Annotated in this window: 88 protein-coding genes and 1 riboswitch; of the genes, 54 read left to right on the forward strand and 34 right to left on the reverse strand. The window is 66.0% G+C overall.

The annotated features are described in order from the left end of the window. Window positions 1-455: 455 nt before the first annotated feature. Entirely contained in the window at window positions 456-2114 is a 1659-nt protein-coding gene (locus tag ACFYOW_RS32030) for an ABC-F family ATP-binding cassette domain-containing protein (protein WP_387293824.1), read from the reverse strand. A gap of 176 nt (window positions 2115-2290) precedes the next feature. On the opposite strand from ACFYOW_RS32030, the gene ACFYOW_RS32035 reads away from it, so the two are divergent. The 5 genes from ACFYOW_RS32035 (at window position 2291) to ACFYOW_RS32055 (ending at window position 5705) form a co-directional block, all read left to right on the forward strand. Continuing rightward, window positions 2291-2488 (forward strand): PspC domain-containing protein, encoded by a 198-nt coding sequence (locus ACFYOW_RS32035; protein WP_040686696.1) that lies wholly within the window; start codon window positions 2291-2293, stop codon window positions 2486-2488. Between the two features lie 115 nt (window positions 2489-2603). Then, on the forward strand, window positions 2604-2912 hold the full coding sequence (locus ACFYOW_RS32040) for a DUF6802 family protein (RefSeq protein WP_387293825.1): 309 nt from the start codon (window positions 2604-2606) through the stop codon (window positions 2910-2912). A gap of 452 nt (window positions 2913-3364) precedes the next feature. After that, window positions 3365-3676 carry a hypothetical protein gene (locus tag ACFYOW_RS32045; protein ID WP_387293826.1) on the forward strand — a complete coding sequence of 104 codons (312 nt, stop codon included), beginning with the start codon at window positions 3365-3367 and terminating at the stop codon, window positions 3674-3676. A 44-nt stretch (window positions 3677-3720) separates the two neighbouring features. Continuing rightward, window positions 3721-5289, forward strand: coding sequence for a hypothetical protein (locus tag ACFYOW_RS32050; RefSeq protein WP_387293827.1), 1569 nt, complete (start codon window positions 3721-3723; stop codon window positions 5287-5289). A 29-nt stretch (window positions 5290-5318) separates the two neighbouring features. Then, window positions 5319-5705, forward strand: coding sequence for a hypothetical protein (locus ACFYOW_RS32055; RefSeq protein ID WP_387293828.1), 387 nt, complete (start codon window positions 5319-5321; stop codon window positions 5703-5705). 13 nt (window positions 5706-5718) lie between these two features. Here the strand turns inward: ACFYOW_RS32055 and ACFYOW_RS32060 are convergent, their stop codons facing one another. After that, the gene (locus ACFYOW_RS32060; protein ID WP_387293829.1) at window positions 5719-6489 is read right to left on the reverse strand and encodes an ESX secretion-associated protein EspG; all 771 of its coding nucleotides are present in this window, start codon (window positions 6487-6489) and stop codon (window positions 5719-5721) included. 154 nt (window positions 6490-6643) lie between these two features. Further along, window positions 6644-7798 (reverse strand): hypothetical protein, encoded by a 1155-nt coding sequence (locus ACFYOW_RS32065; protein ID WP_387293830.1) that lies wholly within the window; start codon window positions 7796-7798, stop codon window positions 6644-6646. 336 nt (window positions 7799-8134) lie between these two features. Between ACFYOW_RS32065 and ACFYOW_RS32070 the strand changes: the two genes are divergently transcribed. Together ACFYOW_RS32070 and ACFYOW_RS32075 are read left to right on the forward strand one after the other, a co-directional pair. Then, the gene (locus ACFYOW_RS32070) at window positions 8135-8584 is read left to right on the forward strand and encodes a DUF6640 family protein (RefSeq protein WP_387293831.1); all 450 of its coding nucleotides are present in this window, start codon (window positions 8135-8137) and stop codon (window positions 8582-8584) included. 27 nt (window positions 8585-8611) lie between these two features. Next, entirely contained in the window at window positions 8612-9172 is a 561-nt protein-coding gene (locus tag ACFYOW_RS32075; RefSeq protein ID WP_387293832.1) for a TetR/AcrR family transcriptional regulator, read from the forward strand. Here ACFYOW_RS32075 and ACFYOW_RS32080 read toward each other — a convergent pair whose 3' ends face one another. Then, window positions 9173-10030, reverse strand: coding sequence for a dienelactone hydrolase family protein (locus ACFYOW_RS32080; RefSeq protein ID WP_387293833.1), 858 nt, complete (start codon window positions 10028-10030; stop codon window positions 9173-9175). It abuts the gene before it with no gap. Window positions 10031-10066: 36 nt separating this feature from the next. Between ACFYOW_RS32080 and glmS the strand changes: the two genes are divergently transcribed. Continuing rightward, on the forward strand, window positions 10067-11947 hold the full coding sequence (glmS, locus tag ACFYOW_RS32085; protein ID WP_387293834.1) for a glutamine--fructose-6-phosphate transaminase (isomerizing): 1881 nt from the start codon (window positions 10067-10069) through the stop codon (window positions 11945-11947). 336 nt (window positions 11948-12283) lie between these two features. Here glmS and ACFYOW_RS32090 read toward each other — a convergent pair whose 3' ends face one another. Next, window positions 12284-13483, reverse strand: coding sequence for an MFS transporter (locus ACFYOW_RS32090; protein WP_387293835.1), 1200 nt, complete (start codon window positions 13481-13483; stop codon window positions 12284-12286). 138 nt (window positions 13484-13621) lie between these two features. Between ACFYOW_RS32090 and ACFYOW_RS32095 the strand changes: the two genes are divergently transcribed. Next, entirely contained in the window at window positions 13622-14104 is a 483-nt protein-coding gene (locus tag ACFYOW_RS32095; protein WP_387293836.1) for a MarR family winged helix-turn-helix transcriptional regulator, read from the forward strand. 341 nt (window positions 14105-14445) lie between these two features. Here ACFYOW_RS32095 and ACFYOW_RS32100 read toward each other — a convergent pair whose 3' ends face one another. Further along, window positions 14446-14868 (reverse strand): plastocyanin/azurin family copper-binding protein, encoded by a 423-nt coding sequence (locus ACFYOW_RS32100; RefSeq protein ID WP_387293837.1) that lies wholly within the window; start codon window positions 14866-14868, stop codon window positions 14446-14448. A gap of 120 nt (window positions 14869-14988) precedes the next feature. Here ACFYOW_RS32100 and ACFYOW_RS32105 point away from each other — a divergent pair, with 120 nt between their 5' ends. The 7 genes from ACFYOW_RS32105 (at window position 14989) to tsaD (ending at window position 21792) form a co-directional block, all read left to right on the forward strand. After that, window positions 14989-16548, forward strand: a complete 1560-nt coding sequence (locus tag ACFYOW_RS32105; protein WP_387293838.1) for an NAD(P)H-hydrate dehydratase — start codon at window positions 14989-14991, stop codon at window positions 16546-16548. Window positions 16549-16728: 180 nt separating this feature from the next. Next, window positions 16729-17868, forward strand: a complete 1140-nt coding sequence (alr, locus tag ACFYOW_RS32110) for an alanine racemase (protein WP_387293839.1) — start codon at window positions 16729-16731, stop codon at window positions 17866-17868. Further along, the gene (locus tag ACFYOW_RS32115) at window positions 17865-18938 is read left to right on the forward strand and encodes an alpha/beta fold hydrolase (RefSeq protein WP_387293840.1); all 1074 of its coding nucleotides are present in this window, start codon (window positions 17865-17867) and stop codon (window positions 18936-18938) included. The genes alr and ACFYOW_RS32115 overlap by 4 nt, the downstream gene beginning before the upstream one ends. Further along, window positions 18931-19383, forward strand: coding sequence for a tRNA (adenosine(37)-N6)-threonylcarbamoyltransferase complex ATPase subunit type 1 TsaE (gene tsaE, locus ACFYOW_RS32120; RefSeq protein ID WP_387293841.1), 453 nt, complete (start codon window positions 18931-18933; stop codon window positions 19381-19383). The genes ACFYOW_RS32115 and tsaE overlap by 8 nt, the downstream gene beginning before the upstream one ends. 89 nt (window positions 19384-19472) lie before the next feature. Further along, a complete protein-coding gene (tsaB, locus tag ACFYOW_RS32125; RefSeq protein WP_387293842.1) occupies window positions 19473-20186 on the forward strand; it encodes a tRNA (adenosine(37)-N6)-threonylcarbamoyltransferase complex dimerization subunit type 1 TsaB in 714 nt (237 codons plus the stop codon). Between the two features lie 62 nt (window positions 20187-20248). Beyond that, complete coding sequence (rimI, locus tag ACFYOW_RS32130; RefSeq protein WP_387294050.1) at window positions 20249-20752, forward strand: ribosomal protein S18-alanine N-acetyltransferase; 504 nt, start codon at window positions 20249-20251, stop codon at window positions 20750-20752. Then, window positions 20749-21792 (forward strand): tRNA (adenosine(37)-N6)-threonylcarbamoyltransferase complex transferase subunit TsaD, encoded by a 1044-nt coding sequence (tsaD, locus tag ACFYOW_RS32135; protein WP_387293843.1) that lies wholly within the window; start codon window positions 20749-20751, stop codon window positions 21790-21792. Before rimI ends, tsaD begins: the two co-directional genes overlap by 4 nt. A gap of 224 nt (window positions 21793-22016) precedes the next feature. On the opposite strand, the gene ACFYOW_RS32140 is transcribed toward tsaD, so the two are convergent. Beyond that, entirely contained in the window at window positions 22017-23561 is a 1545-nt protein-coding gene (locus ACFYOW_RS32140) for an Hsp70 family protein (protein WP_387293844.1), read from the reverse strand. A gap of 709 nt (window positions 23562-24270) precedes the next feature. On the opposite strand from ACFYOW_RS32140, the gene groES reads away from it, so the two are divergent. Together groES and groL are read left to right on the forward strand one after the other, a co-directional pair. After that, window positions 24271-24570 carry a co-chaperone GroES gene (groES, locus tag ACFYOW_RS32145; protein ID WP_040686722.1) on the forward strand — a complete coding sequence of 100 codons (300 nt, stop codon included), beginning with the start codon at window positions 24271-24273 and terminating at the stop codon, window positions 24568-24570. Between the two features lie 88 nt (window positions 24571-24658). Further along, complete coding sequence (groL, locus tag ACFYOW_RS32150) at window positions 24659-26269, forward strand: chaperonin GroEL (protein ID WP_387293845.1); 1611 nt, start codon at window positions 24659-24661, stop codon at window positions 26267-26269. A 140-nt stretch (window positions 26270-26409) separates the two neighbouring features. On the opposite strand, the gene ACFYOW_RS32155 is transcribed toward groL, so the two are convergent. The 3 genes from ACFYOW_RS32155 to ACFYOW_RS32165 form a co-directional block, all read right to left on the reverse strand. Beyond that, entirely contained in the window at window positions 26410-26661 is a 252-nt protein-coding gene (locus ACFYOW_RS32155) for a hypothetical protein (protein ID WP_387293846.1), read from the reverse strand. A gap of 1 nt (window position 26662) precedes the next feature. Beyond that, window positions 26663-27238, reverse strand: a complete 576-nt coding sequence (locus ACFYOW_RS32160; RefSeq protein ID WP_387294051.1) for a sigma-70 family RNA polymerase sigma factor — start codon at window positions 27236-27238, stop codon at window positions 26663-26665. A 338-nt stretch (window positions 27239-27576) separates the two neighbouring features. Then, a complete protein-coding gene (locus tag ACFYOW_RS32165; protein WP_014981828.1) occupies window positions 27577-27870 on the reverse strand; it encodes a WhiB family transcriptional regulator in 294 nt (97 codons plus the stop codon). A 630-nt stretch (window positions 27871-28500) separates the two neighbouring features. Here ACFYOW_RS32165 and ACFYOW_RS32170 point away from each other — a divergent pair. The 3 genes from ACFYOW_RS32170 to ACFYOW_RS32180 all read left to right on the forward strand — a co-directional run bounded on the left by ACFYOW_RS32170 (window position 28501) and on the right by ACFYOW_RS32180 (window position 31142). Beyond that, window positions 28501-29358 (forward strand): hypothetical protein, encoded by an 858-nt coding sequence (locus tag ACFYOW_RS32170; protein WP_387293847.1) that lies wholly within the window; start codon window positions 28501-28503, stop codon window positions 29356-29358. A 127-nt stretch (window positions 29359-29485) separates the two neighbouring features. Continuing rightward, window positions 29486-30064 carry a sigma-70 family RNA polymerase sigma factor gene (locus ACFYOW_RS32175; RefSeq protein ID WP_040686727.1) on the forward strand — a complete coding sequence of 193 codons (579 nt, stop codon included), beginning with the start codon at window positions 29486-29488 and terminating at the stop codon, window positions 30062-30064. Next, entirely contained in the window at window positions 30057-31142 is a 1086-nt protein-coding gene (locus ACFYOW_RS32180) for an anti-sigma-D factor RsdA (RefSeq protein ID WP_387293848.1), read from the forward strand. Before ACFYOW_RS32175 ends, ACFYOW_RS32180 begins: the two co-directional genes overlap by 8 nt. A gap of 220 nt (window positions 31143-31362) precedes the next feature. Here ACFYOW_RS32180 and ACFYOW_RS32185 read toward each other — a convergent pair whose 3' ends face one another. After that, the gene (locus ACFYOW_RS32185; RefSeq protein ID WP_040686729.1) at window positions 31363-31776 is read right to left on the reverse strand and encodes a DUF5319 domain-containing protein; all 414 of its coding nucleotides are present in this window, start codon (window positions 31774-31776) and stop codon (window positions 31363-31365) included. Between the two features lie 384 nt (window positions 31777-32160). On the opposite strand from ACFYOW_RS32185, the gene guaB reads away from it, so the two are divergent. Together guaB and ACFYOW_RS32195 are read left to right on the forward strand one after the other, a co-directional pair. Continuing rightward, entirely contained in the window at window positions 32161-33705 is a 1545-nt protein-coding gene (gene guaB / locus ACFYOW_RS32190; protein WP_157124170.1) for an IMP dehydrogenase, read from the forward strand. Window positions 33706-34009: 304 nt separating this feature from the next. Next, window positions 34010-35182, forward strand: a complete 1173-nt coding sequence (locus ACFYOW_RS32195) for a GuaB3 family IMP dehydrogenase-related protein (protein WP_040686730.1) — start codon at window positions 34010-34012, stop codon at window positions 35180-35182. Between the two features lie 91 nt (window positions 35183-35273). Here the strand turns inward: ACFYOW_RS32195 and ACFYOW_RS32200 are convergent, their stop codons facing one another. After that, window positions 35274-36074 carry an alpha/beta fold hydrolase gene (locus tag ACFYOW_RS32200; protein WP_387293849.1) on the reverse strand — a complete coding sequence of 267 codons (801 nt, stop codon included), beginning with the start codon at window positions 36072-36074 and terminating at the stop codon, window positions 35274-35276. Between the two features lie 224 nt (window positions 36075-36298). On the opposite strand from ACFYOW_RS32200, the gene guaA reads away from it, so the two are divergent. Together guaA and ACFYOW_RS32210 are read left to right on the forward strand one after the other, a co-directional pair. After that, window positions 36299-37867 (forward strand): glutamine-hydrolyzing GMP synthase, encoded by a 1569-nt coding sequence (gene guaA / locus ACFYOW_RS32205; RefSeq protein ID WP_387293850.1) that lies wholly within the window; start codon window positions 36299-36301, stop codon window positions 37865-37867. 75 nt (window positions 37868-37942) lie between these two features. Next, window positions 37943-38398 carry a hypothetical protein gene (locus ACFYOW_RS32210; RefSeq protein WP_387293851.1) on the forward strand — a complete coding sequence of 152 codons (456 nt, stop codon included), beginning with the start codon at window positions 37943-37945 and terminating at the stop codon, window positions 38396-38398. 213 nt (window positions 38399-38611) lie between these two features. Here the strand turns inward: ACFYOW_RS32210 and ACFYOW_RS32215 are convergent, their stop codons facing one another. The 4 genes from ACFYOW_RS32215 to ACFYOW_RS32230 all read right to left on the reverse strand — a co-directional run bounded on the left by ACFYOW_RS32215 (window position 38612) and on the right by ACFYOW_RS32230 (window position 42660). Beyond that, a complete protein-coding gene (locus ACFYOW_RS32215) occupies window positions 38612-38824 on the reverse strand; it encodes a hypothetical protein (protein WP_063039019.1) in 213 nt (70 codons plus the stop codon). After that, window positions 38817-40514 (reverse strand): PspC domain-containing protein, encoded by a 1698-nt coding sequence (locus ACFYOW_RS32220; RefSeq protein ID WP_387293852.1) that lies wholly within the window; start codon window positions 40512-40514, stop codon window positions 38817-38819. Before ACFYOW_RS32220 ends, ACFYOW_RS32215 begins: the two co-directional genes overlap by 8 nt. A gap of 90 nt (window positions 40515-40604) precedes the next feature. Next, a complete protein-coding gene (locus ACFYOW_RS32225) occupies window positions 40605-41948 on the reverse strand; it encodes an AAA family ATPase (RefSeq protein ID WP_387293853.1) in 1344 nt (447 codons plus the stop codon). Window positions 41949-42066: 118 nt separating this feature from the next. Next, window positions 42067-42660, reverse strand: a complete 594-nt coding sequence (locus ACFYOW_RS32230; RefSeq protein WP_387293854.1) for an MspA family porin — start codon at window positions 42658-42660, stop codon at window positions 42067-42069. Window positions 42661-43052: 392 nt separating this feature from the next. Between ACFYOW_RS32230 and ACFYOW_RS32235 the strand changes: the two genes are divergently transcribed. Beyond that, window positions 43053-44456 carry a PspC domain-containing protein gene (locus tag ACFYOW_RS32235; RefSeq protein ID WP_387293855.1) on the forward strand — a complete coding sequence of 468 codons (1404 nt, stop codon included), beginning with the start codon at window positions 43053-43055 and terminating at the stop codon, window positions 44454-44456. A gap of 144 nt (window positions 44457-44600) precedes the next feature. Then, window positions 44601-45236 (forward strand): response regulator transcription factor, encoded by a 636-nt coding sequence (locus tag ACFYOW_RS32240; RefSeq protein WP_040686746.1) that lies wholly within the window; start codon window positions 44601-44603, stop codon window positions 45234-45236. A 121-nt stretch (window positions 45237-45357) separates the two neighbouring features. Here the strand turns inward: ACFYOW_RS32240 and ACFYOW_RS32245 are convergent, their stop codons facing one another. Further along, window positions 45358-46485, reverse strand: coding sequence for a serine/threonine-protein kinase (locus ACFYOW_RS32245; protein WP_387293856.1), 1128 nt, complete (start codon window positions 46483-46485; stop codon window positions 45358-45360). A 275-nt stretch (window positions 46486-46760) separates the two neighbouring features. On the opposite strand from ACFYOW_RS32245, the gene ACFYOW_RS32250 reads away from it, so the two are divergent. From ACFYOW_RS32250 to ACFYOW_RS32260, 3 genes are all read left to right on the forward strand, one after another. Further along, window positions 46761-47936: an RNA-guided endonuclease InsQ/TnpB family protein gene (locus tag ACFYOW_RS32250; protein ID WP_387293857.1), complete on the forward strand. Its 1176-nt coding sequence runs from the start codon at window positions 46761-46763 to the stop codon at window positions 47934-47936. A gap of 355 nt (window positions 47937-48291) precedes the next feature. Next, window positions 48292-49026 carry a hypothetical protein gene (locus tag ACFYOW_RS32255; protein ID WP_387293858.1) on the forward strand — a complete coding sequence of 245 codons (735 nt, stop codon included), beginning with the start codon at window positions 48292-48294 and terminating at the stop codon, window positions 49024-49026. Between the two features lie 632 nt (window positions 49027-49658). Continuing rightward, window positions 49659-51254 carry a DNA polymerase Y family protein gene (locus ACFYOW_RS32260; protein WP_387293859.1) on the forward strand — a complete coding sequence of 532 codons (1596 nt, stop codon included), beginning with the start codon at window positions 49659-49661 and terminating at the stop codon, window positions 51252-51254. On the opposite strand, the gene ACFYOW_RS32265 is transcribed toward ACFYOW_RS32260, so the two are convergent. After that, window positions 51255-51953, reverse strand: a complete 699-nt coding sequence (locus ACFYOW_RS32265; RefSeq protein ID WP_387293860.1) for a class I SAM-dependent DNA methyltransferase — start codon at window positions 51951-51953, stop codon at window positions 51255-51257. Between the two features lie 447 nt (window positions 51954-52400). On the opposite strand from ACFYOW_RS32265, the gene ACFYOW_RS32270 reads away from it, so the two are divergent. Genes ACFYOW_RS32270 through ACFYOW_RS32280 form a run of 3 tightly spaced genes read left to right on the forward strand, consistent with a single transcriptional unit; the run spans window position 52401 to window position 54682 of the window. Then, complete coding sequence (locus ACFYOW_RS32270; protein ID WP_387293861.1) at window positions 52401-53195, forward strand: alpha/beta fold hydrolase; 795 nt, start codon at window positions 52401-52403, stop codon at window positions 53193-53195. Window positions 53196-53204: 9 nt separating this feature from the next. Then, window positions 53205-53771, forward strand: coding sequence for a YdeI family protein (locus tag ACFYOW_RS32275; RefSeq protein WP_387293862.1), 567 nt, complete (start codon window positions 53205-53207; stop codon window positions 53769-53771). Continuing rightward, complete coding sequence (locus tag ACFYOW_RS32280; RefSeq protein WP_387293863.1) at window positions 53771-54682, forward strand: sucrase ferredoxin; 912 nt, start codon at window positions 53771-53773, stop codon at window positions 54680-54682. Before ACFYOW_RS32275 ends, ACFYOW_RS32280 begins: the two co-directional genes overlap by 1 nt. 116 nt (window positions 54683-54798) lie before the next feature. On the opposite strand, the gene ACFYOW_RS32285 is transcribed toward ACFYOW_RS32280, so the two are convergent. Continuing rightward, window positions 54799-55782, reverse strand: a complete 984-nt coding sequence (locus ACFYOW_RS32285) for an SDR family NAD(P)-dependent oxidoreductase (protein WP_387293864.1) — start codon at window positions 55780-55782, stop codon at window positions 54799-54801. 229 nt (window positions 55783-56011) lie between these two features. On the opposite strand from ACFYOW_RS32285, the gene ACFYOW_RS32290 reads away from it, so the two are divergent. Both ACFYOW_RS32290 and ACFYOW_RS32295 read left to right on the forward strand, forming a co-directional pair. Continuing rightward, window positions 56012-56467 carry a hypothetical protein gene (locus ACFYOW_RS32290; RefSeq protein WP_387293865.1) on the forward strand — a complete coding sequence of 152 codons (456 nt, stop codon included), beginning with the start codon at window positions 56012-56014 and terminating at the stop codon, window positions 56465-56467. Between the two features lie 68 nt (window positions 56468-56535). Continuing rightward, a complete protein-coding gene (locus ACFYOW_RS32295; protein WP_387293866.1) occupies window positions 56536-59898 on the forward strand; it encodes an error-prone DNA polymerase in 3363 nt (1120 codons plus the stop codon). A 3-nt stretch (window positions 59899-59901) separates the two neighbouring features. On the opposite strand, the gene ACFYOW_RS32300 is transcribed toward ACFYOW_RS32295, so the two are convergent. Next, a complete protein-coding gene (locus ACFYOW_RS32300) occupies window positions 59902-60300 on the reverse strand; it encodes a nuclear transport factor 2 family protein (protein WP_387293867.1) in 399 nt (132 codons plus the stop codon). 107 nt (window positions 60301-60407) lie between these two features. Between ACFYOW_RS32300 and ACFYOW_RS32305 the strand changes: the two genes are divergently transcribed. The 3 genes from ACFYOW_RS32305 to ACFYOW_RS32315 are packed head-to-tail and all read left to right on the forward strand — an operon-like array spanning window position 60408 to window position 62353. Further along, entirely contained in the window at window positions 60408-61046 is a 639-nt protein-coding gene (locus tag ACFYOW_RS32305) for a TetR/AcrR family transcriptional regulator (RefSeq protein ID WP_387293868.1), read from the forward strand. 31 nt (window positions 61047-61077) lie between these two features. Beyond that, window positions 61078-62166, forward strand: coding sequence for a DUF4349 domain-containing protein (locus ACFYOW_RS32310; RefSeq protein ID WP_387293869.1), 1089 nt, complete (start codon window positions 61078-61080; stop codon window positions 62164-62166). After that, a complete protein-coding gene (locus tag ACFYOW_RS32315) occupies window positions 62123-62353 on the forward strand; it encodes a DUF167 domain-containing protein (protein WP_040686756.1) in 231 nt (76 codons plus the stop codon). Before ACFYOW_RS32310 ends, ACFYOW_RS32315 begins: the two co-directional genes overlap by 44 nt. A 38-nt stretch (window positions 62354-62391) precedes the next feature. On the opposite strand, the gene ACFYOW_RS32320 is transcribed toward ACFYOW_RS32315, so the two are convergent. Beyond that, complete coding sequence (locus ACFYOW_RS32320; RefSeq protein WP_387294052.1) at window positions 62392-62856, reverse strand: tRNA (cytidine(34)-2'-O)-methyltransferase; 465 nt, start codon at window positions 62854-62856, stop codon at window positions 62392-62394. 26 nt (window positions 62857-62882) lie between these two features. Then, window positions 62883-63470 carry a TetR/AcrR family transcriptional regulator gene (locus tag ACFYOW_RS32325; protein WP_387293870.1) on the reverse strand — a complete coding sequence of 196 codons (588 nt, stop codon included), beginning with the start codon at window positions 63468-63470 and terminating at the stop codon, window positions 62883-62885. 111 nt (window positions 63471-63581) lie between these two features. Between ACFYOW_RS32325 and ACFYOW_RS32330 the strand changes: the two genes are divergently transcribed. Next, entirely contained in the window at window positions 63582-64490 is a 909-nt protein-coding gene (locus ACFYOW_RS32330; RefSeq protein ID WP_387293871.1) for an SDR family oxidoreductase, read from the forward strand. Here the strand turns inward: ACFYOW_RS32330 and ACFYOW_RS32335 are convergent. Then, complete coding sequence (locus tag ACFYOW_RS32335) at window positions 64477-65028, reverse strand: carboxymuconolactone decarboxylase family protein (RefSeq protein ID WP_387293872.1); 552 nt, start codon at window positions 65026-65028, stop codon at window positions 64477-64479. The two genes, ACFYOW_RS32330 and ACFYOW_RS32335, sit on opposite strands and share 14 nt — an antisense overlap. 284 nt (window positions 65029-65312) lie before the next feature. On the opposite strand from ACFYOW_RS32335, the gene ACFYOW_RS32340 reads away from it, so the two are divergent. Continuing rightward, window positions 65313-65558, forward strand: coding sequence for a DUF3017 domain-containing protein (locus ACFYOW_RS32340; protein WP_083897680.1), 246 nt, complete (start codon window positions 65313-65315; stop codon window positions 65556-65558). A 12-nt stretch (window positions 65559-65570) separates the two neighbouring features. Here ACFYOW_RS32340 and ACFYOW_RS32345 read toward each other — a convergent pair whose 3' ends face one another. Further along, window positions 65571-66110 (reverse strand): hypothetical protein, encoded by a 540-nt coding sequence (locus ACFYOW_RS32345; protein WP_387293873.1) that lies wholly within the window; start codon window positions 66108-66110, stop codon window positions 65571-65573. Window positions 66111-66449: 339 nt separating this feature from the next. Further along, window positions 66450-67397 carry an oxygenase MpaB family protein gene (locus tag ACFYOW_RS32350; RefSeq protein ID WP_387293874.1) on the reverse strand — a complete coding sequence of 316 codons (948 nt, stop codon included), beginning with the start codon at window positions 67395-67397 and terminating at the stop codon, window positions 66450-66452. 136 nt (window positions 67398-67533) lie between these two features. On the opposite strand from ACFYOW_RS32350, the gene ACFYOW_RS32355 reads away from it, so the two are divergent. After that, on the forward strand, window positions 67534-68223 hold the full coding sequence (locus ACFYOW_RS32355; RefSeq protein ID WP_387293875.1) for a TetR/AcrR family transcriptional regulator: 690 nt from the start codon (window positions 67534-67536) through the stop codon (window positions 68221-68223). A gap of 15 nt (window positions 68224-68238) precedes the next feature. On the opposite strand, the gene ACFYOW_RS32360 is transcribed toward ACFYOW_RS32355, so the two are convergent. Further along, complete coding sequence (locus tag ACFYOW_RS32360) at window positions 68239-69351, reverse strand: homoserine O-acetyltransferase (RefSeq protein WP_387294053.1); 1113 nt, start codon at window positions 69349-69351, stop codon at window positions 68239-68241. 431 nt (window positions 69352-69782) lie between these two features. Further along, a riboswitch (SAM riboswitch) is annotated at window positions 69783-69893 on the reverse strand. A gap of 43 nt (window positions 69894-69936) precedes the next feature. Further along, window positions 69937-70680: a TetR family transcriptional regulator gene (locus tag ACFYOW_RS32365; protein ID WP_387293876.1), complete on the reverse strand. Its 744-nt coding sequence runs from the start codon at window positions 70678-70680 to the stop codon at window positions 69937-69939. A 132-nt stretch (window positions 70681-70812) separates the two neighbouring features. On the opposite strand from ACFYOW_RS32365, the gene ACFYOW_RS32370 reads away from it, so the two are divergent. The 3 genes from ACFYOW_RS32370 to ACFYOW_RS32380 all read left to right on the forward strand — a co-directional run bounded on the left by ACFYOW_RS32370 (window position 70813) and on the right by ACFYOW_RS32380 (window position 75333). Continuing rightward, entirely contained in the window at window positions 70813-72300 is a 1488-nt protein-coding gene (locus ACFYOW_RS32370; protein WP_387293877.1) for an MFS transporter, read from the forward strand. Window positions 72301-72589: 289 nt separating this feature from the next. Next, the gene (locus tag ACFYOW_RS32375; RefSeq protein ID WP_387293878.1) at window positions 72590-73807 is read left to right on the forward strand and encodes an NADP-dependent isocitrate dehydrogenase; all 1218 of its coding nucleotides are present in this window, start codon (window positions 72590-72592) and stop codon (window positions 73805-73807) included. A gap of 386 nt (window positions 73808-74193) precedes the next feature. Further along, window positions 74194-75333 carry an MFS transporter gene (locus tag ACFYOW_RS32380; RefSeq protein ID WP_387294054.1) on the forward strand — a complete coding sequence of 380 codons (1140 nt, stop codon included), beginning with the start codon at window positions 74194-74196 and terminating at the stop codon, window positions 75331-75333. Here ACFYOW_RS32380 and ACFYOW_RS32385 read toward each other — a convergent pair. Genes ACFYOW_RS32385 through ACFYOW_RS32395 form a run of 3 tightly spaced genes read right to left on the reverse strand, consistent with a single transcriptional unit; the run spans window position 75330 to window position 77609 of the window. Next, window positions 75330-75743: a nitroreductase family deazaflavin-dependent oxidoreductase gene (locus tag ACFYOW_RS32385; RefSeq protein ID WP_387293879.1), complete on the reverse strand. Its 414-nt coding sequence runs from the start codon at window positions 75741-75743 to the stop codon at window positions 75330-75332. The two genes, ACFYOW_RS32380 and ACFYOW_RS32385, sit on opposite strands and share 4 nt — an antisense overlap. A gap of 59 nt (window positions 75744-75802) precedes the next feature. Then, on the reverse strand, window positions 75803-76954 hold the full coding sequence (locus ACFYOW_RS32390; RefSeq protein ID WP_387293880.1) for an epoxide hydrolase family protein: 1152 nt from the start codon (window positions 76952-76954) through the stop codon (window positions 75803-75805). Between the two features lie 58 nt (window positions 76955-77012). Beyond that, a complete protein-coding gene (locus tag ACFYOW_RS32395) occupies window positions 77013-77609 on the reverse strand; it encodes a TetR/AcrR family transcriptional regulator (RefSeq protein ID WP_387293881.1) in 597 nt (198 codons plus the stop codon). Between the two features lie 367 nt (window positions 77610-77976). On the opposite strand from ACFYOW_RS32395, the gene ACFYOW_RS32400 reads away from it, so the two are divergent. Further along, window positions 77977-78903 carry a TIGR03086 family metal-binding protein gene (locus tag ACFYOW_RS32400; RefSeq protein WP_387293882.1) on the forward strand — a complete coding sequence of 309 codons (927 nt, stop codon included), beginning with the start codon at window positions 77977-77979 and terminating at the stop codon, window positions 78901-78903. A gap of 106 nt (window positions 78904-79009) precedes the next feature. Here ACFYOW_RS32400 and ACFYOW_RS32405 read toward each other — a convergent pair whose 3' ends face one another. Further along, on the reverse strand, window positions 79010-79906 hold the full coding sequence (locus ACFYOW_RS32405; protein WP_387293883.1) for a LysR family transcriptional regulator: 897 nt from the start codon (window positions 79904-79906) through the stop codon (window positions 79010-79012). A 57-nt stretch (window positions 79907-79963) separates the two neighbouring features. Beyond that, window positions 79964-80218 carry a hypothetical protein gene (locus ACFYOW_RS32410; RefSeq protein ID WP_387293884.1) on the reverse strand — a complete coding sequence of 85 codons (255 nt, stop codon included), beginning with the start codon at window positions 80216-80218 and terminating at the stop codon, window positions 79964-79966. A gap of 147 nt (window positions 80219-80365) precedes the next feature. Between ACFYOW_RS32410 and ACFYOW_RS32415 the strand changes: the two genes are divergently transcribed. The 6 genes from ACFYOW_RS32415 (at window position 80366) to ACFYOW_RS32440 (ending at window position 86447) form a co-directional block, all read left to right on the forward strand. Then, a complete protein-coding gene (locus tag ACFYOW_RS32415) occupies window positions 80366-81019 on the forward strand; it encodes a TetR/AcrR family transcriptional regulator (protein WP_387293885.1) in 654 nt (217 codons plus the stop codon). A 646-nt stretch (window positions 81020-81665) separates the two neighbouring features. Further along, on the forward strand, window positions 81666-82871 hold the full coding sequence (locus ACFYOW_RS32420) for a lipid-transfer protein (RefSeq protein WP_387293886.1): 1206 nt from the start codon (window positions 81666-81668) through the stop codon (window positions 82869-82871). Window positions 82872-82924: 53 nt separating this feature from the next. Further along, a complete protein-coding gene (locus tag ACFYOW_RS32425; protein WP_387293887.1) occupies window positions 82925-83362 on the forward strand; it encodes an SRPBCC family protein in 438 nt (145 codons plus the stop codon). Window positions 83363-83375: 13 nt separating this feature from the next. After that, window positions 83376-84266, forward strand: a complete 891-nt coding sequence (locus ACFYOW_RS32430) for a MaoC/PaaZ C-terminal domain-containing protein (RefSeq protein WP_387293888.1) — start codon at window positions 83376-83378, stop codon at window positions 84264-84266. Between the two features lie 12 nt (window positions 84267-84278). Then, the gene (locus ACFYOW_RS32435) at window positions 84279-85157 is read left to right on the forward strand and encodes an SDR family oxidoreductase (RefSeq protein ID WP_387293889.1); all 879 of its coding nucleotides are present in this window, start codon (window positions 84279-84281) and stop codon (window positions 85155-85157) included. 27 nt (window positions 85158-85184) lie between these two features. Next, entirely contained in the window at window positions 85185-86447 is a 1263-nt protein-coding gene (locus ACFYOW_RS32440) for an acyl-CoA dehydrogenase family protein (protein ID WP_387293890.1), read from the forward strand. Between the two features lie 68 nt (window positions 86448-86515). On the opposite strand, the gene ACFYOW_RS32445 is transcribed toward ACFYOW_RS32440, so the two are convergent. Next, complete coding sequence (locus ACFYOW_RS32445) at window positions 86516-87361, reverse strand: alpha/beta fold hydrolase (RefSeq protein ID WP_387293891.1); 846 nt, start codon at window positions 87359-87361, stop codon at window positions 86516-86518. 70 nt (window positions 87362-87431) lie between these two features. Here ACFYOW_RS32445 and ACFYOW_RS32450 point away from each other — a divergent pair, with 70 nt between their 5' ends. From ACFYOW_RS32450 to ACFYOW_RS32460, 3 genes are read left to right on the forward strand one after another with little or no spacing between them, the layout of a single operon-like run. After that, window positions 87432-88247, forward strand: coding sequence for an exodeoxyribonuclease III (locus ACFYOW_RS32450; RefSeq protein ID WP_387293892.1), 816 nt, complete (start codon window positions 87432-87434; stop codon window positions 88245-88247). Between the two features lie 40 nt (window positions 88248-88287). Further along, on the forward strand, window positions 88288-88773 hold the full coding sequence (locus tag ACFYOW_RS32455; protein ID WP_387293893.1) for a ribonuclease domain-containing protein: 486 nt from the start codon (window positions 88288-88290) through the stop codon (window positions 88771-88773). Then, entirely contained in the window at window positions 88773-89258 is a 486-nt protein-coding gene (locus tag ACFYOW_RS32460; RefSeq protein WP_387293894.1) for a barstar family protein, read from the forward strand. Before ACFYOW_RS32455 ends, ACFYOW_RS32460 begins: the two co-directional genes overlap by 1 nt. 83 nt (window positions 89259-89341) lie before the next feature. Here the strand turns inward: ACFYOW_RS32460 and ACFYOW_RS32465 are convergent, their stop codons facing one another. Then, entirely contained in the window at window positions 89342-90004 is a 663-nt protein-coding gene (locus ACFYOW_RS32465; RefSeq protein WP_387294055.1) for a TetR/AcrR family transcriptional regulator, read from the reverse strand. Window positions 90005-90042 lie beyond the last annotated feature (38 nt).

A 90042-nucleotide genomic window follows, 5' to 3' on the forward strand; every position in this document is an offset into this window, starting at 1 on the left:
GATGTTCGGTCGCGCCAACCTCGACCTGCTGCGCAAACGAATCCTGCTCCGCGACTGAACTATTCAGCCGAGATCACGGAAAGCGTGCCAGATCCCTAGAACTGATCCACGGCATAGTCACCACCAACCCCACCCGAACCGCAATCGACGTAGCTCGCACAGCGCCCCGCCCCGAAGCCCTGGCCATCCTGGAATCCGCACTGCGCCTGGGCATCTCCCGCGCAGCCCTCACCACCGAACTCCAACGCCACCACAGACGCCGCGGCTACACCCAAGCCGCCGAACTGCTCCCCCTGGCGGCCTCGCACTGTCCACCCGTCAGCACTACACCGGACGATCCCGCCCCGACCTTGGTCCCACGGCGTCCCCGGTTATGCGCTCATGAGGCGCGGCTCAGCAGGCGGCGTCCACAGTTGGCGGGGCAGCAACCCGACCCGATCAGTCGCGGAAATCATCTAGCTTTCGGTGAGGTGGCCGTTGTTCATGTGCCAGCGGCGGGTTGCGGTGACCGAGTCGAGCATGCGGCGGTCGTGGGTGACCAGAAGCATTGTGCCTTCGAAGGATTCGATGGCCTGCTCGAGTTGTTCGATGGCGGGTAGGTCGAGATGGTTGGTCGGTTCGTCGAGGACCAGCAGGTTGACGCCGCGGGCTTGGAGCAGGGCGAGTGCGGCGCGGGTGCGCTCGCCGGGGGAGAGGGTTTCGCAGGACCGCTGGACATGTGGGCCGCGGAGGCCGAATTTGGCCAGCAGGGTGCGGACCTCGGCGTCCGGCCAGTCGGGCATTTCGGCGCTGAAAGTTTCTGCGAGGGCGGCACTTCCGCTGAAGAGCCCGCGCGCCTGGTCGACCTCGCCGATTTCGACGCCGGAGCCGAGTGTGGCAGTTCCGTTGCCCGGCTGAATTTTTCCGAGCAGCAGAGCCAGAAGTGTGGATTTACCCGAACCATTGGCGCCGGTCAGCACGATGCGGTCGGCCCAGTCGACCTGGGTGGTGATCGGGCCGAGTTCGAAATCCCCTCGGGTGAGGGTGGCATTCGACAAAGTGGCGACCACCGAGCCGCTGCGCGGCGCCGCCGCAATGGACATACGCAGCTCCCACTCCTTGCGCGGCTCCTCGACCACATCCAGACGCTCGATGCGCCGTTGGGTCTGGCGGGCCTTGGCGGCCTGCTTCTCGGTGGATTCGGCGCGCATCTTGCGGCCCGCCTTGTCGGAATCGACCTTCTTGGGGTCGCGTGCCTTTCGGCGAGCATTGCGAACGCCGTGTTCGAGCCAGTTGCGCTGCATTTGGGCGCGGGCCTCGAGCCCGGCCTTGGTGTCGGCGTACTCCTCGTAGGCCTCGCGCGCGTGCTGGCGGGCGATCTCACGCTCCATCAGATATGCCTCGTAGCCGCCGTCGTAGATCCCCACCCGCTGCTGCGCGAGATCGAGTTCGACAATGCGATTCACGGTGCGCGCCAAGAACTCTCGGTCGTGACTGATCACCATCAGCGGCACCCGCACGCCGGTAACGAACTGTTCCAGCCGGGCGAGACCGTCGAGATCCAGGTCGTTCGTCGGCTCATCGAGCAGCAGAATGTCGAAGCGGGACAGCAGAACCGAAGCGAGTCCGGCGCGGGCCGCCTGGCCGCCCGAGAGCCCGGACATCGCGGTGTCGAGGCCGTTCGGCAGGCTATCCGCGAGACCGAGATCCGCCGCGACCTCCTCGGCCCGCTGGTCCAGATCGGCGCCGCCGAGCGCGAGCCAGCGTTCCAGGGCCGGCGAATATTCGTCCGCACCGCCGTCGGCCAAACGCTCTGCCGCGGCATCCATGATCCGCTGTGCTTCGGCGACACCTGTTCGGCGGCCGAGGAATTCGAGCACTGTCTCCCCGGGGATCCGCTCGGGCTCCTGCGCCAAGTACCCGACGGTGGCGTCGGGCGGGGACAGTGTGATGCTGCCGGTGGGTGTCGATCGGTTCGCGAGCATGCGCAGCAGCGTCGACTTGCCCGCACCGTTCATGCCGACCAAACCGATTACATCACCCGGTGCCAGGGTGAAATCGAGGTCGTCGAACAGGGTGCGTTCGCCGTGGCCCGCGGAGAGTCCGCGCGCGTGCAGAGTGGTGCTCACCAGCATGAGTCTGCCGTGTCCGTGCCGCACCGCCACCGCGGGGTCTGGTCGGTGCTCGGGGTTGCACCCTGAGTCCGCGGCCTGCGGAAATCAGGGTCGGGATAGGTCATGCGACCGATGTGAAGCGCTGTTTTCCCGGGCAGAGTTGATGTAGTACCGAACATCACCAGAGAGGGAACATAATGACCGCCCCCGCGCCCACCCGCCGACTCACCCGCTCCACCCACGACAAGTGGATTGCCGGCGTCTGCGGTGGTATCGCCGAATACTTCGGCTGGAACGCCAACGTCGTCCGGTTGCTGTTCGTCCTGTCCTGCTTGCTCCCGGGCCCGCAGTTCGTCGTGTATCTGGTGCTGTGGCTGATCATTCCGAAAAAGTGATTGTCCCCAATAATTAGGGCGGGGAGCTGCGTTCGGGACTCGCGGATGACACTATGGACCGGTACCCACCGATCGACCGCTGTGTCACCCGCGCGAGTCCCGACCAGGAGGAGTCATGATCACCTCAGGTGAATTCCCGGGCATGGATCTACCCGGTGTCGACGCATCCTCCTCCCTGGACGGCCTCGGTGAAGTCGAACTGCACCACCCGACCCAGGACATCGACGGCGACGGCACCCTCGACACCGTCACCACCACCGGCCCCGAGGCCATGCAGGTGTGGACCGACTGGGATCACGATGGCATCGCCGACCAGGTCACCGTGGTCGAGAAGGACGGCGATTACTCCGCGTGGGAGTTCCATCGGCATCCGGACGGGACTTCCGAGTGGGTGCGGACCGATCAGGGGAAGATCGGGCACTAGCCGCTGCGCGGCCTCTGGTTGTCGGCCCGGCCCTGTTCTCGGGGTCGGGCCGTACTCATCACATCGACTGTTTGTCGACTCTGTCTCGACACGTTCGTACTCTGCGCGAAACCCAATTACACTGTCCGACAACGGCCCCCGCAACCCAGCCCCTTCGAGGGTCCACCCGGCCGCAGGCTGCAATGATCCGCGCGGCTCACGTGCGGATCATTGGAACCTGCGGAACGAATACCGTACCGGCCATCCTCCAGCCGACCGGTTCTTCTGCGACGCGTCGACGGTTGGTTGTAGCCGATAGACCCACCCAGTAGATTTCTGCGCATACGACTTCGGCCGATCGATCCGATGGAACCGAATCCCGCCCGTACGCGTCGAAGGAAGTAGGGCAAGTACTCGGCGCGAGCTGGATCGCCGCCGGACGATCGGACGACAGGACTGGAGGGGCCTTACCGATGACCGATTCGAGCCAGATGTTGGGCGTCAAGACCGGGGAACTCGGTCAATTCGGCAGCGATCTGCAACTGTCGGCGGCTGTGGTGACGAACAGCGCGAAGCGGGTATCCGACAATATGTTCGGCGACGGGGATGCTGGGCGTAACTACGGGCCCCAGGGGAAAGCAATCCATAACGGGTTGGAAAATGTCGTGAAATGGCTGAAGGCCTGGGGCTCGGCGGGCGCGGCTATCGGCGATACCGTGGGTGCGGCCAGCATAGTCTATTCCGATACCGACAAAGAGAATGCGGACAAGACCAAAAATGCTTAGTCATATTCCGAAGCTGGCGGGTTCGACGAGCAAGGAGTCATAGCATGGCGGATACCACCTCACCGGACCTGAGCGGTAAGAATGCCGATGCAATTCTCGATACCGGATCGTCGGGGCTCCAGTTCTTTGCTCAGCTGATCGAGCGATATAAGAAGGCTTTCGGGCATGACCCCAGCCTGACCTTGAATCAAATCTATGCCAGGTATGACGAACAGCGCGGCATGAACCTGGAAAAGCTGGCCAATACGGCTACCGCTCTCCGTTCATCGCTCAATGAGGCTGACACCCAGTGGGATACGCAGTATGCACTGTCGCAGAAGTTGGACACGATATGGCAGGGGCAGGCGGCTGGAGCCGCGAAGTATATGTTCGGGCAGCAACTCGCGATGGCCAAGGAGGATCGACGTAAGGCCAGGGCTGCGCTCGATGCGATTACGACCGTGGTGCCGAAGCTGCGGTCGGCGGTTCAATCGAAGGCAGATCATGTCCATGAACTGGCAAGCAGCTCTGGTGAGGTAAAGGTCGATGGTAAGTCTCCTTCGGATATCGACGAGATAATCGAAGGTGCCAATACCGGTTGGTCGGATTTTTCGTGGAAGGACTGGGGTATTGTTGCCGCCGTTGGTGTCGTAACCGTCGGTGCCGGCACTTCGACCGCGGCCGGAGTGTTGGGCCTCGATAAGGAATCGACAAAGAAGGTCAGCCGCAAGTGGCTCGATGATGTTTTCAAGAAGAAATTCGAGGACACGCTGGCCAACTTCGTGGACAAGTGCAATTCGACCGATACGGCGATCAAAGAGGCGTATCCGTTGCTGGTCAAAGCCATGGAGGATTTGGACAGCAACCCTTATCCACGTCCGCAGGGGACCACCACGGACAAGACACCTTCGAACAACAACAATCCCACCAACAACAACTCCACCACGACTTCGTCGACCCCCGGCCCCGGGACCCCGAGCACGAATACCTCGACGCCGACGACTACCACCACGACAACGACGCCCACCACGACCACCACGGCGAGCAATCTCCTGTCCGGGCTGTCATCCCTGACCTCTGCGGCATCGCAATTGACTTCACTCGGTCAGACCGTCGGTCAAGGACTAACCTCTCTGGGCGCTTCGATCAAGGACGGGATCGATAATGCGGTGCAGGAGTTCGAAAAGGTGCTCAATCCGACGAGTACTGAAGACAAGGATCGCGACGGCAAGCCGGATGACAACAGTAAAACGGGCGCCGAGTTCGATTTGGCCGGAAAGCATTTGAAGTTCGAGATGGGCCAGGACGGACAGTTGAAACTCGTCTCGACCGATGCCGACGGAATGTCGCACGAGTACAGCATGAAGCTGGACGAGAACGGTGCACCAGTTATCTCGGACACCGAGGTCGAGAAGGAAGGCGAAGACGCTGGGGACGCTTCCTCTGACAACTCGCAGCAGGAGGAGGGCGCAGGAAGTCCGGGTACAGCCTCCGGCGTGCCTACTGGAACAGGCACCAAGCGGGAAGAGGACGGCGAGCATACGCCCGACCCCGCACTTACCGGCACCGAGGAAGAGAAACCCGAGCATCCTTTCGATAGTGGAGCGCAACTCGCCGAGGCCGGCCCGCTCTAGGTAGTGGATGCGATTAGTGGAGGTGCAGGATGAGGAATTACTCGGAAGAGATCGAGCGGATATTCGAAGAGCACGACCGTCAGTCTCGGATGCTGCGCGAGGAACTCGTGGATATCGAGCAGCGAAGTGCAGAGCGGGGACGCGACTTCGTTGAGCAAATGAACGAAGAAATGCGCAAGTTCTGGGAAGAACACGCTGAGGAGTTGGCGAAGGCACAGGCGGAGGCGGACGAGCGAGAACGTCGCGAGACCGAGGCTCGCGCCGAGCAGGAGCGCCTCGCCGCCGAAGCACGGGAGCAGCGCGAGGCGATCGCGCGGTCGGTCGCGGCCCGCAAAGCTCACAATGTCGTCACACCGATCGACGAGGATGACGATCCTGAGTCGGAGTACTACCGCCGCAAGAGCTGGTTGATCTGAGGATTGTCGGGGTCTACCAGCGGTCTTCTTCGACTTGTCGGAGGCGTTGGGTTGTTTGGTCGATCCAGGTGGTGAAGTGGGTGGCCAGGGTGGTGGGGGTGGTGGGGCGGACGGTTATGTGTTGGGAGCGGTGTTCGGTGTAGCGGCCGTCGTTGGTTATGTCGTGCCATTGGACGGTGGTCAGGGGGGTGGTGAGTTTGTTGGCGGGGCCGGTGTGGAGGAGGGCAGAGCCGCCGCCGTCGGCGGGGCGGTTGAGGAGGCGTTGATAGCGCTCGCGGGGCGAGTTACGAGTGACGCTTTCGAGGTGGCTGTTGGGGCGGCCGTAGATGTCGTCGGGGTGGAAGGTGGCGGGTGGGTTGGTGCCTGGGGTGCAGGGCGGGAGAGAACTGGTGAGTTGGGCGGGGAGGTGGTCTACGGGGAACAGGCGGCAGCGGATGGGGCCATTGGTGTCGCCGAAGGTGGCTTGGGCCAGTGACATGGCGTGGTGGTCGGTGCGGGCGCCGACGATTCGGTAGACGCGGACGCCGCCGGCCGGGTTCTTGTGTTGGGTTGTGCCGCCGAAGATTTGGATACGGATGGTCGAGGCGGTGAGAGTGTGCAGGGCGAGTTGGATCTCCTCGAGTTCGTCGGAGGAGTAGCGCTCGCGCATGGTGACCCGATGGGTGTCGAAGTCGTCGCGGTAGGCGAAACGGCTGGTGAAGCGGAGTGGATTGGGGAAGCGGTCGTTCGCGGGGCTGAACCACAGTGCGGCGAAATCGTCCGGCTCCCAAGTCCATTCAGCCATCTGGAGATTCCAATCGATCGTGCGGGTGGTTCGTGACGGGTGCGGCGCGTCCGTTTGCGTTTCTGACCAACAGGTTTCGGCCGTGGTGGGCTCGTCGGCCCGCGTGGACGATCCCGGCCCGCGTCGAGCGCGGCCGGAGGGTGTTGTGCGGCGGTCAGGTGCGGGCCGGCGGGGGCGGGGACTCCGGATCTTCGCCGATCACGCCGCCGGGGAGGGTGCGCGCGATCTCGCCGAGCAGTTCTTCGGTATTGGCGGCGTTGATGAGGTAGTCCGGTATCTGGTGGGTGCTGTCCTCATCGGACTTGCCGCGGCCCGCGCCGGCGCCCATACCGCCCATTCCCATTCCGCTGCGTCCGGTCGAGGTGGACGTAGTGGCCGCTGCCGCAGCGGGATTGGTCGTAGTCGTGCCGGGCGTGCCCGATACGGTGCGGCCGGGACTCGGTGACGTCGAGGTGGAACTGCCGGGCGAACCCGTGCCGGTCGGGGTGGAACTCGGGGTTGTCGCGGTGCTCGGCGTTGTCGCGGTTGTCGTGCTCGGTGTCGTCGTAGTCGGTGTCGTCGACGTCGTGGTGCTCGGGTTCGTCGAGCTCGAGGTGGTATCTGTCGGGTTGGTGTCCGTGGACGTGGTCTCCTCGGGAGACTTGCCATCGGATTCGGTCCCATCCTTGGTCTCGCCGCCAGTCGAGGTGCCGCCCGTCGGGCCCCCGGAGGTCCCGCCGGGACCTGACGATCCCGGTTCGTTGCCGCCGGATTTGATCGGTCCGGAGATGTCCAGCGGATTGGTCGGGTCGAGTGCGGTGGGCAGCACGGGAATTCGTCCGTCGAACTCGGCGAATTTGTTCACGTAGTTGGTGAGCATGGCGTTGCGGGCGCCTGCGGTCGCCTCGTTCTTGGTGTTCTCTTCCTCGTGGGCGCGGGGCGGCCAGACATTCGCGGTCCAGGAGTGGTGGTTGGCTTCCGGAATTCCGTTGGCGACGTTGCGGACTCCGTCGGCGGCGGCTTCCATGTCGTTCGACATCTGGGTGATCAATGGAGTCAGCTCGTGGGCGCTGGTGACGTAGCGGTTGATCGCGTCTTTGGCTTTATCTGCGGCCGCGCCTTCCCATGCTTCGGCGATCGAGCCCTGGACGGATCGGGCGAAAGTCTCCAGGCCCTGGTCCCATTGGGTTGCCACGTTGGAGTAGGTCATTGCCGCGCCGTGGGCATTCTTCGGATCCAGCGGCTTGAACGCTTTCTCGATTTCGGTACGTTCCCAATGGAATACGTTCTCCCCGTGCGGGGGGATTCTCGTGGGCTCATTGCCTGACATTGAATCGCCCCTTCTTTACAGACCCGGCCAGGAGAAGATCTTCGGTGTCGCCGTGGCCCCAACCACGAGCTTCCCCCTGCTGACCATGTGGTACTCCCCGGTCGCCGGATGTCGATGACATCGAACAGGGCCGGACCGGCTCCCCGCCCCCTATTCAGCTGGATCGACCGTACCGAGCAGTCGACCACCGTGCAAGCGCCCCACAACCGAGTTCCCACTGGTCGTGCACGGCGAATCACCCGGAATGCCAACGGCCCGTTGACAGTCCGCAGCCCACAGCTCTACCGTTAAATCGGAATCGGATTCCGGTTTCACCAGCTGACCGATAGGACCCCCATGAACACCCACTGGACCCTCCCGCGAATCCTCGTCGGCGCCGTCCTCCTCAACACCCTCATCGGCCCACTCCTCGCCGACCTGGTCATCCCCGACATCGCCGACCTGCACCTGCACAACCCGGCCTGGCCTCCGCATGCCAAATTCCACGATGCCCAATACATCGGCATGGGCGCACTCATCGGCGCGATCGGGCTGGCGGTCCTATGGCGGCGAACGGGGAACCTGCGCGCCCAGTTCTTCCTGGCTGCCGCACTCGGATCGGTCACCTGGCTGGCCATGTTCGGCGCGCTGCTCTTCCCTGGTACCGCAGCCCAGGATCCGGAGCACGCCGCCGACGCCACCAGAGTCATCGGCATGGACCCGCAACTGTTCATCGCCTTGGTGATGCTGATCGCATTGGCGGTAGCGATCGTCGTCGAGCGCACCCGCGCATCGATCCGGGTCTAACCTACGACCGGCAGACAGGGGAGATAGATGACCGACCCGAACACCCGCAAACTCCGCACCGACGCCGCCCGCAATCGCGACCAGGTCCTCGCAACCGCGACGTCCCTGTTCGCCGAACGCGGCGACGATGTGCAGATGGCCGATGTGGCACGCGCGGCCGGGGTCGGGGTCGGCACCATCTACCGCCATTTCCCGACCCGCCGCGCCTTGATCGAGGCGGCTGCCGAGCAGCGTTTCGCCGGGATCCTCGAGCATGTGCGCCGCACCTGTCTGCCGAATCCAGATACGCGGCAGGCGCTGGCCGGTTTCCTCAGCCATGTCGCCGAAGTGCATGAGCAGGGGCGTGCACTGTCCGGCACCATCGAATCGATGCTCGGCGACACCGAACCGCGCGGTACGGTACGCGACGATCTGGCCGAACTCGGCGGGGAGCTGCTGGCCAGGGGGCGAGGCGACGGCAGTGTTCGCGCGGATGCGACCGTCGCCGACCTTTATATGATCGTCGGCGCGGTCGCCACGATCAGCCGCGATGGATTCGGTGACTGGCGGCGGTTCATCGAACTAGCGCTCGACGGCCTCCGGCCATGATTACTTGCGCAACAACTGCGCGAGTTGCATGACCGAGAGCTTGGGCTTCTCCTCTTCACGCGGACCTTCCGGATCGACAACCGTGGCGTGCGGGATTATCGCTTCCGGATCGGAAAACGCCGCATATGCCTTATCCCGCAACAGTTTGTGCAGCAGAAACCCGGTGAGCAGCGCCCGCGTCGTCCGCGCGGTCTTGGCTTCGTGCTTGCCTACCCCCAACGCCGCCAGCGCGCGGCGCCCTTCGACAATGCCGTTGTGCGACGCCCCGTCGACCGCCCGCAGTACCACCGGCCCGGCCCACGCGGCGGTCAGCGGGATCGCATTCGAGCTGACCGATTCGATATCGGTCGCCCCCGCCACCACCAACGCGGGCGTGTCGATATCCGGTGCGATGGTCTCGGCGGACGGCGCGGTCGGCGCCGGGTAGAGGGCGGCAACCGCGGCAACGCGACGCTGTCCGGCGGCGATCACCGCGGCGCCCGCGCCCATGCCGTGCCCGGCCAGCGCCAGCCGGTCCGGATGCACGCTGATCGCACCGTCACCGAGCCGGACGCTGGTGCAGATATCGAGCGTGGTGAGCAGATCGGTGGCCAATCCGAGGTGTGACGGAATCGGCCCGCGCTCGGTATCCGGGGCTGCGGCCACAAAACCCCAGGACGCCAGGTGTTCGAGCGTGGCGCGATAGTTGGCGGCGCCGGTCAGCCAGCCGTGGCCGAATGCGACCGCGGGTAGATTCAGTCCGGACTCCGGGGTGAACACCACGCCGGGCTGACCGGCGATGGCGAGATTGCCGCGCAGTACGCGGTGGGGCCCCCGGCTGGTCAGGGTACTCAGGAGTGATTTCACAGACGCCGACACGACGTGAACGTTATCCGATAAGTACTCTGGTGAGCCATGTGCGGAATCGTGGGGTACGTCGGATACCGGGACGCTCTCGGCGTTGTCGTTGACGCGTTGCGCCGCATGGAATATCGAGGATACGACTCCGCGGGCGTCGCGATCCTGGATGGCACGGGCGTGTTGGCGGTGGAACGCAAGGCCGGCAAACTGGCCAATCTCGAGGCCGAACTCGCCGAAGTGGGGGCCGACCACTTCGCGGGCACCACGGGCATGGGACACACCCGCTGGGCGACCCACGGCGCGCCGACCGACCGCAACGCCCATCCACACCGCGACATCACCAACAAGGTGGCCGTGGTGCACAACGGCATCATCGAGAACTTCGCCCCGCTGCGCCGGGAGCTCGAAGACGCCGGCGTCGAGCTGAGCAGTGACACCGACACCGAGGTCGCCGTGCACCTGGTGGCGCGCGCGTACGCCGAAGGCCCCACCGCGGGTGATTTCGCGGCGAGCGCGCTGGCCGTGCTGCGCCGGCTGGAGGGTGCGTTCACGCTGGTCTTCACCCATGCCGACCACCCGGACGTCATTGTCGCCGCACGTCGCTCGACACCGCTGGTCGTCGGTGTCGGCAAGGGCGAGATGTTCATCGCCTCCGACGTCACCGCATTCATCGAGCACACCCGCGAGGCCGTTGAACTCGGCCAGGACCAGGCCGTCGTGATCACCGCCGACACCTACACGGTCACCGACTTCGGGGGCAATGACGGATCGGCGCGCACTCGCCCGTTCACCATCGACTGGGATCTGGCCGCCGCCGAGAAGGGCGGGCACGACTTCTTCATGCTGAAGGAGATCGAGGAACAGCCCGCCGGTGTCGCCGACACGCTGATCGGCCACTTCACCCATGACGAGGCCGGTGGCCGGATCGTGCTGGACGAGCAGCGCCTCGCCGATCAGGAACTGCGCGACTTCGACAAGGTATTCGTCGTCGCCTGCGGCAGTTCCTATCACGCCGGACTGTTGGCCAAGTACGCGATCGAGCACTGGACCCGGCTGCCCGTCGAGGTCGAGCTGGCCAGCGAATTCCGTTATCGAGACCCGGTTTTGGACCGTTCGACACTGGTGGTGGCGATCTCGCAGTCGGGTGAGACCGCCGACACCCTCGAGGCGGTGCGGCACGCGAAGGAGCAGAAGGCGCGCGTGCTCGCCATCTGCAATACCAATGGCGCACAGATTCCGCGTGAGTCCGATGCGGTGCTCTACACCAGGACCGGACCGGAGATCGGTGTCGCGTCCACCAAGGCGTTCCTGGCGCAGGTGGCGGCGAACTACCTGGTCGGGCTGGCCCTGGCGCAGGCGCGCGGCACCAAGTATCCGGATGAGGTGGCCCGCGAGTTCGCCGAACTCGAGGCGATGCCGCACCTGGTGCAGCAGGTACTGGAGACCGCGCCGCAGGTGCGCGCGATCGCCAGGGAACTGGCGCATGTGCCGACCGTGCTCTTCCTCGGCCGACACGTCGGCTATCCGGTGGCGTTGGAGGGTGCGCTCAAGCTCAAAGAACTCGCGTACATGCACGCCGAGGGATTCGCGGCGGGTGAGCTCAAGCACGGCCCGATCGCGCTGATCGAGGAGGGGCTGCCGGTGATCGTCGTGATGCCCTCACCCAAGGGGCGCGCGGTACTGCACTCGAAGCTGCTGAGCAATATCCGTGAGATCCAGGCCCGCGGCGCCCGCACCATCGTGATCGCCGAGGAGGGCGACGACACGGTGCGCCCGTTCGCCGACGATCTCATCGAAATCCCATCGGCGCCAACGCTTTTCCAGCCGTTGCTATCGACCGTTCCGCTGCAGATCTTTGCCGCCGAGGTGGCTCAGGCGCGCGGCTACGACATCGACAAGCCCCGCAACCTGGCGAAGTCCGTCACCGTCGAATAGGACCTGGTCGATCTACCCAACGCGCTGTCCCCCGCCCGACCGGTCCGGCACCTCGCGAGATGGCGCACAGCTAGTGATGACGTCGCACAAGGGAGAGTATGTGCGAGGTCATCACCAGGTGTGCGACAGCTTGCGTACAGAGCGCCACTGGTGCCGGAGCCTATGGGGTGCTCGGTGGAGAGAATTGGGGTGGCCTGTTCGGCAGGGCGGCTTGGTAGTCGACCGTGCGGTGAAATGGTTCACGGGGGACGGCTCCGCTGTGGCATCGGAGAATCGGTGGAATGCCGATTGCGGCGTGGGTTCGGCGGGACAGTCGTAACCCGCGAGCGCCGCCGGTTACCAGGGGTGCCCGGCCGTTGTCAGGGATTCGGTTGGCTCGCTTGATGTTTCGGTGCCGCGACGTTCGAGATTGCCCGAAAGGACCGCCAGGCCGAGCGCGCTGACGACCAGGACCACACCGACCCAGTTGGGCGAGGTGTAGCCGTATCCCGCGGCGATTACGACGCCGCCGAGCCACGCGGAGATCGCGTTGCCGAGGTTGAATGCGCCGATATTGAGGGCCGAGGCCAGCGTCGGTGCGTTACCTGCCTGGTCGAGGACACGCTTCTGCAGCGGCGGAACGGTCGCGAAGCCGAGGGCGCCGATGAGGACGACCGTGATTGCGGCCGCGACCTTGTTGTGCGCGGTGAGCGTGAACAGCGCGAGCACCAGCGCGAGGCCGCTGAGGGTGGTGTAGAGCATCGGCATCAGATGCCGGTCCGCGAATTTGCCGCCGATCAGATTGCCCAGGAAGAAGCCGATGCCGAACAGGACGAGCAGCCAGGTGACCGAACTCTCCGCATAGCCGGTGACCTCGGTCGTCATCGGCGCGAGGTAGGTGATCGCCGCGAAGACACCGCCGAAGCCGAGGACCGTCATAGCCATCGCGAGCAGCACCTGCGGGTTGGCGAGGACGGCGAGTTCGTGCCGCAGGCGCGCGTCGCGGGGTGCGGGCTGTTCGGGCACCAGCGCCGCGACGCCGACGAGACCGGCCAGGCCTACCGATGCGACGAGCAGGAAGGTCAGCCGCCAACCGAACTGCTGGCCGAGCAGAGTGCCCAGCGGCACGCCGAGGATGGTCGCGACGGTCAGTCCGGTGAACATCATGGCGATCGCGCCGGCCTTGCGATCCGGGCCGACCAGATTTCCGGCGACCACCGATCCGATGCCGAAGAAGGCGCCGTGCGCGAGCGAGGCGACGATGCGTCCGGTCAGCATGAGGCCGAAAGTCGGTGCGAGCGCGGACAATACATTGCCCGCTATCAGCAGTGACAGGCTGATGAGCAGCATGCGCTTGCGCGATACCCGGGTGCCGAACCCGGTCATGATCGGCGCGCCGACCAGCACGCCGAGCGCATACCCGGTGACCAGCAGGCCCGCGGTGGGGATCGACACGGTGTAGGTGTCGGCGATGTCGGGCAGCAGCCCGACGACGACGAATTCGGTGGTGCCGATTCCGAAGGCCCCGAGTGTCAGGGCCAGTAGTGCGAGTGGCATGAGCAGGGCCTCCACGTGATGTTGCGCCTGAGCTTTACAGGCGTCAACAATAATTGCAGGCGCGGCTTAATTGCAAGCGCTGGCTATTGCGACGTTCATCTATCCTGGAGGGACGAGCCCCGACGCAGAAGGAATGCCATGACCGCGGATGCCGCCCTGACCGGCCTGGCCGATGGTTGGTATGCACTGTCGCTGCTGCACGATCGGATCGAGGCGCATATCGAACGCGCCCTGCAATCCGGTCACGGGCTGAGCGTGCGCGAATTCTCGCTCCTCGTCGTGCTCAGTCGTCAGCACGACGGACCCGGCGGGCACCTGCGCATGAATCAGGTCGCCGAAGCCGTGGTGCTCAGCCAGAGTGCGACAACCCGCCTGGTCACCCGTCTCGAAGACCGCGGCCTGCTGCAGCGTTACCTATGCCCCGACGACCGCCGCGGCATCTACACCGACGTCACCTCCGCGGGCCTCGAGCTACTGACCCGCGCCCGCCCCACCCACGACACCGCCCTGTCCAGCGCTCTGGGCCAAGCCGCCGCCGACCCCGAACTGGCCCCTTTGGTCGCCGCCGTCGAAGCGATGAACACCAACGCGGTCCGCGGCACCCGAATCCCACAGGCATAGCGGTTCATTCGGTACATCGGTGATCGGCGAAATGTCCGGCCGCCCTCGACGTGCTCGTCACATGTGCGGGCTGCCATGCAGACAGTGGTCCGAATCGTGCCTGTGCGGCTCACTTGGTGCTCTGGTTGATCGGCGCGATGATCTGGTCGCGCGTTGGCTGTATTCCCATCGCGTGTGCGGGCTGCGACGCGGACAAGTGGTCCGAATCTCGCTGGGGCGGCTCAAAAGGGTGCGCCGGTCGATCGGCGTGATGAACCTCATGCTCGGCTCGAGAGGTGTATCGAGTGCCGTCACAGGCAAGCAGCGCCGATGCGATGGCCGTGCCGTCCGCGCTGATCGAGCTATTCGACGGTGACGGTGCCGCGCATCTGGGGGTGCAGGGAGCACAGGTAGCGGTAGGTGCCGGGGGCGAAGAAGGTGTAGTTCCATTCGCCCTTGTCGAAGATCGGGCTGTTGATGCCCATGGCCTTATCGCCGATGCCCTGGACGGTGTGCGGGACGGAGTCCTTGAATTTCCAGGTCACGGTCTCGCCGACCTTGACGGTGACATCGGCGGGGGAGAACTTCATATCCGTGACGTCAACGGTGACGGCGGCGGGTTTCGAATCGCCGGACCTGGTCGTCGTCGGCCGGCCGGCCTTCGCGGTGGTCGACGCGGCAGTCGAGTTCGTATCGCTGGAGCCGCAGCCTGCCAGCAGTAGTGTCGCGGCCAGGACGAATCCGGTTGCGATCCGGGTGGACATCGCGCGGCGCACCATCGGCATGACGGCCAAGCGTAGTCTGCTGACGGTGCGGGCCCGCGCGGCGCCATGGCGTTGTCGCTTCGGCCTATCCCGTACGAGCGGAACCGCAGTGCCCGATCGACGCAGTGGAGGCGAGCGTTCATGTCCAGCCAGCGAGGCTATTTCACCGCCGATGAAGTGCGCGCGGCCGAGGCCGAGCTGTTCACCCGTGTCCCCGAGGGCATGCCCATGCATCGGGCGGCCTACGGATTGGCGACGGTGGTCGCGAGCGAGTTGCGTGCGCGGACCGGTGGCATCGCGGGCAGGTCGGTGCTGCTGCTCGTGGGCTCCGGTGATAACGGCGGCGACGTGCTATGGGCCGGATCAATGCTGCGCCGCCGCGGCGTCGCCGTGACCGCTCTGCTGCTGAATCCGGAACGCGCCCACGCGAAAGGCCTTGCCGCACTGCGCAAGGAAGGTGGCCGGATCCGAAATGCGTCGGATGTATTGCGTGCCGATGGTGCGAGCTCGGCCAGGTCAGACGCCGCCGGATCGATTCCCGCCGGGGCGGCTAGCGCGACCGGGGTGAGTTCTGTTGAGCCAAATGGCGCAACGGGCTCGAGACCCGACCTGGTGATCGATGGCATCGTCGGTATCTCCGGCCGCGGGCCGCTGCGCCCGATGGCCGCGGAAATCGTTGCCGCTCTGAATGTTCCGATCATCGCCGCCGACCTGCCGAGCGGGGTCGATCCGGACACCGGCGCGGTGACCGGCCCGGCTGTCCGAGCCGAGGTCACGGTCGCCTTCGGCGCTTACAAGCCGGTACATGCCTTGGCCGCACCCTACTGCGGCCGAATCGAATTGGTGCCCATCGGTTTACAGCTTCCCGAACCGAATCTGGTAGCGCTGGAACCGGCGGAGATCGGTGCGCGGTGGCCTATCCCGGAACCTGCAGACGACAAATACACCCAGGGCGTCACCGGCATCTGCGCGGGCAGCGCGACTTATCCCGGCGCAGCCGTGCTGTGCGCAGGTGCCGCTGTCGCGGCCACCTCCGGTATGGTCCGCTACGCCGGAACCGGCGCGGCCGAGGTCCTCGACCATTTCCCCGAAGTCATTGCCGCCCAGACCATCTCCTCCACCGGCCGAGTGCAGTCCTGGGTATTCGGCCCTGGCGCGGGCACCGACACCGACGCCCACAAGCGACTCGCCGAAATCCTCGCCACCGACCTGCCCGTCGTCGTCGACGCCGACGGCCTCACCTTGCTCGCCGCCGATCCCGACCTGGTCCGCGGCCGCACCGCCCCGACCGTATTGACCCCGCACGCAGGCGAATTCGCCCGCCTGACCGGGCACGAAGTCGGTCAGGACCGAGTGGCCGCCGTCCGCGAGCTCGCCGAATCCTGGCAAGTCACCGTCCTGCTCAAAGGCCGAGCCACCCTCGTCGCCACGCCGGGCCGCCCTGTCCTCGTCAACGAAGCAGGGGGTTCCTGGGCCGCCACCGCCGGCGCGGGTGACGTCCTCTCCGGCATCATCGGCGCCCTCCTCGCTGCGGGCTACGATCCCGCCTGGTCCGCCGCCGCTGCCGCCCGCGTCCACGCCCTCGCCGCCAACCTCGCCGCCCACGAGAGCCACCCATCCGCCGCCCCCACCTCCGCATCACCTCTCCTCGACCACCTGCGTCCGGCAATCCGCACTTTGCGCACGCTTGCGGCGAAGTGACGTGCGCTGCCCCGGACCGCACTTTTATTGCCACATCGACGCCCCTGCGAGACGCGCTGGTCTCGGCAACCGGCGGTCGTCCGGGCCTCCGAGTCCTACCGGCGCTCGCATCCAAGCGCCCCTGCCCCGCCGCTCGCCGCCAGGCCATGAACCGACGCCCTCGCGCGAGCCAGAAGCCGAATGGCAGGATCAATAAGCGTGGAGGCGCAAGTGGAGACGGTTATCGATCTGGATGCCATTGCCCACAACGTGCGGATCCTGCGTGAATATGCGGGGGACGCGGCGGTGATGGCGGTGGTCAAGGCCGACGGCTACAACCACGGCGCCGTCGAGGTCGGGCGGGCCGCGCTGGCGGCCGGTGCGGCGGAACTCGGGGTCACGACGGTCGCCGAGGCGGTGCAGTTGCGCACCGCCGGAATTACCGCCCCGATCCTGTGCTGGCTCAATAATTCCGATGCCGACTTCCGCGCCGCGGTCGAGCACGATATCGAGATCGGTGTCTCCTCCCTGGAGCACCTGCGTGCGATCGAGGCCGTGGCGCGCGCCTGCGGCCGGACTGCCATCGTCTCGCTGAAGGTCGACTCCGGCCTCAACCGCAACGGCATTGCGCCGCTCGAGTACCCGGTGGTGCTCGCGGCCCTGCGCACGCTGGTGGACGAACAGGTAGTGCGGTTCCGCGCGATCTTCTCTCACCTCGCACACGCCGATGAGCCGGACCACCCCTTTCTGAACGTTCAGCGCGACCGCTTCGTCGAGGCCGTAGCCGCCGCCAAGGAACACGGCCTCGAACCGGAACTGGTCCACCTCGCGAACTCGGCTGCCACGCTCACCCGCCCGGATCTTGCCTTCGATATGGTCCGCCCCGGGATCGCGATGTACGGCCTGACTCCGATACCCGAACTCGGCGAGTTCGGCCTACGGCCCGCGATGACCTTCCAAGCGCGAGTCGCCCTGGTCAAAGAGGTCGCCGCCGGTGAGGGCGTCTCCTACGGCCACCAGTGGATCGCTCCGCGCGACACCACCGTCGCCCTCATCCCCGCCGGATACGCCGACGGTGTGTTCCGTCCGTTGAGCAACCGCTTCGCGGTGTGGCTCGGTGGCGCATTGCGCCCCAACGTCGGTCGCATCTGTATGGACCAATTCGTCGTCGATCTGGGCGACAATGCCGCGGGCGTCGTCGAAGGCGATACCGCGATCCTGTTCGGCGCGGACCGGCCGCGCGCCCAGGACTGGGCAGATCTGCTCGGCACCATCCACTATGAGATCGTGTGCTCCCCACACGGCCGAGTGGTGCGGCGCCACGTAGGGGGAATTCGATGAGAACAGTCGTCCGCGGCGGATTGGCAACCGCCGGTGTGGTCGGCGCGCTGGCCGGCGCCCATGCCTTGCGTCGCATCGGCGCCCGGGTGCTCCGGCCTGCTCGCGTCGACGAATACCGCGACGAGAACTTCGATCTGCTCGACGAGGACCGCTCCGGTGCGGTGCTCACCGAGGACGGTGTGCGCCTGGCCACCCGGGAATGCGGCCCGCCCGCGGCCCCGGTCACCGTGATCTTCGTGCACGGCTTCTGCAACACCATGGAGTCGTACCACTTCCAGCGCCGTGATCTGGAAAAGCGTTGGGGCACAAGCGCTCGCCTGGTCTTCTTCGATCTGCGAGGCCATGGCCGCTCAGGCACCCCGACCACCGGCAGCTGCACCGTCGCCCAACTCGGGCGCGATGTGGCGGCCGTCATCGAGGCGACCGCCCCGGCCGGTCCGGTGGTCCTGGTCGGTCATTCGCTCGGCGGCATGGCGGTGCTCGCCGCGGCAGCGCAGTTCCCGGAGTTGTTCGCGGCGCGGGTGATCGGGATCGGTCTGCTCTCGACCGCCGCGGCCGAGGTCACCTCGGCGGGTATCGCGCAGCTGCTGCGCAACCCGGCGGTCGACGGCTTCCGCTTGGTCGTGCACACCGCGCCGACGTTGGTGCAGGCCGGGCGCAGCACCGTCCGGCATGTGATCGCGCCGATACTGCACGTCAGCTCGTTTCACGGACCCGTCAGCCCCACGCTGTCGCGCTTCACCACGCTCATGATCGACCGCACGCCCGTCGAAACGATCGTGAAATTCCTGAAGGCCTTCGAACTGCACGACGAATCTGCCGCGCTGCCGACGCTCGCGGGCCTGCCGGTGCTGGTGCTGGGCGGCGCGCACGATGTCGTCATTCCGTTCCGCAACTCGCGGGCGCTGGCACGCGAATTGCCCGAGAGCGAACTCGTCCGACTCGATGACGCCGCGCATATGGCGCATATGCAATTCCCGGATCTCGTCAACGCCGCACTCGACCGGCTGCTCGTACGCGCGGGCGTCATCGAGGACACCCAATCAACCGCGGAGGTCGCCGGTGGCTGAACGGCAGCAACGGGTTCTGCCCACGGTCGCCGACACCGAGGCCTTCGGTCGTGAACTCGCCGCCGGTCTGGGCGCGGGTGATCTGGTGGTACTCGACGGACCGCTCGGTGCGGGCAAAACCGCACTGACTCGCGGTATCGCCGAGGGCCTCGGCGTACAGGGCCGGGTCAGCTCACCGACCTTCATCATCGCCCGCCAGCACCGGGCCGGACAGCGCGAAGGTGCCGCGCCGGTGCCGCTGGTGCATGTGGACGCGTACCGACTCGGCGGCGATCTGGACGAATTGGACGCCCTGGATCTCGACACCGATCTGCATCAGGCGGTCGTGGTGGTGGAGTGGGGCAAGGGTGTCGTGGAACACCTCGCCGAGCGGCACTTGTACGTGTTGCTCTCGCGCGAACCGAATTCCGAAGTCCGCACCGCGATCTGGGAATGGGTCGGGTAGGTCGCGGAGAGGCCCCTTGACCAGGGTGCCGTAACTACCGAGTAGCTCCGCACCACGCCCAGGTACCACCCGGTATCGTTGGGCCAATCATGCTTGTACTAGCCGTCGACACCGCGACCCCCGCCGTAACGGCGGGATTGGTGGAACTGGAGCAGGCCGCACCCGGCACCGTCGCACCGGCGCGGGTGCGCACCGTCGCCGCTCGCGTCCGGGTCGACGCTCGCGCTCACGCCGAGGTGCTCACTCCGCAAATCCTCGAATGCCTCTCGGAGGCAGATCGTTCCAGAGCCGATATCGAGGCCGTCGTGGTCGGCATCGGTCCGGGGCCGTTCACCGGACTGCGCGTCGGCATGGCGACCGCCGCCGCCTTCGGTGACGCGCTCGGCGTCCCGGTCTACGGTGTGTGCAGCCTCGACGCGATTGCCGCCGACGCGGTGCTCGAACCCTCGCTGCTGCCTGGCATCACACCCGAGAGCGAACTGCTCGTGGTCACCGACGCGCGCCGACGCGAGGTGTACTGGGCCCGCTACCGTGACGGATATCGCATCGAGGGCCCGGAGGTGAGCAAGCCCGGTGACCTGGATCCCGTGCAGGCCACCATGATCGCCGGTTCCGCCTCGCACGTCGATCTGTTCGACCTGCCCGTGCTCCCGGCCGAAACCCCGTCACCCGCCGGTCTGGTGCGGGTCGCGGCTGCCGAACTGCTGGCGCGCGCCGTCCCGGAACCGTTGATCCCGCTGTACCTGCGCAGACCGGATGCGGTGGAACGGAGCTACCGCACGCTCGACCGGACGGGAGCGTGACGGCCGTGGAACCTGACCGGAGGTCCAAGGGGCGAAGCAGACCCGTGACTCGCATCGAGCCCATGGACGTCGCCGATATCGAGCGCTGTGTCGAACTCGAGCAGTTGTTGTTCCCGGAGGACGATCCGTGGCAGGCGGTGTCCTTCCACTCCGAACTGGCTGGACAACACAACCGCTATATCGTCGCGCGCGACGAGGCCGGGCGAATGGTCGGCTATGCGGGTATCGCGCTGCTCGGTGACGCCGAACACCCCGAGGCCGAGGTGCATACCATCGGCGTCGATCCAGGCTGCCATCGCGGCGGTGTCGGCACGATGCTGCTGGAGGCGCTGCTCGCCGAGGCCGGTAAGCGCGGCGGGCCGGTCTTCCTCGAGGTGCGCACCGATAACGCCCCCGCCATCGCGCTCTACGCCAAGCACGGCTTCCACATCATCGGCCTGCGCAAGAACTACTACCACCCGAGTGGTGCCGACGCGTACACCATGCGCAGACCGGAACTAGCAGCGAACCCCGCCTGGCGCCCGCAGCCGGCCGAATCGGCACAACCGAACGAGGTGCTTTCGTGATCGTCATGGGTATCGAAAGTTCCTGTGACGAAACGGGAGTCGGCATCGTGCGCCGACACCCCGACGGCACCTGTGAACTGCTCGCCGACGAGGTCGCCTCCAGCGTCGAACAGCACGCCCGCTTCGGCGGTGTGGTCCCGGAGATCGCCTCGCGCGCACATCTCGAGGCCATCGTGCCCGCGATGCGCCGAGCGCTGGCCGCCGCGGGCATCAGCAAGCCCGACGCACTCGCGGTGACCATCGGACCGGGACTGGCCGGTGCGCTGCTGGTCGGCGTCGCGGCCGCGAAAGCCTATGCGGCAGCGTGGGATGTGCCGTTCTACGCACTGAACCATCTCGGTGGACACGTCGCGGTGGACACCCTCGAACATGGCCCGATGCCGCCGTGCGTCGCGTTGCTGGTCTCCGGCGGGCACACGCATCTGCTGCACGTCACCGATCTGGCCGAGCCGATCGTCGAACTGGGCAGCACCGTGGACGACGCGGCGGGCGAAGCCTTCGACAAGGTCGCCCGGCTACTCGGCCTCGGCTTCCCGGGCGGACCGGCGCTGGATGCCGCTGCGGCACACGGCGATCCGAAGGCCATTGCCTTCCCCCGCGGTATGACCGGCCCGCGCGACCCCCGCTACGATTTCTCCTTCTCCGGCCTCAAAACCGCCGTCGCCCGCTACGTCGAGGCGGCCCAGCGCAACGGCTTCACCGCCGATGAACTTCCGATCCCGGACATCGCGGCATCGTTCCAGGAGTCGGTCGCCGACGTACTCACCATGAAGGCGGTACGTGCCGCCCAGGATGTCGGTGTGCAGACCCTGGTCCTCGGCGGCGGCGCCACCGCGAACTCCAGAATCCGCTCGATGGCCGAAGACCGCTGCGCCGCGGCCGGATTGCGCCTGCGCGTCCCCAAACCCCGCCTGTGCACCGACAACGGCGTAATGATCGCGGCCCTCGGCGCCCACGTAATCGCAGGCGGCGCAACCCCATCCCCCCTGACCGTCGCCACCGACCCCGGCCTCCCGGTCTCCGTCAGCCAAGTCGGCTGACTCTCGTACCCCGCTGTGCCCAGGGGGTGCGATCTGTGCACGTCGTGTGCCGTACCCGGCTTACCTCCCGCAGGTCGCATTGTCGAGAGTTTGCCGAGGGTAGTCGAATGGCGGCTGTGGGTGGGATTCTGAGCAACCATTCGACTACCCTCGGCGGGGGAGCTGCGTCTGGATGGTGGCAGCGCGCAAAATTGCTCCGGCTGCCGAACCACCCTGCCTGGTTTTCAGTCGTGGGGCCCGACCAACTGCACCGACAGCCCCGCGCTCGATCCCGAATTCGCCCTGGGCGGGAATGGAATCCGCGATTGCGCGGGCGCCTGTGTTGGCTCCAGTTGCGGCGCCGATGACGCCGGGCCGCGGTCCTGCCCCGACGACCCGGCACCCGGCGAATTCGGGTTTCCGAACAGCGGTCCGAGCAACTCGGGGAACGGAATCGGCGGCAGGTTCGGATCCGGGCGTAGCGTCGGCGCGGACGGGGTGGTCCCGACGGGCGACGAGGCGGTCGAGGTGGCCGGTTGGCCGCGGTCCGGAGTGAGCGAGGGGATACTGGCGCCGGAGGGCCGGTTGGTGCTCTCCCGGTTCGGGCCGGTGGTCGAAGTGGCCGCACCGGTCGGTGGCACCACCGTCATCGGCGCCGTGGGTAGTTGGGCACTGCTGGTGGTGCCCGCGGGGGAGATCTCGTCGTCCCCGGTCGGTGCGAAGGTCTTCACCCCGTAGCCGATGACCAGGCCGACCACCACGATCGCGCCCGCCAGCGTGCCGGCGACCTTGGTGAAGGTACCGACCGGCGCGTCGGCGGCGCCGACGACCGGGAACACCGACGGCTGCACCGAATCCGCCACCAGCGCGGCACCTTTCGCGATCACCGCCTCCGGATCGTCGATGGTGTGCACCGGAATGTCCAGCGCGCGTTCGAGGGTGGACAGGACGGCCGGAATATTGGCCCCGCCGCCGATCACGATGACGGCCTGCGGAAACGTGGGCGCCCGCGCGAAAACCGCGGCGACGAAAACGGCGGTCTCGCGCAGCAGATCCGAGATCAGTTCCTCGAAGTCGGCCCTGGTCAGCTTGAGCGGCTGCCCGGCGACATGATCGATGGTCACGGCGGGTGCGATCGATAGGTGTTCCTTGGCGGCGCGGCCGCGGTTGGTCAGCATGCCCCGGTTGGGGCGGGTGCCGCGCCGGGCGTAGTGCAGATCTACCAGGTGGTGATAGATCAGCTCGTCGACGGCGTTGCCGCTGATCGCCGCGGTGCGTTCGGTGCGCAGGATGGTGGCATCGGCTTGGTCGGCCACGGTGACGCTGAGACCGGTCGCGCCGAGGTCGACAATGGCGACCGTTTCGTAGCGGTCCACGAGCCCGGTGTACCGCAAATACGTAAGTGCCGCAGTACCTTCCGGCACCAGCCGCAGATCGCGCTGTTTGCCGGTGGCCGACCGGATCACCTGCGCCTGCTCTTTACTGCGATAGGCAACCGCGACGCTGGTGGGCGGGCGACCGGCGGCGGAGTCGACACCGACCGATTTCGCACCGGCGAAGCGCGCGCCGACCGGATGCGTCGGAAAGGCCACGTCATAGGAGAGCTGCGTGGTCGGAAGCTGGGTGGTCATGAGCTCGATCGAGGACGCGACGAGATCGCCGAGATCGGAGTGGGCCGCGTCCGCGGAGACCACTCGATAGTCGAAACTCTGCGCGCCATTGGACGCGGTAGCGACCAGCGCCGAGCACACGACCTCGTTACCGGCCGATATGCCGAGGGATGTTCGCATGTCACCTCCCTTCGAGCGGATGGTCATGGTGTCGCCGACCATCTCGAATGGACAGCCGGACAGCTCGCGTGGATGGCGAGCGATCCGGACGCGGGACCGGGCCGACCCATTGTCCGGATGGGTCGCTGGGACGGCCATGGATCACGTGTGGTCTTGCCCTCTGGTGAAGCTTCTTGTTTGAAAAACGCTGGTGTTGTGACGCTGGTACTGACGTTGATCTTGCTCTTGCGGAGCGGGTATTGCTCTGTGGCACTGGGTGTTTCGTGACGCTTGGTGCTCCCCCCGAAGCGCCGGTTCGTGACGAACACGGCGAGCGGAGCACGACCGTCGTCAATACTGTCACAATCCGTTATCCGAACGTTACAGATTTGCCGAAGTCTTGGGAAGCCCTCAGAGATCTGGGCGTGGCGTGGCGTACGCGTGTCGGAAAAATGACACGCGTAGGCGGGGACCAATGGTTTTGGCACCGTCCAACCTTGAGCGCTGGCACTCTCATGTATAGAGTGCTAGTCGGCACTGTGTGATGTGCGTGTGCCAGTTCGACTACTGAGCAGGGGTCCCGGCACCCGCGACGACGGGGCTGATGCGCAGGGTCGAGTTCGAGTGACCGTCGGCGACTGCTTGCGGGTCGCTCGATACAAACCGATACCGATGGTCCGGGACAACAGTTCCGGACGACCGTAAATCCCCTGAAAGTGGAGGGCTCAACGTGGCGAGCGTGAACATCAAGCCGCTCGAGGACAAGATCCTCGTCCAGGCCAACGAGGCCGAGACGACGACGGCCTCCGGCCTGGTCATCCCCGACACGGCGAAGGAGAAGCCGCAGGAGGGCACCGTCATCGCCGTCGGCGAAGGACGCGTCACCGACAAGGGTGACCGCATCCCGGTCGACGTCAAGGAAGGCGACGTCGTCATCTACAGCAAGTACGGCGGCACCGAGATCAAGTACCAGGGCGAGGAATACCTCATCCTGTCGGCGCGCGACATCCTGGCCGTCGTCACCAAGTAGCCGATAGGCACATGCGTTCCGCCCCGGTGTCTTTCGCGACCCGGGGCGGAGTGCGTTCGGCCCAGAACACACAGGAGCTGACAAAAACATGGCAAAGCAGATCGAGTTCGACGAGAAGGCTCGTCGTGCTCTCGAGCGCGGCGTCGACAAGCTCGCCGACGCGGTGAAGGTCACCCTCGGGCCGCGTGGTCGCCACGTCGTGCTCGCGAAGGCCTTCGGCGGCCCGACCGTGACCAACGACGGTGTCACCATCGCGCGCGATATCGACCTCGAGGATCCGTTCGAGAACCTCGGCGCGCAGCTGGTCAAGAGCGTCGCGACCAAGACCAACGATGTCGCCGGTGACGGCACCACCACCGCCACCGTGCTGGCCCAGGCGCTGGTGCGTGCGGGTCTGAAGAACGTTGCGGCGGGCGCGAATCCGATCGTGGTGGGTTCGGGCATCGCCAAGGCCGCCGACGCGGTCTCCGAGGCGCTGCTCGCGCTGGCCACCCCGGTCTCCGGTGAGCAGGCCATCGCACAGGTCGCCACGGTCTCCTCGCGCGACGAGGAGATCGGCGAAATGGTCGGCAAGGCGCTGACCACCGTCGGCAAGGACGGCGTGGTCACCGTCGAGGAGTCCTCGACACTGCAGACCGAACTCGTCGTCACCGAGGGCGTCCAGTTCGACAAGGGCTACCTCTCGCCCTACTTCGTCACCGACGCCGACAGCCAGCAGGCCGTCCTCGAGGATGCCTACATCCTGCTGAACCGGGAGAAGATCAGCTCGCTGCCCGACCTGCTCCCGCTGCTGGAGAAGATCGCCGAATCCGGCAAGCCGGTGCTGATCATCGCCGAGGACGTCGAGGGCGAGGCGCTGTCCACCCTGGTGGTCAACTCGATCCGCAAGACCCTCAAGGCTGTTGCGGTGAAGGCACCGTTCTTCGGTGACCGGCGCAAGGCCTTCCTCGACGACCTCGCCGTCGTCACCGCGGGCACCGTGGTCAACCCGGATCTGGGCATCTCGCTGCGCGAGGCGGGCATCGAGGTGCTCGGCAAGGCGCGTCGCATCGTCGTCACCAAGGACGACACCACGATCATCGACGGTGCGGGCACCGCCGAGGACATCGCGGCTCGTGGCGCGCAGCTGCGGCGCGAGATCGAGGCCACCGATTCCGATTGGGATCGGGAGAAGCTCGAGGAGCGCCTGGCCAAGCTGGCAGGCGGCGTCGCGGTGATCAAGGTCGGCGCGGCCACCGAGACCGCGCTCAAGGAGCGCAAGTACCGGGTCGAGGACGCGGTCAGCGCGGCCAAGGCCGCCGTCGACGAGGGCATCGTGCCCGGTGGTGGCACCGCCCTGGTGCACGCCGCGGCCAAGCTCGTCGAACTGCGCGACTCGCTCTCCGGCGACGAGGCCATCGGTGTCGAGGCGGTGCGTACCGCACTGTCGGCGCCGCTGTTCTGGATCGCCACCAATGCGGGCGTGGACGGTTCCGTGGTGGTCAGCAAGGTCACCGACGGCAAGGAGGGCTTCAATGCCGCCACCCTCGCCTACGGTGATCTGCTCACCGACGGTGTCGTCGACCCGGTCAAGGTGACCCGCTCCGCGGTCGTGAACGCGGCGTCGGTGGCCCGGATGATTCTCACCACCGAGAGCGCCGTGGTCGACAAGCCCGCCGAAGAGGAGCACGACCACAGCCACCACGGTCACGCGCACTGAGCGCAGGCCGCACGGCAGAAGGCCCCCGGGACCGCACGTCCCGGGGGCCTTCGTGTTGTGAACAATATGAACGCAATGGCGCGCAACAAGTCGAAAAATATCAATCGCGAGAACTGATTCCGACTCTGGTCGGCGAAGTTCTAAGAGGCGACAGGTGGGTGCTCAGCGGCGATGGCGGCGAGCAATCTGGCACGCAGGGCGGCGGGCGGCTGGGCCGCCGTCGCCTCCGCGAGAGTGCCGAGGACTTCCTTCGTCTGCTGGACTTCGATCATGAATTCCGCGCGTAGTACGGGGTCCTCGCCGTCGAGCACTTCCTGCAACGCATTGTGGTCTTCGTCGTCGATCGATCCGAGCGCGACGGCGTGCGCGAGATCGATCCGGGCTTCGTTCACCTCACGTCACCCCCAAACTTTTCTTCAGTCGTGTCAATCCGTCCCGTATACGGGACTTAACGGTCGGTAACCCTACGCCGAGGAAGTCGGCGACTTCCGCGTAGGTTCGCCCGCCGTAGTAGGCGAGCGAAATGGCCTCCCGCTGAGTCTGTGTCAATGTCCCTAGACCCAGCTGGACGGCCTGCTGCTCGAGCCTTCGCTCCACTTCTTCGGTGACCTCATCGAATTCGTTGCCGAGAACCCTTATCCCATAGGCGACTTCGCGCAGGGTATGGGCCTGTTCGGCGCGGACCCGGTCGACGGCCCGCCGATGGGCGAGGGTCATCAACCATGTCACCGCGGAACCTTTGGTCGCGTCGAAACTGGACGCGGTCCGCCAGATCTGGAGATACACCTCCTGGGTGGTCTCCTCCGCGTAGCCGGGGTCGTGCAGGACGCGTAGCACCAAGCCGAACACGCGCGCGCACGTTCGGTCGTACAGCTCGGCGAATGCTTCCTGGTCGGACCGGCCGCAACGTTCGAGAAGTGCGGCGAGTTCGATACTTTCGGCGGCGCGTGCCGTTACCGCAGATTCCACCCGATTCGACGCAATGGTGGGTGGGATGGCTTCTCTTCGGAACGAGTCGCCCTCTGCGGCCGGCGGCCGCGTTGTCACAACGCTCCATTCTGTGTCATCGGTCACTACCGTAGCGGGCCGCTATCGGACCTCATGCGGTGGGGTATCAGCCAACCGCATGCGAGTCGGCAACTTCCCGGTAAACCTCGACACGCCAGACGCTTCTGGAGAGGACACGCCATGACACGCCGCCGGTTTCGCGAAACGCCGTATCTACAACCGACTTCGGCTTGTGACCATCGCCGGGTGTTTGCTAGGCATTCGGCGCGCCGCGCCACATGGATGGGAAGAAGTTCGTTTTAGACGGCCATCCGACGACGGTTGCGTCGAGCGTGCATCTCCCGCTCGGTTTCGGACATGCCGCCCCAGATGCCGTAGGGCTCGCTGACTTTGAGCGCGTGGCTGCGGCACTGCATGAGCACCGGGCAGGCCCGGCAGATCTCCTTGGCGCGCATCTCGCGTGCGGTGCGGGCGCGGCCGCGTTCACCGTCCGGATGGAAAAACACCGCGGAGTCCTGGCCTCGGCAGGATCCTCGCATCTGCCAGTCCCAGACGTCCGCGTTCGGTCCGGGGAGGTGGGTAGGCATGGGCATGGTGAACTCCTCGTGGTGCGAGCTCGTCAGCGTTGTCGAGCAGTTGTTCTGCAACAGTTGTGGCCACGGCGCTGGGTCGGCGGCGTGCCATGGGCTCGCCTATTGCGGTCGCTGCAATTTCGCGCGGCGCCGACCGTGGCGATGAGTTACGTTAGGTCCAGCCGCGAAATTCCGTCAATAGTTCGATGCAGCAGTTTTCTAAATCTTAAGCTGCGAAAATTAACCTCGAAGCTGTTTACTTTGTGGGCCCGTCCGGTAATACTGTTCGGTTGGCCAGAGGCTGGTATGTCTTCGCATGGCGTCAGTATTCCGCATTCCCGCAGGTGGGAACCGGTCGGTGGTTGCATCCCCGTGTGGTAGCGAGTAGGCGAAGAAGTGGGTCCTATCACACCGCCGACGGCTCGCTACGATGTCCGGTCGATCGGAGATGGCAGAAACGGGGCGCTGAGGTTAATTGCGCGAAAAGCATGTGAATTCCGGTCACACACGCTATGTGATTGCCGGAAGTACTTTTACTTGATTGAAACATGGCGACGGCGATGAAATGCTCAATATTAGCCGGAAGTACCTGATGGACGGTTTCTCGCTGCGCGGCCACCTGCGGCGCTCGGGTTAGAGTTCGGCGTGCTCGTGCCTGCTTCCCCTATATATGTCGAGTCCGCCATGCTTGCCGAGGCGGCTTTCGGTGCCTGCCCGGGCCGTGCCGCCACCGAGTTGCCAACCGCCGTGAACCCGCTCGATTCCTGGCATCGGGCGGTGATTTTCGGTGGTCAGGGTCGCTACGCCGCGGCACGTGAAGAGTTGCGGGTATTGCGCGCACACAGCACCGATCCGGTGTTGCTGTCGCTGGCCGCGAGTACCGAGGGCTCGTTTCTGCGTCAGCTCGGCTGGCATGCCCGTGCCGCCGGATACGACGGTCGCGCGGCCGCGTTGATCCTGCCGACGGGGGATGCGGTCGGTCCCGAACGCGTGGACGCGATCTGTGACGCGCTCACCGGTCTCGCGGCCGACGCGCTCGGCATCGGCCGTTTGGCGCTCGCTTCCCGCCTGCTCCGGCGCACTCATGACGCGATGACCCAGGCGCAGTCGCCGCACGGCTGGCGAACACTGATCCGGTGGCATTGGGTCTGCGCGGAGACCGCACTCGCTGCCGGCGCCGCCGACACCGCCGCGCCCCATGCCGCGACGGCCCTCGCGCTGGCCGAGGACGGACCGTCCGTCCGGCACCGGGTCAAGTCCCGGCTCCTGGTCGCAGCGACCGCCGCGGCAGCCGGTGATGTCGAGCATGCGCGAACGCTCGCCGATGAGGTCGCCGAGCAGTGCCGTGAGCACGGATTGCTCCCATTGCGTTGGGCTAGTTCGATGTTGCGCTCCGGGGTGTCCACGGGGGCTCGCGCGAGCGCGGCCGCGACCGATGCGCAGGGGTGCGCGCAGGCAATCCGCCGTCGTGGCGGGCACTTTCGTCCCATGAGTGATTCCCGAGTCTGATCAAGACACCACCGTGTTGCCCGGATCCACGGGTTGTATCGCTATTGTTAGACCCGTTCCGCCCCTTCGGCGGAAGCACTGGTCATCACTACCGGTGCCACTTGTAACGCCAGGAAATTCTCTGACGATGACGAACACGGGCGAAGAGTTGGACCTCGCCGTCGCTGCCGCTGCGCAGGGCGACAGATCCGCTTTAGCCCAGGTACTCGAATTGGTCCGCCCGTTGGTGGTGCGCTATTGCCGCGCGCGGATCGGCGCCGCGGAGCGTGGACAGCTCTCTGCGGACGACGTCGCGCAGGAGGTATGTCTGGCCGTGATGACAGCTCTGCCCCGGTATCAGGACCAGGGCAGGCCCTTCATGGCCTTCGTATACGGAATCGCTTCGCACAAGGTTGCCGACGCTCATCGCAACGCCGCCCGTAACAAGGCGGAGGCAATGGCCGAAGTACCAGATGTCATATCCACCGACCAGGGGCCGGAACAGCGAGCTCTCGAGTCCGAAACGAGCAGGCAGATGAACAGTCTGCTCGCGACGCTTCCGGAGAAGCATCGAGAGATTCTGATCCTGCGTTTGGTCATGGGTTTGTCAGCAGAAGAAACCGCAGTCGCCGTGGGCAGTACGGCGGGTGCGATACGCGTCGCCCAACACCGGGCGCTCGCGAAACTGAAGTCACAAGTGGCGAGGGCAGGTGAAATGTATGGCTAGGGATGGCGAGCGCGGTCGGGGCGACTGGAAGGCGCGACGTGGATCGCGAAACAGCGGTCCCTACGCCGGGAGTGGTGACACCGGTCCGGTGGACATCGCGGCGGTACGCAGAGACGATGCGCTGATTGATGCCATTGCTAGCAACGGCCCGGTACAGACCGACAGCGCGGAGGAGTTTCAGCTCGCGTCGCTGCTGGCGGACTGGCGAGCGGAGCTGATTTCTCCGCCGTTGCCCGCTGAACCGAACCTCGATGAGATCGTTGCCGCGGTCAATCAGGAGATCGGTGCCCGGCAGGTCCGGATCGGTGCGCAGTCCGGTGGGCGACTACGGCTTATCCGTCCGATTCTCGGGACGGCTGCCGCGCTGGCTCTGGTCATCGGTGGTCTTTCGGCGTTCTCCTATGGCGCCGCTCCTGGTGATCCGCTCTGGCGGGTCAAGGAAGTCGTGTTCAGCGAACAGGCGCAGTCGACCGTGGTGCAGCGCGCCGACAGCGATCTGGCCAACGCGAAAACGATGCTCGCTCAGGACAATCCGGAGCAGGCAAGGGAAAAGCTGGAAGGCGCCAAGGCGAATGCCGAGCTGATCGACGATCCGGTCAAGCGGGACAAGCGAATCAACGAATTCAACGTCTTGCTCGCGGAGTTGAACAAGATCGCTCCGGAGATCGGGAAGTCGCTCGCGGCGAGCACGACATCGACGACGACACCCAACCCGACGGCAACCGACGGCACCAACTCGCCGACCGCCAAGCCTTCCGGCGATGCTGGTTCTACCTCCTCGGTCGTGCCGCCGGTCGATTCGAAGGTGCCGACGACAGAACCGAACACACCGGGCAAGTCGACACTGCCGACAACCGCACCGCCGGTGACCACTCCCGCTCCCGAACAGCCCACCCAGCCCGGTCATCCGACTCAGGCTCCGCCGACCACCGTGGGAACCCAGCCCACGGGGGTCGTGCCGAGCGTGGATTCCGGCCCGCCCGCGCAACCCCCGACTCATCAGCAGCCGCCGACCTTCGTGGTTCCCACCGGTTTGCCGTCTTTGCCGGGGTTGCCCGGATCGGGGCCGGCCACTTAATCGAAGTCGATACTCCAACAGCGCTTTGGTTCGTGAGAAGCGCTCGATCCAGCAGAAGCGCTGTGGCGGATGCATATCCGCCACTTCCGCGCGTGCGTGGGTGCGCGGACATTCGAATTGTTGTGCATGAACCGATCGCCGACCGGCGGTCGGCTTTTTGTCTGTCAGCTATTTCACATCGCGCCCGCGCGTCAGCGCGCTGTGTGTGGGGCGCGCGATGTCAGCTGTCGAACCCGTCGAATCCGTCGCCGTGGAAGGCCTCGTTCATCGAGGCGTCCGCGTATCCCCGGCAGTAATCCCAGGTGACATACGCTTCCGGCATCGGGTCGTAGGCGGGCTCGTGCGGGCGCACCGTGCCGTCGACCAGCAGCTGAAGCAGGTTGGCGCGCAGCATGTCCCAGTCGTGGTAGTGATCTTGTCTGCAGTCTTCGCAGCTGACCACGAGTCCTCGGATGCCACGGTGCGCTAGTAGTGCCTCATACACCGCAAGGTCGGCGAGATCCTCCTCGACCGCAAGGCGCTCGTGGGGATCCAGCGGTTCGCCGGGCTCGATGGCATCGAGCGCGGCGGACGGGTCGGAGGGGTCTCCGGCGAACGGATCCGGCGGCAAGCCAGGTGGTAGATGGTCACGCACACCCCCACGGTACGCAGAACAGGGTGCTCTTCGCCAGCTATGTGGCGCGCAAGTTTCGGTGGTGGGCTCAGTTCCGTGAGCGAGCGCAGCGAGTGAACCATGGGCACAGGCGCCCACGCGCACGACGGAGCCGAGCGCCAGCGAGGCGCAGTCGTGAGCGAGCGCAGCGAGTGAACCATGGGCACAGGCGCTCACGCGCACGACGGAGCCGAGCGCCAGCGAGGCGCAGTCGTGAGCGTGTTTGCGGGACAGATACCATGGGTGACAGGCCCCGGCCAGTATCCGACAGCGCTGGCGGAGCCGCTACCGTCCATCCCATCAGCTTCCACGACGCCGGCCAACCCGGCGTTCGTTGCTTTCGACGTCCAGGAGGAGTCGATCCGAATGAGTAATCCCGTATCGGGCGAACGAATCGCGGTCCGCCCTCCTACGGGTGGTGACGATCCGAACAAGATCGCCATGCTCGGCCTCACGTTCGACGATGTGCTGTTGCTACCGGCCGCTTCGGATCTCATCCCGAGCTCGGTGGAAACCTCCAGCCAGCTGACCCGTGAGATCCGGTTGCGCACCCCGCTCTGCAGCTCCGCCATGGACACCGTGACCGAGGCGCGGATGGCCATCTCCATGGCGCGCGCGGGTGGCATGGGCGTGTTGCACCGCAATCTGGCCGTCGCCGATCAGGCCGCGCAGGTCGAGACCGTCAAGCGGTCCGAGGCGGGCATGGTCACCGACCCGGTGACCTGTCGCCCCACCGACACCCTCGCAGAGGTCGACGCGATGTGCGCCCGCTTCCGCATTTCCGGACTGCCGGTGGTGGATGAGACCGGCGCGCTTGTGGGCATTATCACCAACCGCGATATGCGCTTCGAGGTCGATCAGAACCGGCGGGTCGCCGATGTGATGACCAAGGCGCCGTTGATCACCGCGCAGGAGGGCGTCACCGCCGAGGCCGCGCTCGGTCTGCTGCGCCGCCACAAGATCGAGAAGTTGCCCATCGTCGACGGTAACGGCCGCCTGCGCGGACTCATCACCGTCAAGGACTTCGTCAAGACCGATCAGTACCCGAACGCCACCAAGGACCGTGACGGCCGCCTGCTCGTCGGCGCCGCGATCGGTGTCGGCGAGGACTCTTGGTCGCGCGCCATGACTTTGGCCGACGCCGGAGTCGACGTGCTCATCGTCGATACCGCGCACGGCCATCAGGCCGGTGTGCTGCAGATGGTGACCAAGGTCAAGGCCGAGGTCGGCGATCGCATCCAGATCGTAGGCGGCAATGTGGCCACCAGGGCCGGTGCGGCCGCGCTGGTCGAGGCGGGCGCGGATGCGGTGAAGGTCGGTGTCGGTCCCGGCTCCATCTGCACCACCCGCGTGGTCGCCGGTGTCGGCGCGCCGCAGATCACCGCGATCCTCGAGGCCGTCGCCGCGTGCAAGCCGTACGGCGTTCCGGTGATCGCCGACGGCGGCATCCAGTTCTCCGGTGATATCGCCAAGGCCATCGCGGCGGGCGCGTCCACCGTGATGCTCGGCTCGCTGCTGGCCGGTACCGCCGAGTCCCCGGGTGAGCTGATCCTGGTGGGCGGCAAGCAGTTCAAGAGCTACCGCGGCATGGGTTCGCTGGGCGCCATGCAGGGCCGCGGCCAGGCCAAGTCCTACTCCAAGGACCGCTACTTCCAGGACGACGTGCTCGCCGAGGACAAGCTGGTGCCCGAGGGCATCGAGGGGCGGGTGCCGTTCCGCGGACCGGTCAACCAGGTGATCCATCAGCTCGTCGGCGGGCTGCGGGCAGCCATGGGCTACACCGGGTCGCAGTCCATCGCGGATCTGCAAGAGGCGCAGTTCGTGCAGATCACCGCGGCGGGGCTCAAGGAGAGCCACCCGCACGACATCACCATGACCGTCGAGGCGCCCAACTACACTGGTCGCGGCTAGCCCGGTTGACGTTTGTGTACTGGACGGAATGGTCCGGGCATGATTGAGCTGCTCGCGAGTCGTTGCGGATAGCGCAACGGCCTCGCGAGACGAGGTGAGGGGTCGGGACGATCAGTCCTGACCATCGCACTTACTTGCCCACAACGGAGCGAGTCTTACGAGCGACCGTTCGCGGCCCGTCTCGTGTCCGAGTCGTCGAAGCGCATGCGCCGCAGGCGCGAGTCTCGACGGCTCGGACGCGAGACACCAGGGGGCCGCGAACACGCCGCGCCGGAGGCGCGGCCAAAGATACAGAGGAGCAAGCGTGCGCGACATGGTCGAGATCGGTATGGGTCGGACCGCCCGGCGTACCTATGAACTGGACGATGTCGATATCGTCCCGTCGCGGCGGACTCGTTCGTCGAAGCAGGTATCGCTGGCGTGGCAGTTGGACGCATACCGATTCGAGATCCCGTTCCTGGCGCACCCGACCGATGCGCTGGTCTCGCCGGAGTTCGCCATCGAACTCGGCAGGCTCGGTGGACTCGGCGTCATCAACGGTGAGGGGCTGTGGGCCCGGCACGCCGATGTCGCCGCCAAGATCGACCAGCTGCTCGAACTCGTCGCGAAGGGCGGCTATGAGCGTGCCGTCGGGCTGCTGCAGGAACTGCATGCCGCGCCGATGCAGCCGGATCTGCTGGCCGCCGCGGTCGCGCAGGTGCGGGCTGCCGGTGTGACGGTGGCGGTGCGGGTGAGCCCGCAGAACGCCCGCGCGCTGACCCCGGCGCTGCTGCAGGCCGGGATCGACCTACTCGTGGTGCACGGCACCATCATCTCCGCCGAACACGTCGGCGACGGTGAGCCGTTGAACCTCAAGACCTTCATCGCCGAACTGGATGTGCCGGTGGTGGCCGGTGGCGTGAGCGATCACAAGACCGCGCTGCACCTGATGCGCACCGGCGCCGCGGGCGTCATCGTCGGCTACGGTTCCTACCCCGGCGCGACGACCACCGGCGAGGTGCTCGGCATCGGGGTGCCGATGGCCACCGCCATCGCCGATGCCGCCGCCGCGCGTCGCGACTACCTGGACGAGACCGGCGGCCGCTATGTGCACGTCATCGCCGACGGCGATATTGCCACCTCTGGTCAGTTGGCCAAGGCCATCGCCTGTGGCGCCGATGCCGCCATGCTCGGGGTCCCGCTTGCGTTGGCCGCCGAGGCGCCTGGTCGCGGCTGGTACTGGCCGTCCTCGGCCGCGCATCCGTCGGTGCCGCGCGGTTCGCTGCTGCACGTGGAGGATCCGTGGGATCTGGGCGGCGAGTTGTCCGGTGATACCGGCGAGACGGTGCGTCCGAGCCTGGAGCGGGTGTTGTACGGACCCTCCGACGACCCGTTCGGCTCGCTGAATCTCGTTGGCGGCCTGCGTCGCTCGATGGCCAAGGCAGGCTACTCCGACCTCAAGGAATTCCAGCGCGTCGGCCTCAGCGTCCGCGCCTGACCCCAACCCCCTCGGCTCGCCGAGCGTAGTCGAATGGTGGTCGTCGAGGCAGTTCGCAGCCACCATTCGACTACCGTCGGCGTAGTACGGGTCAGCGGACGTGGGTGGGCACGGACCGCTCGCGGAGGAATTGCTGGATGGCGTGATTCACCGGGTCGGGGTGGGTCATGGTGACCGCCAGGCGGGCACCCGCGATCTCGATGAAGGTCGATGCGGTGAGATCGGCGGCCAGCTGCTGGGCGCGCTCGCGGGCGATGCCGCTGTCGGTGGCGTGAATCACCAAGGCGGGGCAGGTGATTTCGGATAAGCGATCCGATACCGAATCGCGGCCGAGCAGACAGCCCGCGGCGACCTCGATGCCTTCGCGGTCGCGGGCCAGCCAGCGTTTGGTCCAGATCGCCCGGTACCACTCGTCATCGCCGATCAGCCAATACGCGAGCTGTTCGACGGCCTCCTGCCGGGAGCCGTCGTCGTACCACTCGTCCAGGAATTTCTGGGTCGCCGTGGATTGCTCGGGCGTCGGGCCGTTCGCCTCGGTGCTGATCAGGATCAGCGCGGAAACCCGCTCGGGTGCGATGAGCGCGGTGCGCAGCGCGGTGAATCCCCCTTGCGCGGTGCCGCCGAACACGGCGCGTTCGGCGCCGAGATGGTCGAGCACGGTGAGGGCGTCGCGCGCGGCGGTCCAATAGGTGAACGGTAGTCCCTGGTCCCTGGTGCGGCCGTGTCCGCGCGCATCCCAGGACACGATCCGGAATTCCGGTGCGAGCGCGGCCATCTGGGATGCGAACATCGTCCGGTCCATGAAGAATTCGTGTGCTAGTAAGACCACCGGACCGTCGCCGCCACTGTCCTCGTAGTGAATGTCGGCGTCTATCGCGCGGGCGAAGGGCACGGCATGAGGATAACCAGCAGTGTGGGGGCGCGCGGGAGGATTTCCGCCGCTGACATCAAAGCCTCGCCGGCGCTCGGCTCCGATGCCGGCGATGCTGCTGTGCCGATGGTTCGCTCGCTGCGCTCCCTGCCGACTGCGCCTCGCTGGCGCTCGGGCTCCGCCGTCAGGGAGAACCCTGCTGTGCCGATGGTTCGCTCGCTGCGCTCCCTCACTAAACTGTTCGAGTGGCAGAAACTCAGAGACCGGTCCTCGTCGTCGACTTCGGCGCACAGTACGCCCAGCTGATCGCCCGGCGGGTCCGTGAATCGAGTGTGTATTCGGAGGTGATCCCGCATACCGCCACGGTGGACGAGATCGCCGAGAAGCAGCCGCTCGCGGTGATTCTGTCCGGCGGACCGTCCAGCGTGTACGCCGAGGGCGCGCCGCAGCTGGACGCGCGGCTGTTCGATCTCGACATTCCGGTCTTCGGCATCTGCTACGGCTTCCAGGCCATGGCGCAAGCGCTCGGTGGCACCGTCGCCCACACCGGCACCCGCGAATACGGCCGCACCGACCTCGATGTCGACGGCGGTCTGCTGCACGGCGGCCTGCCCACCAAACAGCCGGTGTGGATGAGCCACGGCGATGCGGTCACCGATGCGCCCGAGGGCTTCGAGGTCACCGGCACCAGCGCGGGGGCTCCGGTCGCCGCATTCGAGAACCGGGCCCGCAGGCTGGCCGGTGTGCAGTACCACCCGGAGGTGCTGCACTCGCCGCACGGTCAGCAGGTGCTCAGCCGCTTCCTGCACGAACTCGCCGGCATCCCCGCCACCTGGACCCCGGCCAATATCGCCGAATCGTTGATCACTTCGGTGCGCGAGCAGATCGGCGACGGCCATGCGATCTGCGGGCTGTCCGGCGGTGTGGACAGCGCGGTCGCCGCAGCGCTGGTGCAGCGCGCGATCGGCGACCGCCTGACCTGTGTGTTCGTCGACCATGGCCTGTTGCGGGCGGGGGAGCGCGAACAGGTGCAGCAGGACTTCGTCGCCGCGACCGGCGCCAAGCTGGTTACCGTCGACGCGGTGGACAAGTTCCTCGGCGAGATGAAGGGTGTCACCGATCCGGAGGAGAAGCGCAAGATCATCGGCCGGGAGTTCATCCGGTCGTTCGAGGATGCGGTCTCCGAGGTCGTCGTGGAACAGAGCGGTGGCGCCGAGCCCGAGGTCGAGTTCCTGGTGCAGGGCACGCTCTACCCGGACGTCGTCGAATCCGGTGGCGGCAGCGGCACCGCGAATATCAAGAGCCACCACAATGTCGGCGGTCTGCCCGACGATCTGGAGTTCGACCTCGTCGAGCCGTTGCGGTTGCTGTTCAAGGACGAGGTGCGAGCGGTCGGCCGCGAACTCGGGCTGCCCGAGGAAATCGTTGCCCGCCAGCCGTTCCCGGGGCCCGGCCTGGCCATTCGCATTGTCGGCGAGGTCACCGCGGACCGCCTGGAGACGCTGCGGCAGGCCGATGCCATCGCGCGCGAGGAGTTGACCGCCGCCGGACTCGATCGCCAGATCTGGCAGTGTCCCGTGGTGCTGCTCGCGGATGTGCGCAGCGTCGGCGTGCAGGGCGACGGCCGCACCTACGGCCATCCGATCGTGTTACGCCCGGTATCCAGTGAGGACGCGATGACCGCCGACTGGACCCGGCTGCCCTATGACGTACTCGAGCGCATTTCCACTCGCATCACCAATGAGGTGGCCGAGGTCAACCGGGTTGTCCTCGATGTGACGAGCAAGCCGCCGGGCACCATCGAATGGGAGTGACCCCGCAATCGGGCCTGATTTGCCGGATTTCGGGAGTACCGTCAGCCGGATAGACCAGTTCCCCAGGGGGTCCGGATGGCAGCGAAGAAGCCGCTCTGCACCTTCCACGCGGTCGTCGAGGCGCCGTGTGGGGTGGTGGCTGCGCTGCTCACCACGGTGAGCGCGGGCCCGGTCGGTCCGGACAACGCCTTCTTCCTCGTCGACGGGCCCGACCCCGAGATCGAGTTGCGCGGCGGCCCGAATGAATTCCGGGCCGCGATCGCCGGGGATCTCAATGGGATTCGGGTCGAGGTGGATCGGGCGCAGGCGATGTTCGCGGTCGAGGGGCAGCGGTGGTTTCGCGCCGAATGTCGAGTGCTGCCGCATCCGAAGGGCGCTCGGGTGATCCAGCAGATGTTCAACGTCGCGACCAGTGGGCGGTGGATGGTGCCGATGATCGCGCGGGGTGTCGAGGGCAAGCAGCGGGTGAGTATGCAGCGGCTACTCGACCGGATCAGTGAGCATTTGGGCTGCCCGGCCTATTTGGAGTAGTTGTGGGCGGCGGTGTACGGCCGAGGATGAGTTGCCCGAGCAATAAGCCGCCGCCGAGGTAGCTCCGGCTCGGTGTCAGCGGCATGAAACGGCCGATCGGGATTCCCGTATGGTCGGTCGGTTCGTCGTGGGTGTCGAACTGTTCCATGGGCATTGGCGTTCTGCTCCTCCGGAAAGAGAATGGCCCGTCCGCGGGACGGGCCATTCGGGTGATCAGCGGGGTCTACGCGGGGATATGACCAGGAAGATGCCGACCACGATGGCGGCGATCACGACGACCCAGCCGAGCGAGGCCACACCGGTGGCGGTCATGGTGGCCGGGCCGATGAAGGCCCAGATACTCACACCGAGGGCGAGCAGTCCGACGATCAGCAGGGAGACGGACGGTCCTCGCTTGGTGACGTTGTCATCGGTGGGGTCAGCCACGGTGCACCTCCGCATTGCCGGTCCGGACATGGACTTTCAGGTCGAGCACCGGCGCGCCGTCGGCATGCGGGCCGGTAATACCGGTGGGGCAGTTGACATCTCCCAGATTGACGGTGCAATCGGTGCGCACCGCCATGCCCTCGGGCAGCAGGATTTTGGCGTCGCCGAGCCAGACCGCGACCTCGACGGTCCGGTTTTCGGTCAGGTTCAGCGACCGCAGATCCAATGTGCCTGTCCCCACCGTCAACTCGTACTTCGGGGCCAGGTCGGCCATCGAGGTCGGCGCCCAGGTGCGATCACCGACGGTGGCGCTGTCGAATTCGATCGGGCCGAGCATCGATGCCAGCACCACGAATCCGGCGAGCGGTGCGGTCAATACCAGCAGGCCGAAGCCGCGACGGAGGAATGCGCCGATCACCAGACCCAACCCGATGACCGCCAGCGCCACCGCGCCGATGCGTCCCGGTGTCATCCACTCGACGCCGGAGGCGGCCAGCGCACCCGCTCCCGCGGCGGCCAGGATGGCCAGGCCGAGCACCACCGGGGTGAGCCGGGAGCGGGGACGCTTCGGCGGGGGCGCGACGATGGTGCGGGTCGGGGTGGGTTCGGGGAGATCCCAGGCGAGCGGTGCGACGCCGAGCGGGTCCCAGGACGGTGGGGTCAGACCGGTCGGGGTCGCGGCCGTAGTGCGGGATGGGGGAGTGCTTGTGCGCGAGGTGGATTCGGTTCGCGATGAGCTACTGCCGCTTTCCGAGTCGGTGTCGCTCGCACTGGACGTAGCGCCAGGTTGTGTGGTGTCGCGACCTGTTGCGCTGGACGTCGTGGTCCCGCCGGTCGTGTGCGGCAATTCGGAGGCGGGGATTCCCGGCGCTGTTCCGTTGTCGGGCGTTGTGGTCCCGACGGGAGGCGCTGTGGTTCCCGCGTCGCCCTGGTCGAGCAGGACGGTGTCGGGATCAGCCGGCGTAGTGCCCGCATCGATCGGCGTGCCGCCCGTTTCGATCAGTTCGGTTTCAGCGTCGCCATTTTCGGCATCCGGCAAGCGAGCCGTATCCGGATCTGCCTGCTGCGCCGAGGTATTCGGTGCTGTCTGTGCCGGAGTATCCGGAACATATGCGTCCGGCAACTTCGTGTACGGGGTGTACATCGGCGGCACATCGGGGGCGTAGAAGTCGCCGGGCATCGTGCGCGGGGGGAATGCCGCCCCGGGGTAGCCGGTCGCGGTGAGACCGCCGTCGAAGCCACCGAGCGAACTCGTGCCGGGCGGCGGCTGCGGGTTTCGCATATGCAGCATCCACCAACCGGCCAGCATCAGCGACATGCTGATCATGCCCGAGCCGGCCAGTCCGACGCCGACGGGTCCGATGGTGCTGACCGCGATGGCGAGTGCCACGATCAACACGATGGTCTTGGTCTGCGACTGCGAGCTGTGCCCCTTGCCGAACAGCGACTCGGCCGCCGAGGACTGATCACCCGCTTCGCTGAACAGCAGCCAGGCGAGCAGGTAGAGCACAATGCCCGCTCCGCCGAAGATTGTCGACACCACGAGCGCGACCCGCACGAGCACCGGATCGATCCCGTAGCGCTGCCCGAACCCGGCCGCGACGCCCGCGATCGGACCTTGCCGCGGCAACCGGACGGGCCGCGACTGCCACATCTGGTGAATCTGATCGCCGAAGCTCGTTTTCGTCATGGTTTCCATGGTCGTGCTGACCAGCACTTCGGCGCATCGGGGGGAACCCTGAGAAAATCTCTGATCTCTTTGGACCAAGCGGTCTCTTGTTTAGTCGCAGGGCGGACGGTAGGAGAGTTGGGGCAGGTAGCGCTGCCAGAGTTCGGGAGTCATGAGGGTGGCGGTGGCATGACAGATGCGTTCGATCGCGTGCTGCTCGTCCAGATCCCACAGTCGACGCTCGCCACCGCTGCTCGAGGCGGACAGATAGTCCCCTTGTGGATGGAACTGGATGAACCAGACGTTGGGGCCGGGCGGTGCGATGGAACTGGACACGAGGCGGGGATGACGGCGATCAGTGAAGTCCCACAACCGCACCATTCCGTCGTTTCCGCTGGTGGCCAGGGTCTTGCCGTCGGGACTGAACGAGGTCGAGATGATCGCCAGATTATGTGCGGTGACCCGGTCACCGATCGGTTCGGGCGATGCCGGGTTACTGATGTCCCAGACCTGGAAGGTTTCGTTCGCCACGGTGACGGCGGTGCGGCCGTCGGGGTGCATGATCACGTCGAGCATCAGCGGCGAGTGCTCCGGCGGGGATGTACCCATCCGGACAGGGCGGTCCGGGTTCGAGATATCCCACAGAGTCAGCCTGGTTCGCAAGGCTTCGCGCTCGCGTTCATCCGGGCAGGCGGTGAACAGCTCCTCGAACTGGTCCACGATGAGCAGTCGACGTTGTTCGGCGCTCCACTGGTCGAGTGCCGTGCACACCTCGTCGGCGGATGGCTCGGCTATCGTGCTGTCCGCGTGAAAAGCCTTGGCCAGCGCCCGGAGCGGCCTCGCCCCGGGTGTCATCGTGGCGGTCGACCAGTTGTCGGTAACGGCGGGTATGAGTCCCGCCGCCAACAGCGAGGACTTGCCCGCACCCGATGCGCCGATCAGCACGACGACGCCATCCGCGTCGGCGGCGGCGCCCTGGACCAAATCGACGAGTTCGGCAGTGGATCGGGTTCTGCCGAAGAAGAGGTCCCGGTGCTGCTTGCGATACGAGGTGAGTCCTAGGTAGGGACAGCCCGCGTCGTCCTCGTCATTCGGAGTCCAGGTGATGGCGGCCTGCCAGAGCCGTTGCCACTCACGCACTTCCAGCAACTGCCGACTGGTCTGCGACTCGGCCTTCTTGGCCAGGTCGATCAGGGTGAGCACCACCGGAAGCAGCGATTCGAAGCGAGCCGGAACATTGCGCCCCGCCTTCCAATCGCTGATCCGCTGCACCGAAGCACTCGCGGTAGCCCGCGTACCCTGCGCGGCCCGCATCCTCGCTCCGGCCGCCGTGGCCACCCGTCTCAGCGTCGGATTGCCCGCGGCCGCATAGAGATCGGCGAATCGATGCGCGAAAACCGCACGCGGTGATCGGATTTCCCCCCGGGCCTCGGCGGTGGTTTCCCCTGCTACCACGTGCGCCCGATCTTTTTGGGCGACACAGACATAGGGGCAATTTAGCCGGTTCGAGGTGAGGTACGAGGCAGGCGACGGTGCGATCGTCGATCGCACCGCCGCCCTCGAAGTTGCCGGATTACAGGAAGATCCGGTCTCCTGTCACCGCGTCGGCGGCGGTGACCTCGGGTGTGTCGGCCGTGAGGGTCACATAGGACTGGATGGTGAGCGGGCCGCCGCAGTTCTTGACCACCAGGTGGTAGTCGTGGCTGACCAGATAGCCGGTGCCGCCGAGAGCCAGGTTCTTGGTGCCCACTTCGATCGGTTTGATCTCGCCGGCGCTGATCGACATGTCGAGGCTGACGCCGGCGAAGATCTTCGGGCCGATGCTGGCATCGAAGTTCGGCGAGGTCGAGTCGCCGCTGCCGCTGACACCGATACTGAACCCGGCGTCGAAGCCGATCCCGGCCTGGATATCGACTGTGAGATCGAGATCGACCGCACAGGCGACCAGATAGCCCGCCTTTATGGTGCCCGTCGCATTCGCGGGGATGGTGCCGTAGAAGGTGTTGTCCAGGAACACCTCTCGGTTGGTCGGCATTCCGTTGAGCGGGGGGACCGGGCGGAACTGTTCGTCCGTATGGCCGACGGTGAGCTCGAATCCCCCCGGCCCCGAGTAGTTCTTCTCGTGCGGCGCCATCCCCTGGGCGGCGGCGAATGGCGTGCCCGCCAATGCGATTCCGACCGCGGTGGCGGCGGTGAGCAGTACCGACTTGATGTTGATGATTCCTCCCCGAACCTGTGCTCGGCCCTCTGCGGCGCGAGTCCCCTGTGTTCAGTGGGACGTTTCCGGCCCGGAAGAAACGTATGGCGCGCGGTGGTGCGCTGCCGAGGCCGTTCTCCGGTGGGAGGTATGAAAAGTGCTGGTAGATGCGTTCGGGACCAGTTATCCGGTCCGGCGGAACACGAATCGGCTTCATATCCGTTCCGTGCCTCCCACGACGGCTGAGCGGCGGATAAGAACGACAGGTCAGCGCGGGTTTCTTGTCCGGACCGGACGGCATCGACGAAGATCAGGGTGATTCCTGATGGTCGGTGTCGGTGGGTCGTGCCAGTATCGAAGGCATGTACCCGTCCGTGCCCGCGTTCGATGCTGCTCGGGGGGCCGATCCCCGGGGTTTCGGCGCCGCGCCCGGGTTCGCGCCAGGCCCCGGCCGCTTCGGCGCCGCGCCGGCCCTGCCGCCGACACCGCCGTATCCGCGGATGGTGCGGCGTTCGGGTGGCCGGATCGTCGGCGGTGTCGCCGGCGGTATCGCCGATCACCTCGGGCTCGATGTGTTCAAGGTGCGGATGGCGTTCGTATTGCTGTCCGCGCTGGCGGGGGCGGGGATCGTCGCCTACGGGATGCTGTGGATCTTCACTCCGGGCGGCCATGATGCGGTGAAGCCGACCGGTAAGGAGCGCCGTCAGGCGATCGGGTTGGCCCTGCTCGGCCTCGGGCTCGCGGTCGGAGTGTCGTGGTTGTTCAGCGGTACCGCGGCGAAGGTGATCGTGCCGATCGTCGTGGTGGCGGTGGGTGCGGCGCTGGTGTGGCGCGAGTACGACACCGACGGCCCACGCTCGCTGCTCGGACTACCCGCTCGCCCGTCGGTGGTGACCTGGTCGCGCATCGTCGCCGGGATCACCATGATCGTGCTCGGACTCGGCGTGGTGGTGCTGGCCAGGATCGATCTGAGCTCGCTCGGCTCCGCGCTGATCGCGGTGGCGGTCACATTGATCGGCGCCGGTCTGCTGACGGTGCCGCTGTGGCTGCGCATGATGCGCGCACTGAATGCCGAGCGCGCGGCCCGCATTCGCAATGAGGAACGCGAGGAGATCGCGTCGCACCTGCATGATTCGGTGCTGCAGACGTTGGCGCTCATCCAGCGTCAGGCCGACGATCCGCAAGAGGTGGCCCGGCTGGCGCGCAGTCAGGAGCGGGAGCTGCGCCGCTGGCTCTTCGAGGATTCCGGGCCCGCGCAATCGAGTCTGGCCGCGGCGCTGCGCACGATCGCGGGCGAGGTCGAGGATCAACACGGGGTGAAGGTGACTCCGGTCACCGTCGGCGATGTGACGATGGACGGTGCCGACAGTGGGTCCGGCCTGCCGAAGGAGCATTTCACCGCATTGCTCGGCGCGAGCCGGGAGGCGCTGGTGAATGCCGCCAAACATGCGGGCGTCCCGGAGATCGATCTGTTCGCCGAGGCGGAACCGCATCAGGTGAGCATCTTCGTGCGCGATCGCGGTGCCGGCTTCGATATCGCGGCGGTGCCGCAGGATCGGCGGGGTGTCACGAAATCCATTCGCGCCAGAATCGAGCGGCGCGGCGGTCAGGTGGAGATCCTGTCCACGCCTGGTCGGGGCACCGAGGTGCGGATCATCATGCCGCGCACCGATTCCGGTGCCGATCGGGACCGGGCCGAGGCGGAACAGCCGGCCGGCGACGATCAGGTCGACGGAGTACGACAGACAGTTCGCAACGCCAAGTGATCGCCCGATGTTGCGACGCAGGTCGTAGCTCGGATGACGACGGCTGCGGTGGCAATTGTGGTACCGATGAAGTGCGGACGGCCTGCGGACGGTCCGCGCGTCAGGGTGGGGCGACCCACCGAGGGTGAGGAGAAGTAGGTGACCGTGCGGGTCTTTCTCGTCGATGATCACGCCGTATTCCGCTCGGGTGTTCGGGCCGAATTGAGCCGGGAGACCGATATGGAGGTCGTCGGAGAGGCCGGGGGTGTGGCCGAGGCGGTCGCCGGAATCAATGCCGCGCGTCCGGATGTCGTACTGCTCGATGTGCATATGCCCGACGGCGGTGGGGTCGCGGTGCTGGCCGGCATCGATGACGGTCCGGTATGCCTGGCGTTGAGCGTCTCCGATGCCGCCGAGGATGTGATCGCGGTGATCCGTGCGGGTGCGCGCGGCTATGTGACCAAGACGATCTCGGGATCCGAACTGGCCGATGGCATTCGGCGGGTCGCCGGTGGTGATGCGGTGTTCAGTCCGCGGCTGGCCGGTTTCGTCCTCGACTCGTTCACCGGCAAATCACCGGTCCCGGAGCCGCCGCTGGATCCCGAACTGGATTCGCTCACCCCGCGCGAACTGGAAGTGCTGCGGCTGCTCGCCCGCGGCTACACCTATCGGGAAATCGCGGAGAAGCTCTATATCTCGGTGAAAACCGTCGAGACACACGCGTCCAACGTGCTCCGCAAGACTCAGCAGTCCAACCGCAACGCACTCACCCGCTGGGCGCACCGCCGCCGCATCGACTGAGCAGCAAGTATTCCGGCTGCCGCGCGCTGCGCTGGTTGGTGCGCCGCGCTGGTTCCTACGCGCGGCGTGAAGTCGCGCGGCAGCTAAGAAGCTGTGGTGCAGCAGATTCCGGTCGCAGCGATCACATCATCGCGATGATGACGGCGATGATGAGGATCAGGCCGATCAGCAGGCCGATGGCGATGGCGAGCGGGGCATTGCTCGCTTCCTTCGACTTCGCCTTCGGACGCTGGGGTGCGGCGGCCGCTGGACCCGACGGGTTGCTGCGGTGCGGGCGCGGCAGCGGAGTCGAGTGCGGACTGCGCAGCCCCGATGCCGAGTTGCGGGCCGCCCATGCCGGAATGGTGCCGTCCTCGGTACGCACCGGAGCGCCGAGGATATACGGACCGGTGCCGGGACCGAATGCGGCGGTGAGGATTTCGTCCCGCGCCTCGGCCATGGTCGGCCTGCGCTGCGGGGCCGGTTCCATCATGTGCAGCAGCGCGTTGGTGAGCATGCCGCTGCGGCTGGGCGGGATGATCTGGGCCATTGCCGCGCGATAGACCACGGCATCGGTGTCGTCGTCCATTCCGAACGGCGGTTGCCCCTCGATCGCGGTGTAGAGCGTGGCGCCCAGGGAGAACACATCGCTGGCCGTGGTCGGCTGCGCGCCGCGCGCCACCTCCGGGGGAAGATAGGCGGGGGTGCCGGTGATCACGCCGTCCGGTTCGTCGGAATTGTCGGTCGCACCACGTGAGATGCCGAAGTCGCTGAGCTTGGCCATGCCGACGACGGGTCCGCGGTCGGCGACGAGGATATTGCCCGGTTTGATATCGCGGTGCACGATGCCCGCGGCGTGCGCGGCCGCCAACGCATCGGCGACCTGCGCCCCGATCTGCGCCACCTCGATCGGCGGCAGTGCGTTCACCAGCGCCAATGCCCTTGCGACACTGCGTGATGGCAGATGTTCCATCACCAGCCACGGCTCGCCGGCCTCGAGCACCACGTCGTAGACGGCGATGGCGTGCTCATGTGAGAGCTTGGCCGCGACCCGGCCCTCGTGCATGATCTGGTTGCGGATCTCATTGGCCTGCGCCTCCGGGAGTCCGGCGGTGGAGAGCACCTGTTTGATCGCGACATCCCGGTTGAGCAGGCGATCGTGTGCGAGCCAGACCGCGCCCATACCGCCGCCGCCCAGTTTCGACTGCAGACGGTAGCGGCCGGCAACCAGATAATCGGGGCCGACAATGGGACGAGCGCGTTCGGTCACGGTGCGAGGGTAGCGGAAAACAAGGCCAGCTGGCCTGATTCGGGGCCGACACTCTAGTGCGTCAATAGTCGATCCGGGTGCATGCCCAGATGGTGGCCGCCGACAATGCCTTTCGCGCTCGCGGCGCCGGATAGAAGCCATCGTCGAGATGTTGGAGTTGGGTATTTTCGCCCGGGTCGATATTGATCGGGAACATAGCGCGCAGACCCTGTGCTTTGGTTAGCGCATCGACCGATGATCGGATTTTGACACACTGGCATATTAGTATGTTAAGTATGGCAAACGCGGTGAAGCGGGCTTTCAAGTTCCGCTTCTATCCGACCGGCGAGCAGGTTGAACTGTTGTCTCGCACGTTCGGGTGTGTCCGCAAGGTGTGGAATCTGGCCCTGGAGGAACGCACTCGCGCCTGGTACGCCGAACAGCGCCGCGTCAACTATGTCGACACTGCGAAGATGCTCACCCAGTGGAAGAAAGATCCGGAGCTGGCGTTCCTGGGTGAGGTGTCGAATGTGCCGTTGCAGCAGACGCTGCGGCATCTGCAAGGCGCCTTTGCGAACTTCTGGGACAAGCGCGCCCGCTACCCACGGTTCAAGTCCCGCAAGAAGTCTCGCGACGCGGCGACGTTCCAGAACAACGCATTCACCTACCGTGACGGCCGATTGAAACTGGCGAAGATGACCGAACCACTCGACATCGTGTGGTCGCGGCCCCTGCCAAACGGCGCGATACCGTCCACGGTCACCATATCTCGTGACAGCGCCGGACGCTGGTTCGTGTCGCTACTGTGCGAGGACGACGTTGCCTGGCTCACCGCCAACGACAACGCCGTCGGAATCGACGCTGGTATTACCAGTTTGGCCACGTTGTCGACGGGTGAGAAGATCACCAACCCGAAACATGAACGGCGGCATCGTCGGCGGTTGGCGAAAGCTCAGCGGGAACTGGCCCGCAAAACCAGGGGCAGCAAGAACCGGGACAAAGCGCGGGTGAAGGTGGCACGGGCACACGCTCGTATCACCGATGCCCGTCGCGATCATCTGCACAGGGTCACCACTCGAGTCGTTCGTGAGAACCAAACGATCGTCATAGAGGACCTCGCGGTACGCAATTTGCTGCGCAATCACAGCTTGGCGCGCGCGATCAGCGATGCGTCGTGGTCGGAGCTGCGCAGCATGCTGGAGTACAAGTGCGCATGGTATGGGCGTGAGCTGGTGGTCATCGACCGCTGGTATCCGTCCAGCAAAACATGTGCGGACTGTGGTCGCTCGGCCACGAGTATGCCGTTACAGGTTCGGGAATGGACGTGCCGCTGCGGTGTGACCCATGACCGGGACGTGAACGCCGCACGAAATATTTTGGCCGCCGGGCTGGCGGTTACGGCCTGCGGAGGCGGTGTAAGACCTCAACGACGGACGTCGGGCGGGCAGTCGCCGGTGAAACAGGAAATCTGACCTGTGAAGGATTGGAATCCTGCGCCTTCAGGCGTGAGGAGGAAGTCAAGATCTGTAACTGCGACGCCGGAGCCGGCCGCCGCGCTGGCGGTTCGGTTCGAAGCGGGGGTAATTCCGAAAACAACGGCAACGTTGCGAAGTGATCGCGGTCGGTGCGCGTACTTGACGGAAATCGGGGGTGGGTTTCTACTGAGCGAGTATCGAACGTATATTCGATAGCGATCGATAGCTGGATCGGTGCTGAACTCTTGATCGTGGGGGTTCGGGCCGTGCTTCGCCTCGGGTCCATCGTTGGAAGTAGGTGGTTGTGATGGGTTCGGATGAGGATTCAGGGGCGGGGAGACGGCGGGACAGGATGCCGCCGAGGGATAAACCGACACTGGATGAGCTGCGCCGACGGATGGCGGCGATACCCGGGCGCGGGGAAGCGGCGGCCGAGCGGATTCCGCACGCCGCCGAATTGCGCAGGGAAGCGCTCGCGGTGCCGCCCGCCCTTGCGGAGCTGTTGCCTGATGGCGGCCTGGTCAAGGGGTCGGTGGTGGCCTATTCGGGTGCGAGTTCGCTGCTGGCCGGGTTGCTCGCCGCGGTGACCGAGGGCGGTGGGCATGCCGCGGTGGTCGGGGTGCCGCGGCTCGGGCTGCTCGCCGCGGTCGAGATGGGTGCGCAATTGCAGCGCCTCGCCGTCGTCGCCGATCCCGGCCCGGATCCGGTGGAGGTGGCCGCGGTGTTGCTCGACGGCCTCGATTTGGTGGTGCTCGGCCTCGCAGGCGCCGCTGTCGCTCCGTCCCGCACCCGCGTCATCGCCGCCCGCGCGCGCAGCAAAGGGGCCACCCTGGTGGTCACCGACGGTCGCTGGCCCAATCCGTCCCTGCGCGTGGACACCCGCATCGCCGGGTACGGCGGCCTCGGTGCGGGTCGCGGCCGCCTCCGCTCGCTCCGCTTGGAGGTCGCGGTCCGCGGCAAGGCGGGCCCACCCTGCCACGGCCGAATCGAACTGCGCCCCAGCGCGAGTCGAGTGGAATGGGTGGCACTGGAAACGGTCGCCGCGGCCGAGGAAACGACGGTCGAGGCGCACGGTGCGGCGTCATGAGTTGGCCCGTCGCGCCATGCTCAGCTGCGCGAAGCGGCTTTTCCGTCGATTCGGGGTTTCGACTCGGCGACGAGGCCGGAGCAAGTGAGGTGACGTTCCATGCGTGCGGTGTGTCGGCGTGATCCGCGCGCAGTGACGCTCCCTGCCGTGAGCAACGGCGGTCACAGGCTGACGGTCGACCGTCGCATTGACGGTGGTCAGGAGATAACGGCCGACTGTCACATCGGCCCCAGAGCTGGACTGCGTAGCGTCCTGATCCGCCTTCGCGATACGCGGCTGGCCGTGCCGTGTGCACACCGGTGCCGAGGCGAGCGCACCAGGATCGACCGCTCTTACCTCGAAGCGCGGGACTTCGCGCCGCAGCCGCGCCACACCAAAACCTGCGCTGCCGACCAAGGCGCGTCGCCGGTCGGCAGCGAGGGTGGACTGTGCAGCCTCATGATTCGCCTTCGCAATGCACGGGTGGGTGGGCCGTGTGCAGGTGAACACGCCAGGGTCGGCCGCCCCTGCCTCGATGCGTGGGATCTCGTGGCACCCGCGTCGCCGCTCGGCAGCGAGATTCGTCCGGACATCCTGTCTTGTGACCGGGCACCCCGGACAGCAGGTGCCCGGTCGCTACACGGGGTGCCGGGGTGATCCGGCCGAGTCGGGTGGGTGGGACGCGGGTGCTGGCGCTGTGGTGTCCGGACTGGTCGGCGGTGACGGCGGCGGCGGTGGCGCGGGTGCCTGCGACGCGGCCGGTGGCGGTGCTGTTCGCCAATAAGGTGGTGGAGTATTCGGCCATTGCCAGGGCCGAGGGGGTGCGGCGTGGGCTGACCAAGCGAGAGGCGCAGGCGCGGTGTCCGAACGTGTATGTCGCGCAGGTGGATCCGGATCGGGATGCGCGATTGTTCGAGCCGGTGGTGGCGGCCATCGATGCGACGGTGCCGGGAGTGGAGGTGCTGCGCCCCGGGCTGTTGGTGCTCGGTGCGCGGGGTGCGGCCCGGTTTTTCGGATCCGAGGAGGCGGCGGCCGAACGGCTCGTCGACGCGGCCGCCGCGGTGGGAGTGGAGGCGCAGATCGGTATTGCCGACGAGTTGTCCACGGCGGTGATCGCCGCGCGTTTCGCCGCGATCGTGCCGCCCGGCGACGGTGCGCGATTCCTGGCGCCATTGCCGGTGCGCGAACTCGCGCTCGAACCGAGCCTGTCCGCACCGGAACGCATCGAGTTGGTGGATCTGCTGCATCGCTTGGGGTTACGGCGGATCGGTGATTTCGCCGCACTGACCCCGATCGAGGTCACCTCGCGCTTCGGCGCCGATGCCGTGCTGGCGCATCGCTGTGCCAGGGCCGTGCCGGAACGTCCGCCGTCCGCGCGTCGTCCGCCGAAGGACTTGGCGGTGCAGTATCGCTGCGAGCCGCCGATCGATCGGGTCGATGCCGCCGCCTTCGCGGGGCGCATGCTCGCCACCCAGTTGCACGAGGCGCTGTCCAATGCCTCGATGGCCTGCACCCGGTTATCGGTGCTCGCGGAAACCGAGGCGGGCGAACAACTTTCGCGCATCTGGCGGTGCGCCGAACCGCTGACCCCGGAGGGCACCGCGGATCGGGTGCGCTGGCAGCTGGACGGCTGGCTCACCCGCCGCGACCGTCCCACCGCACCGATCACACTGCTGCGCCTGGAACCCGTCGAAGTTGTTGCGGCGAGCGCACTTCAGCTCGGTCTGTGGGGCGGTGTCGGGGAGGAGGACGAGCGGGCCCGCCGCGCCCTGATCCGGGTGCAGGGTCTGCTCGGCGGCGAAGCGGTCCGGGTCGGTGTGCTCAGCGGCGGCCGCGGACCCGCCGAACGCATCACCATGGTCGCCCTCGGTGACGAGCCGATTCCGGCCGCCGATCCGGCCCTGCCGTGGCCCGGCCGCCTGCCCCGCCCCGCACCCGCGGTCATCCTGGTGAACCGTCCGGTGGTGCGGCTGGAGGCCGCCGACGGAACGCCCGTGCAGGTCACCGACCGCGGCCTTTTCACCGCCGATCCGGCCTTGCTGCGTTGGGGCAGCAAGCAGTGGCCCCTTGCGGGCTGGGCCGGTCCGTGGCCGGTGGACGAACACTGGTGGACCCCGGAATCCGCCCCCCTCTGCGCCGGAATCGCCGCCCGCATCCAGGTGCAGCTCGCGGGTGAACCGGCTGACGTCCGTGTCCTGCTGCTCATCTACAACGATCAGACCTGGCGCGCCGAAGGGCTTTACGACTGACTACGTGCGCGACCACACCAGCGCCAGCGTGAACGGATGTCCGCGCAGCTCCGCCCATTTCGGCTTGGCTTCGATCCATGCGTCATCCACCAGTGCCTCGGCCATCTCGGTGAGCACCCAGCCCGCCGCCGATGCCGCCGACACCTGCTCGCTGATCAAGTGCAGATGCGTGCTGATTGCAACCGGCTCACCGGACGCGGGGTTGTAGTGCGTCGGCATGCCGGTCACCATCATGAACTGCGGGTGATAGCTGACCGTGACACAGGTGCCGCCGGGTGCGGCCAGCCGCCGGGCTTCGGCGTAGAAGGGCGTCAGCTCGTCCAGGTGCTCGTCGATCAGTGAGGAGATCACCAAATCGTATGCGCCACTTGTCAATCCGGTGTCACGGACGTCGGCCTGAGCGAGTGTGGTGTGCACCCCGCGCTCGCGTGCCCGCGCCAGCATGCCCGCACTCACGTCGACGCCATCGATATGGCGAATTCCCCGCTCTCGCAACCAAGCTCCGGTCCGCCCGGTCCCGCAGCCGAGATCCGCGGCGCGTCGCACCCCACCCCAGTCCGGTTGCTGTAGCCGGTTCAGCAGTGCGAGATCCATCTCGTCCATGACGGTCTGCTCATACGTCGGTGCCCATCCGTCGTACCCGGCGGCGACGTCAACGGTGCGATAGTTGCGGCGATCGAAGTCGGCGAAGGAGGGCATGGTCGCAGTATTGCCGCGATACCCTGGCACCCGCCAGACCTTTTCCCGGCACTGCACTCCGCGGTGGTTTCGAATGCCGAGCAATGGCGGTGCCAGGACCACGCGGCCTTGGTGACTCCGTGGGGGCGAGTCGTATGAGCGAGCGTTCGCGGACCTGTCCTGCGTCCGCGCGAAGGTGCGGCTATCGACTCAGCCGCATCGTCCAAGCGCATGGGCGAAGTCGCGAGTCTCGACGGCGCCGCTAGCGACTGCTTGCAGGTCGCTCGAAATGGGCCGCTAGCGACTGCTTGCAGGTCGCTCGAAATGGGCCGCTAGCGACTGCTTGCAGGTCGCTCGAAATGGTCGGATGCGAGACGCCAGGCTGCGAACACGCCGCCGCAGGCACGGCAATCCAACACTGTGGCAAATCCAACACCGTGATACGTGCGACAAGTCGAGGGTGTGGCTGTGACAGCACCGGTACTCTCGGAAATCGTGGATCTCGCGGTGACCAGGGCTGTGCTCGACGGCGTGCGGATCGCCTATCGGGATTCCGTGGTGGGCGATGGCGTGCCGGTGGTGCTGGTGCACGGTATGGGTGGGGACGGATATACCTGGGATCGGTTCGCGCACACCTTGATGCGGGCCGGGCGGCGGGTGATCATTCCCGATCTGCGCGGGCACGGGCGCAGCGCGCACACCGAGTCCTATCTGTTCGCCGAATTCGGCGCGGACGTGCTGAATCTCTGTGATCACCTCGAGCTGGACGCGGTGGATCTGGTCGGACATTCGCTGGGCGGCTACGCGGTTTCCTGTGTCGCGCAGGAACGGCCCGACCTGGTGCGGCGGCTGGTCATCGAGGAGTGCCCGATGCCGCTGCGTTCCGGTGATGAAGAGGTGAAGCTGACCCGTCGCTTCCCGACCATTCCGGAACTCTGGCACGCCACCACCAGCCTGATCCGGCATCCGCGCGCGGTGCTCGCCTTCGATCGCTCGATGACGCGGACCGCGCTCGAACAGTTCCGCAAGCCGAATCCGGAGTGGTGGGATCGGCTCTCCGACATCACCGCGCCCACCCTGGTGCTGCGCGGCGGTCCCGGCGGCATGGTCGATCCGGAGAAGTTGGCGATGCTGCGCGACACCATCCCGAACTGCGCGGTGAGCGCCTTCACCTGCGGTCACAGCATCCACCGCGACCGCTACCGCGAATTCGAGGCAACCGTGCTGCCGTTCCTCGTGACGCTCTCACCCGCAGCTATCTAGAGTGAAGCGGTGCCCGCGCAAGACCGTCCGGTTCTGTTCTTCCCCGACGAGCAGTCGTTCCGCGACTGGCTGCTGACCAACCATGCCTCGGTGGACGGGGTCTGGCTGCGTTTCGCCAAGAAGGGCTCCGGACGCGTTTCGCTGAATCATGCCGGCGCGCTGCGGCAAGCACTGTGCTTCGGCTGGATCGACGGGCAGGCGCGCGGTGAGGATGCGGAGTTCTGGCAGGTCGGCTTCACCCCGCGGCGCAAGCGCAGCCCATGGTCGCTGCGCAATATCGGCCTGGTCGGCGAGCTGATCGAGCAGGGGCTGATGCATCCGGCCGGTCAAGCCGAGATCGTTCGGGCAAAGGCCGATGGTCGCTGGGACGTGGCGTATGGCGCAGACTCGGTGCCTCAGGATTTCCTCACGGCACTCGCGCGAAATCCTGAGGCCGAGGCCTTCTTCCAGACCCTCGGCAACCAACAGCGCGCCGCCGTCGGCTATTTGCTCGCCGACGCTGTGAAGCCCGAGACCCGGGCCCGGCGCATCGAGAAGTTCGTGCAGAAGTTTGCCGACGGACAGACGTTGGGCTGATGACCGGATTCGAAGGGATGCTCTGCTCGGCGGCGGCCGCGGTCGATGTGCCCTTGCCCGGCACGGCAACCCGGGTGACAGGGTGGTTGTGCGTCGAGCAGCCGGGCGCGTGGGGTCGGGATGTGATCGGTGATGAGGTGCTCGGTCAGGAGATCACCGCCGAACTCGCCGCCCGCACCGCCGCCGCGAAGGTTCGTCCGACGCTGATCCGGCGGCCGGGCCGCAATGAATTCGCCGGTGTCCGAACGGTTTTGATCGCCAGCTCGCGTCCGCGGGACTTCTGGTGCGAACGCTTCGAGATCACCGACCTGAAGCAGCTGCTCGACCTGGACCTGAACCTGCTGAACGGTCCACCGCCGGGAATCGGTACGCCCGTGCGCGATCCGCTGATCCTGGTGTGTGCGCACGGGAAGCGCGATCAGTGCTGCGCGCTGTTCGGCCGTCCGATCGCCGCGAATCTGGCCGCCGACTATCCGGACCGGGTCTGGGAGTGCTCGCACACCGGCGGTCATCGCTTCGCACCCGCCATGGTGCTGCTGCCGTCCGGACTGACCTACGGTCGCGTCGATACCGCGGCCGCCATCGCGGCGGTCGAAGCCGTGCAGCGCGGTGCGGTTTCGTTGGACGGACTGCGTGGTCGCAGCGGTCATCATCCCGTCGAGCAGGTCGCGGAAATCGCAGTCCGCGAACAGGTTTCGGCACGTCTCGACGATCTCACCGCCCACATCGAAAATGATTCCGCCACAATCGATTCCGTACGGGCCGTGGTAACCCATCGCGACGGCCGCCGCTGGCAGGTGACAACTCGCACCGTCGAATTCCCACCACGCCAAGCCAGTTGCGGTGCCGCCCCGAAACCGGTTACCGCGATTGTGGCCGACCGGATCCAGCCGTTGACCGCAGTGGAGTAGCCCCGCCTCGTCCTCGGCTGAAAACGACGAACGGGACATGGTTGCGGCGAATCCACCGCAGCCATGTCCCGTTCGCGGCGACCTTTATCGCCCCCTGCGGGATGAAGGTCGCGGGCTTACCAGTGGGTGCCCGGCACCCAGCGCGCAGCGCGGCGCAGGGCGGTGCCGGTGACCCGGCGGGCCGTCGACTGATGACGCGGTTCATGTTGTGGCACAGGGGATTCCGCCGGTTCCTCGGTATCGGCCTGCTCGCCCTTGGCGGCGGGGGAGTCGGGGAGGGCCCGGTAGTAGCGGTGCAGGATGCGGTCGCGCAGCTTCGGGGTGAGCAGTGCGCCGTATTCGGCGAAGGTGCCGAGCGGGACATCGATGCGCTTGGGCCGCTCGCTCAGCGCGCGCACGATGGTGGCGGCCGCCCATTCGGGGGACTCCGAGGGACCCTGATCGCCGCTCGGGGTGATCATCGGGGTGCGCACCAGCGGCATGTGGATGGTGGTGAAGGTGACGCCGTCGGCCATGGTTTCGACCGACGCGACCTCGGCGAACTTATCCAGCGCCGCCTTGCTCGCGAGGTAGGCGGCGAAGCGCGGCGTGGCCACCTGCACGCCCGCACTGCTGATATTGACGATGTGGCCGAACTTGCGCTCGCGCATCTGCGGCAGCAGCGCCAGCGTCAATCGCACGGCGCCGAAATAGTTGACGGCCATGGTGCGTTCGAAATCGTGCAGCCGGTCGGTGGAGCGGTGGATGGCGCGACGGATCGAGCGGCCCGCATTGTTCACCAGCATGTCGACGTGGCCGTGCTCGTCCAGGATGGTCTTGACGGCGTGGTCGACGGAGTCGGAATCGGTTACGTCGCACTGATATCCGTAGGCGCTGCCGCCCTCGGCCCGGATCTCTTCGACCACCGCCGTGAGTTCGTCGGCGCGCCGGGCGAGCAGGAAGACGATGGCGCCCTTATCCGCGACGGCCAGCGCGGCGGCCCGGCCGATGCCGGAGGACGCGCCGGTAATGAGCACATGCCGCCCCGTCAGGTCGCGGTTGCGGCGATTGCGCCGGACCTGCCCGCGCAGGTCGGCGTCGTCAGCGGAGGCTCGGGTCATCGCTGCTCCTTTGCAGGTCGAGTTGGCATGAACTTACTCTGAAGTAAGTTTACCTGCCAAGTGCGCCCTGTTCGATTGGCGACATTCGCGGGCCCTCCGTGGTTACGCAAGCTACCGCCTCCGGGCTCTTCGCTCACGTCGCCGTGTCACGTCGAGCGTTCGAATCGGGCCACGCCGAGGTGTTCGAATCGGCCTCGAATCTATCGAACATATGTGCGATACTCTGCGCATGGCGGACGATCGGATGGCGGAAATCTTTGCCGCGGTGCGGCTCTCCGGCAGTGATCCGGAGGCGGCGCGGCGGATGCTGGCGGAACTGTGGGACGAGCTCGGCGACGGTGGAGATCCGTTGCAGCGCTGTGTGATTGCGCATCACCTCGCCGATCTGCAGGGCACGGCGGAAGGCGCGCTGCACTGGGATCAACGCGCGCTGGCCGCGGTGTTCGGCCCGGGTGTTCCGCTCGATGAGGGGCTACGCGGATTCCTGCCCTCGCTCTACCTCAATCTCGCCGACAGTCATCGCCGCGTCGGCGACTTCGATGTGGCCTACATGCAGCTGACCATCGCTCGCGGCCACCTCGATGTCCTCGCCAACGACGCCTATGGCGCCGTGATCCGTACCAGTCTGGACAAGGTCGAGGCCGCGCTGGGCGAGAAGTCGATGGATCCGCTCCCGGCTGCCTGATTCGGCGGGTACTCGCATCTCCTTCGTGATTCGAATGTATGTTCGACTATGTGAGGAGGTGATGTGTCATGGGTTGGAGCAACGGCCCGCCTACCTGGGCGGAGTTGGAGCGGGTGCTGTCCGGTCGACCCGGACCGACGAATCCGGATGCGATGTATCCGGGCGACGGCGGCGACAGTCCGGCATGGTCGCGCAAGCGCGGGGATTATCGGCCCGAACCGGTCGAACCGACAGGTGGTCCGGTGGTGCCGTACGCGGAGTTGCACGCGCATTCGGCCTACAGCTTCCTCGACGGTGCGAGTCAGCCGGAGGAGTTGGTGGAGGAGGCGGTGCGGCTCGGGCTGGAGGCGATCGCGCTCACCGACCACGACGGCTTCTACGGAACCGTGCGCTTCTTCGAGGCGGCGAGGGAATGGGGTATCCCGACGGTCTACGGTGCCGAATTGTCGCTGGGCACTGCGGAAGACGCACCACGCCTCGGGAATTCGCTCGGCCATGTCGGCGCACCCGATTCGGCGCCGCGCACCGGCTCGCCGGACCCGGCCGGTCCGCATCTGCTGGTACTTGCCCGCGGTCAAGAGGGCTATCGCCGTCTTTCCAGTGAGATCGCCGCCGCACACATGGCCGCGGGGGAAAAGGGCATCCTCCGCTACGACCTGGACGCGCTCACCGCCGCGGCGGACGGGCACTGGCACATCCTGACCGGATGCCGCAAAGGTCATGTGCGCCGAGCCCTCGACCACGACCTGCAGGCGGGAGACACCCGTCTCGGGCGCGCCGAGGCTGCCCTGTGCGACCTGACGGAGCGCTTCGGCGCCGACCGGGTGAGCGTGGAACTCACCCATCACGGCATTCCGGAGGACGACGAACGCAACACCTACCTCATCGCCCTGGCCGATCGTCTCGGTCTGCCCGTGGTGGCCACCACCGGAGCGCATTTCGCCGCACCTGCCCAGCGCCGTCGCGCCATGGCGCTCGCGGCGATCCGGGCGCGCCGGAGCCTGGACGATATCGCGGGCTGGTTGGCGCCGACCGGTGGCGCGCACCTGCGCTCCGGCGCGGAGATGGCGCAGTTGTTCGCCGCCTGTCCGGAGGCGGTGGCGAATGCGGTGACACTCGCCCGCGAATGCGCCTTCGATCTGAAATTGATCGCCCCGAGCCTGCCGCCGTTCGACGTGCCCGACGGCCACGACGAGGCGTCCTGGCTGCGTGAACTCACCCTTGCGGGCGCGGCTCGGCGTTACGGTCCGCCGTCGGGAAATCCCGAGGCGTATCGGCAGATCGAGCACGAACTCGCGATCATCGACGCGATGAAGTTTCCCGGTTACTTCCTGGTGGTGCACGATATCGTCAGCTTCTGCAAGGAAAACGACATCCTCTGCCAGGGTCGGGGTTCGGCCGCCAACTCGGCCGTCTGCTACGCGATCGGCATCACCAATGTCGACCCGGTCGCCGCCGAGTTGCTGTTCGAACGCTTCCTCGCCCCGGAGCGCGATGGCCCGCCCGATATCGACATCGATATCGAATCCGATCGCCGCGAGGAGGCGATCCAGCACGTCTACGCCAAATACGGTCGCGAATACGCCGCTCAGGTGGCGAATGTGATCACCTATCGCGGTAAGTCAGCGGTTCGCGATGCCGCACGCGCACTGGGCTTTTCACCTGGACAGCAGGATGCCTGGAGTAAGCAGGTGAGCCGCTGGACCGGGGTCGGCGCCGAAACCGGCACCGATATTCCCGCGGAAGTGCTGGAGCTGGCCACCGAAATCGAGGGTCTGCCAAGACATCTCGGCATCCATTCCGGCGGCATGGTGATCTGTGACCGGCCCATCGCCGATGTCTGCCCGGTCGAATGGGCGCGCATGCCCGGCCGCAGCGTACTGCAGTGGGATAAAGACGATTGCGCCGCGATAAATCTGGTGAAGTTCGACCTGCTCGGTCTCGGCATGCTGTCCGCGCTGCACTACATGATCGATATGGTGCGCGAGCACAAGGGCGAAACCGTCGAACTGCACAAGCTGGACCTGAAGGAAACCGCTGTCTACGAGATGCTTTCGCGCGCCGATTCGGTGGGGGTGTTCCAGGTGGAGTCGCGGGCGCAGATGGCCACGCTGCCCCGGCTGAGGCCGCGGGAATTCTACGACCTGGTGGTGGAGGTGGCGCTGATCCGACCCGGTCCGATCCAGGGGGGTTCGGTGCATCCCTACATCCGTCGCCGCAACGAGGTCGAGGAAGTGACCTATGACCATGACGCGCTGAAGAATTCGCTGAAACGCACCCTCGGCGTGCCGCTGTTCCAGGAGCAGCTCATGCAGATGGCCATCGACGTCGCCGGTTTCACCGCCGCCGAGGCCGATCAGCTGCGCCGCGCCATGGGTTCCAAACGCTCACCCGAGCGCATGGAGCGCCTCAAGGACAGGCTGTATCAGGGCATGCGCGAGCTGCACGGCATTACCGGCGAAGTTGCCGACCGCATCTACGAGAAACTGTATGCCTTCGCGAATTTCGGCTTCCCGGAGAGCCATTCGCAGAGCTTCGCCTCGATCGTGTTCTACTCGGCCTGGTTCAAACTGCACTATCCGGCGGCCTTCTGTGCCGGATTGCTGCGTGCCCAGCCCATGGGTTTCTACTCACCGCAGTCGCTGGTCGCCGATGCCCGCAGGCACGGCGTCCTGGTGCACGGACCCGATATCAATGCCAGCCGCGCCGAACCCACCGTCGAAAACCACGGCGACGAGGTGCGGCTCGGTCTTGCGACCGTCCGTCACATCGGCACCGACCTCGCCGAACGCATTGTCGCCGCCCGATCGTCCGGCCCGTACACCTCCTTCCTCGACCTGACCGGTCGCGTGGAACTCACCGTCGCTCAAGCCGAATCCCTCGCCACCGCAGGCGCTTTGGATTGTCTCGGCATCGCCCGACGCGAGGCGCTGTGGGCGGCGGGCGCCGCGGCGGGCGAACGTCCCGATCGACTTCCCGGCACCGGCGCCGCCACCACGGCACCCGCTCTGCCCGGCATGAGCGAACTCGAACTGGCCGCCGCCGATGTCTGGGCCACCGGCATTTCCCCGGGCAGCTATCCCACCGAATTCCTACGCCCGCAACTGGATGCGCTCGGTGTCATCCCCGCCGCCGGCTTGCTCGACGTGCCCGACGGCTCCCGCGTTCTGGTCGGCGGCGCCGTCACGCATCGGCAACGTCCTGCCACCGCCGCCGGTGTCACCTTCCTCAATCTGGAAGACGAAACCGGCATGGTGAACGTCGTCTGCTCGGTGGGTCTGTGGACCCGCTATCGCCGCCTGGCCCAGAGCGCACCCGCCCTGCTCATCCGCGGCCGGGTCCAGAATGCCGAGGGCGCGGTCAGTGTCGTCGCCGAATATCTGCAGCGCATGGACCTGCGCGTCGATACGAAATCCCGCGACTTCCGTTGAGGCTCAGAATATTCCGTTCGCATTGGCGGCCTGCTCCGGAACCGGCTGGATGACATCCCAGTGTTCGACCAGCTTTCCGTCGGCGAGGCGGAAGATATCCATGATGGCCAGTCCGCGGTCGCCGGGTTCGCGCACGCCATGCACATGGGCGACCACGTAATCACCCTCTGCCACAATGCGTTTCACTTCGACACGGAGTTTCGGCGCGCCCTCCTTCAGGCCGGTGAGGCGTGCGAGTAGTCCGTCGAAATCATCGGCGATCTCCGGATTGTGCTGGATGTAGCGCGCACCGAAGAACTCGGCGGTGGCCTCGAAATCCTTGGCATTGAATGCGGCTTCGTAGAACGCGAGGACGGTCTGCTTGTTCGATTCGAGCTTCGGGTCGACGAAAGTGCTGGTCATGAGCACACTCCGATCTTTTCGAGCGACCTGCAAGCAGTCGCTAACGGTAACTGAACAACTGTAGCGCTACAACTGTAGCGCTACGTTTGTCCGGCTACAATCTTCTGATGACCTCCGATGCGACGACCCGGCGCGGTCGCAATCCGCGCGGCCACGGTGGCCGACTGCGTGCGGAGATCATCGACGCCGCGATCCGGCTGCTGGATGAACTCGGCGATGATCAGGCCCTGTCCATGCGCGCGGTCGCGCGCGAAATCGGTAGTGCCGCAACGTCGGTCTACCTGCATTTCGCCGATCGAGACGCACTGGTGTCGGCCGCGCTGGAGCGATATCACGGCGATCTGGTGCGCGCGATCGATGACGCGGAGGCCGCCGTCGACGATCCCGTCGACAGACTGCGCGCTCGCATCCGCGTCCTCGGCGACTGGGCCTATCGACATCCGGGCATGTACAAGGTGCTGTACGAGAGCACCCTCAACCAGCGCGTTGACCTGCCGTTCAAGCGGGAGCTGACCGAACGCACGGCCGCCGCGATCCGGCGCTGCATGGATGCTGGTCTGGTACCCGTCGACGACCCGGTCTCGGTCATGCTCGATCTGCGCGCGGCGGTGCACGGCGCGGTGTCGATGCGACTCAACGAACCCGGCCAGACCTGGCCGCCGCTCGCCGATCAGATCGAACGATTTCTCGTGAAACTGGTCGGCGTCCCTTCGGCATTCGGGAATGGCCCGCATCGAGTTTCGTGACCGAATTCGCCGCAGCGGCTAACCTGCGTGCATGCGGAAGCTTGCTGTGCTGGTGATCGGCCTGCTGGGTTTGACGTTGCTGGTCGGCTGCGGTGATGACAACGGCGACAACGCCAATTCGGGCCGGTCGAGCATGGCGACCGTAGCGCCGATGGCGCCGCCGCCGAGTCTGCGCGAGGGCTCACCGGCGAAGGGGGATACCGGCGGGACCACCGTCGAGGCGCGCAAGGAGGTCATCACCGGCAGCGTCGACATCACCGCCGATGATCCGATCAAGGCGGGCGGCAAGGTGACCGATCAGGTGCGCGAGGTCGGTGGCCGGGTCGACAGCCGCACCGAACAGCCGGGCACCGATGACACCGATCCGCAGGCCACGCTCACCGTGCGAGTGCCCGCGGACAAGACGGACAAGTTCATCGACGGCCTCGGCGGGGTCGGCCGGGTCACCCGGATGAGCACCAACCGCGACGACGTCACCATGCAGTGGCAGGACCTCGACGCCAGGATCAAGGCGCTGCAGGCCTCGGTCGACCGGTTGCGCGCGCTCATCTCCGGTGCGACCAATACCGCGGATCTCATTGCCGCCGAACAGGCACTGTCGAGTCGGCAGGGTGAACTCGACAGCCTCACCGCGCAGAAGCGGCACCTCGACGATCAGGTCGCGCTGTCCACGCTCACCATCGACATCACCACCGAGGACAAGGATTCCGATGAGGGGCCGACCAATTTCTGGGACGGCATCGTCTCCGGCTGGCATTCACTGGTCGATTGGCTGAAAGACGCGGTGGTGTTCACCGGCAAGGCGATTCCCTGGCTCGGATTCGTCGTGGTGATCGGCGCGGTGTTGTGGGGTCTCGTGCGAGTGGTGCGGGGCCGGAAGCATTCGTCGGAACCGGGAGAATCCGAGCAGGGCAAGGCCGCTGCGGTCGGTACGCCGACCGAGTCGAGCGCGAAGGCAGCGGAAGGTGCCGATACTGACGCAGGTGCAGTTGCCGGTGCCGAGACTGGCACGAGTGCTGGAACCACCGGAAAAGGTGCTGGTACAGCGAAAGGCACTGGGACGATGGGAGATACAGGTGCCGACGGTCGTAAGGGCGACGATCAAACCGAACAGCCGTAAGGGCCCACTCGTCGAAACCCTCGATGACGGCACCCTGCAGTTGTACGTCCGCGCCCCCGCCGTGGAGGGCAAGGCCAACAAGGCCGCCATCGAACTCCTCGCAGACCACTACGGCGTACCCAAATCGGCCGTCCGCCTCGCCGCAGGCGCAACCTCCCGCTTCAAACGCTTCGAGCTGGACCTCTGAACCCCGCTGTCATCGCCGAATCGGGTTGAGCGACACGGTCATACGGCGCCGGGAAATCCGAACTGGCGCCAGGCCTCGTAGACGGTGACGGCGGCGGCATTGGAGAGGTTCATCGAGCGGCGGCCGGGCAGCATCGGGATGCGCAGTCGATCGGTGATATGTGGATCATCGAGCACCTCCGGCGGCAGCCCCGTCGGTTCGGTGCCGAACAGCAGCACATCACCCTCGCGGTACGCCACATCGGTATACCGCGTGCTCGCCTGGGTCGTGAATGCGAACACGCGCTCGGGCCGCACCGCTTCCCACGCCGCCGCGAGGTTCTTGTGCACCGTCACCGAGGCCAGATCGTGGTAATCCAATCCGGCCCGCCGCAACTTCGCCTCCGAAAGGTCGAACCCCAATGGCTCGACCAGATGCAGTTCACACCCGGTCCCCGCGACAAGTCGAATCGCATTGCCGGTATTTCCGGGAATCGCGGGCTCGTGAAACATCAAACGGAACACCCGTGCAGTCAACCAGGTCGCTCCGGCTAGCCCGGAACGACATCGGGCAGGTCCTGCGCGCCCGTCACGAGTTTCAGTTCGTTGACGGATTCTCGGATGAGTTGTGACAGGGTGCGCTCGCCGTCGACCCAGCTCTCGAAGGCGATCTTGAATACCGCGATCCCGGCCTCGGCGGCCAGACTCGCGGCCGGATCGGTCACGCCGCGCCCGCGTAGCGCCTCGGCCAGCGCGGCGGCGAGTGTTGCGAGCTTGACCAACTCGCGCTCCTGAAGTTCGGCATTGGCCGCGATTACGGCGTGCCTTTGCCAGGCGAACTCGCGGCGCTGCTCGAATACGGTTTCGGCGACCTCGGTGAGCGCCGTGGCGATCGCCTCGATCGGCGGCATGGTGGCGGGCGCGTCGTGCACCCCGCGCACGAGGGCCTCTTGGAGCGCGCTCGCCCCCGCGAACAGGACCTCGCGCTTATCGGCGAAATGCCGGAAGAACGTTCGCTCGGTGAGCCCTGCCCGCTTGGTGATCTCGGCGACGGTCGTGCTCTCGAATCCGTTCTCGCGGTACAGCTCCAGAGCCGATTTTGCGAGGCGACCGCGCGCATCAGGCTCCCATCGACTCATGTGCCGGATCCTATCTGATGACAGCGGCTGTCATCGCGTGTACGTTGATGACAGTCACTGACATCACTGCCTTCGCGCCGGCGAGGGCATCGAAAGACTTGGAGTACTTCCGTGCGGATTTTCATTACCGGGGCATCGGGACATATCGGCTCCGCGGTCATCCCCGAACTTCTCGACGCCGGACACGAGGTCGTCGGCCTGGCTCGCTCGAACGAAGCGGCCGCCACGGTGGCAGCAGCCGGTGCCGACGTGCACCGCGGAGATCTCGACGATCTCGACAACCTGCGCGCGGCCGCCGCCGCGGCCGACGGCGTCATCCACCTGGCCTTCAAACATGAAGCCATGCAGACCGGCGACTACGCCGCAGCGATCGCGGCCGATCTGCGCGCCATCGAGACCATCGGCAATGCGCTCGCGGGCACCGGCAAACCCTTCGTGGGCACATCGGGCACGCTCACGCTCGCGTCAGCCGGGCTGACCCGGGTGGGCACCGAAGACGACGCACTCGATGCGGGGCCGCGGGTCGACGCCGAGAATGCGGTGGTCGCACTCGCGGATCGCGGTGTTCGATCGGCTGTCGTCCGGCTGCCACCGACCGTGCACAGTTCGCTCGACCACTACGGCTTCGTCCCGATCCTGATCGCCACCGCCCGAGATAAGGGCGTCGCCGCCTACGTCGGTGACGGGAACAACCGCTGGCCCGCCGGACACACACTCGATGCCGCGCACCTGTACCGCTTGGCGCTGGAAACCGCCCCCGCGGGATCGCGGTTACATGCCGTCGACGACGAAGGCGTGCCCTTCCGTGAGATCGCCGAAGCGATCGGTCGCCATCTGGATCTACCGGTGATCAGCATTCCGCCGGAGCGGGCGGACGCTCACTTCGGTTTCCTCGGTCCCCTTGTCGCGCTGGACAATCCGACCTCGAGCTCGCGGACCCGGGAACTGCTCACCTGGAAGCCGACACACCCCGGCCTCATCGAGGATCTCGACCAGGGGCATTACTTCAGCGCTCGTTAGCGGCCCGCTCCGGGATGGCGCATGCCATGCCGTCGGCCATCCCGGTCGGGCGCACACCCAGGCCCTGGTTGTGCCGGGCGCGCTGGTTCTCCCAGGCGATGCTGGCAGTCAGTTCGGCGAACTGTCCTTTGGACAGGTGTGTCAGTAATTCGGTGCGCAGGTCCGCGAGGTCGATGACCGGGGTTGCGGTCATCGCCTCGGCGAAGGAGATGACGAGTTTTTCCAGGTCGCTGTAGGCGTCGCTGGTGCGATAGCTCGGCAGGTCGCGCAGTTGTTGTTCGGTGAGTCCGCTGGAGTGTGCCAGCGCCGAGCCGATATCCAGGCAGAATTCGCAATTCACGAGGCCGGCCGTCTTCAGTTCGGCCAGCTCCTTGAGCTTCGGATCCAGTCTGTTGCTGAACAGCAGCGCTGTTTCGTATCCGATCGTGCCGAAAAGAATCTGCGGTCGGCGGGCGAGCCAGCCGAACAGGTCGGATCGGTTTCGCTTCGCCTGCCGAACCGCTTGCAGGTAGTGCCGAATCCGGGTGAGCGCTCGCATTGTCCGTACCCCCTTGTGCCGGATGAATCTTTCTCTTGAAACTACGCCGCGTAGTAGTTGGAGGCAATGCCTGATCGGGTGTGCCGCCGCGCGGCGAAATCTGTTGCGGAGCAGTAGCCCGGCCTCGAGGCTCGTCGTGTGAGTGCGCGGCCGCGTCGCACTGGTGTGAGTGGCCGCATGTCGTCTGCAAGAATCGGGGCGTGACCGACGTTGACTCGTCTGCCGCCGAACGGCAGTCCGACCGGACCAGCCCGGGTGCGCAGTTCCTGCGCTGCCACCTGCCCATGCTGGTCGTGACGGCGGTCATTCTGCTCGCGGTCGTCTTCGTGGCCTGGGATCGCTGGCGCCGCGGCGCGCTGTTCTTCGGCGGTGCGGCTCTGCTCGCGGCCACCTTCCGACTCTGCCTGCCGACGGCCCGGGTCGGACTGCTCGCCGTGCGCAGCAAGCCGTTCGATGTCGCCGCACTGAGCCTGCTCGGCAGCGCCATCGTCTTCATCGCCGCGACGATCAATACGCTCGGCGTCGGCTGAGGCCGCCCCGCGTCAGTTGTGGCAGGTGTCCCGGTCGTTGTAGAGCATGATCTGGGTGACCTTCGCATCGGCGGGCATATTCCGGTAGATGCCGAGGAAGCCGTAGTGCGCCGATTGGTCGGGGACCGCGGCGGAACTCCAGTTGTAGCCGATCTCGAGCGTGGGATAAGCCGCGCGCACTTCGTCGACGGTGGAACCGACGGCGATGCCTTCGGGTGTGCGAACCGGAAGTTTGCCGGGCATGATCGCGACTATTTCGCCCTTGTTCGTGAAGCCCTGCCAACCCGCTCGTGCGCTGTAGCGACCGCAGCCGGGCGGATCGTTGGTGTCGTCGAAGGCCGCGATTTCACCGGTGGCCTCGGCCTCGCTCCGGCTCATCCCGAGCCGCAGTTTGCCGAAGCCGAGCGGGCCGAGGATGGTCGGCGCCGGTGGCACGGTGGTTGTCGACGCCGCGGCCCGGGTGGTCTCGGTCGGCTCGTCCGAGCACGCCGTAGTACCGATCAACATCGCGCCGAGCAGCGCGAATATCGGCACGACACGATGAATACGCATGGTCTACCCCCGATGTCGTCCATGAACCGGAATGCCCGCCACCCTGAGACGGGTGCGATGTCGGCCAGTCTGCACATCGGCGACTCCCCGCGTCAAGGCGACGTCCATCGGTCGACGTCAACCTTGTGCGCCACCGTTCGGAGCTTGGTGTCGACTGAGGCGCAACAACTTTCGTCGGCGCCAACCGCCCGGGCCACCAACGCGGCAGCGTTCGATCGAGCGCAGTCGAATGGTGGCCCACCTTAATCTTGCGGAGCCGCCGGTTCACTCGTGCCGAAGTGCGGCGTCAGCTCCGGCTCGATGAGTATCGCTCGGAATCAATCGCATCGAAGCCGCGCGTTAGCCGACCTCGGCTACCGCGCGCCGACCGCGCCCGCCGTACAACCGGCGCGCCTCGCTCGGCGTAATCGTCTCCAGTCGGGCCGGCGGCTCGCCCTTCAGGTGCTGCTCCAGGATCTGACCCGCCATCGGTGCGATGAATGGTGCGGCAGTGATCAGGCCGAACGAATTGAATGCGGCGCTGCCCCGCACGATGGTCTTGGCGGCCGGTCGGACGAGTAGATCGACGATTCCCCAGCGATCGAAGCGGCCGAGCTTGCGCATCCATTTCGGCAGTGTGGCAACCGAAGCCAGGGACAGTAGCCGACTGCCGAGGGCATAACTGATGCCCGCGCCGTTGCGCGGCGAGGTCCACAGCAGGTGGTGCATGCCATCCTCGGCACGCTCGGAGGTGCACAGGCTGGGACGGACCTTCGCGAAGTACGCGCGCACCTCCTCGCGAGAGCGCGGCACATCCTCCGGCTTACAGGTCTGCAGTTCGGCGGCGATCGCGCACTCGCGCCAGTAGCGCGCCTCTTCCTCCGGGCTGAGCGGACCGGGGCCGAACACCTCGTACGCCTTGAGCACCGAATGCCAGCCTGTGATGTGGATCCACAGTTGGGTGTCCGGACTGTTCGCGCTGTAGCGCCTGCCGCTGATCGGTTCGATGCCGGTCATCGGCGCGTGCACCTGCATCAGATGTTCCGAGGCCTCGATGGCTGTGCGGCCGTCGGCGATCGCGACGAGCAGGAAGTAGGCGAAGGTGTGGTCCAGCCGGCTGCGCGGGTCGGAGTAGATGCCCTGCGAATCGGCGACGGCCGCGGTCAGGAACGGGTCGAAGTGCTCGAGTACCACCGCGCGCTGGAAGCCGATCACGGCGGTCGGCGCGGTCCAGATCTTCCAGCTGGGCGAATCTGGGCCGAAGAACCCGTAGTCGTCCCGGCGAAGGGTGGTCGGATCGAAGGACATCTGCTGCTCCTTTGCCTGCTCGCCCTCCTGGATCGGCGAATACAACGCAACCGTAGCAATTGTCGCCAGGCAATACAACGGTCGCGTAGCATTTGTTCTCGGATGGATTCCATAACCGGAGGCCGATGCTGACAGGATGGACGCGAATGGAGGTGAATCGACAGTGACGGAATCGCGCACCGCGCCGGACCGGCCGCGACGGCGATACGCGCCACGCCTACCTCCCGAGGAGCGCCGCGTCCAACTGCTCGACGCCGCCTACGCGGTGTTGAGCAGGGTGGAGTTGCACCAGCTGAGCATGGAGGCGGTCGCGCAGGAGGCGGGCGTCGGGAAACCGGTGCTGTACACCGTGTTCAAGACTCGCGCGGAACTCGTTGCGGCACTGCTGGAACGCGAACGCGAACGCGGTCTCGAGCAGGTCGCCGCGACCCTGCCCACCGATCTGCTCGGTACCGATCCGGTGACTGCGGCCTCGGCTACGGTCGAAGCGTTCGTCGGTGTCGCACTGGAGAATCCGACGCGCTGGCGCCTGATCCTCGCCACTCCCGGCAGCGCCCCCGACGAATACCGTGCGGCACTAGCCGATTCCCGCACCGGTATCTTCACCCAGGCCGAATCCCTGGTCAGTATGGGCATCGCACTCGATCCTCGTTGGGCGGGAATGGATTCCGCACTACTTACCAACTCGGTGTTGAGCGTCGCCGAGATGCTCGGCAGGCTCGCGGTCAGCGCGCCGGACGAGTATCCGCGCGAGCGATTGGAAGGCTTCGTCCACTCCATCGTCCAACTGCTCGTCGGAGCCCCCGCCGCACAGTCAACCGAATGATGGGACGCCGAACTTTCAGCCGTTGCGACCGACTCGCGCCAACCGCATTGTCTCGGTCAGCAGCTTGGATACGGCGGCGGCTTCGGTGAGGAAGCCGTCGTGGCCGTCGCGGGAGTGCACGATCTCCAGGCCCTCGCAGCCCGGCAGTCCGTCGGCCAGTTCCTGTTGAGTTCGCAACGGGTACAAGCGATCCGAGTCGACGCCGCCGACCACGCACGGTACCGGGGTGGCGGCGAGGGCGGCCGCGATGCCGCCGCGCCCGCGGCCGATATCGTGCCGGTTCATCGCCTCGGTCAGCAGCACGTAGGTGGCGGGATCGAAACGGCTGCAAAGCTTTTCGGCCTGGTGGTCCAGATAGCTCTGTACCGCGTAGCGGCCGCCGTTGCGCGGATCCTCGTCGCCCTGCGCATTGTTCTCGAAGCGGTGATCGAGTTCGCCCTCGGTGCGGTAGGTCAGGTGTGCGATGCGGCGGGCGATGCCCATGCCGGTCGTCGGGGCGCGATCGGTGTCGTGGTAGTCGCCGCCCTGCCAGTCCGGATCGGCCTTGATGGCGGCGATTTGCGTTGTCTGCGTGCCGATCTGGTCGGCGGTGGCGCGTGCGCCGACGGCAAGTACCAGTGCGGATACGACCCGCTCCGGCGCGCCGACCATCCACTCCAGCACCCGCATGCCGCCCATCGAACCGCCGACGACGGCGGCCAGGCGTTCGATGCCGAGCAGATCGAGCAGCGCCGCTTCCGCGGTCACCTGATCGCGGATAGATATCTCCGGAAACCTTGCACCCCAAGGCTTTCCGTCCGGTGCCAGCGTCGAGGGGCCGGTGCTGCCCTTGCAGCCGCCGAGCACATTCGTCGCGATGACGCACCATTCGTCGGTATCCACCGGTGCGCCCGGCCCGACCATGCCGTCCCACCAGCCGGGCAGCGGATGGATATCGTCGGGCACCCCGACGACATGCGAATCGCCGGTCAGCGCGTGCTCGACGAGCACCACGTTGTCCAGTGCGGGGGAGAGCTCACCCCAGCGCTGGACGGCCAGATGAACGTCCGGGATGACCGCGCCGGTCTCCAGCCGCACGTCCCCGATGGCAATGATGCCGAGCCTCCCGTCCGGCGGTGGCAGGGCCACCGCGGACGAACGCGCGGTACTGGGGTCGGTCACGGTCACGACTCCGCCTCGCCGGCGCTCGGCTCCGTCGCGACCGAGGGTGCTGTGTCGATGGTTCGCTCGCTCATGACTCCGCCTCGCTGGCGCTCGGCTCCGCCATGACCGAGCGATGCTCGGCTGTGTTTTTGGTTCACTCGCTTACGCTCGCTCACGTCGTCGCCGCCGTGAAAACAGCCCGCCGCGGACAGTGCGTCGCCGATGCCGGGGGAATCACGAGGGGACGCACATCCTCGATGTTAGCTACCCGACTGAACCGGGCCGTGGTCCGGTAGACCGGGAGTGCGGCCGCGGACGCGATGGGGTCACTCATGTCGTGCTCCAAAGGGTTGTTCGCCAGCAGGTCTTATCGGGATCTGGGTAACGGACAACAACTCATCGGAAATACCTCCTGAAGTGCGCGCTTGCTCTCGACCATCGAGAGCCCGGTCATCACCCGGAGCACCCCACCGCTGCTGGAGGGTTGCCGTCCAGCAAGCCGGGGCTTCGCGCTGGCACTCATGACCTGACGGACATGGTAACCGGCGCGCGGTCGGCGATTGAAATCCGTTACCGGTTGTCCGCCGGTTCGGTCGCGGGCTGCCCGGTGCATACACGCATGAACTCGTCGAACGACGTGGTGAATCCGGTGCGGGCCTCCGCGGCGGCCGCGGCGGTGTCTTCCTCGTCGAAGATCGAGTTCTGGCACTCCATGCTGAGGTGGCCGATCAGCTGCCAGGCGCCGACGACCAGTCGTACCGGTAGCGCGTCGGGCTGGGTGCCGAGTCGCTCGGCGATCACGTCGGCGATCGCGGCGTTCTTATCGTCGGCCAGTTCCATGCTCTGCGCACTGACCGTCGGACTGCTGCGCAGGATCCGCTGCATCTGCTGGAAGCGCCGGAACGACAGCGGTCCCTCGACATTCACCGCGGCTTGGTCGACGACCAGCAGGAAGGCCTCGCGCAGCGATTGCAGCTCATTGCCAGTGACCGGGAGTCCGCGCAGGCATTCGGCGATCGCGAGTCCGAAGTCCTTGACCGGCCCGAGGACGATGGCCTCTTTGCTGTCGAAATACCGGTTGATCGTGCGCGGGGAAACATCCGCGCGGTCCGCGATCTGTTCGACCGTCGTCGCGTCGAATCCCTGTGCGTCGCACAGGTCGAGCGCCACCTCGATGATGCGCAACCGGGTCTGCTGCTTCTTGCGCTCGCGCAACCCCGGACCGCCGGACGCATTGGGCCCTGGGTTCGCTGGGGCGCGCACAGCGTCCTCGGCTGTGGCGCTCGCGCCGATCGGCGTCGATGACTCGAGCATGGCCTCATGTTAACGCAATCGGGACGGTTTGTGTCCTTAACAGTCAAATGTCGTAGTGCGACATTTTTCTCTTGACGACAAATGTCTGCCAATGACAGGATGGCTGCACGAACGTCGGACGAGGAGACCAAGGTGAGCGAGACTGCGGTGGAAGTTCTGGAGAAGCAAACGAGTTCGGCACGCTGGTGGGCCTTGGGGGTGATCGCATTGGCCCAGCTCATGGTGGTTCTCGACGCCACCATCGTGACCATCTCGCTGCCCTTCGCCCAGCAGGATCTCGACATCAGCGACGGCAATCGGCAGTGGATGCTGACCGCCTACACGCTGATTTTCGGCGGTCTGCTGCTGCTCGGCGGACGGCTGGCCGACTACGTCGGGCGGCGTCGGATCTTCATCGTCGGCCTGGTCGGCTTCGCCGGTGCGTCCGCGGTGGCGGGTCTGGCGCAGAACGGTGCGGAGCTGTTCGCCGGACGGGCACTGCAGGGTGCGTTCGCGGCGCTGCTCGCGCCCGCGGCACTGTCACTGCTCTCGGTGACCTTCACCGAGGCCAAGGAGCGCGCGACCGCGTTCGGCGTCTTCGCCGGTATCTCCGCGGGTGGTGCGGCACTCGGCCTGATCGCGGGTGGCGCGCTGACCGAATACGCCTCCTGGCGCTGGTGCCTGCTGGTGAATACCCCGATCGCACTGCTCGCGCTGCTCGGCGCCCTGGCTTTCGTGGTGAAGGATGTGCCGACACCGCGCACCGCCGGCTATGACGTGCCCGGCGCCGTCACCGTGACGCTCGGTCTGATCGCCATCGTGTACGGATTCAGCCGCGCCGCCGAGGACGGCTGGCTGGCCGGCAGCACCCTCGGGCTGCTCGTCATCGGCGTCGCTCTGCTGATCGCCTTCGTCGCCATCGAGCGTCGCTCGTCGAATCCGCTACTGCCGCTGCATATTCCGGGTGAGATCAACCGCGGTGGCGCCTTCCTGGCCGCGTTGCTGATCCCGATCGCGATGTTCGCGATGTTCCTGTTCCTGAGCTACTACTTCCAGATCACCCTCGGCTACTCGTCGCTGAAGGCCGGTTTCGCCTTCCTGCCGTTCCCGGCGGGCATCGCGATCTCCGCCGGTGTCACCAGCGCGCTGCTGCCGAAGCTGGGCCCGCGCCCGCTGATGGTGGCCGGGGCCGTGCTCGGTGTGCTCGGTCTGGTGTGGCTGGCGCAGCTGAGCTACGGCGACAGCTACGCGGCCGGTGTGCTGCCGGCGCAGGTGCTGATCGCGCTCGGTATGGGCCCGCTGTTCGTCGGGATGCAGACCGTCGCGCTGCATCAGGTCGAGGAGGCGGACTCGGGTGTGGCCAGTGCGCTGTTGAATGCGGCACAGCAGGTCGGCGGCGCGGTGGGCACCGCACTGCTCACCACCATCTCGGTGCAGACGGCCAAGACCTTCGCGCAGAACAATCCGACGGTGGACAACCTGATGGCCCGCGCTTCGATCCACAGCTACGACGTGGCGTTCTATGTTGGCGCCGGATTCTTCCTCGCGGCGATTCCGGTGATCGCGTTGATGATTCGGGACAAGCCGGAAAATCTGATCGAGGGATCCGAGGAAGAGGCGCGGATTCCGGTCGCGGTGTGATCCTGAAATAGCGATGTCCGGGTATCCGTTGGGATGCCCGGACATCGCTATTTCGGCAGGGTGTCGGCACCGCCGACCTACTTGTCGGTAACAATTTCGGGCAGCTTCACATGGGGGGCTGCCCGCGCGGTGAGAACAATGGCAGCAGTACGCTTGTCTTGTTTGCACCACTCGTCTCGCGGACAACGCGGGACATATACGTTGTCTGTTGGAACAGCTGGGGTCCGCTCACAAGCGTGTTCGCCTGGCCGTGCAATAAGGGCACCATCCTAGGAGGACACGAAGATCCATGTCCAAGATCAAGGTTGAAGGCACCGTCGTCGAACTCGACGGCGACGAGATGACCCGGATCATCTGGCAGTTCATCAAGGACAAGCTGATCCACCCGTATCTCGATGTGAACCTCGAGTATTACGACCTCGGCATCGAATATCGGGACAAGACAGACGACCAGGTCACGATCGACGCCGCGAATGCGATCAAGGAGCACGGTGTCGGCGTCAAGTGCGCCACGATCACTCCGGATGAGGCCCGGGTCGAGGAATTCGGCCTGAAGAAGATGTGGCGCTCGCCCAACGGCACCATCCGCAACATCCTCGGCGGAACCATCTTCCGCGCGCCGATCATCATCTCGAATGTGCCGCGTCTGGTCCCCGGCTGGACCAAGCCGATCATCATCGGACGTCACGCGTTCGGCGACCAGTACCGCGCCACCGACTTCAAGGTATTCCAGGGCGGCACCGTCACCCTCACCTTCACCCCCGACGACGGCAGCGAGCCGATCGTGCACGAGGTCGTGAAGATGCCCGAGGACGGCGGCGTCGTGATGGGTATGTACAACTTCAAGAAGTCCATCGAGGACTTCGCGCGGGCCTCGTTCAACTACGGCCTGCAGCAGAACTACCCGGTCTACATGTCGACCAAGAACACCATCCTGAAGGCCTACGACGGCATGTTCAAGGACACCTTCCAGGAGGTGTTCGAGGCCGAGTTCAAGACCCAGTTCGACGCGGCGGGCCTCACCTATGAGCACCGCCTGATCGACGATATGGTCGCCTCCTCCATGAAGTGGGAGGGCGGCTACGTCTGGGCCTGCAAGAACTACGACGGCGACGTGCAGTCCGACACCGTGGCCCAGGGCTTCGGCTCGCTCGGCCTGATGACCTCGGTACTGCTCACCCCGGACGGCCGGACCTGTGAGGCCGAGGCCGCGCACGGCACCGTCACCCGGCACTACCGCCAGCACCAGCAGGGCAAGCCGACCTCGACCAACCCGATCGCGTCGATCTTCGCCTGGACCCGTGGCCTCGAGCACCGCGGCAAGCTGGACAACACCCCCGAGGTGATCGGCTTCGCGCAGACACTCGAGGATGTCGTCATCAAGACCGTCGAGGGCGGCCAGATGACCAAGGACCTTGCGCTGCTCGTCGGCGGCGATCAGGGCTACCTGACCACCGAGGAGTTCCTCGGTGCGCTCGACGCCAACTTGGCCCGCGCCCTGCGCTGAGCCTCCCTGCCTCTCCGCGCCTTTTGCCGGTCGTGAGTGCCACTGAGGTGGCGTCGCGGGCCGGCGGAAAGCGTGGGGTTGGCTTCTGGGCGTACCCGGTGAGTTACCCATGTGCTCACGAAATCAGTCGTAGCTTGGCCGATGTTGTGGCCAACGCCATGCGCGACCTACGGGCACCCGCACCACACCGCTAGCGACTGCTTGCAGGTCGCTCGAAAGGGTCGGTGGTACGGGTGCCCGCACTGTTTCTCGACGTGGGGGAACTCACGTGATCCTGGGAAGCAGCGGGAGTCGCCGAGCGGTTACATGAATACGTGACCAGTACCGTTGCCACGCAGACCCCAGCACCCGCCGAGGCCGAGCGGACGGACTGGCATATTCCGGCGATGCTGGCGTTGGCTCTCGGCGGATTCGGAATCGGCACAACCGAATTCGTCACGATGGGTTTGCTGCCCGATATCGCGAGCGCGATGCACGTCTCCGAGCCGACGGCAGGGCATGCGGTATCGGCCTATGCGCTCGGCGTCGTCGTCGGCGCTCCACTGATCGCCGCACTTGCCGCGCGGGTGCCGCGCAAACGTCTGCTTGTCGCCCTGATGGTGGCATTCACCCTCGGAAATGCCGCCACGGTTATCGCGCCCACATTCGAAACTCTGGTCGTCGCGCGGTTCGTTTCGGGTCTGCCGCACGGCGCGTACTTCGGTGTCGCCTCGCTGGCCGCCGCGACTCTGGCACCAGTTGGGCAGCGCGCAAAGGCGGTTGCCGCAGTTATGCTGGGACTGAGCGCCGCCAACGTTGTCGGCGTTCCCAGTGCGACCTGGCTGGGCCAGCATCTCGGCTGGCGCGATGCCTTCGTGGTGGTCGCGGTGATCGGTGTCGCCACCGTCGCGGCACTGATCCGATTCGTTCCGGAGCTGCACGGTATCCGGATCACCAATCCGATGACCGAACTCGGCGCACTGCGTCGCCCGCAGGTGCTGCTGACCCTGCTGGTCGGTGCGATCGGCTTCGGCGGCATGTTCGCCGTCTACACCTACATCACCACCACGCTGACCGATGTGGCCGGTCTTCGGCTCGGCCTGGTGCCGTTCGTGCTCATGCTCTTCGGGCTCGGGATGGTCGCGGGCAATATCGTCGGTGGCATTCTGGCCGATCGCGGGGTCGACCGGGCGATCTACGTCGCGATGATCGCCATGGTTGTCATTCTGGCGGGATTCGTTGCCGCCGCGCACAATCCGTACACGGCGGCGATCGGCGCGTTCTTCATCGGCGCATCGGGTGCGGCGCTCGCGCCTGGTCTGCAGACCCGGCTGATGGATGTCGCCGCCGACGCCCAGACCCTCGCCGCGGCGCTCAATCATGCGGCCCTCAATATCGCCAATGCGGCGGGCGCGTGGTTGGGTGGACTCGTCATCGCGGCGGGTCTCGGCTACACCGCACCCGCGACCGTCGGGGCGGGGCTGGCGGTGCTCGGCGTTCTGCTGTTCACGGTGACCGTCTGGACCGGTCGTCGCTCAGCGGTTTAGGCGCTGGGTTCCAGCGCGACGACCGGAATCACCCGATCCGTCTTGGTCTCGTATTCGGCGAAGCCCGGCATGACCTCCACCATCGCCGCATAGAGCCGATCGCGTTCCGGGCCTCTGGTGATCGGGGTGGCCGTCGCCTCGATGGTCTCGGTGCCGATCTCCAGTGTGACCTTCGGATTCGCCCGCAGATTGTGATACCAGTCCGGGTTATCCGGTGCGCCTGCCTTGGACGCGATGATCACCAAACGGTTGCCGTCGCGGATATAGGCCGCTGGATTCGTGCGCGGCAGTCCGGTCTTCGCGCCGGTCGTGGTGAGCAGCAACAGATCCTTGCCCTCGAACGGGCCGCCGACCTTGCCCGCGTTCGCACGGAACTCCGCGATGATGTTCTGGTTCCAATCGTTGGCCATACTGCACTCCTCGGATCGAGAGATCGGGTCGAGGTAATCGTCGCCGATGGGCGGACCGATCAGATCACTTTTTTGAAGAATCCGCGCAGGTCGGCGAGCAACAGGTCGGGGGCCTCGTGGGCGGCCCAGTGCCCGCCGCGGTCGTATTCGTGCCATTGCACGAGATTGCGATGGTCGCGTTCGGCGAATTTGCGCGGCGGTTTGAAGTCGAATCCGAACGAGGCCAAACCGATCGGCACCGTGGTGGGCTCGATCGCCGTAGGTGAGCAATGGTGCTCGAAGTGGAACCGAGCCGACGACGCCGAGGTGTTGGTGAACCAGTAGATCGCCACATTGGTGAGCAATTCGTCGGTGCTCAGCGCATTCACCAGCGCCTGGCCGCTCCAGGCGAGCTGGCCGACCGGGGAATCCGACAGTGCATGGCCGAGGGTTTGCGGCTGCGCTTGCTGGGCGGCGTTGTGAATGGCGTGCCGGCGGAATTTCTGTCCGAAGTACACCAGGATCAGCTCGTATTCGCTGAGTCCGTCCAGCTCGCCCTGCTCGCGCCTGGGGAAGGAATAGACCTGGGTGACGTGCACGCCGACTACCCGGTCCGGGGCGATCCGGCCCAGCTCCGGTGCGACGATGGCGCCGCAGTCGTTGCCGTGCACACCATAGCGGTCGTAGCCGAGGCGGTTCATCAGTTCGTCGAATGCCGCGGCCATGCGCGTCGGGCGCCACCCGGCGGTGTGCGTCGGTCCTGAGAAGGCGAAGCCTGGATAGGACGGGATCACCACATGGAAGGCGTCGCTCGGATCGCCACCGTGTGCGCGCGGATCGGTCAATTCGCCTATCAGGCCGAGGAATTCGGTGAACGAGCTCGGCCAGCCATGGGCCAGCAGCAGTGGCATCGCATCGGGTTCAGGGGAGGTGACGTGTACGAAATGGATGGTTTGCCCATCGATTTCGGTCGTGTACTGCGGAAATGTGTTGAGCCGCTGCTCTTGTGCGCGCCAGTCGAACGTGTCGCGCCAATATTCGTGCAACGGCCGGACGAACGACAGCGGAACGCCGTACTCCCAGCCGGGCCGAACCGGCACTCCTGGGTACACCCGGCCCGCGACCTCCCGAGCGGGCAGTTCCGCGACGTACCGGGTGTGCGTCAGGCGGTATTCGAGGTCGTCCAGGTCGGCCTGCGGGATCGCGATTCGGAAGGGCTTGATCTCGGACACCGTCTCAGCCTGCGAGAGCCGCACGGCGGGAACAACGCCGAATTCGACTGTCTTTCGATCACTTTCGCTTATCGGCCGCCGCTGCCGTGTGCAACAGCCGGTCGGCGAGGGTATCGACGTAGTCGTCGGTGAGCGGGCCGGTGCCGAACAGGGTGCGGGTGTATAGCGGGGCCAGGATGATGTCGACCACCTCCAGCACCTCTGGGGCCTGTTCGCCGCGGGTGGTGGCTCGATCGAGCATGGCTTGGATCTGGTCCACCCGTTCGGCGAGGAATCGGTCGCGCGTCTGTTCGCCCGCCGCTCCGGTGTCGAGCAACGCGAGAATCGTGCGCAGCAGTGCCAATCCGTCCGGCCCGCTGACATCGCGCGCTGCCTTGGCGGCATAGGCGCGCAGATCGCCCTCGAGCGAACCGGTATTCGGCATCGCCGACTCGGTGCTGAGCCGATCGACGGTCACCTCCATGGCCAGCGCCTCCAGATTGCCCCAGCGCCGGTAGATGCTGGTATCGGCGACACCAGCGCGTGTCGCGACTTCGGCGACCGTGAAGTTGCCGTAGCCGCGTTCGGCGACCAGTTCGGTGACCGCCTGGTGTACCGCCGCGCGCACTCGGGCGCTGCGACCTCCAGGGCGGCGGGAGCGGGCTTGTTCCTCCATGACTCCACCTTAACGCAGTGAGGACTTGCGTTTATTGGCCGCTGCTCGCTACTGTGGGATTAACGCCGCTAGAAACTGCGTTTAGGAGCTGGCAATGGAACTGATCTTCTTTCCCGACAACCACTCGTTCTGGTACGAGACCCTGCGCACCTTCGGTCACATCGCTTATGGCGGAGCCGTTTCGGTGAGGTCGTGATGACGGTCCAGCCGCTGCCTACGACCAGCGCGTCGCCGCCCTGATCGCCGTCGACGGCATCTACGATCTCGGCGATATCTCCACTGCGGGCCTGCCCGGCGGGGGGCGGAACTCGAGCGCAGGCTGCGCGCCGCGGAGGATCGGGAACTCGATGCCGCGCTCGATGCGGCGATGGCCGCGAATCCCGTGATGCGCTGGGCGATTTCGCACGGCATGTATGCCATGGGTGTGCACACACCGCGGGCCTTCGCCGCGAGTTACCTGGACTACCACCTCCGCGACGGCATCGCCGAGAAGATCGCCTGCCCGACATTGGTGTGCGCGGGTGCCGACGACGGTTTCTTCAAGGGCCGGCCCGAACGCCTCTTCGCGCACCTGACCTGCCCGAAGACACTGCTCGATTCACCGAAGAACAGGGTGCCGAGGCCCATTGCCAGTCCGGCGCACAGCGTTTCGCATTCGCTCGCATCTACGACTGGCTCGACGACACTTTCGACCGGGCCTGATTTACCACCACTGCTCGACACTTTCCAGGAGACCGACATGAACATGATCAACCGCATCGACCGGGCCATCGATATGTCCGGCGGCATCGTCAAAGGCATTGCCGCAGAACACATGAGCGCGCCGACGCCGTGCCCGGAATGGGATCTGCGTGAGCTGCTCAACCACCTGGTGGGCGGCATGAATATCTTTGCCGCCCAACTGCTGGGCCGGACACCGGATCGCGACCACCACGACGACTGGCTCGGCACCGACCCGCAGGGCGCTTACGTCGAGGCGGCCGAGCTCGACCGCGCGGCCTGGCATCGCCCCGACGCACTCGAACAGACGGTGCGTCTCGGCTTCGGCGCGGTGCCAGGGCCGATGGCGGCAGTGATCCACCTGACCGAACTCGTCGTGCACGGTGTCGATCTGGCGGTCGCCACCGGACAGGAGCGCCTGGTCGACGAGCAGCTGTGTGCGGAAATGCTGGCGATCATGCGTGAGATGGGTCTCGAAAACTTCCGCGTACCAGGGATGTTCGGTCCCGAGGTCGAGGTGGCCGCCGACGCTCCCACGTACCGTCGGCTGCTCGCCTACGTCGGACGAGCCTGATCCGTCCCCGCTGGCCCGTCGCATTGCTGCGGCGGGCCTTGCCATGCCGTCTGCCTTCCGCACAGTGCCGACTGTCTTCGGCTGCGTGACGGACCGATCGCCGTGGTCAGTTCTGCCTCAGCGGCCCCAACTCGCGAACAACGCTTGCCAGCTCGCGAATCTGCTGGGTTTCGCTGTCGCTGCGCCAGACCAGCGCCCAGCGGACCAGGTGTGAATCGCTGATCGGCACGTAGCGGATGCCGGGACGGTTGTAATAGCGGGCGACGTGGCTCATGCCCATGGTGAAGGCGCCGCGGGTGCTGGCGACCGTCAGGATGTCCTCCACCGTCGAGACGGTGGAAATGCGTTCGATGGGGCGGCCACGGGGTGTGTAGAAGGGGCTGATGGCGTCTTCCCAGTAGTCGGGCATCGGTTTGCTCGGTGCCAGCACTCCGCGATCGCCGAAAGCCTCCAGGGATAGATGCTTTTCGCCTGCCAGTTCGTGGTCGTCGCCCATCATGGCCACCATGGGTTCGATCGAGATGATCGGCCCGACGGTCAAATCGGGTTCCTCGACCGGCAACCATGCGATGACAATGTCGGCCTCGCCGCGGCGCAACGGGTCGAACTGTTCGATGAATTCGATATTGCGGATCTGTAGTTCCCACTGTGGATGACGGGTCCGGAAGAGCTCCCAAAACGGCCGGTAGTCATACGAATTGAAGCCGATCATCGCGATGCGAAGCACCCGGGCCGCCCCCTGTGCGGTAGAGCGTGCGTTCTCGATCGCCTGGGTCAGATCGTGGTAGGCGGGGCGCAGGTCGGTGAGCAGCTGCTTGCCGAGTGCCGTGAGCTGGATATTGCGTGGGTTGCTGCGGTCGATGAGACGTCCCCCGATACGACGTTCCTGATTCTTGATCGACTGGCTGATCCGAGCCTGCGAAAGATACATCCGTTCCGCGGTCCGCCCGAAGTGCAACTCCTCGGCCAGCGCCAGAAAGATTTCGATATCTCTCAGTTCCATCGTGGTGCTCCTGATTGGTTACGCCAGCCAATCAGAACATTTCTCGACGGAACGCGCTCATCTTGCTCGATCGCCCACGGCGGATATCCGCGCGGCACCAGGACGTGCCGTGAATCGTCGCTGTTCGGAGTCCCAGTAGCGGTAGATCGGCCGCTGCACCGTGTGCGCGAGCCACGCGCCGACAATGAAGGCGCGATGGTGCGCCCGCGGTCGAAATCCTTGATCTGTGATCGTGCGCAGACCGGTCAGCTGGAAACGCCACCACTGACGCGGGCTGGTGCGGCGGCGGCGCGCCGAGGTTCGGGTGCGCATAGTCGTCAGCTGATCGATCCGGAGACCACGTTTGGTCAGGCACGGCGCCAAATCCAGATCCGAATTCGGCCACCCGTGATCACCTTTGCTTATCGGTCGGTGCGCCGATGAACATACAGATCTGTATGTAAGTGTAGAATCGCCGGAATGACCAGGTCCGAGTCGCCCAAGCAGCAGCGCCGCACGCAGGAGCAGCGCAGTAGTGAGATGCGTACGCGGCTGCTCGATGCCACCATCGACTGCCTGGTCGAATACGGATATGCGGGGACGACGACGCCGCGGGTCGCCGAGCGGGCCGGGGTCACCCGCGGGGCCCAGGTGCACCACTTCGGCTCCAAGACCGATCTGGTGGTCGCGGCGATCAGCCATCTGGCGCAGCTGCGCGCGGAGACCGCGATGCGCGAGATGTCCAGGGTCCAGGGCGGCGGCGATCCGGTCGGGGCGGCCCTGGACTTTCTCTGGGAGCTCCATCAGGGGCCGCTGTTCATCGCCACTGCCGAGCTGTGGGTGGCGGGCCGGACCGATCCGGTGCTCGCCTCGGCCATGGAGAAGGTCGAGCCGTTCGTCAACAATGCCGTGCTGATGGCGGTCGCCCGATTCGTCCCGGATGAGATGCGGCGCAAAGAAGCCCGCGATTTCGTCTACACCGCGATGGATGCACTGCGCGGAATCCTGGTCTCCAACTTCATCGATCCGGATTCCGAACGGGCGCACCGGCGTTGGCGGCGGGCCTCGGTGCATTTGCGGGAGATCGCCACCACCGCGCTGGTTGCGCGACCGCTGCTGCGTCCCGCTGAATAGCTAACGGCCACCGGTCTTTTCGACCCGGCGGTCTGCCGACGTCTAAGAGTGGCGCGCGCCGAAGCTCCGGACCCTCTGGCGATATCTTCAGCCAGATAGTGGTCGACCGCGATATCCGTTGCGCCGGTGACGATTCACGCGATGCCGAAGTTGGTGTAGAAGCTCACGATCTCGTTCAGCAATGCCCCTGTGCGCCCGGCGGATCGCGATCAGGTATGCGAGAAACAGGCCGACGACCTGCTTGATCGCAGCCAAGAGCACTCAGTCGTGGCTGGCCGGCAAGTATCCGATGTTGATCCTCTTCCTGCTGGTTCCAGCGTCCGCATGTCCGGCGCGCTGCTGGCTGAGGCGTCAGCCCGTCGCTGATCGCGTCGATCGCTGAGCACGTCCCCTATGTGCGCTTGATGCCCCGCACGTCAACTTGACCCTTGGTGGATGGCGCAATGTTCGCTACACGCGGCATGTTGCTCCTGATCGCGCTGAGCTGGGAGTTCTCTTATCTATCGGGTCGGATCGCCTCGAACTCTTGCAGACTTACATACAGCTCTGTATGTTTGTTTCTGTTCGATCCGGTCGGGATCGGCCACTGCGGGCTGCCGACTTGGGCACACGGTCACACCGGGTCAGGTACTACGTGAGGAGTTCGATGGCGAACAGGGTCTACGTCGTTGGCGTCGGCATGACGAAGTTCGAGAAGCCGGGCCGCCGTAAGAACGAAGACGGCAGCGCTTGGGACTACCCGGATATGGCGCGGGAATCGGGTACGAAGGCGCTCGCCGATGCCGGGATCGACTATCGCGAAGTCGAGCAGGCCTACGTCGGTTATGTCTACGGCGAATCCACCTCCGGACAGCGTGCGGTCTACGAACTGGGTATGACCGGCATTCCGGTGGTCAATGTCAATAACAACTGCTCGACCGGATCGACCGCGCTTTTCCTTGCGGCACAGGCGATTCGGGGTGGGCTGGCCGATTGCACGCTGGCATTGGGCTTCGAGAAGATGCAGCCGGGCTCGCTCGGTTCCACCTGGGACGATCGCGAACAGCCGATGGCCAAGCACGTCATGGCGCTCGCGGAGATCTCCGAGGTGCTTTTCCCGGTGGCGCCGTGGATGTTCGGCGCGGCCGGGCGCGAGCATATGAAGCAGTACGGCACCACCGCGGAGCATTTCGCGAAGATCGGCTACAAGAACCACAAGCATTCGGTGAACAACCCGTATTCGCAGTTCCAGGACGCGTATTCGCTCGATGACATCCTGGCCTCGCGGATGATCTACGACCCACTCACCAAGCTGCAGTGTTCGCCGACCTCGGACGGTTCGGGCGCGGTCGTGCTGGCCAGCGAGGAATTCGTGAATTCGCACGACCTCGCCGCCCAGGCGGTGGAGATCGTCGGCCAGGCGATGACCACCGACTTCGCCTCCACCTTCGACAACACCGCCAAGAACCTCATCGGCTACGACATGAATGTCCAAGCCGCACAGCAGGTTTACCGGCAGGCCGGCCTCGGCCCGGAGGACTTCCAGGTCATCGAGCTGCACGACTGCTTCTCCGCCAACGAACTGCTGCTCTACGAGGCCCTCGGGCTCTGCGGCGAAGGTGAGGCCGGAAAGTTGATCGACGACAATCAGACCACCTATGGCGGCAAGTGGGTCGTGAATCCCTCCGGCGGGTTGATCTCGAAGGGACATCCCTTGGGCGCAACGGGTTTGGCGCAATGCTCCGAACTCACCTGGCAGTTGCGCGGTACCGCGGACAAGCGTCAGGTCGACAACGTCACTGCCGCGCTGCAGCACAATATCGGCCTCGGCGGCGCGGCGGTCGTCACGGCCTACCGGCGGGCGGACCGCTGATCTCCGCGAAAGCGGCCATGCAGCAACGACATTCACTCGACGAGGAGTAACTCATGGGCCATATCGAAGCCACCAAGGACGTCAACGCCACCCCCGACGCGCTATGGGCGGTCGTCTCCGACCCGCAGACCTGGGATAAGTGGTTCACCATCCACGAGCGCTTCATGGAAGAGCCGCCCGCTACCTTGGCCGAGGGGGCCAAGCTGGTCGCGAAGATCGTCATGCTCGGCATGGCGAACAAGCTGGAATGGACCGTCGTCGCGGTCGAGCAGCCGAACAAGCTCACCCTCGGCGGCACCGGAATGGCCGGGGTGAAGACCGAATTCACCTTCGATATCCAGCCAAAGGGCGATGGCGGCAGCACCATCCTGGTCTCGGGTGACTTCGAGGGCGCGCTGATCAAGGGCGCGCTCGGCAAGGCGGTCGAGAAGGACGGTCTCAGGCAACTGGACCGATCGCTCGAACAGCTCGACGCCCTGGCCTCGGCCTGATAAGGGGCGGGTGATGACAGCGGAGGCCCCCGCGGCACGGCCGGTGGAATTCGACGACAGCGGTCTCGAAACCTGGTGTGAGGACGAACGTTTCGAGGTTACGGCCGAGCGGATCGCCGAATACGCCGCCGCGACCAATGATCCGATCGAGGCGCATCTGGCGGGCGAGGTGGCCTCGCCGATCTTCGGCATCGTCCCGGTGTTCGAGGCCATGATGATGCCGGTGATCGATGTCGCGCCGATGGACATCTTCGGCCGAGTCGTACACGGGGAGCAGGATTTCCACTTCTACCGCGCGATCCTGCCGGGTGACCGGCTCGTCTCGCGGGCCAAGGCGATCGGCTATGCCAGCCGTTCGAACGGCAGCACCATCACCATTCTCATCGAATGCCGCACCGAGGCAGGGGGATTGGTGAACGAGCAGTATCTGACCGCCTTCTTCCGCAATATCGACGCGGGCAAGACGGTCGGCCTCGCCGCTCCTGCACACAAGTTCGACGAGAACCTGCGGGCGCAGGAGCCGGTCGCGATGGTGCCGCAGCATGTCGATCTCGATCAGACCTACCGCTATTCGCCCGCTTCCGGTGATCCGGTGCCGCTGCATCTGGACGAGCAGGTCGCCAAGGACGCGGGTCTGCCCGGGATCATCGCGCATGGTCTGTGCACCATGGCCTTCGCATCGTGGGCCGTGCTCACCGAGGTCGCGGGCTCGGATGTCAACCGGCTGAAGCGATTCGCGGTGCGCTTCGCCAAGATGGTCTTCCCCGGTGACGACCTGGAGACCCGAATCTGGCGGGTGGGCTCCGAAAACGGTGTCACCACATACGCCTTCGAGACCGTCCGCGGCGAAGACGTCGTCCTGAGCGACGGTCTCGCCGAAGTCGCCGACCAACTACCAAACTGAGGAGCCATGTAGATGGGTGCATTGGAAGGACGGGTCGCCGTCATCACCGGCGCGGGTCGCGGCATCGGGCGTGAGCACGCGCTGCTGTTCGCACGCGAAGGCGCCGCGGTCGTCGTGAACGACCGCGGCGGCAGCAATGCCGGTGAGGGTTCCGATGTCGGTCCGGCCCAGGAGGTCGTGAACGAGATCATTGCCGCGGGCGGTAGGGCGGTGGCCAACACCGATGACATCGCCACCTGGGATGGCGCGCAGAGCGTTGTCGCCCAGGCGATTTCGGAGCTCGGTGGCCTCGATATCGTGGTCAACAACGCGGGCATCCTGCGGGACGCCTTCATCGCGGGTATGGACGAGGCGCAGTGGGATGCGGTGATCGGCGTACATCTCAAGGGTCACGCCGCGGTACTGCATCACGCGGCCGCGTACTGGAAGGCGCAGAGCAAGGCGGGCAACCAGCCGAATGCCGCGGTGATCAATACCGCATCCGCCTCCGGAACGACCATCCCGAATGCGGGTCAGGCCAACTACGGTGCGGCCAAGGCCGCAATCGCCGCGCTGACCCTGGTCGCGGCCGACGAGCTCGCGCGCTACGGCGTCCGGGTCAATGCCATCGCGCCGATCGCGCGCACCCGGCTCACCCTGGCCACCCCCGGTATGGGCGAGATGATGGCCGCCGAGGCCGCGGCGATCGAGGACGGCGAATTCGACGCGTTCAGCCCGGCCAATATTTCTCCGCTGGTCGCCCACCTGGCGTCGGAAAAGTGCCCGATCACCGGCAAGGTTTTCGCGGTCCAGGGCGGCGCCATCTCCGAGCTGGCAGGCTGGCATGACGTGAAGACCATCGAGACCGACGGCCCCTGGCTCATCGACGATATCGCCGCTCGGCTGCCTTGATCTCGCGGGAACGTTAGGAGAACGACGATGTTCGAATGGTCCGAAACCGACGAGATGATCCGCGAGGCGGTGCGCACCTTCATCGATAAGGAGGTCCGCCCGCACCTCGATGCGCTGGAGAGCGGTGAGCTGACCCCCTACCCGATCATCCGGAAGTTGTTCAGCGACTTCGGAATCGATGCGATGGGTGGCGAGGCGGTCCAGCGGCTGCTCGCCAAGGAGCGCAAGAAGGCGGAGGCGCTGGCGGCGGGCGAGCCGCTGCCCGAGAAGTCCGAAAAGTCCTCCGGCGGTAGCCCGTTCGCCGGTCAGGAATCGCTGATGGCGGTGCTGATCGGGGAGCTGTCCGGCGTCTGTATGGGGCTGGTCACCGCAATGGGTGTCAGCATCGGTCTCGGCGCGACCACCATCCTCTCGCGCGGCACGCTCGCGCAGAAGGAGCGCTGGCTTCCCGATATCGTCACCATGAAAAAGGTTGCGGCATGGGCGATTACCGAGCCCGACTCGGGCTCGGACGCATTCGGCGGTATGAAAACCTACGTCAAGCGCGATGGCGAAGACTACATCCTCAACGGTCAGAAGACCTTCATCACGAATGGTCCGTTCGCCGATGTGATGATCGTCTACGCGAAGCTCGACGAGGGCGACGGCGGCGATAAGCGCGAGCGCAAGGTGCTCACCTTCGTGCTCGACAAGGGCATGGACGGCCTCACCCAGGGCAAGCCGTTCAAGAAGATGGGCCTGCACGCCTCGCCGACCGGTGAACTGTTCTTCGACAATGTGCGCCTGGGACGCGATCGGCTGCTCGGCGAGACCGAGGAGCACAAAGGCGGCGACGGCCGGGAAAGTGCCCGCTCCAGCTTCACCGCCGAACGTATCGGTGTCGGTTTCATGGCGCTCGGCATCATCAACGAATGTCACCGGCTCTGCCTGGACTACGCCAAGAGCCGCAAGCTGTGGGGCCAGGAGATCGGCCGCTTCCAGCTGGTGCAGCTCAAGCTGGCCAAGATGGAGATCGCCCGGATCAATGTGCAGAACATGGTCTTCAACACCCTCGAGCGCGGCAAGGCGGGCAAGCCGCCGAGCCTCGCCGAGGCCTCGGCCATGAAGCTCTACGCCTCCGAGGCCGCCACCGAGGTAGCCATGGACGCGGTCCAGCTCTTCGGCGGCAACGGTTACATGACCGAGTACCGGGTGGAACAACTCGCCCGTGACGCGAAGTCCCTGATGATCTATGCGGGCAGCAACGAAATCCAGGTCACCCACATAGCCAAGGGCCTGCTCGCCCAGTAGTGCTAACGGCACATGCCCGTCGCCGTCGGCACCGCACGTGTGCGGCGGTGAACGGCATGTGCCGTGTTTCAGACCGCGCGCAAGTGTGTGCGGCTGGCGTAGATGTGTTCGGCTATCAGGGTCGCGATGCGGTCCGGAGCTTCGAGCATGGGGACGTGCCCGACGCCGTTGACGAGGATGCGGTCGGCGGAGTCGGGCAATTCCTGCAGGAAGCGGCGGGCGTACACGCGGTTGGGGATGATCCGGTCGTATTCGGCCATCAGCAGGCGCACCGGGGTCGGGAGGTTGGACAGGTCTTCCAGCGCAGGAGCGCGCACGGTGCCCAGGATCAACGGAATCATGGCATCGCAGTGCAGTGCGGCGGTGATCACGGCGGCGATATCGCGGCGCGCGACCGCAGCGGCGTTCTTGCTGAGCAGCAGTAGTGCGAAGCGTTGCGCGATCGGATTGTTGATCGCGAATCCGCCGAGCCGCTTACCCACCTCGACGATCGGCACCAACGACAGGAATTTCGCGCCGACGCGGAACTGGATGAGCGAGGGCGACTGCCAACCGCCCGCCGGTGCGATCGCGGTCAGGGTGCGGGCCCGGCCGCGTCGGGCCAGCTCGAAGCCGACCCAGGCACCGAGCGAATTGCCCGCGATATGGCAGGTACGCCAGCCGAGTTCGTCGAGTTGATCCTCGATCCGGTCGGCGAGGGCATGGACATCGGTGGACCAGCCGTCGATCGGTTCGCCACCCCAGTGCCCCGCGAAGGCGGGGGCGAACACCTCGCAATGCGCGGAAAGTCGCAGCGCAACCTGTTCCCAACAGTGCGGCGAAAGCATGAACCCGTGCAGCAGTAGGACCGGATCACCGGATCCGATATGCAGCGCTTTGATCGGGGCGGGGGAGTTGGTGGTGCCTGACTTCATCGTCAATCACCCCTTCCTGGACTTCGATGTCCCGGGGGAGTTCTTCTGACCAGCATTGTACGGTCGTCAGGTGCCTTATATCATCTCGTCGATCAATGTGAACGGGGTCCGGGCGGCGACGGGCAAGACGGGCAAGGGGATGCTCGAGTGGCTGGCGGTCACCGAAGCCGACATCATCTGCCTGCAGGAGACTCGGGCAACCGATGAGCAGACCCGAGCCGCGCTCGCGCCCGCACTGGAGGCGGGCTGGTATCTGACGCATGCCGAGCCGGGTGCGAAGGGCCGGGCCGGGGTCGGCATTCTGTCCCGTCGCGAACCCCGGGCCGTGCGCATCGGGCTGGGGCGCTGGCACGACCGAACCTGGCATCCCAGCGCCGAATTCGCCGGTACCGGACGCTATGTCGAGGCCGAATTCGATGAATTGACCGTGGCCAGCGTGTATGTGCACACCGGTGAGGCGGATACGCCGATGCAGGACGAGAAGTACCGCTTCCTCGACGAGATCGGCGCTCATATGCGGGCGCAGACCAGCGATTTCGTGATCTGTGGCGACTGGAATGTCGCGCATACCGAACTCGATATCAAGAACTGGAAGGGCAACCTGAAGAACTCCGGGTTCCTGCCGCAGGAGCGGGCCTGGATCGATGGCATGCTCGCCGCCGGATATGTGGACGTGGTGCGCAACCTGCATCCCGGTGTCGCGGGCCCGTACAGCTGGTGGTCATACCGCGGCCGCGCCTACGACAACGACGCGGGCTGGCGCATCGACTACCACTTGGCCCGCGGCGAGGTGGCAGGCCGGGCGAAGCAGGCCGTGGTCGAACGCGCCGCCACCTATGCCGAGCGTTGGTCCGACCACGCGCCGGTCACGGTGCAATACCGATAAAGATGATTCGCGACATGGCAGTGCTGGAGATCGGGATCGCATGAATATTTCCTCGAAGCGGGTTCGCGCCTTCGCCGCGCTCGGTGTGGCCCTACTGGCCTTGGTGATCGCACTGCTCGCCTCGCGCGGCGGCGGGGACAGCAAGCCGACCGCGGCCTCGGTCACCTCCACCACTCGCAGCGCAAGCGTGGCCGTTCCGGCGCGCGGCCCGGATGTCACCACCGCATCCACCGTTCGAGCCCCCGGCGTACCGGACCGCGCCTACGCGACTCTTGCCGAGATCGACGCGGGCCGCTGGCCGGATTCGGCGAACGCGCCCGGCACCAAGGGCGGTGAGCGCTGGATGAACCGCGCGGGCACTCTGGCCGCCAAGGATTCGGCGGGCAAAGCCATCACCTACCAGGAATGGGATGTGAACCCGAAGCAGCCCAACCGTTCCCGCGACGCCGAACGCATCGTCACCGGCAGCGACGGTTCCGCCTGGTACACCGGTGACCACTACGAAACCTTCACGAGGATGCGCTGATGACAGTTCCGTTATCGCAGTTCCTTGCCCGCCCCGAGGCCCGGCGGTCCACCGACGCGCCGCCTTCGGCGCCGACCGCCGTGATCGGTGCCCTTCCCGTCGACGCCCCGACACTCAGCGGCGTGCGCTACGACGCGCCCGTCGACTACGCGGTGCGTGAACTGCGCGGGCTCAAAATGCGTACCACCGCACGCGTTTTCGACGAATTCGCGGCCGCGTTCCAATTTCCGTACTACTTCGGCGCGAACAAGGACGCCTTCGACGAATGCCTGCGCGATCTCGATGATTTCGTCGGCCCCGCCGCCGGATATGTTGCCGTGATCCGCGATTCGGCCGATCTGCTGATCGACGAACTGGAAGAACGCACGTGGTTCACCGAAGCCATGCGCGATGCCGCCGACTACTGGTCCACAAAGGGCCTGGCCTTCCGAGTAGTCCTGCAGGGCGAACCACCCGATCCAGACATCGTCCGCCTGAGTCCGTAGCGTCGAGGACAGTCGAATGGTGGCTGTCAGGCTCTCGAGGAACAACCATTCGACTACCGTCGATGCCGTGTGATGCGGGTGGGTCAGGTGAGGCGGCGGGCGAGGTCCTCGCCGAGGAGGACGAAGACGTCGGTGGTGTGGTCGATCAGTTGGTCGCGGGTTAGTGGGAGGTCGTTCTGTAGCCAGGCGGTGAGGGTCTGGACCAGGCCGCCGACCAGGTAGGTGGCGCGAAAGTCGATGGTGGGATCGGGATTCGGGTCGGTGATGCCGTAGAAGTCGATGCCCTCGGCGGCGACGATGCGTGCGAATACCCGCACCGTCTGGTTTGTGCGGGCGCGCAACTCCGGCGTCGCCATGCCCGCGACCAGCGCGACGTGCGCCTTGCGCGGATCGTCGGTGAGCAGATGAATGCCCGCGGAGATCGCGGCATGCGCCTTGGCGCGGGTGTCAGGCGGTGCGGTCTGCAACGCGCCGATGATCGCACCGGCCAGTTCCTCCGCGATCCGATCGATGAGCGCGGCGAGCACCGCGTCGCGGCTGTCGAAGCTTTCGTAGTAGTAGCGCTCGTTGAGTCCGGCCTGCGCGCATAACCCGGAGACGGTGAGCTTGGTGATGCCTTGGGTGCCGATGATCTCCAGCGCGGCATCGAGCAGCGCCGCGCGTCGCTGGGCGCGGCGCTCGTCGGCGGAGACGCCGCCGTAGGTCCGTTTTGCCGGTCCGCTTGTCGTCCGGCCGCCACCCTCCACGGAGTCGCTGGGTGATGCTTTCCTACTCGCTCTGCGAT

Origin of the sequence: Nocardia sp. NPDC006982 (genome assembly GCF_042869435.1) — a bacterium.
Taxonomy (GTDB): Bacteria; Actinomycetota; Actinomycetes; order Mycobacteriales; family Mycobacteriaceae; genus Nocardia.

Excerpts from the sequence above, each read along its gene's own strand:
- ACFYOW_RS32030 (WP_387293824.1), bottom strand. The coding sequence starts at position 2,114 with ATGCTGGTGAGCACCACTCTGCACGCGCGCGGACTCTCCGCGGGCCAC.
- ACFYOW_RS32035 (WP_040686696.1), top strand. The coding sequence starts at position 2,291 with ATGACCGCCCCCGCGCCCACCCGCCGACTCACCCGCTCCACCCACGAC.
- ACFYOW_RS32040 (WP_387293825.1), top strand. The coding sequence starts at position 2,604 with ATGATCACCTCAGGTGAATTCCCGGGCATGGATCTACCCGGTGTCGAC.
- ACFYOW_RS32045 (WP_387293826.1), top strand. The coding sequence starts at position 3,365 with ATGACCGATTCGAGCCAGATGTTGGGCGTCAAGACCGGGGAACTCGGT.
- ACFYOW_RS32050 (WP_387293827.1), top strand. The coding sequence starts at position 3,721 with ATGGCGGATACCACCTCACCGGACCTGAGCGGTAAGAATGCCGATGCA.
- ACFYOW_RS32055 (WP_387293828.1), top strand. The coding sequence starts at position 5,319 with ATGAGGAATTACTCGGAAGAGATCGAGCGGATATTCGAAGAGCACGAC.
- ACFYOW_RS32060 (WP_387293829.1), bottom strand. The coding sequence starts at position 6,489 with ATGGCTGAATGGACTTGGGAGCCGGACGATTTCGCCGCACTGTGGTTC.
- ACFYOW_RS32065 (WP_387293830.1), bottom strand. The coding sequence starts at position 7,798 with ATGTCAGGCAATGAGCCCACGAGAATCCCCCCGCACGGGGAGAACGTA.
- ACFYOW_RS32070 (WP_387293831.1), top strand. The coding sequence starts at position 8,135 with ATGAACACCCACTGGACCCTCCCGCGAATCCTCGTCGGCGCCGTCCTC.
- ACFYOW_RS32075 (WP_387293832.1), top strand. The coding sequence starts at position 8,612 with ATGACCGACCCGAACACCCGCAAACTCCGCACCGACGCCGCCCGCAAT.
- glmS (WP_387293834.1), top strand. The coding sequence starts at position 10,067 with ATGTGCGGAATCGTGGGGTACGTCGGATACCGGGACGCTCTCGGCGTT.
- ACFYOW_RS32090 (WP_387293835.1), bottom strand. The coding sequence starts at position 13,483 with ATGCCACTCGCACTACTGGCCCTGACACTCGGGGCCTTCGGAATCGGC.
- ACFYOW_RS32095 (WP_387293836.1), top strand. The coding sequence starts at position 13,622 with ATGACCGCGGATGCCGCCCTGACCGGCCTGGCCGATGGTTGGTATGCA.
- ACFYOW_RS32100 (WP_387293837.1), bottom strand. The coding sequence starts at position 14,868 with ATGCCGATGGTGCGCCGCGCGATGTCCACCCGGATCGCAACCGGATTC.
- ACFYOW_RS32105 (WP_387293838.1), top strand. The coding sequence starts at position 14,989 with ATGTCCAGCCAGCGAGGCTATTTCACCGCCGATGAAGTGCGCGCGGCC.
- alr (WP_387293839.1), top strand. The coding sequence starts at position 16,729 with ATGGCAGGATCAATAAGCGTGGAGGCGCAAGTGGAGACGGTTATCGAT.
- ACFYOW_RS32115 (WP_387293840.1), top strand. The coding sequence starts at position 17,865 with ATGAGAACAGTCGTCCGCGGCGGATTGGCAACCGCCGGTGTGGTCGGC.
- tsaB (WP_387293842.1), top strand. The coding sequence starts at position 19,473 with ATGCTTGTACTAGCCGTCGACACCGCGACCCCCGCCGTAACGGCGGGA.
- rimI (WP_387294050.1), top strand. The coding sequence starts at position 20,249 with ATGGACGTCGCCGATATCGAGCGCTGTGTCGAACTCGAGCAGTTGTTG.
- ACFYOW_RS32140 (WP_387293844.1), bottom strand. The coding sequence starts at position 23,561 with ATGCGAACATCCCTCGGCATATCGGCCGGTAACGAGGTCGTGTGCTCG.
- groL (WP_387293845.1), top strand. The coding sequence starts at position 24,659 with ATGGCAAAGCAGATCGAGTTCGACGAGAAGGCTCGTCGTGCTCTCGAG.
- ACFYOW_RS32165 (WP_014981828.1), bottom strand. The coding sequence starts at position 27,870 with ATGCCCATGCCTACCCACCTCCCCGGACCGAACGCGGACGTCTGGGAC.
- ACFYOW_RS32175 (WP_040686727.1), top strand. The coding sequence starts at position 29,486 with ATGACGAACACGGGCGAAGAGTTGGACCTCGCCGTCGCTGCCGCTGCG.
- ACFYOW_RS32180 (WP_387293848.1), top strand. The coding sequence starts at position 30,057 with ATGGCTAGGGATGGCGAGCGCGGTCGGGGCGACTGGAAGGCGCGACGT.
- guaB (WP_157124170.1), top strand. The coding sequence starts at position 32,161 with ATGAGTAATCCCGTATCGGGCGAACGAATCGCGGTCCGCCCTCCTACG.
- ACFYOW_RS32210 (WP_387293851.1), top strand. The coding sequence starts at position 37,943 with ATGGCAGCGAAGAAGCCGCTCTGCACCTTCCACGCGGTCGTCGAGGCG.
- ACFYOW_RS32220 (WP_387293852.1), bottom strand. The coding sequence starts at position 40,514 with ATGACGAAAACGAGCTTCGGCGATCAGATTCACCAGATGTGGCAGTCG.
- ACFYOW_RS32235 (WP_387293855.1), top strand. The coding sequence starts at position 43,053 with ATGTACCCGTCCGTGCCCGCGTTCGATGCTGCTCGGGGGGCCGATCCC.
- ACFYOW_RS32250 (WP_387293857.1), top strand. The coding sequence starts at position 46,761 with ATGGCAAACGCGGTGAAGCGGGCTTTCAAGTTCCGCTTCTATCCGACC.
- ACFYOW_RS32255 (WP_387293858.1), top strand. The coding sequence starts at position 48,292 with ATGCCGCCGAGGGATAAACCGACACTGGATGAGCTGCGCCGACGGATG.
- ACFYOW_RS32265 (WP_387293860.1), bottom strand. The coding sequence starts at position 51,953 with ATGCCCTCCTTCGCCGACTTCGATCGCCGCAACTATCGCACCGTTGAC.
- ACFYOW_RS32280 (WP_387293863.1), top strand. The coding sequence starts at position 53,771 with ATGACCGGATTCGAAGGGATGCTCTGCTCGGCGGCGGCCGCGGTCGAT.
- ACFYOW_RS32285 (WP_387293864.1), bottom strand. The coding sequence starts at position 55,782 with ATGACCCGAGCCTCCGCTGACGACGCCGACCTGCGCGGGCAGGTCCGG.
- ACFYOW_RS32290 (WP_387293865.1), top strand. The coding sequence starts at position 56,012 with ATGGCGGACGATCGGATGGCGGAAATCTTTGCCGCGGTGCGGCTCTCC.
- ACFYOW_RS32295 (WP_387293866.1), top strand. The coding sequence starts at position 56,536 with ATGGGTTGGAGCAACGGCCCGCCTACCTGGGCGGAGTTGGAGCGGGTG.
- ACFYOW_RS32300 (WP_387293867.1), bottom strand. The coding sequence starts at position 60,300 with ATGACCAGCACTTTCGTCGACCCGAAGCTCGAATCGAACAAGCAGACC.
- ACFYOW_RS32305 (WP_387293868.1), top strand. The coding sequence starts at position 60,408 with ATGACCTCCGATGCGACGACCCGGCGCGGTCGCAATCCGCGCGGCCAC.
- ACFYOW_RS32310 (WP_387293869.1), top strand. The coding sequence starts at position 61,078 with ATGCGGAAGCTTGCTGTGCTGGTGATCGGCCTGCTGGGTTTGACGTTG.
- ACFYOW_RS32325 (WP_387293870.1), bottom strand. The coding sequence starts at position 63,470 with ATGAGTCGATGGGAGCCTGATGCGCGCGGTCGCCTCGCAAAATCGGCT.
- ACFYOW_RS32335 (WP_387293872.1), bottom strand. The coding sequence starts at position 65,028 with ATGCGAGCGCTCACCCGGATTCGGCACTACCTGCAAGCGGTTCGGCAG.
- ACFYOW_RS32340 (WP_083897680.1), top strand. The coding sequence starts at position 65,313 with ATGCTGGTCGTGACGGCGGTCATTCTGCTCGCGGTCGTCTTCGTGGCC.
- ACFYOW_RS32345 (WP_387293873.1), bottom strand. The coding sequence starts at position 66,110 with ATGCGTATTCATCGTGTCGTGCCGATATTCGCGCTGCTCGGCGCGATG.
- ACFYOW_RS32350 (WP_387293874.1), bottom strand. The coding sequence starts at position 67,397 with ATGTCCTTCGATCCGACCACCCTTCGCCGGGACGACTACGGGTTCTTC.
- ACFYOW_RS32355 (WP_387293875.1), top strand. The coding sequence starts at position 67,534 with ATGGACGCGAATGGAGGTGAATCGACAGTGACGGAATCGCGCACCGCG.
- ACFYOW_RS32365 (WP_387293876.1), bottom strand. The coding sequence starts at position 70,680 with ATGCTCGAGTCATCGACGCCGATCGGCGCGAGCGCCACAGCCGAGGAC.
- ACFYOW_RS32375 (WP_387293878.1), top strand. The coding sequence starts at position 72,590 with ATGTCCAAGATCAAGGTTGAAGGCACCGTCGTCGAACTCGACGGCGAC.
- ACFYOW_RS32380 (WP_387294054.1), top strand. The coding sequence starts at position 74,194 with ATGCTGGCGTTGGCTCTCGGCGGATTCGGAATCGGCACAACCGAATTC.
- ACFYOW_RS32385 (WP_387293879.1), bottom strand. The coding sequence starts at position 75,743 with ATGGCCAACGATTGGAACCAGAACATCATCGCGGAGTTCCGTGCGAAC.
- ACFYOW_RS32395 (WP_387293881.1), bottom strand. The coding sequence starts at position 77,609 with ATGGAGGAACAAGCCCGCTCCCGCCGCCCTGGAGGTCGCAGCGCCCGA.
- ACFYOW_RS32400 (WP_387293882.1), top strand. The coding sequence starts at position 77,977 with ATGGCCGCGAATCCCGTGATGCGCTGGGCGATTTCGCACGGCATGTAT.
- ACFYOW_RS32405 (WP_387293883.1), bottom strand. The coding sequence starts at position 79,906 with ATGGAACTGAGAGATATCGAAATCTTTCTGGCGCTGGCCGAGGAGTTG.
- ACFYOW_RS32410 (WP_387293884.1), bottom strand. The coding sequence starts at position 80,218 with ATGCGCACCCGAACCTCGGCGCGCCGCCGCCGCACCAGCCCGCGTCAG.
- ACFYOW_RS32415 (WP_387293885.1), top strand. The coding sequence starts at position 80,366 with ATGACCAGGTCCGAGTCGCCCAAGCAGCAGCGCCGCACGCAGGAGCAG.
- ACFYOW_RS32420 (WP_387293886.1), top strand. The coding sequence starts at position 81,666 with ATGGCGAACAGGGTCTACGTCGTTGGCGTCGGCATGACGAAGTTCGAG.
- ACFYOW_RS32425 (WP_387293887.1), top strand. The coding sequence starts at position 82,925 with ATGGGCCATATCGAAGCCACCAAGGACGTCAACGCCACCCCCGACGCG.
- ACFYOW_RS32430 (WP_387293888.1), top strand. The coding sequence starts at position 83,376 with ATGACAGCGGAGGCCCCCGCGGCACGGCCGGTGGAATTCGACGACAGC.
- ACFYOW_RS32435 (WP_387293889.1), top strand. The coding sequence starts at position 84,279 with ATGGGTGCATTGGAAGGACGGGTCGCCGTCATCACCGGCGCGGGTCGC.
- ACFYOW_RS32440 (WP_387293890.1), top strand. The coding sequence starts at position 85,185 with ATGTTCGAATGGTCCGAAACCGACGAGATGATCCGCGAGGCGGTGCGC.
- ACFYOW_RS32445 (WP_387293891.1), bottom strand. The coding sequence starts at position 87,361 with ATGAAGTCAGGCACCACCAACTCCCCCGCCCCGATCAAAGCGCTGCAT.
- ACFYOW_RS32455 (WP_387293893.1), top strand. The coding sequence starts at position 88,288 with ATGAATATTTCCTCGAAGCGGGTTCGCGCCTTCGCCGCGCTCGGTGTG.
- ACFYOW_RS32460 (WP_387293894.1), top strand. The coding sequence starts at position 88,773 with ATGACAGTTCCGTTATCGCAGTTCCTTGCCCGCCCCGAGGCCCGGCGG.